At 35.4% G+C, this 112,678-nt stretch carries 113 protein-coding genes and 5 pseudogenes; 30 read left to right on the plus strand and 88 right to left on the minus strand.

The genetic code is table 11. From position 1 onward, the window contains the following. Nucleotides 1-88 precede the first annotated feature (88 nt). The 10 genes from BAU28_RS06235 to BAU28_RS06280 all read right to left on the minus strand — a co-directional run bounded on the left by BAU28_RS06235 (nucleotide 89) and on the right by BAU28_RS06280 (nucleotide 13,159). Nucleotides 89-808 carry a class I SAM-dependent methyltransferase gene (locus tag BAU28_RS06235; RefSeq protein ID WP_071718068.1) on the minus strand — a complete coding sequence of 240 codons (720 nt, stop codon included), beginning with the start codon at nucleotides 806-808 and terminating at the stop codon, nucleotides 89-91. An 82-nt stretch (nucleotides 809-890) separates the two neighbouring features. Continuing rightward, the gene (locus BAU28_RS06240; RefSeq protein WP_071718069.1) at nucleotides 891-2,585 is read right to left on the minus strand and encodes a peptide ABC transporter substrate-binding protein; all 1,695 of its coding nucleotides are present in this window, start codon (nucleotides 2,583-2,585) and stop codon (nucleotides 891-893) included. Nucleotides 2,586-3,017: 432 nt separating this feature from the next. Further along, the gene (locus tag BAU28_RS06245; protein WP_071718070.1) at nucleotides 3,018-4,730 is read right to left on the minus strand and encodes a peptide ABC transporter substrate-binding protein; all 1,713 of its coding nucleotides are present in this window, start codon (nucleotides 4,728-4,730) and stop codon (nucleotides 3,018-3,020) included. 404 nt (nucleotides 4,731-5,134) lie between these two features. After that, nucleotides 5,135-6,844 (minus strand): peptide ABC transporter substrate-binding protein, encoded by a 1,710-nt coding sequence (locus BAU28_RS06250; RefSeq protein ID WP_071718071.1) that lies wholly within the window; start codon nucleotides 6,842-6,844, stop codon nucleotides 5,135-5,137. 349 nt (nucleotides 6,845-7,193) lie between these two features. Continuing rightward, nucleotides 7,194-8,456, minus strand: a complete 1,263-nt coding sequence (locus BAU28_RS06255; RefSeq protein ID WP_071718072.1) for a dicarboxylate/amino acid:cation symporter — start codon at nucleotides 8,454-8,456, stop codon at nucleotides 7,194-7,196. 204 nt (nucleotides 8,457-8,660) lie between these two features. After that, nucleotides 8,661-9,698, minus strand: a complete 1,038-nt coding sequence (locus BAU28_RS06260; protein WP_071718073.1) for an LCP family protein — start codon at nucleotides 9,696-9,698, stop codon at nucleotides 8,661-8,663. Between the two features lie 17 nt (nucleotides 9,699-9,715). After that, the gene (locus tag BAU28_RS06265; RefSeq protein WP_071718074.1) at nucleotides 9,716-10,714 is read right to left on the minus strand and encodes an anti-sigma factor; all 999 of its coding nucleotides are present in this window, start codon (nucleotides 10,712-10,714) and stop codon (nucleotides 9,716-9,718) included. Between the two features lie 12 nt (nucleotides 10,715-10,726). Further along, nucleotides 10,727-11,260: an RNA polymerase sigma factor gene (locus tag BAU28_RS06270; protein WP_071718075.1), complete on the minus strand. Its 534-nt coding sequence runs from the start codon at nucleotides 11,258-11,260 to the stop codon at nucleotides 10,727-10,729. 206 nt (nucleotides 11,261-11,466) lie between these two features. Further along, complete coding sequence (locus tag BAU28_RS06275) at nucleotides 11,467-12,273, minus strand: ABC transporter permease subunit (RefSeq protein WP_071718076.1); 807 nt, start codon at nucleotides 12,271-12,273, stop codon at nucleotides 11,467-11,469. Further along, a complete protein-coding gene (locus tag BAU28_RS06280) occupies nucleotides 12,266-13,159 on the minus strand; it encodes an ABC transporter ATP-binding protein (protein WP_048371361.1) in 894 nt (297 codons plus the stop codon). Before BAU28_RS06280 ends, BAU28_RS06275 begins: the two co-directional genes overlap by 8 nt. 155 nt (nucleotides 13,160-13,314) lie before the next feature. Here BAU28_RS06280 and BAU28_RS06285 point away from each other — a divergent pair, with 155 nt between their 5' ends. Then, nucleotides 13,315-13,917 carry a TetR/AcrR family transcriptional regulator gene (locus BAU28_RS06285; protein ID WP_244158076.1) on the plus strand — a complete coding sequence of 201 codons (603 nt, stop codon included), beginning with the start codon at nucleotides 13,315-13,317 and terminating at the stop codon, nucleotides 13,915-13,917. 26 nt (nucleotides 13,918-13,943) lie between these two features. Here the strand turns inward: BAU28_RS06285 and BAU28_RS06290 are convergent, their stop codons facing one another. Together BAU28_RS06290 and BAU28_RS06295 are read right to left on the minus strand one after the other, a co-directional pair. Further along, nucleotides 13,944-14,975 carry an oxidoreductase gene (locus tag BAU28_RS06290; protein ID WP_071718078.1) on the minus strand — a complete coding sequence of 344 codons (1,032 nt, stop codon included), beginning with the start codon at nucleotides 14,973-14,975 and terminating at the stop codon, nucleotides 13,944-13,946. Between the two features lie 210 nt (nucleotides 14,976-15,185). After that, complete coding sequence (locus BAU28_RS06295; protein ID WP_071718079.1) at nucleotides 15,186-16,544, minus strand: RNA-guided endonuclease TnpB family protein; 1,359 nt, start codon at nucleotides 16,542-16,544, stop codon at nucleotides 15,186-15,188. An 88-nt stretch (nucleotides 16,545-16,632) separates the two neighbouring features. Here BAU28_RS06295 and tnpA point away from each other — a divergent pair. Continuing rightward, a pseudogene (gene tnpA, locus BAU28_RS31545) lies at nucleotides 16,633-17,033 on the plus strand (IS200/IS605 family transposase). Between the two features lie 183 nt (nucleotides 17,034-17,216). Here the strand turns inward: tnpA and parC are convergent. The 7 genes from parC to BAU28_RS06335 all read right to left on the minus strand — a co-directional run bounded on the left by parC (nucleotide 17,217) and on the right by BAU28_RS06335 (nucleotide 26,921). Further along, nucleotides 17,217-19,640, minus strand: coding sequence for a DNA topoisomerase IV subunit A (gene parC / locus BAU28_RS06305; RefSeq protein WP_071718080.1), 2,424 nt, complete (start codon nucleotides 19,638-19,640; stop codon nucleotides 17,217-17,219). 1 nt (nucleotide 19,641) lies between these two features. Then, nucleotides 19,642-21,606 (minus strand): DNA topoisomerase IV subunit B, encoded by a 1,965-nt coding sequence (gene parE, locus BAU28_RS06310; protein WP_071718081.1) that lies wholly within the window; start codon nucleotides 21,604-21,606, stop codon nucleotides 19,642-19,644. 375 nt (nucleotides 21,607-21,981) lie between these two features. Continuing rightward, nucleotides 21,982-22,395, minus strand: a complete 414-nt coding sequence (locus BAU28_RS06315; protein WP_048371369.1) for a CoA-binding protein — start codon at nucleotides 22,393-22,395, stop codon at nucleotides 21,982-21,984. A gap of 79 nt (nucleotides 22,396-22,474) precedes the next feature. Beyond that, the gene (locus BAU28_RS06320; RefSeq protein WP_071718082.1) at nucleotides 22,475-23,716 is read right to left on the minus strand and encodes a S1C family serine protease; all 1,242 of its coding nucleotides are present in this window, start codon (nucleotides 23,714-23,716) and stop codon (nucleotides 22,475-22,477) included. 203 nt (nucleotides 23,717-23,919) lie between these two features. Continuing rightward, a complete protein-coding gene (locus BAU28_RS06325) occupies nucleotides 23,920-24,597 on the minus strand; it encodes a response regulator transcription factor (protein ID WP_002172881.1) in 678 nt (225 codons plus the stop codon). 18 nt (nucleotides 24,598-24,615) lie between these two features. Beyond that, nucleotides 24,616-25,068 carry an anaerobic ribonucleoside-triphosphate reductase activating protein gene (nrdG, locus tag BAU28_RS06330; protein ID WP_002172882.1) on the minus strand — a complete coding sequence of 151 codons (453 nt, stop codon included), beginning with the start codon at nucleotides 25,066-25,068 and terminating at the stop codon, nucleotides 24,616-24,618. Continuing rightward, nucleotides 25,065-26,921 (minus strand): anaerobic ribonucleoside triphosphate reductase, encoded by a 1,857-nt coding sequence (locus tag BAU28_RS06335; protein ID WP_071718083.1) that lies wholly within the window; start codon nucleotides 26,919-26,921, stop codon nucleotides 25,065-25,067. The genes nrdG and BAU28_RS06335 overlap by 4 nt, the downstream gene beginning before the upstream one ends. Nucleotides 26,922-27,146: 225 nt before the next feature. On the opposite strand from BAU28_RS06335, the gene plsY reads away from it, so the two are divergent. Next, complete coding sequence (plsY, locus tag BAU28_RS06340; RefSeq protein ID WP_048371379.1) at nucleotides 27,147-27,743, plus strand: glycerol-3-phosphate 1-O-acyltransferase PlsY; 597 nt, start codon at nucleotides 27,147-27,149, stop codon at nucleotides 27,741-27,743. A gap of 108 nt (nucleotides 27,744-27,851) precedes the next feature. Continuing rightward, nucleotides 27,852-28,142: a HesB/YadR/YfhF family protein gene (locus BAU28_RS06345; RefSeq protein ID WP_025148079.1), complete on the plus strand. Its 291-nt coding sequence runs from the start codon at nucleotides 27,852-27,854 to the stop codon at nucleotides 28,140-28,142. A 26-nt stretch (nucleotides 28,143-28,168) separates the two neighbouring features. Here BAU28_RS06345 and BAU28_RS06350 read toward each other — a convergent pair whose 3' ends face one another. Further along, nucleotides 28,169-28,588, minus strand: coding sequence for an acyl-CoA thioesterase (locus tag BAU28_RS06350; protein ID WP_002172886.1), 420 nt, complete (start codon nucleotides 28,586-28,588; stop codon nucleotides 28,169-28,171). A 109-nt stretch (nucleotides 28,589-28,697) separates the two neighbouring features. Here BAU28_RS06350 and BAU28_RS06355 point away from each other — a divergent pair, with 109 nt between their 5' ends. Beyond that, nucleotides 28,698-29,990, plus strand: a complete 1,293-nt coding sequence (locus BAU28_RS06355; RefSeq protein ID WP_071718084.1) for a glycoside hydrolase family 18 protein — start codon at nucleotides 28,698-28,700, stop codon at nucleotides 29,988-29,990. A 31-nt stretch (nucleotides 29,991-30,021) separates the two neighbouring features. Here BAU28_RS06355 and tlp read toward each other — a convergent pair whose 3' ends face one another. The 5 genes from tlp to BAU28_RS06380 form a co-directional block, all read right to left on the minus strand. Further along, a complete protein-coding gene (gene tlp, locus BAU28_RS06360) occupies nucleotides 30,022-30,219 on the minus strand; it encodes a small acid-soluble spore protein Tlp (RefSeq protein ID WP_025148077.1) in 198 nt (65 codons plus the stop codon). A 92-nt stretch (nucleotides 30,220-30,311) separates the two neighbouring features. Continuing rightward, on the minus strand, nucleotides 30,312-30,446 hold the full coding sequence (gene sspN / locus BAU28_RS06365) for an acid-soluble spore protein SspN (protein WP_000527988.1): 135 nt from the start codon (nucleotides 30,444-30,446) through the stop codon (nucleotides 30,312-30,314). Nucleotides 30,447-30,489: 43 nt separating this feature from the next. Then, nucleotides 30,490-30,633, minus strand: a complete 144-nt coding sequence (locus BAU28_RS06370) for an FbpB family small basic protein (RefSeq protein WP_001254699.1) — start codon at nucleotides 30,631-30,633, stop codon at nucleotides 30,490-30,492. 131 nt (nucleotides 30,634-30,764) lie between these two features. Beyond that, nucleotides 30,765-31,712 (minus strand): 3'-5' exonuclease, encoded by a 948-nt coding sequence (locus tag BAU28_RS06375; RefSeq protein ID WP_071718085.1) that lies wholly within the window; start codon nucleotides 31,710-31,712, stop codon nucleotides 30,765-30,767. A gap of 119 nt (nucleotides 31,713-31,831) precedes the next feature. Further along, complete coding sequence (locus tag BAU28_RS06380; protein WP_025148075.1) at nucleotides 31,832-32,407, minus strand: TlpA family protein disulfide reductase; 576 nt, start codon at nucleotides 32,405-32,407, stop codon at nucleotides 31,832-31,834. A gap of 483 nt (nucleotides 32,408-32,890) precedes the next feature. Here BAU28_RS06380 and BAU28_RS06390 point away from each other — a divergent pair, with 483 nt between their 5' ends. Then, a complete protein-coding gene (locus BAU28_RS06390; RefSeq protein WP_025148074.1) occupies nucleotides 32,891-33,106 on the plus strand; it encodes a hypothetical protein in 216 nt (71 codons plus the stop codon). A gap of 11 nt (nucleotides 33,107-33,117) precedes the next feature. Then, nucleotides 33,118-33,450 carry a YmzC family protein gene (locus tag BAU28_RS06395; protein WP_083594566.1) on the plus strand — a complete coding sequence of 111 codons (333 nt, stop codon included), beginning with the start codon at nucleotides 33,118-33,120 and terminating at the stop codon, nucleotides 33,448-33,450. Nucleotides 33,451-33,472: 22 nt separating this feature from the next. Here the strand turns inward: BAU28_RS06395 and BAU28_RS06400 are convergent, their stop codons facing one another. Continuing rightward, nucleotides 33,473-35,188 (minus strand): ABC transporter ATP-binding protein, encoded by a 1,716-nt coding sequence (locus BAU28_RS06400; protein ID WP_083594578.1) that lies wholly within the window; start codon nucleotides 35,186-35,188, stop codon nucleotides 33,473-33,475. 68 nt (nucleotides 35,189-35,256) lie between these two features. Next, nucleotides 35,257-37,980: an aconitate hydratase AcnA gene (gene acnA / locus BAU28_RS06405; RefSeq protein ID WP_071718088.1), complete on the minus strand. Its 2,724-nt coding sequence runs from the start codon at nucleotides 37,978-37,980 to the stop codon at nucleotides 35,257-35,259. A 278-nt stretch (nucleotides 37,981-38,258) separates the two neighbouring features. Here acnA and sspO point away from each other — a divergent pair, with 278 nt between their 5' ends. Continuing rightward, nucleotides 38,259-38,408 carry a small acid-soluble spore protein O gene (gene sspO, locus BAU28_RS06410; protein WP_025148070.1) on the plus strand — a complete coding sequence of 50 codons (150 nt, stop codon included), beginning with the start codon at nucleotides 38,259-38,261 and terminating at the stop codon, nucleotides 38,406-38,408. 37 nt (nucleotides 38,409-38,445) lie between these two features. Here sspO and pdaB read toward each other — a convergent pair whose 3' ends face one another. Both pdaB and BAU28_RS06420 read right to left on the minus strand, forming a co-directional pair. Beyond that, entirely contained in the window at nucleotides 38,446-39,171 is a 726-nt protein-coding gene (gene pdaB, locus BAU28_RS06415) for a polysaccharide deacetylase family sporulation protein PdaB (RefSeq protein WP_115610297.1), read from the minus strand. Nucleotides 39,172-39,218: 47 nt separating this feature from the next. Continuing rightward, nucleotides 39,219-39,482, minus strand: coding sequence for a hypothetical protein (locus tag BAU28_RS06420; RefSeq protein WP_025148068.1), 264 nt, complete (start codon nucleotides 39,480-39,482; stop codon nucleotides 39,219-39,221). A 121-nt stretch (nucleotides 39,483-39,603) separates the two neighbouring features. Here BAU28_RS06420 and BAU28_RS06425 point away from each other — a divergent pair, with 121 nt between their 5' ends. After that, nucleotides 39,604-39,747 (plus strand): small acid-soluble spore protein P, encoded by a 144-nt coding sequence (locus tag BAU28_RS06425; protein ID WP_002172897.1) that lies wholly within the window; start codon nucleotides 39,604-39,606, stop codon nucleotides 39,745-39,747. 121 nt (nucleotides 39,748-39,868) lie between these two features. Continuing rightward, on the plus strand, nucleotides 39,869-40,249 hold the full coding sequence (locus BAU28_RS06430; protein ID WP_048371391.1) for an Hsp20/alpha crystallin family protein: 381 nt from the start codon (nucleotides 39,869-39,871) through the stop codon (nucleotides 40,247-40,249). Between the two features lie 58 nt (nucleotides 40,250-40,307). On the opposite strand, the gene BAU28_RS06435 is transcribed toward BAU28_RS06430, so the two are convergent. After that, nucleotides 40,308-41,546 carry an MDR family MFS transporter gene (locus BAU28_RS06435; protein ID WP_071718089.1) on the minus strand — a complete coding sequence of 413 codons (1,239 nt, stop codon included), beginning with the start codon at nucleotides 41,544-41,546 and terminating at the stop codon, nucleotides 40,308-40,310. Nucleotides 41,547-41,630: 84 nt separating this feature from the next. Beyond that, nucleotides 41,631-42,023, minus strand: coding sequence for a hypothetical protein (locus BAU28_RS06440; RefSeq protein WP_002172900.1), 393 nt, complete (start codon nucleotides 42,021-42,023; stop codon nucleotides 41,631-41,633). A gap of 136 nt (nucleotides 42,024-42,159) precedes the next feature. On the opposite strand from BAU28_RS06440, the gene BAU28_RS06445 reads away from it, so the two are divergent. After that, complete coding sequence (locus BAU28_RS06445) at nucleotides 42,160-43,362, plus strand: alanyl-tRNA editing protein (protein WP_165615150.1); 1,203 nt, start codon at nucleotides 42,160-42,162, stop codon at nucleotides 43,360-43,362. Nucleotides 43,363-43,575: 213 nt separating this feature from the next. Here the strand turns inward: BAU28_RS06445 and BAU28_RS06450 are convergent, their stop codons facing one another. After that, entirely contained in the window at nucleotides 43,576-44,019 is a 444-nt protein-coding gene (locus BAU28_RS06450; RefSeq protein ID WP_002172902.1) for an NUDIX hydrolase, read from the minus strand. A gap of 104 nt (nucleotides 44,020-44,123) precedes the next feature. Between BAU28_RS06450 and BAU28_RS06455 the strand changes: the two genes are divergently transcribed. Then, the gene (locus BAU28_RS06455; protein WP_071718091.1) at nucleotides 44,124-44,693 is read left to right on the plus strand and encodes a DUF6434 domain-containing protein; all 570 of its coding nucleotides are present in this window, start codon (nucleotides 44,124-44,126) and stop codon (nucleotides 44,691-44,693) included. 19 nt (nucleotides 44,694-44,712) lie between these two features. Here BAU28_RS06455 and BAU28_RS06460 read toward each other — a convergent pair whose 3' ends face one another. The 7 genes and pseudogenes from BAU28_RS06460 to BAU28_RS06490 all read right to left on the minus strand — a co-directional run bounded on the left by BAU28_RS06460 (nucleotide 44,713) and on the right by BAU28_RS06490 (nucleotide 51,644). Continuing rightward, the gene (locus BAU28_RS06460) at nucleotides 44,713-45,810 is read right to left on the minus strand and encodes an acetyl-CoA C-acyltransferase (RefSeq protein ID WP_071718092.1); all 1,098 of its coding nucleotides are present in this window, start codon (nucleotides 45,808-45,810) and stop codon (nucleotides 44,713-44,715) included. Beyond that, complete coding sequence (locus BAU28_RS06465) at nucleotides 45,803-47,266, minus strand: acyl-CoA synthetase (protein WP_071718093.1); 1,464 nt, start codon at nucleotides 47,264-47,266, stop codon at nucleotides 45,803-45,805. The genes BAU28_RS06460 and BAU28_RS06465 overlap by 8 nt, the downstream gene beginning before the upstream one ends. 65 nt (nucleotides 47,267-47,331) lie before the next feature. Further along, nucleotides 47,332-47,907: a biotin transporter BioY gene (locus BAU28_RS06470; protein ID WP_071718094.1), complete on the minus strand. Its 576-nt coding sequence runs from the start codon at nucleotides 47,905-47,907 to the stop codon at nucleotides 47,332-47,334. A gap of 132 nt (nucleotides 47,908-48,039) precedes the next feature. Next, complete coding sequence (locus BAU28_RS06475) at nucleotides 48,040-49,653, minus strand: long-chain fatty acid--CoA ligase (RefSeq protein ID WP_071718095.1); 1,614 nt, start codon at nucleotides 49,651-49,653, stop codon at nucleotides 48,040-48,042. Nucleotides 49,654-49,820: 167 nt separating this feature from the next. Beyond that, nucleotides 49,821-50,609: a helix-turn-helix domain-containing protein gene (locus tag BAU28_RS06480; protein ID WP_071718134.1), complete on the minus strand. Its 789-nt coding sequence runs from the start codon at nucleotides 50,607-50,609 to the stop codon at nucleotides 49,821-49,823. 275 nt (nucleotides 50,610-50,884) lie between these two features. Further along, nucleotides 50,885-51,444, minus strand: a pseudogene (locus tag BAU28_RS06485) (GNAT family N-acetyltransferase). Then, nucleotides 51,441-51,644 carry a hypothetical protein gene (locus BAU28_RS06490; protein ID WP_048371406.1) on the minus strand — a complete coding sequence of 68 codons (204 nt, stop codon included), beginning with the start codon at nucleotides 51,642-51,644 and terminating at the stop codon, nucleotides 51,441-51,443. Before BAU28_RS06490 ends, BAU28_RS06485 begins: the two are co-directional and overlap by 4 nt. A gap of 152 nt (nucleotides 51,645-51,796) precedes the next feature. Here BAU28_RS06490 and BAU28_RS06495 point away from each other — a divergent pair, with 152 nt between their 5' ends. Continuing rightward, nucleotides 51,797-52,609, plus strand: a complete 813-nt coding sequence (locus BAU28_RS06495; protein WP_071718096.1) for a GNAT family N-acetyltransferase — start codon at nucleotides 51,797-51,799, stop codon at nucleotides 52,607-52,609. A 171-nt stretch (nucleotides 52,610-52,780) separates the two neighbouring features. Then, nucleotides 52,781-52,993 carry a CsbD family protein gene (locus tag BAU28_RS06500; protein ID WP_025148056.1) on the plus strand — a complete coding sequence of 71 codons (213 nt, stop codon included), beginning with the start codon at nucleotides 52,781-52,783 and terminating at the stop codon, nucleotides 52,991-52,993. Nucleotides 52,994-53,015: 22 nt separating this feature from the next. On the opposite strand, the gene BAU28_RS06505 is transcribed toward BAU28_RS06500, so the two are convergent. Genes BAU28_RS06505 through BAU28_RS06515 form a run of 3 tightly spaced genes read right to left on the minus strand, consistent with a single transcriptional unit; the run spans nucleotide 53,016 to nucleotide 54,556 of the window. Continuing rightward, complete coding sequence (locus BAU28_RS06505; protein ID WP_002018980.1) at nucleotides 53,016-53,267, minus strand: DUF2164 domain-containing protein; 252 nt, start codon at nucleotides 53,265-53,267, stop codon at nucleotides 53,016-53,018. Between the two features lie 17 nt (nucleotides 53,268-53,284). Beyond that, nucleotides 53,285-53,737 (minus strand): peptidoglycan recognition protein family protein, encoded by a 453-nt coding sequence (locus tag BAU28_RS06510; protein WP_071718097.1) that lies wholly within the window; start codon nucleotides 53,735-53,737, stop codon nucleotides 53,285-53,287. A gap of 15 nt (nucleotides 53,738-53,752) precedes the next feature. Next, nucleotides 53,753-54,556 (minus strand): protein phosphatase 2C domain-containing protein, encoded by an 804-nt coding sequence (locus tag BAU28_RS06515; RefSeq protein WP_071718098.1) that lies wholly within the window; start codon nucleotides 54,554-54,556, stop codon nucleotides 53,753-53,755. A 144-nt stretch (nucleotides 54,557-54,700) separates the two neighbouring features. On the opposite strand from BAU28_RS06515, the gene BAU28_RS06520 reads away from it, so the two are divergent. After that, entirely contained in the window at nucleotides 54,701-55,510 is an 810-nt protein-coding gene (locus tag BAU28_RS06520) for a YitT family protein (protein ID WP_025148053.1), read from the plus strand. A 20-nt stretch (nucleotides 55,511-55,530) separates the two neighbouring features. Here the strand turns inward: BAU28_RS06520 and BAU28_RS06525 are convergent, their stop codons facing one another. Next, entirely contained in the window at nucleotides 55,531-55,902 is a 372-nt protein-coding gene (locus BAU28_RS06525; RefSeq protein ID WP_071718099.1) for a VOC family protein, read from the minus strand. 235 nt (nucleotides 55,903-56,137) lie between these two features. Between BAU28_RS06525 and BAU28_RS06530 the strand changes: the two genes are divergently transcribed. After that, on the plus strand, nucleotides 56,138-57,670 hold the full coding sequence (locus tag BAU28_RS06530; protein WP_071718100.1) for a BA3702 family sensor histidine kinase: 1,533 nt from the start codon (nucleotides 56,138-56,140) through the stop codon (nucleotides 57,668-57,670). Nucleotides 57,671-57,813: 143 nt separating this feature from the next. On the opposite strand, the gene BAU28_RS06535 is transcribed toward BAU28_RS06530, so the two are convergent. The 11 genes from BAU28_RS06535 to hutP all read right to left on the minus strand — a co-directional run bounded on the left by BAU28_RS06535 (nucleotide 57,814) and on the right by hutP (nucleotide 71,005). Next, complete coding sequence (locus tag BAU28_RS06535; RefSeq protein ID WP_071718101.1) at nucleotides 57,814-58,605, minus strand: phosphotransferase; 792 nt, start codon at nucleotides 58,603-58,605, stop codon at nucleotides 57,814-57,816. Nucleotides 58,606-58,812: 207 nt separating this feature from the next. Beyond that, entirely contained in the window at nucleotides 58,813-59,430 is a 618-nt protein-coding gene (locus tag BAU28_RS06540) for an alpha/beta hydrolase (RefSeq protein ID WP_071718102.1), read from the minus strand. A gap of 32 nt (nucleotides 59,431-59,462) precedes the next feature. Next, a complete protein-coding gene (locus BAU28_RS06545) occupies nucleotides 59,463-60,401 on the minus strand; it encodes a ring-cleaving dioxygenase (RefSeq protein WP_071718103.1) in 939 nt (312 codons plus the stop codon). A 512-nt stretch (nucleotides 60,402-60,913) separates the two neighbouring features. Further along, on the minus strand, nucleotides 60,914-62,488 hold the full coding sequence (locus BAU28_RS06550) for an FMN-binding glutamate synthase family protein (RefSeq protein ID WP_071718104.1): 1,575 nt from the start codon (nucleotides 62,486-62,488) through the stop codon (nucleotides 60,914-60,916). Nucleotides 62,489-62,559: 71 nt separating this feature from the next. Next, nucleotides 62,560-63,687, minus strand: a complete 1,128-nt coding sequence (locus BAU28_RS06555) for an alkene reductase (RefSeq protein WP_071718105.1) — start codon at nucleotides 63,685-63,687, stop codon at nucleotides 62,560-62,562. 603 nt (nucleotides 63,688-64,290) lie between these two features. Continuing rightward, the gene (locus tag BAU28_RS06560) at nucleotides 64,291-64,752 is read right to left on the minus strand and encodes a CarD family transcriptional regulator (RefSeq protein WP_208610961.1); all 462 of its coding nucleotides are present in this window, start codon (nucleotides 64,750-64,752) and stop codon (nucleotides 64,291-64,293) included. 275 nt (nucleotides 64,753-65,027) lie between these two features. Continuing rightward, nucleotides 65,028-65,999: a formimidoylglutamase gene (gene hutG, locus BAU28_RS06565; protein WP_071718107.1), complete on the minus strand. Its 972-nt coding sequence runs from the start codon at nucleotides 65,997-65,999 to the stop codon at nucleotides 65,028-65,030. Beyond that, the gene (gene hutI, locus BAU28_RS06570) at nucleotides 65,978-67,249 is read right to left on the minus strand and encodes an imidazolonepropionase (protein ID WP_071718108.1); all 1,272 of its coding nucleotides are present in this window, start codon (nucleotides 67,247-67,249) and stop codon (nucleotides 65,978-65,980) included. The genes hutG and hutI overlap by 22 nt, the downstream gene beginning before the upstream one ends. A 12-nt stretch (nucleotides 67,250-67,261) precedes the next feature. Further along, nucleotides 67,262-68,920, minus strand: coding sequence for a urocanate hydratase (hutU, locus tag BAU28_RS06575; protein WP_071718109.1), 1,659 nt, complete (start codon nucleotides 68,918-68,920; stop codon nucleotides 67,262-67,264). A gap of 23 nt (nucleotides 68,921-68,943) precedes the next feature. Continuing rightward, nucleotides 68,944-70,461 (minus strand): histidine ammonia-lyase, encoded by a 1,518-nt coding sequence (gene hutH / locus BAU28_RS06580; RefSeq protein ID WP_071718110.1) that lies wholly within the window; start codon nucleotides 70,459-70,461, stop codon nucleotides 68,944-68,946. Nucleotides 70,462-70,564: 103 nt separating this feature from the next. Next, entirely contained in the window at nucleotides 70,565-71,005 is a 441-nt protein-coding gene (gene hutP / locus BAU28_RS06585) for a hut operon transcriptional regulator HutP (RefSeq protein ID WP_000926516.1), read from the minus strand. Between the two features lie 196 nt (nucleotides 71,006-71,201). Here hutP and BAU28_RS06590 point away from each other — a divergent pair, with 196 nt between their 5' ends. Next, the gene (locus BAU28_RS06590; RefSeq protein ID WP_002172927.1) at nucleotides 71,202-72,149 is read left to right on the plus strand and encodes a class I SAM-dependent methyltransferase; all 948 of its coding nucleotides are present in this window, start codon (nucleotides 71,202-71,204) and stop codon (nucleotides 72,147-72,149) included. A 13-nt stretch (nucleotides 72,150-72,162) separates the two neighbouring features. On the opposite strand, the gene BAU28_RS06595 is transcribed toward BAU28_RS06590, so the two are convergent. Next, nucleotides 72,163-72,735 (minus strand): DJ-1/PfpI family protein, encoded by a 573-nt coding sequence (locus BAU28_RS06595; protein WP_071718111.1) that lies wholly within the window; start codon nucleotides 72,733-72,735, stop codon nucleotides 72,163-72,165. Then, on the minus strand, nucleotides 72,732-73,319 hold the full coding sequence (locus BAU28_RS06600; protein ID WP_071718112.1) for an AAA family ATPase: 588 nt from the start codon (nucleotides 73,317-73,319) through the stop codon (nucleotides 72,732-72,734). The genes BAU28_RS06595 and BAU28_RS06600 overlap by 4 nt, the downstream gene beginning before the upstream one ends. A 250-nt stretch (nucleotides 73,320-73,569) precedes the next feature. Between BAU28_RS06600 and BAU28_RS06610 the strand changes: the two genes are divergently transcribed. Together BAU28_RS06610 and BAU28_RS06615 are read left to right on the plus strand one after the other, a co-directional pair. After that, nucleotides 73,570-73,866 carry a hypothetical protein gene (locus BAU28_RS06610; protein ID WP_002172930.1) on the plus strand — a complete coding sequence of 99 codons (297 nt, stop codon included), beginning with the start codon at nucleotides 73,570-73,572 and terminating at the stop codon, nucleotides 73,864-73,866. A 108-nt stretch (nucleotides 73,867-73,974) separates the two neighbouring features. Beyond that, nucleotides 73,975-74,406, plus strand: a complete 432-nt coding sequence (locus BAU28_RS06615) for a DUF2621 domain-containing protein (RefSeq protein ID WP_071718113.1) — start codon at nucleotides 73,975-73,977, stop codon at nucleotides 74,404-74,406. 71 nt (nucleotides 74,407-74,477) lie between these two features. On the opposite strand, the gene BAU28_RS06620 is transcribed toward BAU28_RS06615, so the two are convergent. Both BAU28_RS06620 and ccdA read right to left on the minus strand, forming a co-directional pair. Further along, a complete protein-coding gene (locus BAU28_RS06620) occupies nucleotides 74,478-74,984 on the minus strand; it encodes a CcdC family protein (RefSeq protein ID WP_001028639.1) in 507 nt (168 codons plus the stop codon). Between the two features lie 91 nt (nucleotides 74,985-75,075). Continuing rightward, complete coding sequence (gene ccdA / locus BAU28_RS06625) at nucleotides 75,076-75,783, minus strand: cytochrome c-type biogenesis protein CcdA (protein ID WP_002172933.1); 708 nt, start codon at nucleotides 75,781-75,783, stop codon at nucleotides 75,076-75,078. Nucleotides 75,784-76,274: 491 nt separating this feature from the next. Here ccdA and BAU28_RS06630 point away from each other — a divergent pair, with 491 nt between their 5' ends. Together BAU28_RS06630 and BAU28_RS06635 are read left to right on the plus strand one after the other, a co-directional pair. Next, a complete protein-coding gene (locus tag BAU28_RS06630; protein WP_071718114.1) occupies nucleotides 76,275-77,183 on the plus strand; it encodes an EamA family transporter in 909 nt (302 codons plus the stop codon). 92 nt (nucleotides 77,184-77,275) lie between these two features. Then, nucleotides 77,276-78,436: a M20 peptidase aminoacylase family protein gene (locus BAU28_RS06635; RefSeq protein WP_071718115.1), complete on the plus strand. Its 1,161-nt coding sequence runs from the start codon at nucleotides 77,276-77,278 to the stop codon at nucleotides 78,434-78,436. A gap of 23 nt (nucleotides 78,437-78,459) precedes the next feature. Here the strand turns inward: BAU28_RS06635 and BAU28_RS06640 are convergent. The 3 genes and pseudogenes from BAU28_RS06640 to alsR form a co-directional block, all read right to left on the minus strand. Beyond that, a pseudogene (locus BAU28_RS06640) lies at nucleotides 78,460-78,873 on the minus strand (ABC transporter permease); the annotation flags it as partial. A gap of 20 nt (nucleotides 78,874-78,893) precedes the next feature. Beyond that, a complete protein-coding gene (locus tag BAU28_RS06645; protein ID WP_071718116.1) occupies nucleotides 78,894-79,469 on the minus strand; it encodes an FtsX-like permease family protein in 576 nt (191 codons plus the stop codon). A 262-nt stretch (nucleotides 79,470-79,731) separates the two neighbouring features. After that, nucleotides 79,732-80,640: an acetoin biosynthesis transcriptional regulator AlsR gene (gene alsR / locus BAU28_RS06650; protein ID WP_071718117.1), complete on the minus strand. Its 909-nt coding sequence runs from the start codon at nucleotides 80,638-80,640 to the stop codon at nucleotides 79,732-79,734. 152 nt (nucleotides 80,641-80,792) lie between these two features. Here alsR and BAU28_RS06655 point away from each other — a divergent pair, with 152 nt between their 5' ends. Together BAU28_RS06655 and BAU28_RS06660 are read left to right on the plus strand one after the other, a co-directional pair. Next, nucleotides 80,793-81,158 (plus strand): CidA/LrgA family holin-like protein, encoded by a 366-nt coding sequence (locus tag BAU28_RS06655; protein WP_000872360.1) that lies wholly within the window; start codon nucleotides 80,793-80,795, stop codon nucleotides 81,156-81,158. Further along, a complete protein-coding gene (locus BAU28_RS06660) occupies nucleotides 81,155-81,832 on the plus strand; it encodes an LrgB family protein (protein WP_048371462.1) in 678 nt (225 codons plus the stop codon). The genes BAU28_RS06655 and BAU28_RS06660 overlap by 4 nt, the downstream gene beginning before the upstream one ends. A 12-nt stretch (nucleotides 81,833-81,844) precedes the next feature. On the opposite strand, the gene BAU28_RS06665 is transcribed toward BAU28_RS06660, so the two are convergent. After that, nucleotides 81,845-82,258, minus strand: coding sequence for an NUDIX hydrolase (locus tag BAU28_RS06665; protein WP_048371463.1), 414 nt, complete (start codon nucleotides 82,256-82,258; stop codon nucleotides 81,845-81,847). Between the two features lie 142 nt (nucleotides 82,259-82,400). On the opposite strand from BAU28_RS06665, the gene BAU28_RS06670 reads away from it, so the two are divergent. After that, nucleotides 82,401-82,601: a DUF3903 domain-containing protein gene (locus BAU28_RS06670; protein WP_071718118.1), complete on the plus strand. Its 201-nt coding sequence runs from the start codon at nucleotides 82,401-82,403 to the stop codon at nucleotides 82,599-82,601. A 321-nt stretch (nucleotides 82,602-82,922) separates the two neighbouring features. Here the strand turns inward: BAU28_RS06670 and BAU28_RS06675 are convergent, their stop codons facing one another. The 15 genes and pseudogenes from BAU28_RS06675 to BAU28_RS06745 all read right to left on the minus strand — a co-directional run bounded on the left by BAU28_RS06675 (nucleotide 82,923) and on the right by BAU28_RS06745 (nucleotide 98,789). After that, nucleotides 82,923-83,675, minus strand: coding sequence for a sulfite exporter TauE/SafE family protein (locus BAU28_RS06675; protein WP_025148027.1), 753 nt, complete (start codon nucleotides 83,673-83,675; stop codon nucleotides 82,923-82,925). A gap of 108 nt (nucleotides 83,676-83,783) precedes the next feature. Then, complete coding sequence (locus tag BAU28_RS06680) at nucleotides 83,784-83,930, minus strand: BC1881 family protein (protein ID WP_002172944.1); 147 nt, start codon at nucleotides 83,928-83,930, stop codon at nucleotides 83,784-83,786. Between the two features lie 168 nt (nucleotides 83,931-84,098). After that, nucleotides 84,099-85,826: an S-layer homology domain-containing protein gene (locus BAU28_RS06685; protein WP_071718119.1), complete on the minus strand. Its 1,728-nt coding sequence runs from the start codon at nucleotides 85,824-85,826 to the stop codon at nucleotides 84,099-84,101. Nucleotides 85,827-86,046: 220 nt separating this feature from the next. Continuing rightward, nucleotides 86,047-86,616, minus strand: a complete 570-nt coding sequence (locus BAU28_RS06690; protein ID WP_071718120.1) for a hypothetical protein — start codon at nucleotides 86,614-86,616, stop codon at nucleotides 86,047-86,049. Nucleotides 86,617-86,789: 173 nt separating this feature from the next. Then, complete coding sequence (locus BAU28_RS06695; protein ID WP_071718121.1) at nucleotides 86,790-87,824, minus strand: nuclease-related domain-containing protein; 1,035 nt, start codon at nucleotides 87,822-87,824, stop codon at nucleotides 86,790-86,792. Between the two features lie 217 nt (nucleotides 87,825-88,041). After that, nucleotides 88,042-88,470 (minus strand): annotated as a pseudogene (locus BAU28_RS06700) (SH3 domain-containing protein); the annotation flags it as partial. Between the two features lie 34 nt (nucleotides 88,471-88,504). Beyond that, the gene (locus BAU28_RS06705) at nucleotides 88,505-90,268 is read right to left on the minus strand and encodes an ABC transporter ATP-binding protein (protein WP_071718122.1); all 1,764 of its coding nucleotides are present in this window, start codon (nucleotides 90,266-90,268) and stop codon (nucleotides 88,505-88,507) included. Beyond that, nucleotides 90,268-92,019: an ABC transporter transmembrane domain-containing protein gene (locus BAU28_RS06710; protein WP_071718123.1), complete on the minus strand. Its 1,752-nt coding sequence runs from the start codon at nucleotides 92,017-92,019 to the stop codon at nucleotides 90,268-90,270. Before BAU28_RS06710 ends, BAU28_RS06705 begins: the two co-directional genes overlap by 1 nt. 124 nt (nucleotides 92,020-92,143) lie before the next feature. Then, on the minus strand, nucleotides 92,144-92,365 hold the full coding sequence (locus tag BAU28_RS06715) for a YneF family protein (protein ID WP_002172951.1): 222 nt from the start codon (nucleotides 92,363-92,365) through the stop codon (nucleotides 92,144-92,146). 78 nt (nucleotides 92,366-92,443) lie between these two features. Further along, on the minus strand, nucleotides 92,444-92,884 hold the full coding sequence (gene sirA, locus BAU28_RS06720) for a sporulation inhibitor of replication protein SirA (RefSeq protein WP_071718124.1): 441 nt from the start codon (nucleotides 92,882-92,884) through the stop codon (nucleotides 92,444-92,446). A 156-nt stretch (nucleotides 92,885-93,040) separates the two neighbouring features. Then, entirely contained in the window at nucleotides 93,041-95,041 is a 2,001-nt protein-coding gene (tkt, locus tag BAU28_RS06725; protein WP_071718125.1) for a transketolase, read from the minus strand. A 325-nt stretch (nucleotides 95,042-95,366) separates the two neighbouring features. Next, nucleotides 95,367-96,170, minus strand: a complete 804-nt coding sequence (gene phnE / locus BAU28_RS06730) for a phosphonate ABC transporter, permease protein PhnE (RefSeq protein ID WP_048371482.1) — start codon at nucleotides 96,168-96,170, stop codon at nucleotides 95,367-95,369. Beyond that, entirely contained in the window at nucleotides 96,170-96,964 is a 795-nt protein-coding gene (phnE, locus tag BAU28_RS06735) for a phosphonate ABC transporter, permease protein PhnE (RefSeq protein WP_071718126.1), read from the minus strand. Before phnE (BAU28_RS06735) ends, phnE (BAU28_RS06730) begins: the two co-directional genes overlap by 1 nt. Continuing rightward, the gene (gene phnC / locus BAU28_RS06740) at nucleotides 96,961-97,734 is read right to left on the minus strand and encodes a phosphonate ABC transporter ATP-binding protein (RefSeq protein ID WP_048371485.1); all 774 of its coding nucleotides are present in this window, start codon (nucleotides 97,732-97,734) and stop codon (nucleotides 96,961-96,963) included. The genes phnE (BAU28_RS06735) and phnC overlap by 4 nt, the downstream gene beginning before the upstream one ends. 116 nt (nucleotides 97,735-97,850) lie before the next feature. Beyond that, nucleotides 97,851-98,789, minus strand: coding sequence for a phosphate/phosphite/phosphonate ABC transporter substrate-binding protein (locus BAU28_RS06745; protein ID WP_071718127.1), 939 nt, complete (start codon nucleotides 98,787-98,789; stop codon nucleotides 97,851-97,853). Nucleotides 98,790-98,973: 184 nt separating this feature from the next. On the opposite strand from BAU28_RS06745, the gene BAU28_RS06750 reads away from it, so the two are divergent. Beyond that, nucleotides 98,974-100,557, plus strand: a complete 1,584-nt coding sequence (locus BAU28_RS06750) for a bifunctional metallophosphatase/5'-nucleotidase (protein WP_071718128.1) — start codon at nucleotides 98,974-98,976, stop codon at nucleotides 100,555-100,557. A gap of 46 nt (nucleotides 100,558-100,603) precedes the next feature. Here the strand turns inward: BAU28_RS06750 and BAU28_RS06755 are convergent, their stop codons facing one another. Both BAU28_RS06755 and BAU28_RS06760 read right to left on the minus strand, forming a co-directional pair. Next, nucleotides 100,604-100,843 (minus strand): DUF896 domain-containing protein, encoded by a 240-nt coding sequence (locus BAU28_RS06755; protein ID WP_002172959.1) that lies wholly within the window; start codon nucleotides 100,841-100,843, stop codon nucleotides 100,604-100,606. Nucleotides 100,844-100,888: 45 nt separating this feature from the next. After that, nucleotides 100,889-101,545, minus strand: a complete 657-nt coding sequence (locus BAU28_RS06760; protein ID WP_071718129.1) for a YneB family resolvase-like protein — start codon at nucleotides 101,543-101,545, stop codon at nucleotides 100,889-100,891. A gap of 141 nt (nucleotides 101,546-101,686) precedes the next feature. On the opposite strand from BAU28_RS06760, the gene lexA reads away from it, so the two are divergent. Beyond that, complete coding sequence (lexA, locus tag BAU28_RS06765; RefSeq protein WP_048371643.1) at nucleotides 101,687-102,307, plus strand: transcriptional repressor LexA; 621 nt, start codon at nucleotides 101,687-101,689, stop codon at nucleotides 102,305-102,307. A gap of 114 nt (nucleotides 102,308-102,421) precedes the next feature. Here the strand turns inward: lexA and BAU28_RS06770 are convergent, their stop codons facing one another. The 8 genes and pseudogenes from BAU28_RS06770 to hflX form a co-directional block, all read right to left on the minus strand. Continuing rightward, nucleotides 102,422-103,225: a DUF4097 family beta strand repeat-containing protein gene (locus tag BAU28_RS06770; RefSeq protein WP_071718130.1), complete on the minus strand. Its 804-nt coding sequence runs from the start codon at nucleotides 103,223-103,225 to the stop codon at nucleotides 102,422-102,424. Then, a complete protein-coding gene (locus BAU28_RS06775) occupies nucleotides 103,226-103,768 on the minus strand; it encodes a DUF1700 domain-containing protein (protein ID WP_071718131.1) in 543 nt (180 codons plus the stop codon). It abuts the gene before it with no gap. Beyond that, complete coding sequence (locus BAU28_RS06780; RefSeq protein ID WP_002172964.1) at nucleotides 103,761-104,084, minus strand: PadR family transcriptional regulator; 324 nt, start codon at nucleotides 104,082-104,084, stop codon at nucleotides 103,761-103,763. The genes BAU28_RS06775 and BAU28_RS06780 overlap by 8 nt, the downstream gene beginning before the upstream one ends. A gap of 228 nt (nucleotides 104,085-104,312) precedes the next feature. Continuing rightward, nucleotides 104,313-104,681: pseudogene (locus BAU28_RS06785) on the minus strand (ATP-binding cassette domain-containing protein); the annotation flags it as partial. A 66-nt stretch (nucleotides 104,682-104,747) separates the two neighbouring features. Beyond that, on the minus strand, nucleotides 104,748-106,082 hold the full coding sequence (gene glnA, locus BAU28_RS06790; RefSeq protein ID WP_002172992.1) for a type I glutamate--ammonia ligase: 1,335 nt from the start codon (nucleotides 106,080-106,082) through the stop codon (nucleotides 104,748-104,750). 48 nt (nucleotides 106,083-106,130) lie between these two features. Continuing rightward, nucleotides 106,131-106,520 (minus strand): transcriptional repressor GlnR, encoded by a 390-nt coding sequence (gene glnR, locus BAU28_RS06795; RefSeq protein ID WP_000656783.1) that lies wholly within the window; start codon nucleotides 106,518-106,520, stop codon nucleotides 106,131-106,133. Nucleotides 106,521-106,695: 175 nt separating this feature from the next. Next, nucleotides 106,696-107,967: a methionine gamma-lyase family protein gene (locus BAU28_RS06800; RefSeq protein ID WP_048371504.1), complete on the minus strand. Its 1,272-nt coding sequence runs from the start codon at nucleotides 107,965-107,967 to the stop codon at nucleotides 106,696-106,698. Continuing rightward, the gene (gene hflX, locus BAU28_RS06805) at nucleotides 107,960-109,234 is read right to left on the minus strand and encodes a GTPase HflX (protein ID WP_071718132.1); all 1,275 of its coding nucleotides are present in this window, start codon (nucleotides 109,232-109,234) and stop codon (nucleotides 107,960-107,962) included. Before hflX ends, BAU28_RS06800 begins: the two co-directional genes overlap by 8 nt. 92 nt (nucleotides 109,235-109,326) lie before the next feature. Here hflX and BAU28_RS06810 point away from each other — a divergent pair, with 92 nt between their 5' ends. Together BAU28_RS06810 and BAU28_RS30335 are read left to right on the plus strand one after the other, a co-directional pair. Continuing rightward, nucleotides 109,327-109,950, plus strand: a complete 624-nt coding sequence (locus tag BAU28_RS06810) for a trimeric intracellular cation channel family protein (protein ID WP_000312272.1) — start codon at nucleotides 109,327-109,329, stop codon at nucleotides 109,948-109,950. A gap of 99 nt (nucleotides 109,951-110,049) precedes the next feature. After that, entirely contained in the window at nucleotides 110,050-110,187 is a 138-nt protein-coding gene (locus BAU28_RS30335) for a hypothetical protein (RefSeq protein ID WP_053081360.1), read from the plus strand. Between the two features lie 33 nt (nucleotides 110,188-110,220). On the opposite strand, the gene spoVK is transcribed toward BAU28_RS30335, so the two are convergent. After that, the gene (gene spoVK, locus BAU28_RS06820) at nucleotides 110,221-111,177 is read right to left on the minus strand and encodes a stage V sporulation protein K (protein WP_002172996.1); all 957 of its coding nucleotides are present in this window, start codon (nucleotides 111,175-111,177) and stop codon (nucleotides 110,221-110,223) included. 113 nt (nucleotides 111,178-111,290) lie between these two features. On the opposite strand from spoVK, the gene BAU28_RS06825 reads away from it, so the two are divergent. Further along, nucleotides 111,291-112,253, plus strand: coding sequence for a tyrosine-type recombinase/integrase (locus BAU28_RS06825; protein WP_002172997.1), 963 nt, complete (start codon nucleotides 111,291-111,293; stop codon nucleotides 112,251-112,253). A 222-nt stretch (nucleotides 112,254-112,475) separates the two neighbouring features. Next, on the plus strand, nucleotides 112,476-112,678 hold a 203-nt coding region (locus BAU28_RS06830), incomplete at its 3' end, for a hypothetical protein (protein ID WP_276327745.1).

Genomic DNA, 112,678 nt, shown 5'->3' on the forward strand with positions numbered 1-112,678 from the left:
ATTTGGTTTTATTTTAGGAATTACTTTGGCTGCATTATTTTTCATCTAACATAGTAAAGAGTTGACTATCTTTAGCCAACTCTTTTTTCTATTTTTCACATATAAAAATACGATGTCCTAAAATATGCTGATACATAAGCAGTACTTGTTCGTGTTGCACCCACGCCTCATACAATTCTTCTGGAATAAACGGTGATACATTCCACTCCGGCTCTTCCATATATCCTACAACTGTTTCTGCAATGGTACCGCCACCCGCAATTGTAATTTTTTTAAAATTTGCTGCTTTAAATAAATGAATCCACTCATCCTCAGTTAATAATTCTTTCATTCCATATAATTGTACGATTTTTTCTTCCTCATTTTTCCCAATATGACTTTCGATAATCATTTCAATGACAATAAGCTTTCCATCCTGCTGCAATACACGATAACATTCCGGAATAACCTTTTCTTTATTCGTAAAAGCGAGTATAGATTCTCCGAGTACAAGCTCAAATGAATCATTTAAACAAGGCAATCTTTCTACATCTCCTTGAATTAATTGTATATCTAAACCTTCAAACAACCATCTATCTTTCGCTTTTTGAATCATAATTTCATTCTTTTCAACTGCTGTTACTTTATAACCAAATGCTTTTGTCATATACGCCGCTGTTTTCCCCGTGCCGCAACCTATCTCAAGAACATTCGCTCCCTGTCTAAGTAGCAATTGAGATAGCAATTGTTTCGTTAGCGTAAAACCACCAGGATGGGCACTCCCTATTCCGTAATAAGCTAGAAAATCGATGTACGTATTTCGTTTCATGGGATTCTCCCTTTTTTATTTTATATATTCCAGGAAGAAAGAAAAGTGCATAGAAAAAAGGGCGCATCGCGCGCCCTCTCTCTTACTTATCATCAGAAATATATGCCCATTTGTAGCTGTAATCTCCACCAACTGGGTGGTGAACAATGCCTTTTACTTTTGATCTTTGAACGATAGCGTCACCACGTTGATATAACGGTGCAATTGCAGCATCTTCAAGTAACATTTTCTCAGCTTTCAGTAAGCCATCCCAACGCTCTTTCGTTTTCGTTAATAATTCGCCTTTCCCTTTTTCTACAATTTCATCATATTTCGGATTTGAATATCCTGTTTGGTTATGAGTGCCATTTGTAACAAACATATCAATAAATGTCATTGGATCTAAGTAGTCAGGCCCCCAACCAGCATAAGATAAATCATAGTCTTGATCTGTTTCTAGCTTTAATTTTTGTTTAAACGGCTGGTTTTTCAAATTAACTGTTAATCCTGGTAAGTTCTTCTCAAGCTCTCCTTTTAAGAATTCCCCTACTTTTTTCGCGTTATCGCTATCATAGTTTAATAACTCTACCGTTACTTGGTCTTTTCCAAGCTCTTTTTTCGCTTTTTCCCAATGCTCTTTTGCCTTTTTCACATCTGTTTTTAAAATATCTCCGTTATCTTTACGGAAGTCTTTTCCATCCGGACTCTTAGCAAACTCTTTTGGTACTAAGTAATCTGCAGGTGTAGATCCGTCATTTAAAATAACATTTGTTAAGCCTTTTTTATCATACGCCATCGCAATCGCTAAGCGTAAATCTTTGTTCTTTAATACTGTATCTTGACCACCACGTTTTTGGTTCAAACGTAAGAAGTACGTTGAAGGTGTTTTTTGTGTAAAGAAATCCGGATTTGATTTATATTTGTCAACAAATTCAGATGCAAGTGCCGCACGATCAATTTGTCCACTTTCATATAAGTTTACACGTGTACCGCTATCTTTTACGACATTAAAGTTAATTTCTTCTAACTTGACTGTTTTATTATCCCAGTATTGTGCATTTTTCTTTAACTTCCAGCCTTGTTCATGTTGCCAACTTGCTAATGTAAACGGCCCGTTATATAACGTTGTATCTGCTTCTAAACCGTATTTTTCTCCTTTTTCTTTTACGAATTTTTCATTTAACGGATAGAATGTTCCGAATGAAGTTAATTCTACAAAGTAAGGAACTGGATTTTCTAATTCTACTTCTAATGTGTAATCATCTACAGCTTTTACTCCTAAAGTATCAAGCTCTGCTTTTCCTTCATTAATTGCTTTTGCGTTCTTTAAATCAAACATAATGTATGCATATTCCGCTGCTGTATTTTTATCTACTGCACGTTTCCAAGCAAACACGAAATCTTTTGCTGTTACAGGTTCTCCATTTGACCATTTTGCATTTTTATTTAATGTAAATGTATATTTTTTACCATCATCACTCTTTTTATATGATTCAGCAACTCCTGGTGTTGCTTTATTATCTTTATCAAGTCGATATAAACCTTCCATTACATTGTTTAAAGCAAGGAACGATACTTGGTCTGTCGCCTTTGAAGAATCCATAGATGGAATCTCTTGGCTATCTGTTAAATTAAGTACTTGCTTTGCTGCTAATTTTCCGCCTTCTTTTTCACCACTTTTTGGCGTTGTGCTTGCCTTATCTTTATCACCTGATCCTGAGCAAGCTGTTAGTGCCATACTCATTACTAAAACTGGTGCTACAACCGCTGTTAATTTTTTCATCTTTTTTCTCTTCATTTTTTGTACCCTCCCCAATTATATGTACGCTACTAACTTTGAGAGATTTTCTATCAACTTACGTTATCAGAAAATTCTTATTAATTAATATTCTACTATTTTTTTGAGTTTTGTAAAGTATTTTATGAATTTTCTAAAAATTTATTTTTTTATGATAGTAACTTGTTATTTTGCTATTACTACTATATGAATTATCCCCCATCTACTATATGTAAACATACCACCTCTTATTCTTCTCTATTGCTAAGTTCTATATTTTTCTTATCAATATGAAATCTCTACTTAACATTCATCTAACCAACTACCGCATTCCTTCTAATATCCTACAGTAGAATTTTGAAAATAACCTCAAATTTCATGGGCCTTATTCTCTTATACATACTAAAAAAAGCATTTCAAAAGCAGCTTAGTCACTTTTGAAATGCTTTCATATTATTTTTTCCCGCCATCCTCAGTTACATACGCCCACTTAAAGCTATATTCTGGACTAATGTTGTGTTTCACAATTCCTTTTACATTCGGTTTCATTACATACGCTCTTCCTGTTTGATATAAAGGAACTAACCCTGCATCTTCTTCAAGGAATAATTTCTCTGCTTTTCCTAACGTTTCCCAGCGCTTCTTCGCATCACCCATTAATTCATTACCTGCTTGTTCTACCATTTCATCGTATTTTGGATTTGAATAACTCATTTGGTTGTATGGGCTCTTCGATTCAAACATATCAATAAATGTCATTGGATCCGCATAGTCTGGACTCCAACCTGCATAAGAGATTTCATAATCTTGTGCAGTCTCTAACTTTAATTTCTGTTTGAACGGCTGAATTTTCGTATTAATCGTTACACCTTTTAAATTTTTCTCAATTTGATCTTTAACATAATCAGCAATCTTTTTCGCAGTTCCATCATCATAGCTTAGTAATTCGATTGTAACTTGGTCTTTTCCAAGTTCCTTTTTCGCTTCTTCCCAGGCTGCTGCGCCTTTTTTCGGATCATATTTCAGACCATTTTTAAATGTATCTTGGTAATCTTTACCGTCAGGTCCTGTTGCAAGCCCTTTCGGAACCAATTGATCCGTTGCTTTTGATCCATTATTTAAAATTACATTCGCCAATCCTTTTTTATCAACTGATAATGCAATTGCTTCACGAAGTTTTTTGCTCTTTAACGGTGTATCTTGTCCGTTACGCTTTTGATTTAAACGTAAGAAGAATGTACTTGATTCTGCATACTCACCGTATTCATCTTTATTCGATTTATATTTATCTACGAATTCTCCTGATAGTAATGTAAAGTCAATCGATCCTGTATCATATAAATTGACTTTTGTAGCTACTTCTTTTACAACACTGTAATTAATTTCTTCTAATTTCACAGTCTTGTTATCCCAATACTTATCATTTTTCTTCAACTGCCATCCTTGTTCATGTTTCCATGAAGACATAACGAACGGCCCGTTATACACTGTTGTATCCGCTTCCAAACCGTATTTATCCCCTTTTTCTTTTACGAATTTTTCATTTAACGGATAATATGACGGGAATGCTAATAAATTTAAGAAGTACGGTACTGGTTTTTCTAATTCTACTTCTAGCGTGTAATCATCTACCGCCTTTGCTCCTAATTCAGTTACAGGTTTTTCTCCTTTATTAATCGCTTCTGCATTTTTAATATAGTAAGCGATAAACGCATATTCTGCAGCGGTGTTTTTATCAAGTAAGCGCTGCCATGCAAACACAAAATCTTTCGCTGTTACAGGATCACCATTCGACCATTTCGCATCTTTACGTAGTTTAAATGTATATTTTTTGCCATCCTCACTTTTCGTACTAGATTCTGCCGCAGCTGGGATTGGCTTATTATCTTTATCAAGACGATATAAACCTTCCATCGTATTCCCTAAAATTTGTGACCCTAACGTATCAGTAGATTTAGAAGTATCCATCGTCGGAATTTCTTGGTTTTCTGTTCGATTTAAAACTTGCTTCGCAGCATATTTAATATCTGACTTTTTTTCGTCCCCACCACTAGACGTCGTAGTCGTTTTCTTCTCCCCGCCAGATCCAGAACACGCAGTCAACGCCATGCTCATTGCTAATACTGGCGCTACAACCGCCGTGAACTTTTTCATCTTTTTCTTCATTCTTGTACCCTCCCCAATTATATGTACGAAACTAATTTTGATAGACTTTCTAATAACTAGTTATCAGAAAATTCTTATTAATTAATATTCTACTAATTTTTCTTATTTTGTAAAGTATTTTTAAAAATATTCAAAATTTTTTTGATAGTAACTACGTATTTTACAATTACTACTATACGAATTCCCCTCCATCTACCATATATAAGTACCCTTTTCCTTTTCCTTACGCTTATTCATTTGTTTAAATTTAATCTCATAATAAAAAAGCATTCCAAAAGTAAGTAGTCTACTTTTGGAATGCTCTATCATTTTATCTTCCTATTGTGGACAGTAAGATTCCCACTATAAAAAATCAGCTAAGGAACTTGTATATATCCACTTAAAGATAGCATCACTGTTTAAAATTATTTCCCATCTTTTTCAGTCATATATGCCCACTTGAAGCTATACTCTGGGCTAATGTTATGATGAACAATGCCTTTTGCATTTGGTTTTTGAACATATGCATCACCACGTTGGTATAAAGGAACAAGCGCTACATCTTGTTCAAGAAGTAATTTCTCAGCTTTTCCTAGCTCTTCCCAACGTTTTTTCGCATCACCCATTAATTCACCGCCAGCTTTTTTGATCATGTCATCATACTTCGCATCAGAGAAGCTCATTTGGTTATGAGAATGCTTAGACTGGAACATATCTAAGAATGTCATTGGATCTGCGTAGTCAGGTCCCCAACCAGCGTATGATAAATCATAATCTTGCTCTGTTTCTAATTTTAGTTTTTGTTTGAATGGCTGAAGTTTAATATTAACTGTTACACCTTTTAAATTTTTCTCGATTTGGTCTTTTACATATTCCCCTACTTTTTTCGCATTACCAGTATCATAGTTTAATAGCTCAATTGTAACTTGATCTTTACCAAGTTCTTTTTTCGCTTCATCCCAAGCCGCTGCTGCTTTCTTCGCATCTGGTTTGATACCATTTTTAAATGTTTCTTGGAAGTCTTTACCGTCTGGTCCAGTTGCTAGTCCTTTCGGTACTAAGAAGTCCGCTGGTTTAGATCCGTCATTTAAAATAACGTTTGCTAAATTCTTCTTATCGATTGAAAGTGCGATTGCTTCACGTAATTTTTGGCTCTTTAATGGTGTATCTTGTCCACCACGTTTTTGGTTCATACGTAAGAAGTAAGTACTTACTTGTGAATAAGTTCCAAACTCATCTTTATTGTTTCTATATTTATCAACGAACTCACCTGATAAAAGTGCGGAATCAATTGCACCTGTATCATATAAGTTTACTCTTGTAGCTACTTCTTTTACTACACTATAGTTAATTTCATCTAATTTTACAGTCTTTTTATCCCAATATTGATCATTTTTCTTTAGTTTCCAGCCTTGCTCATGTTTCCAATCAGTAAGAACGAACGGTCCGTTATAAACTGTTGTATCAGATTCTAAACCGTATTTATCCCCTTTTTCTTTTACGAACTTTTCATTTAGTGGGTAGTACGATGGGAATGAAACTAAGTTTAAGAAGTAAGGTACTGCTTGTTCTAATTCAACTTCAAGCGTATTGTCATCTACCGCCTTCACTCCTAATTCAGTTACAGGTTTTTCTCCTTTATTAACCGCTTCTGCATTTTTAATCGGGAATGCGATAAATGCATACTCAGCAGTTGTTTTTGGATCTAATAGACGTTGCCATGCAAATACGAAATCTTTCGCTGTTACAGGATCACCATTTGACCACTTTGCATCTTTACGCAGTTTAAATGTATATTTTTTACCATCGTCACTCTTCGTGCTTGACTCTGCTGCTGCTGGGATTGGTTTATTGTCTTTATCTAAACGATATAACCCTTCCATTGTGTTCCCTAAAATTTGAGAACCTAATGTATCTGTATTTTTCGAAGTATCCATTGTTGGAATTTCATTTGTTTCAGTACGATTTAACACTTGCTTTGCCGCTAACTTTTCTCCAGACTTACTATCTCCGCTAGAGCTAGAATTTGTACTTGTCTTCTTATCCCCACCTGTAGAACATGCTGTAAGTGCCATACTCATTGCTAAAACTGGTGCTACAACTGCTGTTAGTTTTTTGATTTTTTTCTTTTTCACTTTCTGTACCCTCCCTAATTCTTAACGATCTCATTTAAGAATTTTCTGATAATTCTGTTTTTCTTTATATATTTATCAGAAGATTCTTATTAACTATTATTCTACTAATTTTTCGAGTTTTGTAAAGTGCTATTATTGAAAATTTTTAAAAAATTATTTTTTTACAGTAATATTCATAAAAATTCCATATTCTTTTAAAATACTGTACATCATTGAATTATACGTATTGATTTAATAGTCTTTATGTCCCCAAGCCATAAAGAACCTGTAAATTATTGTTAATAAATAATGCATATCATCATAAACCTCTTTCCTACAAAAATAAAAAAAGTCAGCAAAGCTGACTTTTTTATCCGGCTATTCTCTCTCTCTTCATTTCTTCTAACACTCTCGTATACTTCTCATCATTGAATTCATTTTCACTTTTTGCAACAACTATAGTCGCAATACCGTTACCAATTAAATTAACGATTGCTCGCGCTTCTGACATAAAACGGTCAACCCCAAGTAAAAGTGCTAATCCTTCTAATGGGATAACATTCATCGCAGATAAAGTAGAAGCTAATACAATAAATCCTCCTCCCGTTACCGCTGCTGCCCCTTTCGATGTAACTAACAAAATAGCTATTATAGTTAATTGTTGGCCTAGTGAAAGATCGACATGAAAAACTTGTGCTAAAAATATTGTTGCCATAGATAAATAAATCGTTGTTCCATCTAAGTTAAAAGAGTAGCCAGTTGGAATAACTAAGCCTACTACTGGCTTTGAACATCCGAAGTCTTCCATCTTTGTCATCATACGCGGTAATACAGATTCTGATGAAGATGTTCCAAGAACGATTAATAGTTCTTCTTTAATATGTACTAAGTATTTCCATAAGCTAAATTTATAAAGCTTACAAATAAAATTCAAAACGATAAAAACAAATAATGCCATTGTCGCATATACGCAAATCATCAATTTACCTAATGGTATTAAAGTACCTATACCGTATTTCCCAATTGTAAACGCCATTCCACCAAACGCTCCAACCGGTGCTAGTTTCATAACAATCGACAAAATATTAAAAAACACTTTCGATAATCTTTCAAAAAAGTCGATAACAGGTTGACCGTTTTTTCCAAGCATCGTTAAACCTGCTCCAAATAAAATGGAGAAGAACAACACTTGTAAAATATCACCTTTTGCGAATGCCTCGAACATATTAGAAGGCACAATATGTAAAAAGAAATCCATCCATTTCATTTCTTGTCCACTTTGTACATATTGCGAAACATCACCGCCCTTTAGCTTTGAAGGATCTAACCCATCGCCAGGACGTACGACATTCGCTACGATAATACCAATGATAAGAGCAAAAGTTGTAACAATCTCAAAATATAATAACGCTTTCCCACCAACGCGTCCTACTTTTTTCATATTCCCCATACTTGCAATACCAAGCACAATTGTTAAAAAGATAATCGGTGCAATGACCATTTTAATCATATTAATGAACGTCTCACCAATTGGTTTCATTTGTTGTCCGACACTAGGCCAAATCGCTCCTACTGCAATACCACAAATAATTGCCACAATAACTTGGAATGTTAAATTCTTTACAATTTTCATTTTCAATACTCCCCTGTTTCTTTCATTTCTCCCATACTATTTCAATTAATGATAATCATTTATTCTATGTGATAGCCCCCTTGCTATTTAACTTGCACCCCTTTATTATGTTACACTATTATATAAAAATTTTAAATAGTATATAATATTTAAATGTAAATGTTATACTATTAAACAAAACAAAAAGCAGATATAACATCTGCCTTAATTTCCCTCAATTCGCTTCTCACTTAATCCAAGATGTGTTCTAAGTGTATTACTCAAATTTTGTAAGTCTGTTTTATTAGGATTATAGTAATATACACGTTGTCCATTTGGACCATTAGGTAAATATAAATCATCACCGGCAAGTTGAATCTTCTCAACTGGACAATCTAAACCATATTTATAAAAAGATAACATATCCTCCAATGCTAAATTTGTTTTAAAATCACCATCGACAGCTTCAACCATTTTCTCCAGTTTTGTAATAGACCCTACACTTTTTAATTTACTTAAAATCGCTTCAATGACAAGTTGTTGGCGCTGCCCCCTCATTGCATCACTATCAATATGACGAGTTCTCGCCAAAGCAAGTGCTTCTTCTCCCGTTAATTTTTGAACCCCTTTTTTCAAGTGAATTGCATCAGGTTCATCTTTACTATTTTGTTCAGTAAATTCAACAGGGACATCTACTTCAACACCATCGAGCCCATCAACAATTTTAATAAATGACCCAAAATTAAATTTCACAAAATAATCTACCGGTACTTGCAGTAACTTTTCTACTGCCTCAACAGAAGCTTGTGGTCCTCCATCTTTTCCGTTTTTAACGAAACCACTTCCATATGCGTGTGTTATTTTATCTTTTTTCTTTTCGATTGGAACATATGTATATGTATCTCGTGGTATACTAGTTAACTTCACTGTCTTATCGTCTTTATTAAAAGTAGCTAACAATAATGCATCTGTATGAAATGCACCGTTATACTCCTTTTGACGTTCTTGATTTTCATCAATTCCCATAATTAAAATTGAAACGTTGTGTGTAATTGGCTTTACAGCTTTCTCGCGTAAATTTGATTTTTCACCACGCGCTAAATTCAAATTTGATTTTTGTACGATATTAGAAGTCTTCATATATACATAGGTACCATATCCAACTCCGCCAAATAGTAATACTCCTAACAATACACTTATTATCGTTGTCTTTTTATATTTTCGTTTATTTTTCTTTTCTCTTGAAGGAGAGGTATTCTCCATATAGTTCCCTCCGTTTTCTATTCATCTAATATGTTTTTCAACTTTTCATAATTAGTGCTATCCTTTTGAAATACATTCTCTTTCAATCCTTTGTTTATTTGTATCCATTCAGTCGTAATCGAATATTGAATCATACCTTCATGGAAACTAAGGAACTTCAACATAATTCCTGTATTTTTCTCTACAACCATTTCAAACTTCCCTCTCAAATCTTCAGATGTACTTACAGGCATTTCTATGTTTATTATCCCTTCTATTTTGTAGCAATCTAATCCAAGATACTTCGTCTCTCTATAATTCCAATCTTTATACCGAATTAATAAATCAGCGAATTCTGATTGAATGCTATATTTGGCTTGCCCTACATACTCATCGTCGTATCGTTTTTTCTCACCTGATTTTCTAAATAGCCTTTCCGTAGGACTTAATTTTAATAGTTCATTATTTCTTTCTTTTGGGCTCCATCTCGTCTCTTTATACGTATTATTCCCATCATTAAACTCTTTTTTTCTACCCTCGTTATATATAATCGTTCTTTTTTTCGACAGTTTATCTTCTTTAGATGAAATACCACTTTGTTTCTCCGTATCAATCGCATATTTATATGTTGTAGCAATTCTTGTAGAGCTAGAATATTCCTCGAATTGCCCTAAAACATTTTGGAAATGATCAATTGAATCAAGCATCTTTTGATGAAGCTTTTCCTTATCTGGATAATTGGCGTTCGACTTTATTTCTTCTTCATTCTCATAATCAGAAAACGCATTCTTCTTTACGTAATTAAACACTCCTCCATTTTGCGCAAAGCTCTGTATAGAAAACTCAGACATAGATACAATTGACAGCGTTAGAACAGCGGCACTAATAAACATCATATGTACTCTATAACTCTTTCTTTTTACAGGAAGATTATGAAGTGTATCATTAATTTTTTCGTTTAGTGCCTGTGGCAATACAGTATTATCCTTCTCTATTCTCTTTTTTAATTTTTCATCAAATGATTTTTCTTTATCCATTTTAACCACCTCCTACTCCATCTTTAATCGCTCTTCTAATTGTTCCCTTGCACGTGACAATCTTGATTTAACCGTGCCTTTTGGAATTTCTAAAAGCGCTGCAATACTTTCTTGATTCATATCTTCATAATAATAAAGTACGGTTACAGCTCTTAGTTCTTCCGTTAAAGACTGAATAGCATTACAAAGATCAATATCTTCATATCGATCGAAGGCCACCATATTACTATCATAATCCTCAATTACTATTACTTTTTTATAAGAGCGAATTATATTGTTACACTCATTTATTAAAATTCTAATTAGCCAAGTTTGAAAAAACGCTTCCTTTTTCAGTTTTTTTATATTTTCATAAGCTTTTAAAATTGTTGCCTGCATCGCATCCTCTATATTCGTCTCATCATGTAACATCGCCTTCGCAATGCGATACATCTTCACTTTTTCTGTATGTATAAGTGCCATGAAAGCCTCATGATCACCCTTTTTAGCTAAAGAAACATCCGTTTCTTCTTTTACAATCATCTTATATAAAGGAATTACTTTCACAATTGGTCCTCCTGTTTCAGCCTCTCTTCAAATTCAACTTTACACTTATTAGACGGAGTAGCCTATAAAAAGGTTCACTTTTTTGAATATTTTCACAAGAATAAAGGCAAGCATTCAATTTTGACTATCTACTTAGATATTACTCTAAAAAATATCCCTTTGAATTTACAAACAAAAAAGCCCACTTTCACAGTGGACTTTCTAATCTACAAAGGTAAATCCCTCTTCCTAAACACTACAATTGCTATTATAAAGAGACAAAGCGCTCCGGCAGTTAAACCTACGCTTACTGGCCATATATGATACGTTCCTTCTGCAATTTCTTTCGGACGAAACAACGTAAATAATGATATATTTCTCATCCATTCTAACTTATCACTTAATTTCCCTACCATATCTAACATGAAAAATAAGATTGTTAAACTTGCTGAGTAACTAAGTGCTTTTCTTTCATCATTACATATACAAGAAAATAAAAATGAATAGGCGCTAACTACTAAAAATACAAGCCCTCCGACTATATTTATTTTTAAAAATAACTCTTTATTTAAGTTATTATCTTTTAAAAACCATTCTGCACCTAATATACCCGCTACGTAAGTAACAAATACGATAATTAGTAGCCCCAATATGAGAACCGTAGCTTGTGTAATTGCAATTTTCACCCTAGATACAGGTGTTGCTAGCAAGTATGCCATCGCTCCTTTATCTACATGCCGAGCAATTAAATGTGTTGCAACTGTGACGCAAAAAATTGTTAAAATGATAATAAACAATAGGCTATAGTACTCACCAGCTAAAAAATCCATTACATTTTGAATTGGGCTTTCCATACCAACGATTTTTTTTACACTATCAGGCATGGCACTTATTAATTCATTTAAGCCTTTCGCTGAAACCATCGATGGAAATATCCAAATTAATAACCATAAATAAAGAGCTGCACCAGTAGCATAACTCCATATACTTTTTTGCGTTTCTTTCAAACTAGCTAAGAATAGTTGTTTATTCATGCTTTACCCCTTCTTTCTGATCGTAATAATGCATAAATAAATGTTCTAAATCCGTCGCTCTCGTTTGAAGTGCCGTTACATTATAGTTTGATAGTATTTGTAAAACAGTTTGATAGTTTCCTTGCACAATAATTGATGCTGTTTTCCCTTTCACAGCCTCGAATTGTAAATTTGATTGTGTAAGTGACTGTACTTCATCTTGAGATGATACTGTTACATCTATTACTTGTCTTCGCATTCCTTGTAAATCGTGAATATCTTCAACCGTTACGAGACGTCCATCTTTAATAATAGCTACTCGGTCACATGTACGTTCAATTTCAGTGAAAATATGCGACGACATAAGAATCGTTTTCCCTCTTTGTTTTTCTTCTAATATTAAATCTATGAATATTTGCTGCATAAGTGGATCGAGCCCTGATGTTGGTTCATCTAAAATTAATACTTCTGGATCATGCATAAATGCAGCAACTATTCCTACTTTTTGTTTCATTCCTTTAGACATTTTTCGGATCGGTGTTTTCACATCAAATTGCAGACGTTCTATTAATTCATCGCGTCTCTTCGTTTCCTTTAACCCGCGCATACCTTGCATCAAATTTAAAAACTCTAGTCCATTCATTCCTTCAATAAAAGAAATTTCTCCTGGTAAATAACCAACTTCTCTTTGAATTTTCGCTGCCTCATCCCAGCAATCTAATCCGAAAATTGTTGCTCTACCAGCTGTCGGTTTTATAAACCCCATTAAATTACGAATAGTTGTTGATTTTCCAGCTCCATTTGGCCCTAAGTAACCGAATACTTCCCCTTCTTTCACTTCAAATGTAATATCAAACAAGCCTTTCCCATTTGAAAACTGTTTTGTAACATTTTGAACTGAAATCATAAACCCACCTCATTTTTTGAAATATTTGATTGATGATATTTCAAAATCATTGTACTCCTCATCCTTCATATTCGCAACAACTTTTTGAAATATTTATATGTCCATATTTCAAAAATATTGTTTTCAATTATCTTTTCTTGTATATTTTAATTGAGGTGATTAAATTGAATGGCTTTGAAAAAGTGAAAGAAAAGAAAAAACGTGCCATTAAAGATGCGGCTTTCGAATTATTTTCTGAACGTGGATTTAATGAAGTGAAAATAGAACATATCGCGAAAGAAGCAAACGTCTCTCAAGTGACAATTTATAACCATTTCGGTAGTAAAGATGCCCTATTTAGAGAGTTAATTCAAGAATTTATACAAAGTGAGTTTCAATACTATACAGAGCTTGCTGTTGAAAATTTGCCTTTTCACGAAATGATGCAAAAAATGATCGTACGAAAAATGGAAACTGGCGGATTATTTCAACCTGATATGCTACTACAAGTGATGCAAAGAGACGAAGAACTTCGGAAATTTGTTTATAGCTATCAAAATGAAACTATACTCCCTTGGTTTTTAGAACTACTAGAAAAAGCGCAGCAAAAAAATGAAATTAATCCTCACCTTTCAAAAGAAATGATGCTACTTTACATTCAAATGTTTACTAAGTTAGGTGATGACTTCGGAGCAAAGCTTCTTGAAGGAGATAGAGAAAAACATATACAAGATATCATTACGATGTTTTTTTATGGACTTTCCGTTCCCCAAAAATAAAAAAAGACACGAAATCGTGTCTTTTTTTATTTCACTGAAATTGCTCTGCCAGTTTCACTACTTTCAATTGCTAATTGAATAAGCTTAATAACTTCCAAACCTTCTTCAGCTGTTACTGGTGGCTCTGCACCATTTAATATACTATTTCCAATCTCTTTATAATACATTTCATAACAGCCGACTTCTGTTGGAATACGTTCTAACTTTTCTTCCGTTTCTAAAATAGCAAAGTTCGCTTCTTTATCTGTTCCATAACCACTATCGCCCGGCTTTATACCATTCTTTAATTGTTCTTCCTGCGAATCCATACCGTATTTCACGATAGAACCTTTATCTCCATGAAGTGTAAAATGTGGGCCTGCTTGTTTTACGTAACTACTACTATGTAAAATAACGCGCTTTACTCCATAGTGAAGTACAACATGGAAATAATCATCTATTTCCGCACCTGGTCGTTGTTTTATTACATCTGCACTAATTGCATCTGGTTTACCAAATAGAGATAATGCTTGATCCATTAAATGTGAACCTAAGTCATATAAAATTCCTGACCCTGGTAAATTCTTTTCTCTCCAGCGATCACGTACATGTGGGCGAAAACGGTCAAAATGCGCTTCATATGCATATACGTTCCCTACTCTTTTTTCTTGTAATAATTTCTTTATCGTTAAAAAATCATTATCAAAACGACGATTGTGATACACACTTAAAACGACATTATGTTGCTTCGCTAATGAAATCAGTTCTTCGCCTTCTTCAATTGAAACAACGAATGGTTTTTCCACAACAACATGCTTACCGTGTAAAATTGCTTCTTTTACATATGGAAAATGAGTTGTATTCGGCGAAGTAATGACAACTAGGTCAATATCCGCTCGATTTACTAATTCATCAATTGTGCCAACGACTTCAGTATTTGGTAATGCTTGTTTCACTACTTCTTCTTTTGATGATAAAATAGCACGAATATCATATGCTTCTATCGTTTGTAATAACGGGATGTGAAATGTTGTACTAGAAAATCCAAACCCTACAATCCCTACACCTATTTTTTTCATGCTGCTCCTCCATTTATGAGAACGATTTCATTACATTATTATAACAAAATTATTTTCATATACATAATAATTTGCTTTAGAAAAAAGGAGCCCTAAGGTAATCTTTTTCAAAAAATAAAATAGTATATGAGCGCTTTGTGAACCTCTCCACCTAAATCATAGATTTTGATGGAGCATCCTTCATCATAAATACGGTTAACTCGAGCATTTTCACACCGTTGGTGCGACCGCCTGAAGAAAACTAATGAATGTAGATAAGGATTGCTGTGTTCTGGCTGAAACTTGAGGTACTTTTGCCTCGAGTTTCAACTTTTTCTTTTCAGAAAAAGCTTTAAGATGCTCACGTAAGAAATAGCGTGCGCCTATATTGTAAGCTGCATTTAAATCAGCATGATAGACCTTGCCATTTTGGAATGTTGCGAGGTCTTTTTTATAATTACGTACAACTTCACCTGAGCCATCGTAGGCTAGTTTGCTAGTATTTGCAGCATTTACCCGACGAATACGAATTCCTCGGTAGTGCGCCATTTGTTTTACTTTATTTTGAATGCCATTTTTGCACCAATGGTGCAATTTTTGTTTGAGTCGTTTGGCTCCGTAAGTGTTAGGTGAAAATTTCATTTTCCCTAAAAATTCGAATACAATCACATCAGCATGGTGCTGTTCCGCAAAGTTTACGATGTGACGAGCTGTATCTATCATGATATGTTTTTGTAGACCGTTTATCTTTCTCCAAAGGTTAGGAGCGGAAATATACCCATATTTCTTTTGTGCGATTTTTACATTCTTACTCATTCGATCCATCCGGTCTTTTTCTACTGGCTGGTTAATAAATGTACGTCCAATGACAGTTCCATCGGAACGAATGGCAGAACATACCGCAGAATTGGTCATTCCAAGGTCCACGGAAATAATCGTTTGGTCTTTTATGTTTGTTTTATTTAACGGCATTTTCTTCTCATAGGAGATAGCTAGGTAGTATTTCTTACCACTTTTTATCAACTTTGGATTGCATTTTTTCCAATCTGAAACGCCTCTCTTTTCTAAATCTATTGGTTTATATGTAATATCTACCCAAACCCAATCTTTTTTTATAAATAACTTTAATTTCGCTTCATGGTTACTTCTTTTTTTAAACATATTACCGCGGTAGAACACAGGAAATTCATTGTGTTCAAGTTGAAAAGAAGGTGGACGTTTTGAAAAACGTTTTCCCTCTTGTTTCGCTTGTTCTTTTTCTTCTACCCAGTTTTGGAGTAAGGAACGATAACTTTTCACTTTTCCGAAGGCGGAAGCGATAGCCGCGCGCCTGAAATAACTAGGAAACTTGTAAAATTGTTGGTTGAACTCTTTATATTTAGGAAGTGGGTTTGTTTTCGTCGTATGCGTCAACATTTCCATGGCCGGTACGATTCCTTTTGTGTTCCAATCGTCCAAACTTAAAAATTCTTTATCAATAACTTTCATAAAATACGAAAGTGCTTCATTAAAAATTTGAATCGTTGGTTCAAAGATGTTTGTTTGATTTGTTATTTTATGTTTTAACGTTTTAGATTTTGTCGTGGACATCCAACAAACCCTCCTTCCTTTTCGTATTTGAGTATGTTAAAAATGTAACCTATATTAATTTAGTTGTAAAATAATAAGGGGTGGTTTCATGCATGAATTTAACAAGAATAGACAAGCAATATATAAACTAACATATCATTTAGTTATAGTTACAAAATATAGACATCCTTGTATCAATGAAAACATAAAAAATAGGCTCGAGGAAATTGCACACAACCTATTTACAAAGTGGAATTGTACAATTATTGAAATGAACGGTGAAGAGGATCACATACATATCCTGTTTGATGCTCCGTCACAAATTCACTTAGCTAATGTTGTGAATAGTTTTAAAACAGTTACTTCCCGCTATATACGAAAAGAGTTCCCCGATGAATTGAAACCTTTTACTGGAAACCGTATTTTTGGAGTAGAAGTTACATGTTACTCACAACGGGAGGCGCACCAATTGAAGTTATACGTACGTACAAAGAGAATCAAGAGAAGTAAATTACAGAAGGCTAACCTCCACTAAATCGAAGATTTTGAAGAGGAATGCGCCTTCTTATTTTTGGTTCAAATATATCGACCGCAACTCCAAATATATCGTTTTACCGACACAAACTGACAATAACAGTAACGTATTAATAAGAAAAGGATGTTCCAAAATAACTTTTGGGACATCCTCTTCCTTTATTCCGGTCTTTTCTTCGTCCACGTTTCCACTACTTCACCAGTATCATTAACATCTAGTACTAAACTACCATTACTATACCGGTCTTTATTTCGAAACGCCTTCGGATCAATTTCTTCTACAATGTGTTTCTCTGTCTTCATGTAAACTAATTCATCATCTCGAACAATTTCAATACCGACAATGCGGTACGGATTACGTTTTAACTCTTTGAAAATAACAAGACCTCGCTTCGCCCTCGTTGATTTCTCAATTTCTGATGCCTTTATACGTTTCACAGCACCTCGCTGCGTAATGAGAATAAGTTGATCTTTGTCACCATTTAACGGTTTACCAGAAGCAACATAGTCATCTTCTTTTAAATTAATTGCTTTCACACCAGCCGCCCTTACACCAACTGGACTTACTTCTTCTTCATTGAATACAAGTGCATATGCACCATGTGTTGCAAGAACAATATCACTTGTCCCATCTGTCGCAAATATATCGACAACTTCATCATCTTTTTTCAAGTTTACAGCAACAAACGCCCGTGAATAACGCTGAACTTTATATTGATTTAATTCTGTTTTCTTAATCATACCGTTTCGTGTAACAAATACGATAAATCGTTTTTCTTCCTCAAAGTTCGGTACGACTGTCGCCCAGATAATCATTTCATCCCGCTCGAGTGATACAAGATTCGCAACGTGTTGACCTAAATCTTTCCAACGAATTTCTGGCATTTCATATACAGGAAGATAAATATAATTTCCTTTGTTCGTAAATAAAAGAACGGTTTCTGTCGTGTTTGTATCGAAACGCTCAAGTAAGATGTCACCCTCTTTCATACCGAAGTCTTTCCCGTTCGATGCATTATGCGAACGCCAACCTGTTCGTTTCACATATCCTTCTTTCGTTACAGTAACGATGACATCTTCTTGCGGAATCATAACTTCCACATCGATTTTAATTTCTTCAATTTCCTCTTCAATTATCGCACGGCGATCATCACTATATGTTTTCTTTACTCTCTTCAAATCTGTTTTAATGACTTGAAGAAGTCTTTTTTCACTTTGTAAAATTGACTGTAACTCTATAATTTTCTTATTAAGTTCAGCTGCTTCTTGCTCTAACGCTGTAATATCTGTATTCGTTAAACGATATAGTTGCAGTGAAACAATTGCTTCTGACTGCGCCTCTGTAAATCCAAATTTCGCACTTAAATTATCTTTCGCATTACGCTTATCTTTAGACCCACGGATTGTTTCAATCACTTCATCTAAAATTGATAATGCTTTCTTTAAACCTTCTACAATATGTTGACGACTTTCTGCTTTTCTTAATTCATATTGCGAACGTCTCGTAACAACTTCTTTCTGATGCCCAATATATGCATCCAAAATCTTAGGTAATGTCATAAGTGTTGGACGACGATTATTTATCGCTACCATATTAAAGTTGTATGGAATTTGTAAATCTGTATTTTTATATAAATAATTTAAAATACCTTCAGCATTCGCTTCTTTTTTTAATTCTACAACGATGCGAAGACCTGTACGGTCTGTCTCATCACGCACTTCAGCAATTCCATCTAGCTTTTTATCTAGACGTAATTCATCCATTTTCTTAACAAGGTTCGCTTTATTTACCTCGTACGGAATTTCTGTAATAACGATTTGTTGCTTCCCGCCACGAATCGTTTCAACTTCTGCTTTTCCGCGAATAATAATTTTGCCTTTCCCTGTTTCATACGCTTTTTTAATGCCATCTATCCCTTGAATAATACCACCTGTAGGGAAATCTGGTCCTTTAATAACTGTTAACAAGTCATCCACAGAACTATTCGGTTGATCGATACGCATCATTGTAGCATCAATTACTTCTCCAAGATGATGCGGTGGAATTTCTGTTGCATAACCAGCGGAAATCCCTGTAGAACCGTTCACTAATAAGTTCGGGAACATTGCCGGTAATACAACTGGTTCTTCACTCGTATCATCAAAGTTTGACACAAATTCTACTGTTTCTTTATCGAGATCACGTAATAACTCTGATGCGATTGGTGATAAACGGGCTTCTGTATAACGCATTGCCGCTGCTGGATCCCCATCAACACTACCGTTATTTCCGTGCATTTCAACTAAAACATTACGTACTTTCCAAGTTTGACTTAGACGGACCATCGCCTCATATACAGAGGAATCACCATGTGGATGGTAATTACCAATAACGTTACCAACTGTTTTAGCTGATTTACGAAACGCTTTATCATGTACGTTTCCTTCTACATACATAGAGTATAAAATACGTCTTTGTACCGGTTTTAAACCGTCACGCGCATCTGGAAGCGCGCGGTCTTGAATTATATATTTACTATAACGTGCAAAGCGGTCACCTAACACGTCTTCAAGCGGGAGGTCATGAAACTTCTCTGCCTGCATGTTATTCCACCTCCGTCTCCATAATCATTTCGTTTTCTAAAATATTTCCTTCTTCTTGCATACCAAATTGTACATTACGCTCAATCCATTTACGACGCGGTTCTACTTTATCACCCATCAATGTAGTCACACGGCGCTCCGCTCTTGCTGCATCATCAATTTTCACTCGGATTAATGTACGCGTTTCAGGATTCATCGTCGTTTCCCATAACTGATCCGCATTCATTTCACCAAGTCCTTTATAGCGCTGCAACATATAGCCTTTACCGACCTTTTTCGTTACACCATCTAATTCTTCATCAGACCATGCATATTCAATCACTTCACTTTTCCCTTTTCCTTTACTTACTTTATATAAAGGTGGAAGTGCGATAAATACTTTACCAGCTTCGATAAGTGGTTTCATATATCTGTAGAAAAAAGTTAATAACAATACTTGAATATGAGCTCCATCTGTATCGGCATCGGTCATAATAACAACTTTATCGTAGTTAATATCTTCAACAGCGAACTCATTTCCTACGCCGCCACCAATTGCATAAATAATTGTGTTAATCTCTTCATTCTTAAAAATGTCAGCAAGCTTTGCTTTTTCCGTGTTAATTACTTTACCACGTAATGGTAGCACCGCTTGGAAACGACGATCTCGCCCTTGCTTTGCTGAACCACCAGCCGAGTCACCCTCTACTAAATACAATTCGTTTTTCTGAGGATTACGTGATTGTGCAGGTGTTAACTTCCCGCTTAAAGTACCTTCTGATTTTTTCTTCTTCTTACCAGTACGTGCTTCTTCTCTCGCTTTACGAGCAGCCTCACGTGCTTGCGCTGCTTTAACTGCCTTTCTCACAAGAAGTGTAGCTACATCCGGATTTTCTTCTAAAAAGTAAGCTAAATGCTCAGATACAATGGCATCAATTGAAGAACGCGCTTCACTTGTACCCAGTTTCCCTTTCGTTTGCCCTTCAAACTGAAGTACTTCTTCTGGTACACGTACAGAAACGATAGCCGCTACACCTTCACGAATATCTGTACCTTCTAAGTTTTTATCTTTTTCTTTTAATAGTGAAACTTTACGAGCATACTCATTAAACACACGTGTCATCGCTGTTTTAAATCCAGCTTCGTGTGTTCCACCGTCTTTTGTACGTACGTTATTTACAAACGAAAGAATGTTTTCTGAGTAGCCATCGTTAAATTGAAATGCTAGCTCTGCTTCAATTCCATTTTGTTCACCATTAAAATATACAACCGGATGAATTGAATCTTTTTCTTCGTTTAAGTATGAAACGAAAGCTTCAATTCCTGTTTCATAATGAAAGACATCTTCTAAATCATTTCGTTCATCTTTTATTGAGATCTTCATCCCTTTTAATAAGAATGCAGATTCACGTAATCTTTCACATAATGTTTCATAATTGTAATTTGTTGTGCTGAAAATTGTTGTATCTGGCTTAAAATGCATTGTCGTACCAGATTCTTTCGTTTTTCCGATTTTCTCTAACGTCGTTGCAGGAATACCACCATTTTCAAAGCGTTGTTCATAAATGTTACCATCACGCTTAATCGTTACTACTAACCATTCTGATAAGGCGTTTACAACTGATGCCCCAACACCGTGTAAGCCACCACTCGTTTTATAACCTCCTTGGCCAAACTTACCACCAGCATGAAGTACAGTTAAAATAACTTCAGGTGTCGGTTTCCCAAGTTTATGCATTCCTGTAGGCATTCCTCGCCCTTTATCAATAACACTAATACTATTATCTTTATGTATTACGACAGAAATTTCGTCGCCAAATCCCGCTAACGCTTCGTCAACGGAGTTATCTACTATTTCATATACTAAATGATGCAATCCACGGCTATCCGTACTCCCGATATACATACCCGGGCGTTTTCGAACGGCTTCAAGTCCTTCTAACACTTGAATTGCATCTTCATTGTATTGGAACTGATGCTTTGCCAAACTCCTTGCCCCTTTCCTAATCAAATCAGAACATATGTTTCTATTATAGAATAACGCCTCGACTATAGTTTTGGCAAGTTATCTTATCTCTTTTATATACCATTTTCAATAGAAAAATCCTTGTTTTTTTCACAAGGATTCCTCTAGGCTACTATTTCAGAAAAATAATCGTTTGTCAACGAGAAATGGATATGTATTCCAAGATTACACATTCCAAACCTTAATCATGATCCAAATGATCAATATCCAAAACGGGATAACAAGTAACAATCCCCAAAAACAGCCTTTAAAAAATCTCATGATGAACACCTCGTTCATCGGCCCTATTCATACTTATATAGGGCTGAATCAATCTTTCTATCTTTAAAATCTATACTATTTTGTCATCGCATGCTCTACTTTAATACAACGATCCATTATTACAGTATAGCCTTTTTCTTGTAAAAGTTTATATGTATCTTCATCTTGTACTCCTAATTGTGCCCAGAAAACATCTGCATCAATCTCTACAAACTCTTTTGCAACATCCATTAAAAATTCTGAGCGACGAAATACATTTACGATATCAACATGTTCTTTAATATCAGTCAGTGAAGAAACGGCCTTTTCTCCAAGCACTTCATCTACTGTTGGGTTTACTGGAATAATGCGGTACCCAGCATCTTGCATTGCTTTTGAAACCATATATGATGTACGTTCTGGCTTATCTGATAATCCAACAACTGCAATCGTTTTGCTTTTCTTTAATACTTCACCAATTTCCGTACGAGTTGGGTTTTCAATTGTCATAATTAATCCCTCCTATACCTTTAGTATATCCGATAAAGAAAGTCTCTTTCAACATGAAAGAGACTTTCTTTAATTCCGGTTATTGATTCTTTGTAGCTGAATTATCTGCTAATGTAGCTGTTTTCGTCATTTTTTGACCGTTGCGGTAGAATGTAACCTCTACTTTTTCGCCTACTTTTTTCTTTTCATATAAATATTTACGGAATTGAAGTGAATTTTCTACTTTTTGATCATCTAATGCTACTACAATATCATATTGCTCTAAACCAGCTTTTTCTGCCGGAGATATTGGATAAATTTTACCTAATACAACTCCATTTGTTACTTCTTTTGGCACTTTTAATTGATTTACTGCATAAGCTTGCACATCTTCTAATGAAACTACACCGACTCCAAGTGCTGGACGTTTCACTACTCCATCTTTTTCAAGTGATTCAATAACTGGTTTTGCGATGTTAATTGGGATTGCAAAACCAATACCCTCTACTGATTGTTGTGCTATTTTACTTGAGTTAATACCGATTACCTCACCGTTTTGGTTAAATAATGCACCGCCACTATTACCAGGATTAATCGCTGCATCTGTTTGAATAACTTGTGCTTGCCAATCCGGACGTTTATCACCATCAATATCAACTGGAATTTCACGCTCTTTACTACTGATGATACCTTCCGTTACACTTCCATCAAATCCTAATGGGTTACCGATTGCAATTGCTTTCTCACCCGCACGAATTTTACTTGAATCACCTAAACTTGCAACTTTATTCACATTAGATCCATCAATCTCTACAACTGCTAAGTCTAACCAAGGGTCCTTACCAACTAATTTCGCATCAACTTGCTTTCCATCGCTCAGTTTAACAGCAAGTTTATTTGCACCATCTACTACGTGGTTATTCGTTACAATATATGCCTTATTTCCTGCTTTTTTATAAATAACACCTGAGCCTGTACCAGCTGTTTCTTCTTGACCTGTCGGTTGCATTGCGAATGGATCAACGCTTTGCTGCATATTAATTACTCCTACAACAACATCCTTCGCACCTTCAATCATACCTGGTAAATCAGTTTCATTTTTCGCTTTATTTACAACTGGAACTACAGTTCCTTCTACTTGTTTATTAGAATTAAATGACGAAACAGCTGCACCATTATTTTGCACCCATGGCATGTACGGTGCTGCAAAACTAATTGAAACAGCTCCAACTACAGCTCCAACTAAACCTGTGAAAAAATATCCTTTTTTACTACCTGATTTTTTCATTTCTCTCATTTCACTATGCTCTTCATTTAAATTCGGTCCGTCGTAATATCCCATGTTTTCTTTCCCCTCTCTGGTGAATTCGTACTTTTAGTATAGTCACATTTTGTGTCCTTCTTGTGAACTCATCGTGAAATCCAATTAAAAAAATACTCCTATCTACCATTGTAGACAAGAAAAGTATTTTTTGTACATTCCACCTACAAAGGAGAGTGTAAATTTGCTATATTCCCAAGCTAAAGTGCATAGTAACTTAAAGATTATTCTTCAAATTTGTAACCTACTCGAATGACAGTACCGATATGCTTCGCTTTATCTCCTAGCTTATTTCGTAGTTTTTTAATATGTGTATCAACCGTTCGATCATCACCGTAGTAGTCATATCCCCATAACTGATCTAATAAATGTTGGCGTGACAACACAATTCCCTTGTTCTCCATTAAATAAACGAGAAGCTCAAACTCCTTATGTGTCAATATAATTTCTTCTCCATCTACTAAAACTGTTCTAGATAATCGATTCACTTCTATTCCAGCTAAAGACATAGCATTTTCTTCAGCTACTCCTACCGCGCCATCTGCACGTTTCAATAACGTCTTCGCGCGAGCTACTAACACTTTCGGGCTAAAAGGTTTTGTTACATACTCATCTGCACCTAGTTCAAATCCTAGTAATGTATCATCCTCATCAGAACGTGCAGTCAGCATAATAATTGGTACAGCTGACTCTTTTCTAATTCGTCTACAAACCGACCAACCATCTATTTCTGGTAACATAATATCTAACATAATTAAATCAATTGTATGTTCAGCAAATAATTCTAGCGCTTTTTTTCCATCTTCCGCTTCGATTACTTCAAAGCCCTCATTACGAAAATAATCACTAACAATTTCACGTAATCTTCTTTCATCTTCAACAAGTAATACTGTTTTATTCATCTGACCTATCCCGCCTTTTTACTCTTGCAATCGAATAATACGTTGATTGGAGCTTCCGCGAAATGGAAGTGTTAAATCTCTTTTCTCGAGTTCAAACCTTCCATCGACCAGAACGTCCCCATAATGTAACAACTCTATCATATCATTATTTTGGGCACTCTGTATCTCTTCTAACGTATAACCTGTATAAATCCATAAGTTTTTTTTCAAATCTTTCACTGCTTTTGCTACTTTTTTCACTTCAGCGGCTTGAAAAAATGGATCTCCACCTGAAAATGTTACATCGGTTAATGGATTTTTTTCAATCTCTTTCACAATTTCTTCTACCGTCATTTCAGTTCCGTTGCAAACATTCCAAGATTTCGGATTATGACAACCGATACAACGATGCGGACAGCCCGCAAAAAACACGACTGTCCGCAATCCTTCTCCATCTACTACACTATCATGAATGATATTCATAACTTTCATTTATGCTTCACCCGATCCATCTCTTCACTACGTTTCGCACTATTCCACTTCGACATATCTCCTACAAGATATCCTGTTATACGGCGAATTCTTTCTATTTCATGCTCATCTTCATTTCCGCAGTTCGGACATGCATTCCCGATAATGCCATGATAACTACAACACTTACAACGATCAACAGGGTGGTTAATTGAACCGTACCCTACTCCATACTCTGCCATCGCTTGTACAATTTGTTTTAACGCCTTTTGATTATGCACAGCTGCACCATCAAGTTCAATATACGTAATATGTCCACCATTACAAAGAGCATGGAACGGACCTTCTAAACGAATTTTATCTATCGCTTGCACGTTGTAATACACAGGTATATGGAATGAATTTGTATAATAGTTATGATTTGTCACACCACTAATTACACCAAATTCTTCTCTATCTTTTTTCACAAACTTTCCTGATAGCCCTTCTGCTGGCGTTGCAATTACAGAGAAATTGAGTTGATGCTCTTCCGTCGCCTTATCCATTCTCTCCCTCATAAAGGAAATGATTTCATATCCAATCTTCCACGATTCTTCATCTTCTCCATGGTGCTTCCCAGTTAAAGCTACTAAGCATTCCGCAAGACCGATAAAACCAATACTTAACGTCCCTTGTTTTAAAATCGGTGCCACAGTATCCTCAGGGTGTAATGTTTCTCCACCACGCCATACACCTTGTGAATATAAGAACTGAAAATCTCTTGCTCTCTTTGTACATTGATAAGCGAACCTCTCTAATAATTGCTTAATCCCTAAATCTAAGTAATAGCTTAGTGCTTCAAAAAACGCTTCTTTTGAACCGCTGATTAGCCCTAATTTCACTAAATTAATAGAAGTAAACGATAAATTGCCTCTTCCGATTGCTGTTTCTTCCCCATGGATATTAGACATAACACGGGTACGACATCCCATATAACATACTTCACTTTCAGGTCGACCATCATAATGCACAGCATTAAACGGAGCATCTAAAAACGAAAAGTTAGGGAATAATCGCTCAGCTGTCGTTTCTAACGCTAATTCAAATAAATCATAGTTCGGATCACATTCTTCAAAGTTCACACCTTTTTTCATTTTAAAAATTTGAATAGGGAAAATCGGTGTTTCTCCTTTGCCAAGTCCAGCTTGCGTCGCTTTTAAAAGTTGTTTAATTAAAAGTCTTCCCTCTTTTGATGTGTCTGTTCCGTAATTAATTGAAATAAACGGTACTTGTCCCCCGCCCCTACTGTGCATACTATTTGAATTATGAACGAAAGCTTCGCATGCCTGATACGTATCATTTTCAGTTTCTTTCCATGCAAATTCCTCTATTTGTTCTTTCGTAAGCGGATATGACTGTAATCGTTTTTTATGTCTCTCTACTGTTTTTCTCACATATGGAGCTAAATCAATATCAAAGAGTGCAAACGATTGACCACCGTGTTGCATATTTTGATTCGCCTGAAAAATAATTGAAGAAAGCGCCAACGCACTTTTAATATCTTGTGGTTGTCTCATATGTCCATGTCCAGTATGAAAACCGTTAGCAAGCATTTGTGCTAACGGAATTTGTGAACAAGTCGTCGTTCCTGTCGCATAAAAATCTAAATCATGTGGATATAATATATTTTGATCTATCGCTTTTTTCACTTGATCTGATAGTAAATTTTCGACTGCATAATATTTTGCACTCTCAGATGCGAACGTTCCCATTACGCCCATTGGAGATCGGCCATCTACATTTGCATTTTCCTGCATTAAATCTTGTTCATTGCCGTGGACAATTGTCTCAAACATTTTCATTAATTCTTCTCCACGTTTATTTTTTTGTAACATTTATAACCCTCCATCAATATGTTGTTGTCTTTTAATTAGAATGTTACAACATATAGTCTTATTGTTTCTGTGAGAAATGTAACATTCCTGTGAAATTTTTTTCACGAAATAATGAATTTTTCATTTACAAAAAAGAAATGTGCTCTTTACAAATGTATGGTACAATATACGGGAAAAACTCTTTTTACCCTTTATCAACACATTTGAATAAAGGAGACTGAACTTATGGTTACTACATATCTTTTATTTATCGTTGCCTACTTACTTGGCTCGATTCCATTTGCACTAGTCGTTGGAAAAATCGGTTATGGAATCGACATTCGTGAGCATGGAAGCGGTAATCTAGGCGGAACAAATACATTCCGCACACTAGGGAAAAAAGCAGGTTTTATCGTTACAATTGCTGACATTTTAAAAGGTACATTAGCAACAAGTCTACCGATTATTTTCGGGTTAGATATTCACCCACTATGGTTCGGATTAGCAGCGGTTCTTGGACATGTATATCCAATCTTCGCAAAATTCCGCGGGGGGAAAGCAGTTGCAACTTCTGCTGGGGTACTATTATGCTACTCACCAGTTGTTTTTGTAATATTAGCTGTTATCTTTTTCAGCCTTTTATTTACAACAAGATACGTATCACTTTCTTCTATGGTAACAGCTGTTGCTGCTGTTATTGCATCCATTGTTAGCGGGGATAAAATCTTCATTATTGCGATGTGTTTATTAGCAGGTATGGTTATTTATAAACACCGTGCAAATATCGGACGAATTATAAATAAAACTGAACCAAAAGCAAACTTTTCAAAAAAGCAAAAATAAGATCGTAGCCCACATAACGCAAAAAGAAAACGTGAAGCATATTAATAGCGTCTTTTTGCGTTATTTTTTATACTTAAGAAAAAGCAATATAATTTGGAGGAACTATACATGAATCTTTCCGTAACAAAAGAAGCAGCACAATGGTATAAAGACGAATTAAACTTACAATCAGGTGAAACACTACGCTTTTTCGTACAATACGGTGGTTGCAGTACTGTGCAAAAAGGACTTTCTTTAGGAATTCGTAAAGATGACCCTGCACATCCTGCTGTTCAAATTCAAGAAGAAGGTATTAATTTCTTTATTGAAGGCGATGACGAATGGTTCTTCGATGGACATAATTTATTAGTTACACTTAATGACGGTGATGATTTCCCTCAATTTAATTATGAAAAATAAAAAAGCGTGGCTACTGCCACGCTTTTTTATTTCTTTTTAATTTCCTCATATTTCGCATACCACTCAGGATATAATTTTTTAAATGATACAGGGCGAAAACCTTCTTTTTTCGCACAAATATTCGTTGTACTTGCCGTAATACAAAGCTCACCATCGCCGTTATAAATTTCATATCCATATACAACACGAAGTGGACTCACAGTATCAATCCATGTTTTCACAATGGCCTTTTCTCCATAACGCATCGCTTTACGGTATGAGATTTGCAAGTCTAATACAGGAGAGATAACTCCCTCTTTCTCCATTTCAACATATGAAAATCCTAATTCTTGTATAAGTTTCGTGCGTCCAAGTTCCAGCCACACTAAATAGTTTGAATGGTAAACAACACCCATTTGGTCTGTTTCCGCATAGCGGATTTCAATTTCATGTTCTGCTACAAACATTTCTATTCGCCTTCTTTCACTTCTGCTACCTTGCATACATTTAATCATAATACAGTGAAATCAAAAATAAAATAAAAACAGTGAATCTTTTATTGAAAGGGGCAAGCACATGATTCAAATTGTAACTGTTCGTAGCGGTGATAGTGTATATAGTTTAGCTTCAAAATATGGATCTACACCTGAAGAGATTGTAAAAGACAATGGTCTAAATCCAGCCGAAACACTCGTTGTTGGTCAGGCACTTATCGTTAATACGAAAGGCAATAATTATTATGTACAGCCTGGTGACAGCCTGCATCGAATTTCTCAAACATATAACGTTCCTCTCGCTAGTTTAGCTAAAGTTAATAACCTTTCATTAAAATCTATTCTCCATGTCGGACAACAATTATATATACCAAAAGGGACAAAAAGAGCAGCAGAATCCATCGCTTATTTACAACCTTCAACAATTCCAATAAAAGAAAGTTTAGTAAGTGCTACACGTGCTATCAACCCATTTTTAACCTATTTAGCCTACTTTAGTTTTGAAGCAAAAAGAGACGGTACTTTAAAAGAACCAACCGAAACAGCTAAAATCGCTAACCTTGCAACGCAAGGTAAAACCATCCCTATGCTCGTTATTACAAATATCGAAAATGGAAATTTCAGTACCGATCTGGCATCTGTTCTTTTACGCGACGCAACCATCCAAAATAAATTTATTACAAACATTTTGCAAACAGCTGAAAAATATGGCATGCGAGACATTCATTTTGATTTCGAGAATGTGGCGCCCGAAGATCGTGAAGCATATAATCGTTTTTTACGAAATGTGAAAACACGCTTACCGAACGGGTACACATTAAGTACAACTCTCGTACCAAAAACAAGCTCCACTCAAAAAGGAAAATTTTTTGCAGCCCATGATTATAAAGCACAAGGGCAAATTGTTGATTTCGTCGTTATTATGACATACGACTGGGGTTGGCAAGGTGGGCCACCGATGGCAATTTCTCCTATTGGTCCTGTAAAAGAAGTACTTCAATATGCAAAATCTCAAATGCCTCCACAAAAAATTATGATGGGGCAAAATTTATACGGTTTCGATTGGAAACTACCGTTCAAACAAGGGAATCCACCCGCAAAAGCAGTTAGCTCTGTCGCAGCTGTTGCACTAGCTCGTAAATACAATGTTCCTATCCGCTATGATTTCACAGCTCAAGCTCCACATTTTAATTACTTTGACGAAAACGGCGTACAACACGAAGTATGGTTTGAAGATTCACGGTCCGTACAAAGTAAATTTAATTTAATGAAAGAGCAAGGTATAGGCGGCATTAGCTATTGGAAAATTGGTCTACCATTCCCACAAAATTGGCGTTTACTCGTTGAAAACTTTACAATCACGAAAAAGGGCTGACTTCCGTCAGCCCCTTTTTTTGTACATTCTGTTAAGATTCATCTTTTATTTCACTTTTAAATGAATCAATACTTTCTAAACGTCTTTGATTTTTCGCTTCAATAGCAGCACGATCTTTTTCATTAGAAAGCTCAGCTGTTTCTTTTGCTTCATTAAAATTATCAATCGTATTTTGTACCATTTCTTGTAATTTTTCAGCGTTGTCACTTCGATTGTCTGGATTCGGCATGTTATTCCCTCCTAATTATATATACTATCTTAAATTACCTATACTCCTTTAAATTTATACATAAAAAGGAGAATGCAACATTCTCCTTTTCTTTAACCGTTATCTACAATCGGTTGTTTGCCAGTTTGGTCTTGCATTTGCTTCCCTTTATTGCCACCAGCTTTTTTCGATTGTGTTCCAATTTGATTTGGTGCAAAGTCTTTTGAATTCTTTTTCGGATTACCCATTACTATCGCCTCCTTAATACTAGTATCGTACTAGTGTTAAGAATTATTCAGCCTGCTTAAAAAGTTTCATTTCATAACGTTTTTCAATTCGCTCTTCAATTCGATCGATTGCATCACGATCGCTTAATAATTGTTGTTTATTTTCATTTACAAGTTCTTCAAACGACTTGCGGCGACTTCTTCTCATGTTGCTCACCCTTTCTCCTTCGCTTTCTTACTACATAGTATGAGCAAATGAAAAACTCTTTAATCAGATTTGTAAGAAAATTTTATGTTTTGATAAAAAATCCCATGCGCATTTTTTACGCATGGGATTTTTTACACCATCATATTTAAATACTTTTTAATTTCTTCATCTGCATTTACTTTATTTGCTCTATATTCATCCAGCGCTCGTAATACCGAATCGTATTCTTCTACAATGTAGCTCTCTAACTTCAAAATGTCCTCTACACTGTCAATCATAATTCTCGTGTTGCCAATCTCACTTTTCAATGCTGCCTCACATGTTAAGCTCGTACAAATTCCTCTTACATCGTCTTCCATTTTTTCTGTTAACACATATTTCTTTCGCCCTTTTACCTTTAACCTTATAATTGGATAAAAAGCCTTTATATCTAAATAACTCCCGACATTCATACAACGAATCCATTCAATATCACGTTTATTTCGCACAAGTATTTCTTTTACCGCTTCAAATACCGCTGTATCATCCAGTACTTCTTTCTTTGCTTTTCTCTTTCCTTCTTCTTCAACTAATGCACATCTTTGATAAACAGCTGCACATGTAATACAATCGTCAAATGCATTATGAGAACTTAGGCGAATTCCAAGCATTCGTTTTAACGTTTCCAGTTTATGATTAGGCGCATGCTTCATATATTTTTTCGCTAAAAAGACAGTATCAATAACGTTATTTTTAGGCTCAGGTAGTCCAAGCATATTTACATTACTCTTTAAAAAACGCATATCAAAAGAAGCATTATGTGCCACAATAATATTTGTATCTAGAAATGCTAAAAATAAAGGTAATACTTCTTCAATTGTTGGTGCGTCTGAAACACGATAATTTGTAATACCTGTTAAGCTCGTAATTCGGCTTGGAATTGGACGCTCTGGATTCACATACGATACAAATTGATCAATCAGTTCATGATTACGGTACTTCACAGCTGCTACTTGGATAATTTTATCATTATAGGGATTAAACCCTGTCGTTTCAAAATCAATTACAACATAATCTAATGGTAAGGGTACATTCCCCAATCCATACACTCCCTCATCTGTTATTAACGGTTATCTTTCTTTTATCATATCACGAAGTCATCACTCCATGAAAAAGAAAAGGCAGAAATGGCCAATATCCATCTCTGCCTTTTTACTTATTATTTCAATTTCGCAATCCGTTTTTCCATCTCTTTTTGTGTCATCGGTCCGATAAACTTATCTTGGATGACACCTTTTGTATCTATAAAATAAGACGTTGGGATTGTAATTACTTTATACGCTGTCGTCACATCAATGTTCTTGTCCAATAAAATAGGAAAAGTAATTCCTTTTTCCTTAGCAAAATTGCTTACCTTCTCTTCTCCCCCACCTTTTTCTGAAGGAGTATAATTTATAGCTAAAATTTCTACGTTTTCTTTATGCTCTTTATAAAAGGCCTCCATATCAGGCATTTCTTGCTGACATGGCCCACACCACGTTGCCCAAAAGTTTAAAATAACTTTCTTCCCTTTTAAATCGGATAATTTTATATTCGTTCCATCTATCTTTGTTAATTCAAAATCTGGTGCGCTCTTTCCAATTTCAATACCGTTCCTTGCGATAATCTCTTTCATAGCAGCTTCACTTTTTTCTTGCTTCCCTTGTACTGCCTGATCCTTTTTACCAAACTGTTCATACGCTGCATATCCCGCTAAACAAAGTAACACTACAATAATGGTAAGTTTCCGCCACATATTATATCACCCTTACGTGTTTATCTTCTTGTAACATAATTACCTAAATACTATATACCTTATTTTAGCTTATACGGACAAGCTTGGAAATATTCACATTCGAAATAGTTAGAATATTTATAGCGGAGATAAAATATTTTCCTTTTTATCATATAATTAGAAATACATACAAAACCTGCGAGGTGATATGTATTTTACAACTACTTATCAACCCATTTACTTTTGTTTTCTTCACTTTACCCTTACTATGTATTTTTTTTAGTTGCTTACTATACAAATTCAAATGGGCTGCTATTATTATTTCTTTTACTGTTCCACTTATATTTTTTATTATCGTCTCTGGATTTGATATATACCTAGCTTTACAAAACTTAGATGCTTGGATTGTTTATGGTGCTGTTTATTCTGTACTTTCCTATATAACAGCAGCGCTAATACGAAGAAAACTGCACATATAGAACTTTCAAAAAGGGAGGTATTTTTATGAATTTATTCGAAAAAATACTATTATATATTCTTAGTTTTATATTTTCCCCAATCGGAATTATCACTTGGATTATCTCGCTCTTCAGTAAAGATCCTGAAAAAAAGAAAGTTGGACGTATTTGTCTCTATATCGCTTTAATCTCATTTATCCTTTTAGCAGGCCTCGGTATTCTTAGTTTCTTCACAATGACTATCACCACTACTACACAATAGTTACAGAAAGGATGATTTTTTTGGGAGAACACCCCATTAGTAAAGAACTTCGCTATATACGAATATGTTTAGTTATTTTAGTAATCGTTCTTTTATTTTTCAACGGTGGAAGGGTCGTTGAAATTTCTACAAATCATGATTCCATAGAAAGTGCTTCCACCAGTAATATGACACAGATTGCTGAAAATACATTTGCTATTCAAGAATATAATCCATCACTAAGTAGCGAACATACGATCAAAATTTTCAAATATAACCCAGATACAAATCAACTTACTTTAGTCAAAGAATTTAGTACTAGCGATCCTGAGTCTTATACGTATCAACTTAATAAGACTGAATAAAGATAAGAGCACTACGCAGCTCTTATCTTTTTGTTTGCATCTCTTTGAACAATGAGTTGCAATGTAATAATTCTCTAGGATTCCCACATTCCACAATAACTCCATTCTTCATTACAATAACCCGATCAGCTATCATCGCCCTTTCTACATCATGTGTCGTCACAATTTTCGTTACGTTTTCTCCCAACCCTTCAATCATATTCCAAACAGCTTGTTGATTACCTGGATCCAATCCAGTAGTCGGTTCATCTAAAATAACAATATTCGGCTCTGTTACAATCGCTCGCAGTAACGCAAGACGCTTTCTTTCTCCTCCTGAAAACTCTTCTCCACTTTTGTGCAGTACAGTATGGATTCCTTCTGATAAGTTTTTTAAGATTGTCTTCATATTTACAAGCTCGATACTTTTTTTAAACTGTTTTTCTATAATATCTTCTTGAAAATGTATATTCTCTTTTACTGTCGCCCGAAAAAAACGTGGTTCCTGCCATACAGTAGTCATACGAGCTTTCTTACCGTAATAAGCAACCGTACCACTTGAAGGCTTATATAATCCTGTTAATAACTTTAATAAGGTTGTTTTTCCAGCACCACTTTCTCCCACAATGATAACAAGTTCACCAGGAGAAATTTGCAAATCAATATTTTTAATTCTATACTTCTCCTCACCGTTCTCTTGAAATGAAACATTTTTCAACTTCATTCCCATCGTTCTTTCTACATTTCTATCTTCAGCTCGTATATCTAAAAAGCAAAAAACTCGATTTGCCGATGCAACAGCAACTTGTGTCATCATTAATAAATCACTCGCATAACGAACAGGGAAAAATAACGTCTCAATTGTAGCTAATATCGCAACGAGTGATCCAACTTCCATATCCCCTTTCATTATTTTTTGTGCTCCTATAATAAGAACAACTATATATGCTCCTGTTTCTATTACCGTTCCTACTATCCCAATACAATGTTGTATCATAGTCTTTTTTACTTCCGTTTTATAAGACTTTGTTGTCACTCCTTTAAATAAGCCAATTGCCCAGCTCTCTTTTTGTAAACTACGCAAATCTTGTATACCCCTTACAAACTGTGACATCATCTCTACAACACTTGAATGATTTTTTTGAGCAATACTCGCTACATTTCTCACCTTTTTCGTCGTAACTATCGGAACAATCGTACTTAAAAATAAAAACGGAGTAACCCACCATATAAACTGTATATCGATATGCTGAAGCGCTATTAATGCCCCAATAAATTGCGCGATTGCATGAATGTATTCAATTAATATAGATCCATATAACCTTACCCAACTCGGAATATCAGAAATGACTAATGTTTCTAATTCTCCTTGTTTTACCTTCTCACTTTCTTCAAATGGTAATGACAAAAAGTGACGTAATAAATCTATACGCTTCTCTCGTAATATACGTTGACTCGCTTTTGTACTTATATAACCAAACAAAAGTGTATTCGTCCACATCAAAAACCAACTACCTGCAAATAATGCAATGTACATATACGCCCATTCTAACTCTCGCTGAATAAGGTTATCTACAATTAACCCCATTAAAAGAGGTCTAGATAAATTTAAAATAGCAGCTATCATCCCACTACATATCGCAGTAATTAACAACAGCTTTTCTTGCAACAGCGGCAACACAATTTTTCTATACTCATTCATCATCATTCCTCCAAATTTGCATAAAAAAAGGAAAGGGATGAAACCAAATGGTTTCATCCCTTTCCTCTGTACATAAAGTAAGGAAGCTAACATATGTCAGCTTCCTTATCATTCATTACAATTATTTAGTTCGATACTTTAGACTCTTCGATTTTCTCACGAAGAACCATTTGTAAAATACCACCGTGACGGTAATAGTCAATTTCAACTTCACTATCGAAACGAGCTACTACTTCGAATTGTTTTTCATTGCCTTCTGCATCGATTGCAACTACTTTTACAAGATCGCGTGGTCTAACTGTTTTGTCAATTTGAATTTCAAATGACTCGTTACCAACAAGACCTAATGTTTCAGCGCTTTCGCCATCTTTAAATTGTAATGGTAATACGCCCATTAACACTAAGTTACTGCGGTGAATACGCTCGAAGCTTTCTGCGATTACTGCTTTAATACCTAATAAGTTTGTACCTTTCGCAGCCCAGTCACGAGAACTTCCCATACCGTAATCTTTACCAGCAACAACTAGAAGGCCTGTGCCATCTTCTTTGTATTTCATAGCAGCATCATAGATAGATGTTACTTCACCAGTTGGCCAATATGTTGTATATCCGCCTTCTGTTCCTGGTGCGATTTGGTTTTTAATACGGATATTTGCGAATGTACCACGCATCATAACTTCATGGTTACCACGACGAGAACCGTAAGAGTTAAAGTCAACTGGTTGTACGCCGTTTTCTAATAAATAGCGTCCTGCTGGCGTATGCTTACCAATTGAACCTGCTGGTGAAATGTGGTCTGTCGTTACAGAATCACCAAATTTACCAACTACGCGTAAACCTGATAACGTTTCAACTTCACCTGGCTCTTTAGATAATCCTTCAAAGAACGGTGGGTTTTGAATGTATGTTGAATCATTATCCCAAGTATATAAAGCTTCATTTGAAGTTTGGATTTCATTCCAGCGCTCATTGCTGTTAAATACTTGTGCATATTCTTTCTTGAACAATTCAGATGTAACAACACTTTGAACTACATCTTCAATTTCTTTAGCTGATGGCCAAATATCATTGAAGTAAATAGAGTTGCCATTTGCATCTTTACCGATTGCATCATTTTTCAGATCAATATCAACAGTACCTGCAAGTGCATATGCCACAACAAGTGGTGGTGACGCTAAGTAGTTTGCCTTTACAAGTGGATGAATACGACCTTCAAAGTTACGGTTACCAGATAAAACAGATGTTACCAATAAGTCGTTTGCTGCGATCGCTTCTTCTAATTCCTCTGCTAATGGACCAGAGTTACCGATACAAGTCGTACAGCCGTAACCAACTGTTTGGAAACCTAATTGATCTAAATACGTTGTTAAACCAGACTTATCTAAGTACTCTGTAACAACTTTAGACCCTGGTGCTAACGATGTTTTTACGTAACCAGGTACTTTAAGTCCTTTTTCAATTGCTTTCTTCGCAACTAAACCTGCTCCAATTAATACGTATGGATTTGACGTATTTGTACAGCTTGTAATCGCAGCAATTGCAATTCCGCCTGTTTTCATCGTTACTTCTTGATCTTTTAATGTAACTTTCACTTCTTTATCAAACTCTTGCTCATTGAATCCAAGTCCTTGTGTTCCAACTGGTGCTACAACAGCTTTATGGAACTCCTCTTTCATATTTGAAAGCGGGATTAAATCTTGCGGACGTTTCGGCCCAGAAAGGTTAGATTCAATTGTATTTAAATCAATTTCAACAAGATCAGTGTAGATTGGATCTTTACTGTCCGCTGTATAGAATAAGCCATTTGCTTTACAATATTCTTCAACAACGCGAATTTGCTCTTCATCTCTACCTGTTAAACGTAAGTATTCTAATGAAATGTCGTCGATTGGGAAGAATCCACAAGTTGCACCGTATTCTGGTGCCATATTTGAAATTGTTGCACGGTCAGCTAAAGGCATGCTCTTTAGTCCATTACCGAAGAACTCAACAAATTTACCAACTACACCTTTTTGACGTAGCACTTGTGTTACTTTTAATGCAACGTCAGTTGCTGTTGTACCACTTGGAAGTGTACCAGTTAATTTCACACCGATTACTTCAGGTACTGGGAAATATGAAGGCTGTCCAAGCATTCCTGCTTCTGCTTCAATACCACCAACGCCCCATCCAAGAACACCGATACCATTAATCATTGTTGTATGTGAGTCTGTTCCAACTAATGAATCTGGGTATGCAACTAAGTCACCTTCAGCATTTTTCACCGCATGAACAACCGGTGCTAAATATTCAAGATTTACTTGGTGTACAATACCTGTTGCTGGTGGAACTGCACGGTAGTTATCAAATGATTTTTGTGCCCAGCTTAAAAATTTATAACGTTCTTCATTACGTTTAAACTCTAAGTCCATGTTGAATGCAAGTGAGTCTGCCGTACCCGCTCTATCAACCTGTACAGAGTGGTCAATTACAAGGTCTACAGTAATTTCAGGATTAATTTTATCAGGATCCCCGCCCATGTCTGCCATTGCTTTACGAAGCGAAGCCAAATCTACAACAGCTGGAACACCTGTGAAGTCTTGTAAGATTACACGAGATGGTTTAAATGGAACATCAATATCTTGAACATCTTTCGTTCCCCATTTCGCTAAATTTGTAACATGCTCTTCTGTAATTACGCGTCCATCTACTTGACGAAGTACAGATTCAAGTAAAACTTTAACGGAATATGGTAATTGAGATACGTTGCCAACCCCTGCATTTTCAAGCGCTTTCAATTGATAATAATGATACGTCTTTCCATCTAATTCAAAAGTTGCACGTGATTGAAATGGATTATGTTTGACCATTATGTTTCCCCCCTGTTAAACGTGACTAATTTGTCTGAATATAAAATGTAGACAAACTTTTCAATACCTTACGATAATATCTTATTACAACTTTCTAAATAAGTAAATAATAAGAAACTTATGGATTATAATAAGTTTTCTTTATCTTTCTAAATTTGAATAGTGTCCATGCTCCTTATAAATACTATTATTGTAAAGTAAAGCACTCTACTTTACGTTCATATATGTTATGAGCAACTCATGTTTCATCTATAAAAACATTATAGAGGTGAGAAAAAATGGGTAAACGAAAAGCAAATCATACTATTTCAGGAATGAATGCAGCATCCGCGCAAGGACAAGGAACTGGTTATAACGAAGAATTTGCAAATGAGCCTTTAACAGCTGCGCAGCGACAAAATAACAAGAAGCGAAAAAAGAATCAGTAACGAAAAATCCCAAAAGGTTCACCTTTTGGGATTTTTTTTAATGCTTATAACGTAATAGCTCCGAAACCTTCACAAATCGATATCCTTGCTTTTTGAGCTCTGGTAAAATTTTTGCCAATGCCGCCACTGTTTGACTACGATCATTCCCCCCGTCGTGCAACAGTACAATATCTCCGCTTTTAGCATTTTTCACAACATGATTCACGATAGATTCTGTACCAGGGTTTGCCCAATCACGAGGATCTTGATGCCATGACCATAAAACAATTTGATAGCCAGCTTCTTTTGCTGTTGTAAATACAGCGTCATTAATATATCCACCTGGTGGACGGAACAATAAAGGTTCTTTTACCCATTCTTTAAAATATTTTTTTCCATCTAAAATGTCATTTTTCAACTTTTCATCTGAAGAACTATTTGCATACAAATGATTCATCGTATGATTTCCGATTTCATGCCCCTCTTTTAGCACTCGCTTTACTAAGTATGGATTACGCTGAACTCGAAAGCCAATCATAAAAAAAGTCGCTTCCGCTTTATATTGACGTAATAAATCTAATACTTGCGGTGTATAAGTTGGATCCGGTCCATCATCAAATGTAATCGCAATGATTTTCTCATTATTAGGTACTTCCCATGTTACATAACCAGTCGGTTCTAACTCTTTCCTTAACAACATTTTCGCTTCCACTTTGTCCACTTGAAATATATGTACTGCACACATTAAGGAAAAAATTAAAATAAAAATTTTTCGTTTCAGCATAGTAGCGCTAAGAGTAATGGGGTTGTTGAATTCACAACAACCTTCCTTTACTTTTCTAATTGATCTACATTCTGCATAATATTTTGGAGATTACTTTCATATTCCTCAAGTTGTGGACGTTGTGTTTCTGATGCTACTTCAAGTGCATTTTGAATCTGTTCGTACGCCTCCTGAACTTCTTGGCGTAGTTCTTTTAAATCATGACCGTAATTCGGATCATTTTTCACAATATTATTAAATACATTTTCCGCTTGAACAAATCCTTGCTGCGCGGCCTGAAAAGCTTGTTGCTTATTTTTATGATATGGCATAATACTTTCCCCTTTCTATATTAGTTAGTCCTACTTATCTTTACCCTTTTCTCTAAAAACATTCTCGTATAAATTCGCAAACTTCTCTCATTCTAAATAAAAAGAGGGGGTGTAAAATACAATGGGTAAAAACAATAATCAATCTAATCGTCAAAACGAGAAGAAAGGGTATTCTTCTGGGCAGCCTGAACCTTTAAGCGGGTCTCATAAAGTAAAAAACCGTAACCATTCACGCCAAAAAAATCATGCACATCATGATATGTAAAAAAACATTCACACTAGCTATATTTGTCACATACACTGTTTATATTTTTCATTTATTCTTCACCCCTACTTCATTCATGCATAACATAGTATGAATTGAGCTTTTACGGAGGGTGTCGTACATGGGCAAGAAAAAGAAGAATTGTCTTTTTCATGTTGATGGTTTCGAAGAATGGATGGATCAATTTTGTTCCGATTCTTATAGTAACTTTAGTTTTCCAAATCAAATTCATATTGACCTTTGTGAAACAGAACAAGAATACATTTTGGAAACAGATGTACCAAATGTAACTGAACAGAATGTACTCATAAAAAAGATGGAGACAGGCCTAAACATTTGCATACTTCATAACAATGCTTCTTTACAGCGAATAATTCCCTTACCTGCTAATATTATTTACAAGAAGATGCTAGCCTGTTTAGAAAATGGATTTTTAACCATTCATATTTCCAAAAATGAAGTTGCTAATGAGCATGAAAAGAAAGTCTTTTTTTCGCATTAAGGATCGATATAAATACAAACAGAAGCCCGATCAAATTTTTAGTTTGCTCGGGCTTCTGTTATTTCGCATGTATTTCTATTTTAGAATTTCTAATATATCTTTTTTTCAATAAACCTTTTGTAACTAAAAGGACTGGAAATGCTACAGTTGAAAATATGGCTAATATGAAAAATACTAAAAAACCATTTTGATATCCATAGTAATCGAGGAGTATCCCGCCAAACCAAGGACCAATTACTCCGCCAATTCCAGAGAAGCCCATCGCTCCGAAATATGTACCCTTTAGATTTGAAACAGCTATATCATCTATAAATACATCTGTCATTGAGAACATTAGAACTTCTCCAACTGTAAAAATAATTGTACAGATGGCAGCACCTAGTATGGATTCTACTATTCCAAATCCAAACAATCCCCCGCTCACAAACAACGTTCCGACTATAATAGACGCTAATGGCGTATACCTTTTACACATTTTAATAACAGGGTATTGAATGGCCACTACTACGATCGCATTTAAAGTTAGCATATATGAAAATAACTTTACTCCATCTTGAAATATATGTGCGTTTGCAAAGTATTGAGATACTGTCGTCGTTAAATGTGAAAAGCCACAATTACTCACAATAATACCGACTAACGCAACTAAAAATACTATGTCTTTTCGTAAAATACGAATTGCATTTAACATCGTGACGGGTTTTTCTGTATTTATTTTCTTCTTTTCAAGTGGGTACTTCTTAAATTGCAACGCTAATATCGCTGTATATAGAATGTATACTCCAGCGGCTACTAAAAACGGAATTGTTGATTTGGCACTTCCAATTTGTAATCCAACAAGTGGACCAATCGCTACCCCAACATTTATTGCACCGTACCGTAAGTTATAAACGAGTAAACGATACTCTGTTTTCGTTAAATCTGATAATAACGCTCTTGATGTTGGTTCAAAAAATGAACGACACAATCCATTCAAAGCGTTTAATAGAAAAAAACTCAAAACATGATCTGCAACTGAAAATCCTATAAATACAAAAATCCAAACAATCATGGACCATATTATTATTATATTTCGGCCAAATCGGTCCGATAAATTCCCCCCAATAAAACTAGCAACCACTCCTACAAGTGCACTCGTTCCAATAATAGCACCAGTCATTCCAGCCGATACGTCTTTAACGGTTGTTAAATAAATCGCTAAAAAAGGAATACTCATTGAAGTGGCGAATCTCGCAAATAAAGTCCCTATAATAATTGTCATGCCTAACGGATGAATCTGTTGTAACTTCCCCTTCATCTTTAGATCTACTCTCCCTTTTTCTACATAGAAAAAGAAAGCAAAGGATCTGCTTTCTTTTTCCTTTTTCTATACTTGAGATGTTTACACCCGAGCTGTTCTCGTTATGTCCATATCAATTCCATATGTAAACTGTAATTCTTTACAAACATCTTTAATTAAAATTACAACATTATACTTTTCATTAAATTCTAATACAATGCTTTCTACTTCTTCATATGTATACTTATATTCGCCAGTAATTACACTTTTTAAATCAAAGCATTCATTAATACATAACTGGACAAGTAATTGATCATACTTCTCTATCACATCTTCTTTTTTCCAAAGTAACTCTTTTACATATAACCGATCAAATTTCACACTTTCTCGATTACATTCCGTTAAAATCCGGGTCATTTCATTTAATTCTCGATATAATTCAGAAATATTTCTGTTTAAACTAAGCAGTTTATCTACGCCGTTATCATACAGCATTTCTTTCCACCCCCGCATTTTCTTTTTCTTATTATAGCAAGAAAATTCTAAAAATAGTTTCTTTCTTCTGAAATATTAGGAAACTTATTTCGATTGCTTTACAATGAAACTAGTGAACACGAAAGGGGAAAACAAATTGGAACAAAAATTATATTACAACGACGCTTATCAGCAAGTCTTTACAACTAAAGTTATAAAACAAGATATTGATTCAGCAGGAAACTTGTACGTTGTTTTAAATGAAACTGCATTTTATCCAACAGGTGGCGGACAACCACATGACACTGGAACTTTAAATGACATTCCGGTAACTAATGTCGAAGAGGTAGATGGAGAAATTCGTCATTTCATAGTAGAACAACTACATACAAAAGAAGTAGACGGGAAAATAGATTGGCAACGTCGTTTTGACCATATGCAACAACATACAGCTCAGCACATTTTATCTGCTGCTTTTTGGGATCATTTTAACATACCAACAATTGGGTTCCATCTTGGAAAAGAAACAGTGACAATTGATTTAGAGGCGGCTAACCTTTCTACAGAGACCATTGAAAAGGCAGTACAAATTGCTAATCAAATTGTCTTTGAAAATCACCCTATTCGTATTGAATGGATGAACTTAGAAGAAGCGCAAAAATTGCCCCTTCGTAAAGAGCCCACTATGATAGAAAATATACGCATTGTTATCATCGAAAACTATGACTACAACGGTTGCGGTGGAACACATCCGAAACATACAGGTGAAGCAGGCCCTATTCAAGTACTTAGTTGGGAGCGCAACAAAGGTGGTATACGTTTAACGTTTATCGCTGGTTGGCGCACACTTAAATTAATTAGGCAGCACCAACAAATTATTAAAGATGTTTCTAAACAATTGAACAGTAGCGAAACTGATATTCCAACAAAAGTAGCCCAGCTTATTACCTCTCAAAAAGAAAACGAAAAAGCTATACAAACAATGAATGAAAAACTATTATTTGTAGAAGCAAATGAATTATTACAACAATCAGAAGAACTACATACTGGAACACTTATCTCTAAAGTATTTACAGATCGCTCAATGCCAGAAATCGCAAAACTGTCTGCTATCATTACAGAACAACAAGAACAGGCAATTACATACTTCGTCATTGAAAACGAAGAAAAACTACAATGCATCCTTACTTGTGGTAAGGCAGTGACACTCGATATGAATACACTTTTAAAAGATGCCCTCCCTTCTATCGAAGGAAAAGGCGGAGGAAATAAAAAGAGTGCTCGTGGCGGTGGGAAAGCAATTATGACTGGAGATGAGTTTTTAAATCAACTTGTTTCTTCTTTACAATCTGCAGTGTAGATTATTTTATGAAAGGGATGTCATTGAACTGGATGACATCCCTTTCTCTTTTCTGCTTCGTACATAGTAATACAGTAAATGAAATTATATGAACGATTTTTCTAATATATCAACGATTCTATAAGAAATACCGATTTACCCACAAAATACAACAACAATCGCAACTTATATAGTAAGAGGAGTCTGTTCCAAAATAACAGCCTCCTCTTATGTTTACAAACCAATATTTTGTTTTAATCCTTGATAACTCCCTGCGTTTAGAAATCCTTCAGACACAAGTTTAATGAAAACCCCTGAAAAACCATAATTACTTAGTTTCTCTATCTCTACCATTTGTACATCATGAATTGGATTGTGATCAAATTCATTAGAAGGAAGCGTAAGTTCCCCTGTAACCCTTTCAAGTAGAAATGTAATATGTAATAAAGATGGTATAGTACCTGGTTTATCACAAACGTAAAGTAATTTCTTAATCTTAGTTTCTAATCCTGTTTCTTCTCGCATTTCTCGAATCATCGCTTCTTCTAACATTTCACCATTCTCTACTCTTCCTCCGGGTAAAGACCAATTCCGATTAGCGACTTTTTGTTTTACTAATAATACTTTTTCATCTTCAATTAAAATTCCCGTAACACGAACTTGCATTAAATTAGTCATACTCTCTCTCCTACTCCTATTAAATTTACAAATTAACCCTTCCACAAAAAGAACATACGTTTTATAATTAAAGGAAATTATGGAAGAAAGAAGTTGTTACATTCATGCGTCCACCTTTAACAAAAGCTATACCACTCGAAGATTTTCAAAATTATTATTGGTTAAAAGCAGAACTGCAAACATTTTGTCGTGAGCATGATTTACCCTCAAACGGCTCTAAAACTGAGATTTCTGAACGTATTACACACTTTTTGACTTCAGGTAAAATATTAAAGAATTGTTCTAATCAAAAAAAGAGTAAAAACTCCCTCTCCTATAAAGATCTTTCTCTTCAAACGATTATTACTGAAAACCACCGCTGTAGCGAAGATGTCCGTGCTTTCTTCAAAGAAAAAATTGGAGCAAACTTCCACTTTACAGTAGCCCTTCAAAAGTTTTTTAAAGAGAATGCAGGGAAAACATATGAGGATGCTGTAACGTTTTGGTATGAAGAAAACGAACGTAAAAAAGACCCAGCATATAAAACAAACATCGGTGCACAGTTTGAATACAATCGTTTTACTCGTGCTTTTTTCGAAGATCCATGCAACAAAGGAAAATCAAAAGCTGATGCTATCGCTGCTTGGAACGAAATAAAATCAAAACCTGGCAGTAATGCATATGTCCCTCAATAAGTAGAAAACTAGTTCCTTGCTAGTCTTCTACTTTCTCAAATAATAGAGCAAGGCCAATTCCACCCCCAATTCCTAATGTCGCAATTCCATATTTCATACGTTCTCTTTGCGCCTGATAATACAAGCGTGTTACAAGCATAGCCCCAGACGCACCGTACGGATGACCAAGTGCAATTGCACCACCATTTATATTGAGCTTCTCATATGGAATTTGTAATTCCTTTGCACAAGCAACAATTTTCGAAGCGAATGCTTCATTCATCTCAATACAATCAATATCTTCTATTACTAAATTCATTTCTCTGAGTAGTTTTTGTACTGCGAATATCGGACCAGTTCCTGGGAGATTCGGGTCCACTCCAACTACAGCACTGTGAACGAACCGAAGAACAGGCTTATATCCTAATTTTCGAGCTTGCTGTTCTTCCATTACAAGAACAGCACATGCTCCATCATTTACACCACACGAATTTCCTGCCGTCACAGTACCATTTTGTAAAAATACAGGCTTTGTTCTCTTAATTATTCTTTCATAATTCATTTCTCTCTTTATTGGTTCGTCCAATATTCCATTAAAATCCCCAGATAATATTTCCTCTTGTAAATATCCTTTTTCTAATGCTTGCAGCGTCCGTTTATAACTAAGACAAGCGTATTCATCTTGCATTTCTTTTGTTATGTTATACCGCTCTGCAACATACTCAGCCGCCAATCCCATATCAGGGTCTCCAATTGTTTCAGGTGAAAACCGCGCTCTATTTTGAAAAGGTGACGTACTTGTACTCTCTACTCCTCCAGCAATATAGCAATTACCGGCACCACCCCCGATAAGATGACACGCAGTACGAATTGATTCCAATCCAGCACCACATTGCCGGTCAATCGTTACACCGGGTATATGATAACCAAGTCCAGCTTCTAATGCAGATAATCTTGCAACATTACCTCCTGGCCCAACGACATTACCTAATATGACATCATCTATTTCACTTTCAATCCCTTTACTTAAAAAAGTAAGAAGCGGTGCAGCTAATTGCTGAACTTCATAATCTTTGAACATCCCATTCTTTTTGCCAATAGGCGTCCTTTTCGCTTCTACAATAACCGCTCTATTCATATATTTTCTCCCGTTTTTCGAATATACTTTTTGCTGCAATGCGAGCTACTTTCCCGCTACTCGTATAAGGTATTTCAGCTACAAAACACCATTCTTTAGGTATTTTAAAAGATGATAGTCGTTGTAAGCAGTAGCTCTTTAATTGTTGCTTTGTAGCACTTCCTTTGACTATTGCGACAGGCTTTTCACCCCAATAACTATCTTTTATACCAACAACAACAATTTCTTCAACAGCTGGATGCGTATATAACACACTTTCTATCTCCTCTGGGTAAATATTAATTCCTCCAAATAGAATCATATTTTTTTCTCTACCAACTATATATATAAAACCTTCCTCATCTTGATAGCCTACATCATGCACTGTCATCCAGCCATCTTTGGTCAATTGCGGGATTATAGCTCCATCCGATACATAGCCCATAAAAAACTGATCACTTTTTACATAAACAGTCCCTACCTCGCCTACCTGTATTTCTTCTCCTGCTTCATTACCTATTCGAACTTGTACATTATGACAAGGTTTCCCTACTGAATTCGGCTTTCTTTCACTCTCTTCATTGACCAATGCTGTTACAAAACTTAGCTCAGACGCACCATAAAATTCATATCTTTTTGCATAAGGAAACATATTCATTATCTTTTCTTTCGCTTCAGCTTCCCATTTCGCTCCTGACGAAATAATTTTCATTTCACTTTCAATTACTTTATTTTCTTTATACAAAGACTCAAGCATTGTCGGGACTGTATACATTACGGAAATATTCTCAGTTTCTAACTTGCACAACACTTGATTTGGAATAAACTTTCTCATAACGTGTACCGTTTGACCTAAATACAATGCACTTATTGCACCATATAAGAAAAGAGAATGAACAAGTGTTCCAGCTATTAAAATAGAATCTGTCTTTTTCATATGAAAGTCATGTACATTACAATGAAAACTATGGACCCATGATTGTTGCGCACGTAAAAACGCTTTTGCTTTTCCTGTTGATCCTGATGTAAATCCCATATAAAAGGGAGCATTTTGTACATTTCCTACAAGATGATATGCAGGAAGATATTTCTCTATCATTTCTTTCCATTCATCAATCTCAACTACTCTTTCTTCTTCCCCCGGTATATCATTTAACTTATACTGTTCCGTCACAATAATATCCGGGTTACTAATTGCTATTCTTTCCTCAAGCTCACCCTGTTTCCACTTTATATCTAACGGTACACAAATCCAACCTGCCATCGCTGCTCCGGCAAATATTTGTAAAAATTCAATACGATTTTCTAAAACTATTGCAACTGTTTTATTCTTCGATTCTTTTTCATTCAACCAATTTGCTACTCTACAAACTGACTCGAACCAATCTTTATATGTTAAAACTCTATCATTTTCTTTAATCGCTATTTTATTCGGTTGTAAAGAAGCATATTTTTTGTATTCTTCTGTAATTCCCATATGAGACTTCCTTTCTTTACAAAATAACAAAAAGAAACACGCAATTAACGTGTTTCTCCTCTTTCTTATCCCGCATTTGTAAATTTCCCATTTTTCAAAGCAGGCGTAATAATATGTTTCAATGAACGATGTAATTTTGTCACGAGAATTGCTGCTATAATCGCTTTTATGCAATCACCTGGTAAAAACACGACACTTACTTTCATCGTTTGCCATATGGAAATATCCATTACGAAAGCTTGTACAAGAATACCAAATACATAAACAACGAAAATACCACCAATTATATTTATGCATAATACTTTTATAATAGAAACTTCACGTAAACGCTCAATTAAATAACCAATTACAAATGCTCCTACAATATAACCAAGTAAATATCCTGCACTTGGACCAACAAATACTCCTGGACCTCCACGCCCACCAGCAAGTAATGGCGCTCCAGCACCTACAATAAGTAAAAAAATAAGCTGACTCAGTGCACCAAGACGTGATCCTAACAATCCACCCGCAAGCATAACTCCAAGTGATTGTAATGTAATAGGAACAGGTGTAATAGAAAGAGCAATTGGAGGTATTAATCCTAGCACCCCCATAATAGAACTAAATAAAGCGACGAAAACTAAGTTTTTTGTATTCATGTGTACTTCTCCTATTTGTAAACTTAAAAATAATTTCAGATAACATATTACAGGTGTTATCTTATCTTTCTACTTATCTTTTGTCAACTTAATTATATTATAAGTTTACAAGCAGAGATTTCCTTTTCAAATTCATTTACCTTTATGCAAATGCTCAAGCTCTTTCCTAAGCGCCTGTTTTAAAAACTTTCCAACAGATGTTTTCGGTATTTCTTCCATAAATACAATATCGTCTGGCAACCACCATTTTGCAAACTGTGGTTTTAAAAACTCATATAGTTCTTCTTTTGTAACAGTACTATTTTTCTTTTGAACAACACAGGCAACTGGGCGCTCTTGCCACTGCGGATGAGGTACTGCAACGACAGCCGCTTCAAATATAGCGTCATGTGCCATTAAAGCATTTTCAAGATCAACTGAGGAAATCCATTCTCCGCCGCTTTTAATAACATCCTTCGTACGATCAACAATTTTTACGCAACCTTCCTCATCGACTGTAACGACATCGCCAGTATATAACCATCCATCACGAAACCCTTCCACCGTACGCTCATCGTTATAATAGCTTGCAGCGATCCAAGGTGCTCGTAAACATAGTTCTCCCATTTCAGTACTATCCCACTTCACTTCACCCTCTGCACCAACTACCTTCATCTCTACACCAGGAACAAGATACCCTTGTTTCGAACGAATCTCAAGCTGTTCTTCATACGCCAAATCTGTTTCGTAGCTTTTTAGACGTGCAAGCGTTACAAGTGGACTTGTTTCAGTCATGCCATATGCATGTACGAAAGGAACATTATATTTTTGCTCAAATGCTTTAATAACACTTTTCGGTGCAGCTGCACCTCCGCATAGTATTCTCGTAATACTAGATAAATCGTAACTATTATTTTCTAACTCTTGTAAAACACCGAGCCAAATTGTCGGCACACCCGCAGCTATCGTTACTTTTTCCGTTTGAATCATTTCTAATAAAATTTTCGGAGTAAACATCGGTCCTGGAAGAACTTGTTTTGCCCCAAACCAAGTTGCTGCAAAAGGAAGTCCCCAAGCATTCACATGAAACATTGGTACAATGGCCATCGCTGCATCACTTTCTGATAAAGCTGTCGTATCTGCTAATCCGAGTGCCATACAGTGCAGCACTGTGCTACGATGTGTATAAACAACACCTTTTGGATTTCCTGTAGTCGCTGACGTATAACACATACCAGCAGGTGTAGTTTCATCAATATCTTTTACAAATTGGAATTTCGGATCGCCTTCTGCTAAAAGCTTCTCATAATGGAATACAGGATGAAGTGTAGTTTTCGGAAGTTCATCTTTATCAGTCATAATAATATATGCTTGTACAGTGGATAATTCAGATTGGATATTCTCAACGAGCGGTACAAGATCTTCATCAATAAGTAAAATGCGGTCTTCTGCATGCTGAATAATATATGATATATGTTGAGGAGATAAACGAATATTAATTGTGTGCAAAACGGAAGCAATACCTGGAATAGCAAAATATGCTTCCACATGTCGATGATGATTCCACGCTAATGTTCCGATGCGCTCACCTTCTTTAATTCCAAGATTTGTTAGCGCACTTGAAAGTCTTCTTGTCCTTTCTCCTAGCTGCTTATACGTCAATGTCGTAACTGTATCATGTGTCCGTGAAATGATTTCTTTCTTCGGGAATAGTTTTTCTGCCCTTTCCATCATAGAACTAATTGTTAGCGGTACATTCATCATCATAATGTTTACAGCCTCCCTTTAAAGCGTTTTCATTTCGTTCATTATAACAGACTTCTACAAATATTTACGATATTTTTCTGTATTTTCTGAATTATTTCTTTGGAAATAATTCAGAACAATAAAAAACATGTTTTGAATACAATGATCCAAAACATGTTTTTTCATATTTATAAATTATCTACCTTTTTTCTCACTTTCTTTTTCAGTTTAAAAATGAAACGATTACTATATTCTTTATTTTCCACTAAAATTCTGTACGTTTCTAACACTCCCAAAACACGAACAAAAAGATAGAAACCAATCGCAATAAGTACAACGCAGTAAGGATAATACTGTACTAACTCTCCTGAAGTGATACGCTTCTTCTCAAATAAAAATGGTATTGCACCCGCTGCTATGAAACAAAATCCCACGATCACTACTGCAGCATACTTCTTCTTAATAGTCGCATATCTTTTTGTCAATTCTTTTAGAAAGTTTTGATCAAATAATAGTTCTTCCTTTTTTAATACATTGTATCGACTCTCTTCTATCGTTACAGGTACCATCATTGCTCCAATTCCAAGGACAGCAATAATAATTACAAGGAATGTAGACATTGTTACATTTTCCTTAAATAATAAATACGGTATTGTAGATAAAATGAGCAAACTAAATCCTAACGCGATATATTTAGAAATTTTTTGTCCATACACTACATAACCTTCTGCCATTTCCTTACTTACGTAATAGCCATGTTCCTTTTCATTACTTTGCTCAGCGGTTTCTTTTAATAAGTAATCAAGGGATACTTCAAATACATTTCCAATCATTATTAATTTTTCAGTTTCAGGAAAACCTTGACCGTTTTCCCATTTACTAACTGCTTGCCTTGTTGTGTTTAATTTCTCAGCTAACGCTTCTTGAGAAAGGCCCTTTTCCTTTCTTAATTTAAAAAGTTTCTCACCAAATCCTATATGTGTGTCCCCCTTTGTTTTCTTAACTAAATTGTATGTAAACATTGCTCTTATCTCTATCTTCCTACGGTTGCACTTTGTCAACTTACGGTTGCGATTATGTTATATAAGGTGCTTATATACGATTTAACTGTCTATCTTGTATGTTTACAACCTCACCAAAAATCAGCCTCTACAGTAACCAATTATAACAATTAAAGGGAATATTTGTTATAATAAATAAAAAAATCTCCCCTAAACAATTTAATTTAAAGGAGGTTTCCATATAAAACTTTCTATTCATTTATATATTGGGTTCTCGATATACTATATCTTTTCGTATTACGATACTTACCTTTAACGAACAAATCCTCTTTAATCGTACACTCATACTCCATATTCAATCGTTTCATTAATCTCTCAGATGCTTCATTTTCTGAATTACATCTCGCTTCAATGCTATTAAGATGTAACTCATTAAAACCATAGCTAAAAAAAGCTAACGTAGCTTCGGTAGCTAATCCTCTTCCCCAATATTTTCTTAATAAGGCGTATGCAATTTCTGCTTTATGTGTAGTTTGATCATATTTTATAAATCCACACGTTCCTAAAAGTTTTTGTTCCCCTTTTAATACGATTCCAAGGGAGCTACTTTTTCTTTTTCATATTGACTCACAATTTCTTCTATAAATTTGTATGTGTCATGTAACGATTGATGAGCATCCCATACAGTATAAGTTGTCAGCTCATTATCTGAGGCATACTCATATATATGTAAAATATCACTTATATCAAGTTTTCTTAATATGAGACGTTCCGTATACAACGTTGGATACGACCAATTCTCAACAATCATAACGGCTTTTGTTTAAACTTTTCATAATTTCGTACTTTTAATAAAAGGATATGACCACAATCCGTACAAACGTAAGCATCTACCGGAGATGATGTAAACATCGTCTCTTTTTTCCGTATTTGTGCATAACCGACAAACTCACCTTCTCCTATATTATGAGAACCGCAATTAGAGCATGTCTGCACGTCGTTCTTCCTCATGAGAGCACCACCTTTAATCTATTTCTACTTCCTTCGACAGTGCACTTCCACTTCCCTTCCAAAAAACCTGTAGTTCTCTTAAATTGCAACAGGAATCCTAGCACAAAAATCGTATTTATACTATGTATTATATTTATTGATGGAGGAATTTTATGACTACTATTATGACATTCGATATAGCAAAAGAAATTGAAAGCGCAGAAATTGATATGCTATCTTCTAGATTAAAGGCATTACAAGCGATAGCAGAAAATCCAATGCAAGTACAAATAGAAAAATTCGGAAGTGCAACTGCATTCTCATCAAAAGTAATCTCTGGTCCTACTTTTAATACAGTAAAAGGCATTACCTTTTCAAATACAAATGAGATAGATGAAATCATCTCTTATTATCGTTCACTACAAATCCCTTGCCGTTTTGAAATTACACCAGCTCAAGCCACAACTGAACTATTTCAATATTTATCACAAAAGGGATTTTTTCAATCTAGCTTCCATACAACTTTATATAATAAACCTAGACAAAATTCATCTCCTCTTCCTTCTAATATTTCGGTACGCAAACTCAAAGAAAATGAGTTTCATACTTTTGCAGACATTTATGTTCGAGGATTTAATATGCCATCATTTACAAAAGATGGCGTTCGTCAAAATAACGAAATTCTTTATAATCAGCAGGGATGGCATTTTTTCATAGCCGAAGTGCAAAATATTCCAGCAAGCATCGGTGTCATATATATAAATAAAGGCATTGCCTCACTAGCTGCTTCTGCTACTTTGCCAGAATTTCAGCGTAAAGGTTGTCATACTGCATTAATTCAGAAACGAATAGAAACAGCTATAGCAACAAACTGTCATTTAATAGTCGGACAAACTCGATTTGGTAGCAGTAGTCAAAATAACATGGAACGCGCTCATTTGAAAATCGCTTATACAAAATCAATATGGACTGCGAAATACTTATAATTAACTTTCTTTTTCTTACCATTACGAATGTATACATTTTATGACAATTCCATTTCTACCCTATTAATCATTTGAATATTCAAACTTCATTTGTTACGCTATTACTAGATACATCATTCAACTTGCTATATGAAAAGAGAATTCTAATCAAACTACATGGAGGAGAAATGTATGACAAAGCATGAGCATGGTTTAAAAGAAAAAGTAGAAGGTACCATTGATAAAGTAAAGGGCGAAGTAAAGGAAGTTGTCGGGAAAGTAACAGACAATAAGAAATTACAAGCTGAAGGAAAATGGGATAAGATAAAAGGTACTGCCAAAATTACTGTCGGTAATGTCAAAGAAAAAGTACATGAATATAAAGAGCATAAAGAAAATAAATAAAAAAGAGCCAAATGGCTCTTTTTTATTTACCTTCGCTCTTCTCTAACACATACAAATCTTCTTCAATATTAGATAGTTTTTCAGTTACAAGTTTTCTTGCATCTCCAATTGCTTGATTGTATGCAAATGGTCCTACTAACTTTATCATTTCTTCTATTAAACGTTCTGCTTGGAAACGTCCAATCTCATCTAAATCTTCTTCAACGAAAAACTGCTGGATTTGTGCTACAAGCTCTTCTTTTTTATCAGTCGGTATTTTTATGTTCATCATCATTCGTTACTCCTCTATATTTAAGATAACACTTTTCTTAACTCTACCATAGAAAAGCGATTTCCTGGACAAGTTTTTGTAACTCCTTCTAATTCACGATGACCAAGTATATTTTCTTTACTTATAGAAAATTGATTCATTAATGTCTTGCATAAAGAATATAGTGAATTCATTTGCGCAGTAGTAGGATCGTATGTATCAAAATTTCCCGTCATACATATTCCAATTGTATCACTATTATTATCTTTCGCATGTGCTCCAATATGTAAACCTCGTCCTTCGACTACAGTTCCATCTTCTTCAATAAAATAATTGTAGCCAATTCCGCTCCACCCTCTTACTTTTTGATGAAATTCGTGAGTTTTATACACATCCCATCCAACTTCTGACGTATGGTGGATAATAAGTTTATTTACTTTTTCTAAAGGAACTAACTCATCTTGAAATGTTATATTTGCACATTTAATTTCCATATGAACGTCCTCCTCTTAAAAATCGATCATAATAACTGTTTTATCATCTGGTCTTATTCTGTTTTCCCCTTCTAACTCTTCAATGATTGCTACATATTCTTTTATACTATTCTTTCTTATATATGCCACAGTTTGTTCTAGTGACCAATCTGAGTGAAACAATCCGTCTGAACAAATAAAGATCCCACTTACGTCGGCTACATGTAATTCCCCATGTTGTAAATAGGTCATCGCTTCCTTCATACCATTTGCGACTGAGTAGCCATTCGGCATATTTGCAAGATAACGATTGTATTTTAACTGCTCTCGAACATCCTGAAAAACGTGTTCTTCCGGTACAGATAGCCCTTTTTTACGGTCTTCTTCTCTTTTCTTTTTTGCGCGTTTACTAATTCCTTTAACTGTATCTTTCGTTAATACTTGCATCGTTCCATCTTGATGTATCGTAACAATCATACAATCACCTAGCTGCACATATTCAAGTTTCTCGCCATCTACTCGAACTGCTGCTATACATGTACACCATAAATGATCTTTTTTTCCCGTATCAACCTTATATTCTAGCATTTTGTTCTGCAATAATTCATTCGCTTTTGCAACTGCAACTTGTAAACTGATATTCTCCCGTAACGAAGTAAAATAACTTGCAAATAAATGCGAAGCGATGTATGCTCCATTATGTCCTTCTTCATCACAAAATGGGACAAGTGGCGTTGCGCCATCACATACACCGTAAACTATATTATCTTCATTACAAAAAAATGAATCCTCACATTCGTGTTTTAAAGGACTTTTCTTTTGATACGTTGTTATCTTCATTTTTTGTATCCCCTTCCAAATTGTCGAATACTCAAACTTTTTAGATTAATCTAATTTCTCGAAATAAACTGTTTTCCCCTAAAACTTTTAATTTCATATATAATCTTGAAATAATATGATTATTTAATGAAGGACGGGAAAAAGATGGTCAGATTTCTTGGTGTTATTTTTGGTTCTATTATTATTGCAATTGCCTTTAATCTTTTCCTTATCCCCCATAAAATTTTAAGTAGTGGAATTGGCGGAATTGCTATTATTTTAGGAATTGTAACCCCTGTAAACACAGGTATTATTAACTTCGTATTGAACTTACCAATCCTCATTTTAGGATACATAGGTCTTGGAAAAAAAGTAATTTTTAACACAGTTGTCTCTGTAATTGTATTATCTGTTGCACTATATTATATTCCTGTAAAAGTCGTAGCAACAGATCCACTTTTATCATCTGTATTTGGAGGTGTTATCGCCGGAGCTGGTATTGGCCTTGTCTTTAACTGCCATGGTTCAACTGGTGGTTTTGATATTATCGGTATGTTGTTATCTCGTAAAAGAGATATTAAACTTGGCGGTTTCCTTATTCTGTTAAACACAGTTGTTGTTGTCATTGCAGGATTTTTCTTCACCTGGGATGTAGCACTAACGAGCTTACTTTCAATTTATGTAACTGGTAAAGTAATTGATGCCGTTCATACGAAACATCGTAAAGTTACACTTATGATTGTAACAAATCAAGCTGAAGAAATGAAAAAGAAACTCCTTTCTACTGTTGTACGTGGAATCACACTTCTTGACGGCGAAGGTGCTTATTCAAACGAGAAAAAACGTGTACTTATGACTGTCGTTTCACGTGAAGAGTTAGCAAGTATGAAACTAACTATTTCTGAAATTGATCCTCATGCATTCGTTAATATTACAGAAACTGTTGAAGTATTAGGATTGTTTAGAAAAGCGTAAAAAACTAGGTGGAACTCCACCTAGTTTTTATTTTGCATAAATTCAATTCTATTTCCAAATAGATCTGATACGTAAAATCTAATTACATCTGGGCGTGCATTATCATCTATTACCTCAATACCTTGTTGTATTAATTCTTGTTTAAATTCGTCAATTTTAGAAACATAAAAAGCTGGATGCGCCTTTTTAGCTGGTATAAAGTTTTGCTCGACTCCGATATGAATTTCTTGATTTCCACACTTAAACCAACATCCTCCACGCTTCTTTAACTCTTCTGGCTTCGGAATTTCCTCCATACCAATTTTATTACCATAAAATTCTCTTGCTTCTTCCTCACATCCTACAGGTGCCGCTACTTGTACATGATCAATTCCTTGAATATAACTTTTCATTTTTCTCCCCCTCTTCTATTCTAATGTTATAACGAAAACACATTCATGTAACTTACAGAAAATTAATAAAGCAATATAAGATTCTCTTATTACTACCTTTTATACCTTCTACTAATAATAAAAAAAGAAATTTTATTATGTAATTTCCATTTTTTATAGAAATACATGTCACACCTATATTATAGTTATTAATAGATCCATCTTTTTTAGATGCTAATTGTACGGAGGAAATATTATGAGTCGTAAAAAATATTCATCTACTCAAAAAAAGCGTCATCCGAATGTATCTGGACGCTTGCGAAACCATATACAAAATCGTTCTTTAGCAGAAATGTACGCCTCTCTTTTTGAACATAATCCTGATAGTATTATTTCATTGAGTTTAGAAGGAGTTATTTTACATATTAATCCCTCTGCTGAAAAATTTTTAGGTTACACTTCTCACGAATTAGAGCGTAAAACAATCACTTCTATTTTAGAAGCACATATTTCTGATCAAGTGCTACAATACATAAAAAATACTGCAGCTAATGATCAAAAAGAGTATATTATCTCTATTTATCATAAAGACGGATATTTACTAGATGTCGTAACAAAATTAGTTCCTATTTTTGTTAAAAACCGTTTAACAGGTGTATACGCCATTATGAAACCCCTTGAAAAATCAGATAGAATTGAGAAAGTATTAAAAGATAGTGAGAAACGATTGCGCACATTAATGAATTCAATGCCTGCGTTTGTTATATTTAAAGATCATGAAGGACGCTGGCTTGAAGCGAATGACTATGCACTTTCTTGCTTCGATTTCCATAATGTACCCTATCACGGAAAGAAAGATGGGGAACTCATTCAATATAACGAAGCGTACCGAGAAGCTTTTTTACATTGTGAAGAAGTTGATGAACTAACATGGCAAAAAGGACAAATTCTTCACGGTGAAGAATTTATCATACATAGAGATGATTTCGACCTAATTTTAAGCATTTCAAAAGTCCCACTCTTCCACCCTGATGGCTCCCGCAAAGGTCTTATAGTGATGGGAAGGGATGTTACCGAACTAAAGGAAACTGAAAAATTATTACGAAAATCCGAAAAGCTTGCAGTAGTAGGACAACTGACAGCTGGAATTGCGCATGAAATTAGAAACCCGCTAACTTCATTGAAAGGATTTTTAACATTATTACATCCAGAGATAAATGAGGAAAATAAATGGTATGTAGACGTTATGCTAAGTGAAATTTCACAAATGGAATCCATAACAAGCCAATTTATGGCGATGTCTAAACCACAAGTGCTTGCTATTCATACTTGCAACATACAAACATTAATTGAAGAAGTAGTAACTTTTATTTTACCAACTGCTATTATGCATAGCGTTCATATCATTATGGACCATTTTAATCATACTTCTGACATTCAATGTGACAGTAATCAATTAAAACAAGTTTTTATTAACATATTAAAAAATGCCATCGAGGCGATGCCGAATGGCGGCAACATCTTCATTCAAACAACATCGTTAGAAAATGATTTCATTTCAATACGCATTATTGATGAAGGGTGTGGAATACCTGAAGAGCGCATGTCACGTCTTGGAGAACCTTTTTATAGCTTAAAAGAAAAAGGAACTGGTCTCGGCTTAATGATATGCTATAAAATCATCCAAGAGCATCACGGAAAACTATTCATTTCAAGTGAATTAAATAAAGGAACAACTGTTGATATCCAATTACCAATCACTGCATCTCAGCCTGTACCAAACTCTTAACTATGCTATATCAATATAATAAAAGGCCCCTACTAGTTGTTATAAGTATTTCAATTATTATGGAAAACATCTAAAATAACACGCTAAAAAGCTCAAAGTCCCTATATGACTCTGAGCTTTATTTTTGTATAAAACGCATTTCATTACATCCATTCTCTTCCATGTTCACGAATGAATTTAATATCGGTTTCATAATGTTCAAGGTGTCCTTCATCTATCATTTTTTGAAAGTTCCTATCGCCTTCTTTAGCTTTTCTTTTCATGTATTTACATAACCCTTCTAATCGGAGCAATACCATCTCCAAATAATCTTCTTCCATATCATCACCGTATGATTCAAAAAACAATTTAACTCTTTGCTTTATACGGTCAGCATGCTGTAATGAATTATAATAAACTGCCTCACCTGTTTCTGTATAATAAACTCTACTTAAAGGGACACAAGTGTAAAGAGTATACGCTATGTCCCAAAGTCTTGGACCCGGAGCAGCAACATCAAAATCGATAATACCTACTGGTTTTTCGTTATTAAAAACAATGTTGTATATTGCAAAATCATTGTGGCATACAACCTCTATTTTATTTGGAGTATTATCCATCGGTTTCCAATCATCTAATAACGGAAAGTCACTCACAGCATCATGATAAAGACGGAGCATCTTCGCTATCTCTTTTAAAACATCATTAGACCTCATGTATTCTTTTAAAGGATAATTACCAGCTTCTCCTTCAAAAAATGATAATATCTCTCTATCTCTTTCATCAATCCCTAAAAACTTTGGTGCATAACTAAACCCTTTGTTTTCCAAATGGTTTAATAGTTTATGAATTTTGGTACTGCCCTGCTTTAATTCCCGTCGAACAGTATCTTTCGAACGATATACGTTTGAGACATTCCCTCCCGTTAGCATTTCTTCATTTTCGTAGTTTGACATCTAATAATTCCCCTCCATTATTAAAAAATCGACACTCTTAAAACAAATTGCCGATTTTTCTACACTCCTGCTCATTAACACAACAGGAACCCCTTTGCTTTTCTTCATATTTTAACATAACTTTCCTGTTCTTTTTAACACCCTGAATAGCAACAAAAAAATCGAGTATAAAATCTTTATGATTTCACACTCGATTTAGCCTATTATTTATGCATGTGGAAACACTCTTTCATACCACTCTGTTGCTTTTTCTACTTCATTAATCGTTAATTGATGCCCTCTATTCTCCCAGTGCATTGTTACACTAGCATTCGCATTTTCTAGTAACGCCTTTAATTCCTCTGACTCTGCTGATGAACAAATCGGATCATTTGTTCCAGCAGCAATAAACACTGTTTTCTCTACTAAATTAGGAAGTTTTATCCCTCTTCTCGGTACCATTGGATGGTGAAGAATGGCACCTTTTAATGCATTTTCGTAATGGAATAATAAACTTGCTGCAATATTTGCTCCATTTGAGTACCCAACAGCTACAATATTATCTCTATCAAATCCATATGTTTTTGCTGCTTCATTCAAAAATTCATTCAATTCCTTCGTACGGAAAACGAGATCCTCTTCATCAAAAATACCTTCTGCTAATCTACGGAAGAAACGAGGCATTCCATTTTCTAACACATTCCCACGAACACTTAATACAGAAGCTTCTGGATCAACTCTTTCGGCAAGCGGTAATAAATCTAATTCATTTCCACCCGTACCATGTAGCAATAATAGTGTTGGTTTTGACGCATCTTTTCCTTTTTGAAAAACATGTTTCATCATTATCCTTTATCCCCTTTCAATCACTTATATAATTAGTCTAATTCTCTTACTTCAATTGGTAATAGTGTTTGTTCAATCTGTTTTCTATGTGGTTCATATCGCTCAGGAAGCATTAATTCTTCACCCATCGTTGCTTGCGTTTCATCATGTGCAAATCCCGGAGGATCCGTTGCAATTTCAAATAAAATTTCCCCGTGCTCTCTAAAGTAAATGGCATTAAAATAATTTCGATCTTGAACAGGAGTAACACCATATCCAAAGCGTGAAACATGTTCTTTCCAGTCTAATTGATCAGCATCATTAATAGCTCTCCATGCAATATGGTGAACCGTACCAACACCCATTTGCCCGCGTCCAATAGAATTTAACTTTAAATCAATTACATTTCCAATTTCAGCTGAAGAACGGAATCGAACAAACTCTCCCTCTTCTCCAACTTTTTCAAGTCCCATTACATGTTCTAACAGTTCGGCAGTTTTTTGAGGCTGTGCAGATAAAAGGACAGCACCACCAAATCCTTTAATCGCAACTTCTGGCGTAACTCCTCCAAAACTCCAATTATTCGCTTGGCCTTCTTCTCTTTCAACAATCTCTAGATGCAAACCATGCGGGTCATCAAATTCTAAATACTGTTCTCCAAAGCGCGTCATTTTTGTATATGAAATATCGAAGTGCTCCAATCTCTTTTCCCAAAATCCTATAGTACCTTTAGGTACAACGTATGAAGTTATTCCTACTTGCCCATCTCCTATGACACCTTGTTGAGCACCTGTCCAAGGGAAAAATGTAATAATTGTTCCTGGCTTTCCTCCTTCATCCCCAAAGTAAAGGTGATACGTACCTGGATCATCAAAATTCACTGTTTGTTTTACTAAACGCAAACCTAATACACCTGCATAGAAATCTACATTTTCTTGTGGATGACCTACGATTGCTGTAATATGATGAATCCCCATTGTTTTCTTTTCCATTTCGCCCACTCCTTTTTTCATTTCATTTTTAAAGAACTGCTATACGCTAAAATTCATTATTCATTTTGTCCATTTGATTAAGTTCAATCCGTAATGTCATTTTATCTCGAATTTGAGATATTTTTTAAAAACTCACACATTCCATTCTATTTAAATTTATCTCGAATTCGAGATAAATAACAAAAAAACTACAGTTCCTACAATATGCTTAGTTTACTATTATATAAAATATCGGTTTTATAATTTAGAATACCTTCGAATTTATCTTGAATTCGAGATTTATTATAATCTAATTATTTTTCATTGTCAATGAGGATCCCGTTTAATTTTTCCATCAAAAATAATTTTCTGACAACTGCTGCATATTAAATATATATTATAAAAGGTACAAACGACAAGCGGAAATATTCGAGCAATATTTTTCTAACTTCCCTATATTCCTATAATCAAAAAAGCCATACAAATGTATGACTTTTGACCAACATTTTTTATTTAGCTACATCCTTACACATTTACTTCTCGCTTACGTCGGGAAACAATTCCGAAAGAGAAATCACCCTCCCAGTCTCATCTTTAAACACAATATGCTCTCTCGTTAAATGGCGCGGACTCTTTACTCCCGCTGCCGCCGCTAATGAAAACAAACTATATCTCATACTAATTATATAGTTCATTACTCGCCATTTCTTCTCATACGGATCTAACGCTTTTTGATAGTGAGGATTCGTTGTCGCAACACCTGATGGACATTGTCCTGAATTACATTGAAGTGCCATAATACAGCCGCTTGCCATCATAAATCCACGGGCTGAATTTACAGCATCTGCTCCAATTGCTAAAGCGATTGCCACTTTATCTGGTGTGATTAATTTCCCAGAGGCAAACACCTTTAATTTATCCCGGACCCCATAATGATTCGCTGTATCAATAAATGTAATTAATGCTGGAATAAGCGGCAGCCCCATACTATCTGCCATCGATTTATACGTTGCACCTGATCCACCTTCTGAACCATCGATTGTAATAAAATCTGGATAGATGTTTAATTCTTTCATTGTTTTCAATAAGTCTTCCAACGGCTCCTGTTGACCAATTACAATTTTCATACCGACTGGTTTACCGCCGTTTTCTTGCAAATTTTGAATAAAATATAAAGCCTCTACCGCATTATTAATAAATGAAAATCGATTTGGCGAATTAATCGTCTCTCCTTCTCGTACTTTCCGAACGGAAGCAATTTTCTCATTTACCTTCTGTCCTTCTAAATGACCACCACGTATTTTTGCTCCTTGCCCAAATTTCAACTCAAATGCTTTAATATTGCTTTCTCTCGCTTTTTCAATAAATTCCTTCATTGAAAAATTCCCTTCCTCATCACGATATCCGAATAACCCTGGACCAATTTGTGCGATAATATTTGCACCTGTATGTAAATGTTCCGGTATTACGCCTCCTTCTCCAGTATTAATCCATGAACCACCTGCCATTTTCGCTCCAAACCCAGTTGATAAAATATAATTTTCTCCAATTGCACCGTAAGAAGTCGCTGATGCACCGAACATGCCATGTAGTTTCCATGGATATTTACGATTTTCACCGACTATAATTGCATCGTCTTCTTCGTATAACCAAAGGTTTGTTGTATCCGCTGTCAATTTCTCTCTTCTTGAAAATAATCCCTCTTTTTGAATCACATACTTTTTCCCCTCACGCTCTTGCGTTAGATTCACACTTAATTCATCTGTTAATGTTGGAAATAATGTATTAGCAATATAATAGCCAGAAGCATCAAAATCTCGTTTTGATCCAAAACCAAGTATTTCAGAACGATATTTTGCTAAAAACATAACACTTTGAAAATCGTAACGCGAAAAAGGTTTTCCATCAGTATCATGGTCAAACCAATATTGCCGGAATTCCGGTCCTATCTTTTCAAGTAAATAGCGCATCCTTCCTAAATATGGATGCAATTTTAAGATAGAATGATGCGTCCGTTTTTTAATAAAAAATGTAATGATAAAAAAGATAATTAGAAGTAGCATCAAAAAGAGCAATATACTAATAATAACGAGTAGCGCTTCATTCATTCTGCTTCCCCCTATATATGAAGTTCCATAATAAAAAGAGAACACTCGATGTGTTCTCTTTTTATCCTTATTCACACTAACGTAGCAAGATGCTCTTTCGCATCATATTCGATTAAACTTTCAGCATTTTTAATTCGATGAACAAAATCTGGGTTCGCAATTAACGGTCTTCCAAATGCCGCTACATCAATTGTTCCCTCTTGCAATGCTTCTTCTGCCTCTTTCGGATTCAAATTCCCTACTCCTACGATAGTACCATCCCAATATTTTCTTACTAATTGATGAAAATTCTTTCCGTCAGCAATAACTGCTGTATAATTCATCGTTGACGGATGGATCATTGTTAATCCAACTTCTTTGAACATATTTACAAAAGTCTCAATCGCAAGTTCTGGATTTTCCCACATATAAGTAGGGTTATCACCTTTAAAGGCAGAGAAGCGAAGAAGTGTTTTATCAGCTCCAACCGCTTCTATTACAGCCTCTGTTACTTCTTTCATAAATGTTAGCCTTTGCTTTAAGTTTCCACCGTATTTATCTGTTCGCTTATTCGCAAATTCATAAGTGAATTGATCAATTAAATATCCGTGTGCACCGTGAATTTCAACGCCATCGAATCCAGCTTCGATCGCATTTTTCGCAGCTTGTGCATATTGACCGATAACTTCTTTTATTTCTTCTATTGTCATTGCTTCTGGTGTATCAAACGGTTTTCGGAAACGCGGAACATTTCCCTCTGCAGCGATTGCTGACGGTGCTTGCGGCAATTGACCACCAATTATTTCATGATGACTCATGCGTCCGACATGCCATATTTGTGCAATAATCGCTCCGCCTTCTTTATGTACTGCCTCCGTAACAGGTCTCCAAGAATCGACTTGCTCTTTCGTATAAATACCTGGTACTCCTGGATTTCCTTTTGCTCTCGGGCTAATGACAATTCCCTCTGTAATAATTAATCCAATGCCATCAGCAGCACGTTTTCGGTAATATTCGACTACGTCAGCACCAACTACGCCAGTCTCATTATTTGCAAAGCATCTCGTCATCGGTGCCATCGCTATGCGACTACGAAGAGACCAAGATCCAATTTGAATCGGATCAAACAACTTCGTTTCTTCAATATTTTCAAAAGATCCCCAATCGTTTATATTTGTCCCTTCATAAATACTTGCCGATTTATTATTTGAACTTGTCATTTTTCTTCCCCCTTACAAAAAAATTTACTATAATCGCATCATACTTACTTTTAAATAGTAACGTCAATTTATACGTCTTTACCATAAAACATTCGAATATCAAAAAAATAGAATAACAAAAATAAAATTAAAAAGGTTTCCTAATTAGGAAACCTTTTTTAGTTGACCATATAAGGCTAACAATTCGTTTATTTCTTTTATATAAAGAAAATAAACAATTATTATCTCCTCACATATGAGAAATTCCTTAACAATAGAAGTGAGAGCGGTTCAGTATTCTTCAAAAAATAATAACTTATATATACCTAAAACAATGAAAGCCCTACCTCTCTTTCATCCTTACGGCTCCTCGTCCGTGCCAGTGTGAATCAGGATTGCAAAAATCAAGTAACTATTTTATCGAGTTATTTAATTAAAATTCGAATATTCGTAAAAGAAATAAAAAATAAAAATGGATTAAATTGTAGTAATAACAAAAGAGGTTAATGCTCTAAAAGTGGTTTGAAAGAGTTGAATGTCTTTGAAATGATCGATTCTCTATAATTACGTTCCCAAAAAATTCAAGATCTTTTTTGGGATGTAATACATTATTTGTAATGAACCTTAACAAAAGCTTTTTATCTGATTTTCTGTGATACCTTCAATTAATCCCAGTTCACTAATCAAAAATTCATGTGCGTTATCTAACATTTTCTTTTCGCTTGCATTAAGTGCTTTTTCTTTCTGTATACGCATTAAATCACGCACAACTTCAGCACCTTCTTGTATTTTACCCGTTTTTATTTTATCAGTGTTCACTTTATACCTTTGTTTCCACGTAAGTAATCTATCTGATTCTCCATGCTGAAAAATATCTATTATGTGTGTTAATGCCTTTATATCCGTGACTGGTCGTATATTTGAATTCAATATTTTCCCTTCAGGAATCATTATTTCCATATTACTAGCCGACATTTTTATAACATAATACTGTTGTTTTTCCCCTGAGATTTCCTTCTCTTCTATGGCTTTAATTATACCTGCTCCCTGCATTGGATAAACAATGTTATCGCCAATTTGAAACAAATAATCCACCTCCATATATGGTAACCTTCTCAATCTTAACATACATTCATTTTTTTAGCAAAATTTTTATTTTATCATAAAATCATTTTTCATGTCAATCCTTTTAAACTAAGAAAATGAATCCGTAAAATAACACTAAAAACCCGCAATTTTATTTACTTTCCCCTACATACATACGTTCTATTTCCACCTTCTCTTTAAACATAAAAACACATTACTACATATGAGTAGTAATGTGTTTTTTATACGGCATAGGCAAACATTCTCTTTTCCGCCTATATACTAACCTGCTTACGAACTGCTTCTCGCGCTAAAAGAAAACTCATAATCACTTGCGCAGCTACTCTACTCGTCATATCCCGGAAATCAAGTGTGGGATCAATCTCTACAATATCCATACCTTGAACGAGCGGTTCTTTACCAAGAAATTCAATTGCATCAAGTAAAGTCGCGCTATCCATCCCCCCAGGACCAATTGCTGGACAGCCTGGCGCAAAGGCTTGGTCTAATACGTCCATATCAAGAGAAATATAAATAGCAGTCACACCTTGTTTTCTTAACACTTCAATACTTTCTGAAATAAGATCTTTTATTTCTCGCTCTCTTACATCTTTCATTGTATACACTGTCACACCGTGCTCTTTTGCATATTCATGGTACGCTCGTGCATTTGAAAAATTACGAATTCCAATTTGAACGAGTTGTTTTCCTGTAATAACATCATTTTCTAGTAAACTACGGAACGGTGTGCCATTTGATGGGCCACCATCATCTAAATTACGTAAATCATGATGGGCATCAAATTGAATAATACCGACCTTTCCTTTACTCTTTGCAAAACCTGTTATACTCGGAAAACTAATAGAATGGTCACCACCAAGAACGATTGGTACCATTTTTGGATTTACTTTCGTTAAGTGGCCAACTGTTTTCGCAATTCGATGATGACTTTCTTTTATATCTGTAACATGCATCGTAATATCACCGCAATCATGCAGAATACTTTCTTTCATATCGTGTTCTTCTGTAATTGCGTACGTGCTATATGCATCTAACATCGCACGAATTGTTTTTGGTGCAAAACATGCTCCTGAATGACTAATAGATGGTTTAGAAAGGGGTGCTCCAATTAAGGCAGCACCGAATATTTCTACACCTTCCTCCCAATCTTTAATCATTTCGCTCCATTTCGTCACTTCACGATCAATAAACTTTGCATTTTTCTTTAAATAGTGGCCGTGCTCCACGATTGTTCACCTCTTGTGTATGCGATATTACCATTCTTCCATACTGTATTTACATGACTTACACCGTAATGGTACGGTACGTAAGCATAATTGTAAGCATCCCATAAAACTAAATCTGCCTTACGACCCACTCTAATTTTCCCAGCTACATCGCCTCGATTAATGGCATAAGATGAGTTAACTGTTACCGCATTCCAAACTTCTTCTGGTGTCATTTTCAGCTTTAGCATTGCGATGCTCATAATAAGCTGAATGTTTTCAGTTGGACAGCTACCTGGGTTAAAGTCTGTAGCTAATGCAACCGCAACTCCTTCATCAATCATTTTGCGTCCACGTGCGAAACTTTCTTTATTTAAATAAAAAGTTGTTCCTGGTAATAATGTTGCTACTGTATTAGAATTTGCAAGCATTTCAATTCCTTTATCAGAAGCGCCAACTAAATGGTCCGCTGATGCTGCACCAATTTCAGCCGCTGCTTCAGCACCACCAAGAGGGTCGATTTCATCTGCATGAATTTTCACATCAAAGCCAAGTTCTTTCGCTTTTAATAAAAATTCTTTTGATTCTTCTACAGAGAACACGCCTGTTTCACAGAAAATATCAACGAACTCAGCTAATTGCTTCTCTTTCATTTCTGGTAATAAATCTAGCATCCATTGTAAAAATTCTTTTGATTTTCCTTTGTACTCTTTCGGAACTGCATGAGCACCTAAAAATGTTGAAACTAAATCGATTGGATGCTCTTTTTGTAATTGTGCAGTTGCCTCTAATTGTTTCCATTCCGTCTCATCATCTAATCCGTAACCACTTTTCGCTTCTACAGTTGTCACACCAAAAGATAGCATACGGTCTAAATGGAATTTAGCTTTTTGAACAAGTTCTTCTTTCGATGCCTGTTTCGTTGCATTTACAGTCGCAAGAATACCTCCGCCTTGTTCTAAAATTTCTAAGTACGGAACTCCTTGTAATTTCAGCGCAATTTCATTTTCACGAGATCCACCAAATACAAGATGCGTATGCGGATCAACAAGACCAGGAGAAACCATTTTTCCGCCGCAATCAATAACATCTTTCGCTTGTAATCCTTTTGCTTCTTCCGCTGTTCCAACGAAAGTAATTACGCCGTTTTCAATTCCAACAGCACCGTTTTCAATAACAGGAAGCGTGTTCATCGCTTCCCGTCTTAACAAGCCATCTTCTTGATCCATTGTTAGTAATTGACCGATATTTATTAGTAAAGTGTCCAGCATGTTTCTTCCCCCTTATTTCATCATTGGAATGTTAACGCCTTTTTCTTTCGCTGTTTCAACAGCTAAGTCATATCCTGCATCAACGTGACGAACAACACCCATACCAGGGTCAGAAGTTAATACGCGGTCAATACGTTTTGCTGCTGCTTCAGTTCCATCTGCAACAATAACCATTCCAGCATGAAGTGAATAACCCATACCAACGCCACCACCGTGGTGAACAGATACCCAGCTCGCACCGTTTACACTGTTAATTAATGCATTTAGAATTGGCCAGTCTGCTACTGCATCACTACCGTCTTTCATCGCTTCTGTTTCACGGTTTGGAGATGCTACAGATCCGCAATCTAAATGATCACGACCGATAACGATCGGTGCCGATAATTCACCATTTGCCACCATTTCATTAATGATGCGGCCAAATTTTGCACGCTCTCCGTAACCAAGCCAACAAATACGTGATGGAAGACCTTGGAACTCAACTTGCTGACGAGCCATACGAATCCAATTACACAAATGCTCATTATCCGCGAACTCGCGTAAAATAACTTCGTCTGTTTTATAAATATCTTCTGGGTCACCAGAAAGAGCTACCCAGCGGAATGGTCCTTTTCCTTCACAGAATAACGGACGGATAAATGCTGGAACGAATCCTGGGAAATCGAAAGCATTTTTTAATCCTTCATCGAAAGCAACTTGGCGAATGTTATTTCCATAATCAAATGTAATAGCGCCCTTCTCTTGCATTGCAAGCATTGCTTCCACATGTTTTTTCATACTTTCTTTTGATAATTGTACGTAACGTTCTGGATCTTCTTCACGAAGTTTCGCTGCTTCTTCTAATGTGTAACCTACTGGAATATAACCGTTTAATGGATCATGAGCAGATGTTTGATCCGTAACTAAATCTGGCGTAATATTGCGCTTCACTAGTTCTGGTAAAATCTCTGCTGCATTTCCTAACAATCCAATTGAAATTGGTTCTTTCTTCTCTTTATACTCGTTCGCAACAGTTAATGCCTCTTCTAAAGATTCTGTATACATATCACAATATCTCTTTTCGATACGACGATCGATGCTGCGCTTATCAACATCAATAGCAATTACAACACCGCCGTTCATCGTTACAGCAAGAGGTTGTGCACCACCCATACCACCTAAACCAGCAGTAAGTGTTAATGTTCCTTTTAATGAACCATCGAAATGTTGACGTGCCGCTTCACCAAATGTTTCATATGTTCCTTGTAAAATCCCTTGTGTTCCAATGTAAATCCAGCTACCCGCTGTCATTTGTCCGTACATCATAAGGCCTTTTTTCTCTAGTTCACGGAAGTGATCCCAGTTCGCCCACTTCGGTACTAAGTTTGAGTTCGCTAAAAGAACGCGGGGTGCATCTTCATGTGATTTAAAAATTGCAACCGGTTTTCCTGATTGAACAAGTAACGTTTCATCACTTTCTAACGTTTTTAATGAATCTACAATTGCATTGTAGCTTTCCCAGTTACGAGCTGCACGGCCAATTCCGCCATATACAACTAATTCTTCTGGTTTTTCAGCTACTTCAGGGTCTAAATTGTTCATTAACATTCGAAGTGCAGCTTCTTGAACCCATCCTTTCGTTTGTAACTCAGTACCTCTTTGCGCACGAATTGTTTGTTTTACTTTTTCCATTTCAATCTCTCCCTTTTCTCGTTTTATATTGCTGCGTTTACATCTAATCTTTCTTTTATTGAATAGTTCGCTTTTAACCAATGCGCGATATTTTCAATATCCGTTGAGAATATGCGGTCATTTGTAATAGAAGGCACTTGCTGACGGCCTTGATGATAGAACGCTTTCGTCACTGTACTCATGTTTTCAATACCACGATACTCTGCTGCTTGCATCGCACAAATCATCTCAATTGAAAGAACACGTCTTACATTTTGAATAATTTGATGCGCATGACGTGAAGCGATTGTTCCCATACTTACGTGATCTTCTTGGTTAGCTGACGATGGAATTGAATCTACACTCGCCGGATGTGCTAACGTTTTATTTTCAGAAACGAGCGAAGCCGCTGCATATTGCATAATCATTGCACCAGATTGAAGTCCTGGTTCTGGACTTAAAAATGGTGGTAAGTCATTTAATTGAGGATTTACTAGGCGCTCAATTCTGCGCTCTGAAATATTTGCAAGCTCCGCCATTCCTACTTTTAAGAAATCCATCGCAAACGCAATCGGTTGTCCGTGGAAGTTACCACCTGAAATTACTTTTTCCCCACCATCAAAAATAAGTGGATTATCTGTCGCTGCATTCATTTCGATTTCTAATTTTTCTTTCACATAATTTAAAACTTGCCAAGAAGCACCGTGCACTTGCGGGATACAGCGAAGTGAATATGCATCTTGTACACGAAGTTCCCCTTGTTTTGTCACAAGTTTACTATCATGAAGAACGTCACGAATTCTACTTGCTACTTCCACTTGCTCTTTATAACCACGTGCTTTATGAACATTTTCATCAAATGCATCAATAATGCCGCGTAATCCCTCAATTGTCATAGAAGCAATTAATTCAGCTTGATAAGCCGTTGCTTCTGCTTCTATATAAGAAAGAACTCCTTGCGCTGTCATCGCTTGCGTACCATTGATTAACGCAAGACCTTCTTTCGCTTCTAATTCAATAGGTTCAAGCCCCTCTTCTGTAAGAGCAATCATCGCATGAACTCGTTTTCCCTTGTAGAACACTTCACCTTCACCTAATAAAACGAGAGCAAGATGAGATAAAGGTGCTAAATCACCGCTCGCTCCTAGTGACCCTTGTTGCGGAACGACTGGATGAATTTTGCGATTTACAAACTCAAGAAGCATATTTACAACAAGTGGTCTAACGCCAGATACTCCTTTTAACATCGTATTAGCTCGTAAAATTAACATACCGCGTGATACTTCTTCTGGGAATGGATCACCTATCCCGCACGCATGTGATTGAATTAAATTGTGCTGAAGTGCCTTTACATCATCTTTTTGAATAAGCACATCACTAAACTTTCCAAATCCAGTTGTAATACCGTAAACGACTTTTCCGTCTTCTACGATTTTCTCAACTACTTCGCGGCACTCCGCTACCTTTTGCATACTATTTGGGCAAGCTGTTACACCTTCACCTTCAAGTAACAACCTCTTCATTTCTTCAACTGTCAATGTGTGTCCTGTTAACGTAATCATCATTTTTCCTCCTTAAAAAAAGCAAAAGGGGACCTTACCTTTTTAAGACAGACTTCTGTCCTAAAAAGCAAGGCCCCCTTCTAACTAATAGACTATGGGCAAATCATATGTGATTAATTCCTAAACCAATCGCCTCATGCTCAGATCCTTTTACAGGTGCACCAATCGTTCCATATAATGCAACAGCAACCCATTCGCCTTCTTTTTTACCGTCGTATGGTGTACCGCGCACTATCGCAAAGCGAAGTCCTACTGTACGAAGAACGTCTGCTAACTGAATTTGACCTCTCGTCACTCCGTACAAAGCTTCCATTATTGCATGATAAAGTGCATGTGTTTCTCTGTAAACGTCTGTTTCAATAACTTGGTTGCTCTTAGCCGCTGTTTCCATTGCTGCTACAACTTTTTGCGAATTCATCGAACCCACTTTCCCCGTACAATATTTCCAACCTTTTGGAATAGATAATACAGGGCTTTCATTCTCATCCGCAAGTGCCAACAGCATGGCCATCCGACCAATTCGATGTGTTCCTTGAAGAAGCATGTGACTCTCTCATTTCTTTTGAATTATTTGAATATTACTTAATTTAAGAATATATGAAAACGTTTAAATCGTCAATAGTTTAAATGATGATTCAAATAATTTTTTAATTTTCTCCAATTTGTGTACACAAATTATTTACACAAATTTTTCAAGCGTGCTATAGTCGCACTAACAGATGCAAAGGAGCGAGATTTCAGTGGCGAAGCGAAAAGATATTCATTTTCGAATTGAAGAAAAATTACTTGAAAGATTTGAAGCAGCACTCCATTACGAAGGTTTAAATAAAACAGACGTATTAACACATGCAATCCAGCAATTTTGCACGAAGGTGGAATATGAAAAAATGAATGATGTAAAACGCCAATACAACGTAAGCAACCATTTACAAACACGTATCGATACGCATAAACATTTTGAAAAGAAACGAGTGAATGTAGATGAAGTCGTCATTGAACATTTACAACTCCAAGGGAAAGAAAAAATATTAGAGGTCGGGTGCGCTAACGGAAAATTTCTTTCCCTTTTGCAAACGAATGGTCATACAGGACATCTAACCGGTTTTGATCAATCGGAAACTATGCTTTCTGAAGCTGCAATAAAGAATAGCATAATTGAATGGAAACTGGGTGATGCTAGTAAACTTCCTTTCGAAGCTAATTGTTATGACTGGATAGTCGCAAGGCATATGTTATATCACATGAAAGATGTCGAAAAAACAATTCAAGGATTCCATAAAGTAATTCGTCCCGGCGGCGCCCTTTTAGCTACAACAAATTCTAAAGTTTCATTACCTCGTATAGATGAAATGTGTAACAAAATGTTAGTTGCATTTGATTTACCAAAAACATCACCATCCGCAGCTCCATTTTGTTTAGAAAATGGTAAAGAGCTATTACAATCTGTTTTTTCAACTGTTGAAGAAACAATTATTCATAATGCACTTATTTTTCATCATGCCACTCCAATCGTAAACTATATTTCTAGCATGTTTCCGTCTCTGAATATACCTGATAATATATACCTTCACGCCGAAATGAAGGACTGGTTGAAAAAAGAAATAGAAAATGAATTAACTCTTCATGACGGTATATGGAGCGATCCGAAAACGTTAGCGATTTATCGATGTAAAAAGGAAAAAAGCTAGCATTTGCTAGCTTTTACACATTTTCCGCTAAAAGTTTCTCCATCACTATATTACCATTTCCACGATAAAAATTTGTATTATGTTCATTCGCTACCCCAAAATAAGAGGCAATCGCTATTCCAAATGGTACAAATGCATGTCCTTGTGCTGTAATAATATTTGAGTGCTGTACAACTTCTGTATACACAAAATTTCCTACTGGAAAACAATCTAATTTTTGATAATCTATCGTCACTGTATAAGAGATTTCTTTAAATAAACCTGCTTTTGCTAACGCATACGGTCCAGCGCAAATTGCTGCCACTAATTTTTCTTGTTCATGAAATTGACGAATAACTGAAAAGAGCAGTTCTGCATCTTTCAAATGTATTTCGTCTCCTCCTGGAATAAGAATCCCCTCAAACTCTTCTACACACACTTCATTTAATTCTATATGCGGCTGTACTTGTAAGCCTGTTTCACTTATAACCATTTCTTTCGTTAAACCCGCTGTAATAATCTCATAATTATTTTTCAGTAATGCCGTTGCTACCGTAATTTCAAACTCCGCAAATGTTGGGTATACGAATAAAAGTATTTTTTTCATATTCCTTTCTCCCTTAACCATTCCATAAAATATGCTTCTAATTTGTTCACTGATAATGTATTCGTGTCCACATAAGTTACAGGAAATTTTTTATACCATTCTTTTTCGGTTTCTACTAATTTAAATTGTTCCTCAAATGTACTTCGATTTCTTGTTATATCATTCTTTTTTCTATCATATACATTCTCTTTTGAAACATCTAAATAAAAAATTGCATCCGAACGACATTCTCTTAATTTATATAATTCATCTTTTAATTCGGTTTCTATATCCCATTCTTCTCCTATAATCGTCGAATAAAATAGTGTATAAAATTCAATGTCTTCCGGCCCACGATCAAAAATCATGACCGAACCTTTCACATTTTGAAATTCCTTTATTTTTGCTTCAATAAACATTTTTTGATTTGTAATAAACCCTTCTTTTGAGTTCATATCTAAATTCAATTCTTTTCGTTTTTCTACAATTGGATATGGATTTTCATATATAACCGAAAGCCCATATTGCTCTAACCTTTTAGCCAATGTTGTTTTTCCACTTGCCATCGGTCCTTGAAGTGAAATTACATAAGTCATACCTCTCATTCCTTTTCCCTCATAGTAAACTAATTTTATAATATATAGAATATTGAAAACTATCAACAAAATACTTATCATCTTGTTTCCTATTCCCATCTGACTTATAATGAAAAATAGAAATGATTATGAACGCATTTATATGTAAGCTTGGATTTCCAAGCTTACATTATTTTTTGCTTCCACTTTTCTTATAAAAAGAGTATACTAGCATAGAACATATGTTCTTAATGATTACATACAGTAAGGAGATAGAACAATGGTATACGACACAAAAGCAATTTCTTGGAATGAATCTTTAAAGCAACTTCAACGCCAATATACAAACAAACAAGTTGACCGAAAAGAATTTGAAGATGTTGAACTGATGGAATTCTTCCGCGATAACGACTACATTTCTTTACCTACACATATAAGCGGCTTATCAACAACACGTTTTACTTCTTACTCTATTTTCACAACTGAAGATAAAGATCGTAAAGTTGGCACACTTATTATTGAGTACGTTGAAGACGATAATAATAATTTATGTGTTGAACAACTATACTTCGTTTAAACTAGAACGCTTGGTCAAACTGACCAAGCGTTCTTGCTTTCTATGAATCTCACTGCTTATAATATAAATAATAGAAAACTACTGCTTTCATTAAAGGAGGGCATGCAATTGCTTGAAGGTTGGTTTAGTTGGTTTATAGTCGTTTGGACTGTTGTATTATTAGGACTTATGTCTATTGGTGGATATTTTATGTTCAGAAAATTCCTAAAACGTTTACCGAAAGAAGACGGTATGTCCATTTTAGATTGGGAAGAGCACTATATTAATAAAACTAGACATTTATGGGATGACGAACAAAAACAATTATTAGAAGAACTAGTGAGTCCCGTTCCTGAACTATTTCGTGACGTTGCCAAATCAAAGATTGCTGGTAAAATTGGTGAACTTGCAATACAGGAAAACGCTCCAAAAATTACACAAGATTTAATTATAAAAGGATATATCGTTGCCACACCGAAGCGCGATCATAAATTTTTAATTAAAAAATTACAAGAGAAAAAGATTGATTATTCAAACTACAAATCTTTAATCGCAAAGTAACTTCACATTATTTTCTATAAAAAAGACAGCGCCTTTGACGCTGTCTTTTTTATTTTATACATATACAGTTTTCAAGTTAGCTTCATATCTTTTTCGTTATAAAAACCATCTTCTTTTTCCATTTCCTTCTGTAATTTCGTAAAGGAACGGTACATTGCAATTCTCCATGAAACAATCATTGCGAACGCTAGTAAGAAGAACATGCCGCTAAGTTGTCCTAAATCAAGAGATTGACTTAAATACGTTTTAAACACGATACGCACTACAAGTAATCCAATTAAAATAAATACAAATGCTTTTGAACGTTTCAAATAAATCTCTTGCCCGCGTATTTCAAACTTAGATGTTTTAATAAGAAAAATAGAGAAAAACAAACCGACACCAATTGCTTCTAACATTTCTGCCGGAGTTAATCGAAATTCAGGAAAAACATACATCAATGCTCCCGTGCTCATAAAAAACGGTGGGAGTATAATTTTTTTCAAAGTTGCAGGTTTCTTAGCTGCTTTTAAACGAATAAACATCGCACCAACGGCCATACAAACAGCAACGATACTTGATAAAACGACTATGTTCATATTTTCTCATCCTTTTTTTGTGGCTATACGCAAAATATAATTTCATTATATGCTTTTCCGTTAGTATTTCCAACATTTTCACGGAATAATACTAGAAACCGGTAAAACCACCAAATAAACTTGAGAAATATACGATAATTTTCGTCATCCAGTTAAAGTACAGGAAGACCCCCATGACAATCATAATGTATCCTCCGACTTTCATGAATGTCATGCTATTTCTTTTAATCCAAGACATTTTCGTAATAAAGAATGAAAGCAGGAAAAATGGGATAGCAAATCCAAGTATGTAAGCGATCATGTAAACCATTGCTGATTCTGGGTTTGTTGCAGCTAATCCAATTACAGACACTAATATGGGCCCTGTACAAGGTGTCCATCCTGCAGCAAATGCTAATCCAATTAGAACTGAACCAAAATAACCACTCGGACGGTTTTTAAAAGTAAATTTACGATCTTGCATTAAAAATTTCGGCTTAAACACACCGACAATAATAAGTCCGAACACGATGATAAATATACCACCTAACTGTCTAATTAAATCTTTATAGTCCGTAAAGATTCCTCCGATAAAACTTGTACCAAATCCAATTGCAATAAATATAATTGAAAATCCAAGTAAGAAAAACGCTGTATGTATCATACTTCTTTTGCGAAGCATTGCATTTTCTTCTTTCAATTCAGAAACCGACATACCTGTTATGTATGATAAAAATGCCGGATAAAGCGGTAAGCAACATGGGGAAATAAATGATAAAAACCCTGCGCCAAACGCTAAAAATATACTAATATCTTGCATTATTCCACTCCTCTCCTCCTCAATATTGTAGCAAAAACAAATAAAAATGCTATGGACAATTCATGAACTAACTTTTCCAACATGACAATGAGTAAAACTACCCTTTCACACACTTTCTAATAAAACGTTTTCATTTCCTTCTATTATATAGAAAAATCTCAATCGAATTTTGAAACTCTTTCTAATTGTTACTAACATAACAAAGGTTCCATAGTTTCTCAAATCATTAGCACATTGCGATTGATTACACACATATTGACATTAAAAAATATTTTTTTAAAATGCTGTCTTTATACAATACAAAGCTGATTTTACAATACTTCCATTATTATTAATTTCAAGATTATGCATAAATATCATACTTTTATTATTATTCTATAAAATGTCACACTTTTCTTTTATTTGACCCTACATTTTTAATTTTGTATACTTCCCTCTAGTTATATATGTCCGTTACGGAATAGTTTCATATAGATGGGGAGGAATTTTTCATGCTTCGTTATTCTCTTTTAGTTTTATTAGGAGCGTGTAGTTATGGGGTTTTAGCTATTTTTGTTAAACTTGCATATGTAGAAGGATTTTCACTTGGAGAGGTAATTGGTAGCCAGTATTTGTTCGGTTGGATTATTTTACTTGCTATTACACTTCTATTTTCTAGGCATCGTGTTCCACTTAAACAAATGTTAATTTTATTCGTCGCAGGAACGTCTGCAAGTTTTACTGGTATTTTTTATTACGCTTCCTTAAAAACTGTACCAGCTTCTATTGCAATTATACTTCTATTCCAGTTCGTTTGGGTTGGGATTATCATTGAGGCAGTCGCAACGAAAACATTGCCTTCAAAAGAAAAAGTAATTTCGGTTATTTTCTTACTTGCAGGTACATTTTTATCAAGCGGTTTATTAGAAAACTCAGTAGGTGATTTCGATACGACTGGAATCATTTTAGGCTTACTATCTGCTATTACATTTGCAACATACATTTTCGTAAGTGGTAAAGTTGCTGTTGAAGTACCTTCATTACCACGTGGTGTTCTTTTAATGGCTGGTGCTTTAACTTTAGTTATGATCGTATTCCCGCCAACATTTCTTTTTAGCGGGGCAATTTCTCAAGGCCTTTGGAAATACGGCTTAGGATTAGGAACATTTAGTATCGTTATTCCGTCCATTGCCTTTACAATCGGCATTCCAAAAATTGGCTCTGGTCTAGCGACTATTCTTGGTGCAGCCGAACTACCTGTTACAACAATTATGTCTGTATTCGTTTTAAAAGAAGCTGTGCTTTCTTCACAATGGTTCGGTGTATCACTTATTTTAATCGGTATCGCAATCCCGCAAATTGCATATGCAATGCGTGGACGTTATAGAAAACAGCATACTCATAAAAAAGTTGCCGCATAAACGAGAGAGGATTTTCATTTGAGAATCCTCTCTTTTATTATTGTGTTATATAATGAATACAAATATTTCATTTAAGAAAGAGGGTATAATAAGTGGCATCCATTCCAAATCAATTAACAGAAAAACTTATTTCTATTCGTCGACATTTACACGAATACCCAGAACTATCGTACGAAGAATTTGAAACGACAAAAGCGATAAAAAATTGGTTAGAAGAAGCTAATATTACTATTATTGATTCCAATTTAGAAACAGGAATTATCGCTGAAATTTCTGGTAATAAAAGCGGGCCTGTTGTGGCGCTTCGTGCAGATATTGATGCCCTCCCGATTCAGGAAGAAACAGACCTTCCATACACTTCAAAAATACACGGCAAAATGCATGCTTGCGGGCATGATTTTCATACAGCTGCTATGTTGGGTGCAGCTTACTTATTAAAAGAAAAAGAAGCATCCCTTAACGGAACTGTTCGCTTTATATTTCAAGCTGCTGAAGAAAGCGGAAACGGAGCATGTAAAGTTGTTGAAGCTGGACATTTAAAGAATGTACAAGCCATTTTTGGAATGCATAATAAACCTGATTTACCAGTAGGTACAATCGGTATTAAAGACGGTCCACTAATGGCCGGAGTCGATCGATTTGAAATTGAAATCCACGGCGTCGGAACACATGCAGCTGTACCTGATGCTGGCGTCGATCCTATCGTTGCATCATCTCAAATCGTTATGGCTTTGCAAACAATTGTAAGCCGCAATATTAGTTCTTCTCATAACGCTGTCGTAAGTGTAACAAACATTCATTCAGGGAATACGTGGAACGTTATTCCTGAAAAAGCTACATTAGAAGGAACTGTTCGTACATTCCAAACTGAAACACGCGAAAAGATTCCGGCATTAATGGAACGTATTATTAAAGGCGTTTCTGATGCACTAGGTGTAAAAACAGAATTCAGATTTTATCTAGGCCCTCCTGCTGTTCAAAACGATAAAGTACTCACTGATCTTTCTATTCAGATTGCAGAGAAAATGAATCTAAATGTTATCTCTCCGAACCCATCCATGGCAGGAGAAGATTTTTCTTTTTACCAACAAGAAGCACCAGGTTCATTCGTCTTTATGGGCACAAGTGGTACACACGAATGGCATCATCCTGCTTTTACAGTAGATGAAAAAGCATTGCCTATTAGCGCAGAGTATTTCGCCTTATTAGCCGAAGAAGCTATTCATCAATTATTACAAACAAAAAGCCGTTAAGTTCTCTCCTTAACGGCTTTTTCTTATGCTGTTAAATCTCGTTTTAAAAATACAGTATAGGAAATTCCTAAAAATACAAAAAGGTATAGCAATAACATACAAGAAGCGAATGGGAATGTTACCCCATTAATAAGGCTTCCACTCTTTAAAATCCCATATAAATCTGTATTCGCTGGCAATAAATATTTCACCCATTCATATCTCGCCGCTGGAATTAGTACTATTCCTCCTGATAAAGCCAGAAATAAAGAAATACCGATTGCGCCTCCACTTGATCTCGTTAAAACGGAAAGCATAAAGGCAAATGCCGCATACACAAGAGTTGGTAACCAAGATAAAATGTAATATTTACTTGCTTCCACGAAAATGTTTTGTTTTATAATATTTCCATCTTGAACGATAAATTCAGTCCAGGATGGTTGTTGGAATTTATAAATGAAGAAAAAGCCATGATTTCTCATACCTTTCTCCTCGTTTCGTGTGACTTTTCACCCTTTAGCCTTTGTGTAAATCTACAACATTGCCACATTGATATTATAATGACGATTATCATAACAACTGCTGTTACCACTATCGCATACATCGTAATCGGAGCATTTGTCACTCCTTGGATTCCTACTGCTTTCATAAAAATAATAATAAATAATTTCAAAAATAACATGCCATGAATTAATCCAAAAACAAAGGCTCCTCCATAAGTTAATAATTGCTCCTGACATAATAAACAAAACATTTCTTTTCTCGTCATATTCACCACTTCATACGATTTAAACTCCTCTCTTCTTACCTGTAAAAGAGAGGCTGTCATTTTATAAGTAATGAAAGTACACACAAAAACTACAAATAAAAATAAAACATAAAACCAATTCACAAATATAGGTGTATATCCTGCTTTACTTACTACAACTTCATTGAATCGGAATGATATCATAAAAAAACAAATCATTGTATTCATAGCGATCCACATAAATTGTTTTAACCTTTTGGTAGCAAATGTTTGTATATTTTTTTTCGCCAACCGAAATAAAGACATAAATTTCTTCCCCTACCTTACTTCATAACATACGTACTCTATACTACTAGTGTATAAAAATATGACATTTTAAACATCGCACTACAATCGGAATCTTTACTAAGCCTTTAGTCCTAGAAAACGGACATGTTTACCTCTTTACAGTTGAACATAAAAAAGAAACAAAAGGTGGAAATGCACTTTAATTGCACTTCCACCTTTTGTTTAACGAGGTGAATCTTTATATAACTTAATTATCATGAATGCCTTATAACTCCATCACTTATTCAATCCTCACATCTTCCACTTCAATTCTTTTTTTCTCTCTTGCAATTTTTAAGAACTCTAACAGCTCTGGATTACTATTCATTTTTTTGTAAGCTACCGACATTTCTGCTACAAAATTAGAATCACACAGTTCCTTATATACCACTTCTGTTTTATACAATTTATTTGCTGATACAGGTATTACCGTAATACCAATACCTGCTGCTACAAGGCCCATGACAGTTTGATACTCTGTTGCTTCTTGTACAATACGTGGACTAAAACCTACATCGCGGCAAAGCGATAAAATTGTATCGTATAAAGCTGGCCATACCGGTCTCGTAATAAAAACGAACGGTTCATCTCTTAAATCTTCGATATGTATTTCATCCTTTTCAGCAAGCGGATGTGCCTTCGGTAAACATAACGTACACGAAAGTTTTTGAATTGGTTCTAACTCAAGTAATTGCGTCGAAATTGGCGGACGTAAAAATCCAATATCAATTCGATTATCATGAAGTGCATGCACTTGATCCGGTGTTGACAATTCATGTAAAGCCACAGACACTCTCGGAAATTTCTTTCTATACTCTCTGACGATTGACGGTAAAATATCATATATCGCCGCACCTACAAATCCAATTGAAAGTGATCCAACTTCCCCCCTTTGAGCACTTTGTGCAACTTCTACTGCTTTTTCAATTTGTTCAAACGCTTTTTTTACTTCTTTTAAAAACATTTCTCCTGCTTCTGTTAATTCAACCTTTCTCTTCGTTCTTGAAAATAACATAACTCCCATTTCTTTTTCTAATTGCTGAATTTGTTGACTAAGCGGTGGTTGTGTCATTTGTAAACGAGCAGCTGCTCGTCCAAAGTGTAACTCTTCTGCCACTACAACAAAATATTGCAAATGCCGTAATTCCATTTCGGACACCCTTTTCACTTTCAATTAATACATCTAATATATTAATAACATACAATTTATATATTAGACAAACTTTTTGAATGAACGTATAGTAGAAATTGTTAATTCTTTATTACAATTTTTATGTAAAAAAAGAAAGAGGTGGTTACTGTATGAAATGGTGGAAGTTAAGCGGACAAATATTATTATTATTTTGTTTCGCTTGGACAGGTGAATGGATTGCAAAACAGGCACACCTCCCAGTTCCAGGAAGTATAATCGGTATTTTCCTATTATTAATCTCATTAAAATTTAACATAGTGAAAAAAGAATGGATTCAAGACGGTGCAGACTTTTTATTAAAAGAACTTATTTTATTTTTTATCCCTTCTGCAGTCGCTGTCATTCGTTACAAAGATACGTTATCACAATATGGAATCGATCTCATTTTAATTATCGTGATTAGTACACTTTGTGTCACTCTCGTAACAGGACTTTTAACTGAATTGCTATTAAAGCGGAAAGGATCAACGCAATGATCGGCTTTCTTTGTTTACTATTAACACTATTCACATATTGGATATCTAAAAAAATGTATCAACGCTGGAATTGGAGCTTACTTTCCCCACTTCTTGTATGCCCAATCATTTTAATTTCTTTATTACTCGGATTAGATACACCATACGAAACCTACGAATCGGGTGGTCATTGGCTAACTGAATTATTAAAACCTGCAACAGTTGCTTTCGCATGGCCAATTTATAAATACTTTGATCTATTAAAAAAACATGGAACTGCTATTTTAATTAATGTCATTGTCGGTTCTTTTCTATCAGTTATTACTTCAGCACTACTAGCTAATTTTTTTCAAATTGATTCATCAATAGAACAGAGTTTAGCACCACATATTGTAACGACACCTATTGCAATGGCTATTTCCGAAATGATTGGTGGCATGTCACAATTAACAGCAGTTTTTGTCGTATTAACTGCCTTAACTGGTGCATTACTCGGCCCTTCTCTCATACGAATATGCCGCATTAAAACAGCGCTCGCTAAAGGTATAATGCTAGGTACTAGTGCAAATGGAACCGGAACATCAAAAGCATTTGAAATCGGTCCTGTAGAAGGTACAATTGCAAGTTTATCAATGCTTCTAACAGCCGGCGCTAGCTTAGTTATCGTTCCACTTTTTTTATCTTGGTTACACTAAAAAAGCAAGTGTTTAAACACTTGCTTTTTCATTTATGTATTTATTTAAAAGCTCTTGATCCTCTGGAAAAGATAAAGGTAATTCTTTCACTTCATCTATTCCTTTCCAATCTATTTCATGTATTAACTCATCGGGGTCTTGTATTTTCATGTTACCGCCTATTAACTTTACAATATAGTAATGCACATGAACTGGTACCCCATATGTTACCCCTTTCTTTTCGCATAGTTTTTCTATAATTTCCACTTCATACCCCGTTTCTTCCCATACTTCACGAACACAACACTCTTCAAGTGTTTCTCCCTCTTCTTGTCCCCCGCTTGGCACAGTCCATCGTTTCTCTTCATCTACTTTTCCTTGTAGTACCATTAAAAATTCATTCTTTTCATTCATACATATAGCTGCCGTACCAATCCATCTTTTCATCCCATCTCCCCCCATACTAAATTTCGATCTTCCTTTATATTTATCCTTGAAAAAAAGAGGAAAAAAGTAAAAAGATGACGAAAGATTACATCAACTTCATGAGCAGTCCCTTCTTAGAAATTCAATATGGAAGGATGAAAGTATGATTTCTAAATATGTTGTGGAGTGTGTCTTTTGTGAAGAAAATCGAAAACCTCGGCAAGCCATTGTCACAGTGCCCGCCACTTCTCAGCTACTGGCAATTCAAAAGGTAAGAGCTGAGTGCAAACGCCGCTTTGGAAAAACTTTATTATTACAAACAGAGATTAGAGAAGAATTACTTATTGAACCAAAAGAAAGCTGACCATAAATTGGCCAGCTTTCATCCGATCATATTTTCACATGAAGATTAGGGGCATCCTCTTTAAGGATCGGGATTTTTCCATTATGTGCGTTCCATAATGGTCATCGAACAATATATTTCTATACAATAAACTATTGAATAGAATAGGGCAAAACTTGTTCGCATTTTTAGAAAAGGGATAGGGATATAATTCAAGTAATACTTCGAATACTCGAACTTTACACTCACTATATTAAAGCAAATCCTTTTATATGGGAAATATGAATTACTTACATAATTCATTCGTAAAACATATTAATAGTTTTCTATATATACTTCTCACTAGACTAACAACATACACCCAGCTAATATCGGTGTCATAATCATCGAAAACCTTAGTAGCACACGAGGTGCATAATTTGTAAACTTAGCTCCTATATATGCTCCTAACATTGTCCCAATTAAAACTTGTACTAATAATACATAATCTAAATACCCTTCCGAACTATATCCAAATCCCCCTCCAATTGCGATTGGTAATATAACAAGCATTGTCGTCCCTACAGATTGCCGAATCGTTAAACCTAATAGAACCATTAATCCGAGTTGGATAAAGGGTGCTGAACCAATCCCAAATGAACCAGCTAACATTCCAGTAACCAGTCCGAGACATATACATTTAATCAAGTTATCATTCGAAAGTTCTTTATGCCCTTTTAAAGACGACTGCTCCCTGTTTTGAAACATAATCAAACGAATAAACATAAAAATTGCAGATAAAAATAACATCCCCGCTGTAAACCAGTGTAGAAGATTCGCTGGTATTAGCGAACCAAACTTTGAACCAATAAAGGAACCAATTGCTCCGAATCCCCCAACAATCCCGCCTATTACAAGCACAACATTCCCTTCTCGGTAATGACTTACTACTCCGGATAATGTCGTAAATGCCATAGCAGTTAAAGATGTTGCAAGCGCAACATGAATAGGGATATGGAATACTAAAGTAAGTATCGCGATGATAAATCCTGCTCCTCCCGCTCCAACAAATCCTAATAAAACACCCATTAATAACATCGTTGTAATAATTGCCACATAATCCCCCTCCAGTACCCCAATTATCTAATATATCCTCCCTTTCATACAAATAAAAAGCATCCTAAACGGATGCTCTTACTACTTTTCTTTATTGATAATATGTACTTAATCTTGATTAATTAAAATAACAGCTGGACCAGAGACAACTACTCCTGCCACTTCTATCTTTTCAAATTCATTCACTGTAATAGATATAACCCCTTCTCTTTCCATCAATTCCTTACTCAGGACATCAGTCGGTATCTTTTTCACCGTCTTACCTCCTTTTCATTTTATACAATATTACAAAAAACTACCCAATGCATCTAAATATATGCATCACCTCCGCTTTCATTCCTTATTCCAGTCAAAATTCACATCCCCTTTCTATAACATATTGAAAAATAAAAAAGCACTCGCTAAAGCGAATGCCTTTCTATATTATTTACTCTCTATTACTTTTAACATTCTATTAATAAATGCTGCCGATTCTCCACGTGTTGCGGAACCTTTCGGCATAAACTCATTGTTCTCATTCCCTTTTACAATTCCAAGCCCATAAACACGTTGAACAGCTTGCTTATCATACGCTAAATTTTGATCCGTGAATGGTAATTGAACTAAATTACCCTTAATATTCTTGTATTGTAACGCTCGATCAATCATAATGACAGCTTCATCACGTTTAATCGTATCATTCGGTGCAAATAGGTCATTTCCTCGTCCACTTATAATCCCAGCACTAGCTGCACGATTAATACCATCTACTAGCGATGGATGCGCTGTGTTTAAATCTTTGAAATTCGATTTCCCCTCTGGTAATTGTAATGATCTTGAAACTAAATTCGCAAATTCCCCGCGTGTTACAAGACGCTCAGGCCAATAAGAACCATTTCCATCTCCAACCATAATACCTCTTTTATTTAATTCACGAATATCCGCTTCATACCAACCGCCTGTAATATCATCTTTATGATTTGCATCATAGTAAGCTTTTGTTCCCTGTAAGAATGGTTCCCATGCATTATTCTTTATCATAATAGCCGGACAATTTTTCCCGCTCCAAAATTGATGTTTTTTCACATTTTCTAAAGGAATATTTAATTCCCCCATTAAATAAGCCGCTAGTTTGCGAGCATTTTCCACAGCTTTATTATAATCACCATCTTGGTTAACAGCAATTTCAATAGCAATTGATTCTCTATTACCAGTTCCTTCTGCTCCATCTCCAGCATGCCAGCCATTTTCATTTAATGGTAGATGTTGATAAATTTCTTTATCATCTACTGTAAAATGCCAAGATGCCGAACGATCAGTCGTTCCTGTTGCTTGACTGTATAAATATTGTGCATGGTTTCTAGCATTTGCTCCAACACTATAATTATCTGTCTCATGAATTGTAATGTATTTTGGTTTCATCGCATAGCCTGGACGAATATTTTCATTTCCTGTCGGTACAATCATTTCCTTTAATGGTACACCGTAAATATCCGTTGTTTTCTCTGCTGATGGTGCCGCATACATAACTGCTTCACGTTTCTTACGAGTTGGGGTTGTGCTTTGAATAAGAGATGCTTTTGTACCCTCAAATTTTGCTGAAGGTGAATAGATCCATTTCACCTCATTATCTATTTGGACTTGGAACCACTCTCCAGCTTGTCCAATAGCAATAATTGTTTGCGGCTGTAATACTTTCTCTTCTTTATATGAATTGAATGGTGCGGAATATGTAGCTGTTTCTTCATTAATTACTAACTGTTCGTTTGATAAGTGATAAATTCCCTTAACCTCTACATTTCCTTCACTATTTTGTATCCAGCCAGCTCCAGATGATGTTTCAACATAGTAAGCGTTTCCTTTTCGTTTCTCAGCTTTCACTACTTGATTTGAAATCTGAACACCTGTCGCTTTTTGTAAATCAGCAGAATCATATAAAGGTGTTGAACTTATTATATGTACAAGAAAATCTCCTTGCGCTTCATTTGTTATTCCTTTGTCCTCTCCACGCCCATCTTCATCTTTCATATGGGTTTCAATACTTTTTAAAGCTTGCTCGTCAGTTGAAATTGTTACGGTCTTTTCTACTGTGTCAGCATAGGAAGAACTTGGAATCGTTACCAAACTAAATACAATTGATGCAGCTAAAACATTATAAAATCCTTTTTTCATACTAATTATTTAACACGCTTATATCAAAATTCGTGTTAACTTCCCTCCCTAATCTAAAAATTTAATCCTATCTAGTAAACTTCTAAACTAGATAGCCATATACAATATAACAAACTCTACCCCATTCGTATAGATAGGAATGACTACTATTTGCCTACTTTTTCTATATTGGAATATTGAAAAGAAGCTATAAAAGGTATAGCTTCTTCCTCTCACTATTTCAATCTCGTTGCACCTTATAGTCTATAACCCTACCATCTCTATCGAATTGCAACACAAGACATTCACTATCTATAGAAATGAAACCACGTTCATTCCCAAGATAATACAAAGTAGTAATTCCCTCTTCCAAACCTCTTGTTTCCGTAGGGGCCCCCAACAATTTTATAATTTCATCATTGGATTTTCCTATCAATTTATACTGCTGTAATAGGTCATCTACCATATGTACCCGTTTTTCTTCATAATTTGACCACCGATTCTGATTAAAGTTTGAAGTATATTCATTTATACTTAATTGTACAGTGCACACTATTAATGGAATGAGACCCACCATCATTACTGTGAACAGTTGTTTCTTATCTTTATTACGCCTTTCCGAAATATGTAAGATAGACTTTTGAATAATAACTAATAAAATAAACGGTATTCCTACTACCAAAACACTCATTACACTCAATGACACATGAACCATATTAATAACGATAATAAACGCAATGTACATTAATATATACAAACAAAAATAAATGTACAATATCCCCCACAATATAGAACTTTTACCTTTCTTCACCCAGCACACCTACTTTATCCCACTATTTAAGCTCAGTATGACTCACACCTCAAAATTCGGCCGTACAGCAAAGAAATTAAGTGGAAATTAGTTTGCCCGTAAAAGCCCAATTGGTATAACTAATTATCAGCGTAGGATGGATACCCTCACTGACTAAAGTCTCACTTTACTTTTCACTTCGTAACATAATTCATCTGGCCAATTATATCTCTAATCTTTTGTAGTTCTTGTGCTGTATATATTACTTTACCTGTTAAAATTTCATTTCTGAAAAACGTTACAATTTGCTCTCTATCTTTTAATCTCGGCAATTTTTCATTAGAAAGGTCAATAACTTCTTTGCCACTCTCATTTTCAAAATATACAACCGGTTTCACTTTTTCCTTTACAATATCTACTTGTATTCCTTCCAAATAATTATATACAGTTTGAGCTAATTTTTTCGCTTTATATGCTGGATTCCCTTCATTTCTTACTTGCAAAGTTAATGAAGTTCCATCCGTAATAAATTCAAATGTCTCTTCTTTTTCAATTTCATATTGATACTTGCCGATTTCATCAATCATAAATGAATATATACCCGCATTTTCTCTCGTTAAGCCATGGATTAATTTCCCTGTCCATTCTTTCGTCTCAATTAGATAAATGCCAGTTTTGCATAAGATGAGGTGATGGATTCGATTATCGTTTATTTCACGTTTATCTCTATATTTATTACTTCTCATAAAAACGTTCGGCATAATATGAAACTCATCTTCTAGTATGATTCCTTGTTCAACAAAACCTCGTTTCATATAATGTAATGTTTCATGTGTATTCACTTCAGCACTATTTTTGGCATACTCTCGTAAATCTGCAATTAAATTTTGAAACATATGTAGTTCATTACTATGCCTATCTTGCATTTCACTGCGTTCTTTACTATGTTGAACAGCTAGCTGATTTTTCATCATACGCATATTTTCAAGTTCTCTAGCTGTACTCACTTGTAAATCATTATATTTTTTCTGTTCCATATTCTTTAAAGAACTTTGTTGTTCTTTATGCTCTGTAATCGTAGCTGCAATTTCACTTTCATACGTTTCAATCGCTTGTTTCTTTTCGAATTCTACTTGCTGACTCTCTGATTCTAACTGTTTATTTTTATAAAACAGTACAAACACTGCAGCTAATAATATTAAAATCCCACCTATTAGCACATACTCCATTTTTCTACTCCTTTATTTCATTTCCGATTATTTTTATAAATATATTGATTATATTATACTATGCTTTTAATATACACTTTGTAAAAATTATATATTTTTTATAAAAAGGCATCTCAAGTAAGATACCTTTTTATAATAAGACTGCTGATAAAAAACAATTGGTACTGGTCAATTGTCCAATAATCAGTGTGGACAATCCTCATCAATAAAATTTCACTTATTGCACACCATATTGAATATAACTTGAATCATAGTATCCCCATTGATTTATCCCTAAGCAAAACCATCCACCTTACTTACTCCATACTCGATATGATTCGCCATGATGTAACTGTCTTATAACATTCCCGTTTAATGATGGAGCGTCTCGTAGATTCACATTATCGCCAGTAATAGTTGCCACATAATGTTTATACTGAATATAACTTGAATCATTATATACCCACTGATTTGTCCCTAAGCCGAGCCATCCATCTTGTTCTCCCCAAACTTCATATGATTCGCCACGATTCAATTGGCGAATTACACTAGACTGTAAAGATGGTCCACTTCGTAAATTCACATTATCTCCATTAATTACAGCAACTCCGTATACTGGAGTGGCATTATTAGGTGGAGAAACATTACCTTCACCACTTGCTCCATTAATACACTTTTAATACCTCAAAAAAGCCTTGTAATTACAAGGCCTTTTGTAAACTCCCTTTATTTTGTAGTAAGTACATATTGTAGTAAAGTCCTTGTTTACTAAGTAACTCTTGATGTGTTCCTCTTTCTATGATTTCCCCTTCATGCATAACAAATATTTGATCCGCATCTTGGATTGTAGACAATCTGTGTGCAATCGCTATCGTTGTTCTACCTTTTCGCATTTGCTGTAATGCCGTTTGGATAGCCTCTTCAGTTTCTGTATCAATATTTGCCGTCGCTTCATCTAATACTAATACTTTCGGATTGGTTGCTATCGTTCTAGCAAAAGCAATTAATTGCCTTTGACCACTAGAAAATGCAGCTCCTCTTTCGACTACTTCTGTATCATACTGCTCTGGTAATTTTTCAATAAACGTATTCGCTTGCACAAATCGTGCTGCTTCTTCTATCTCCTCATCCGTAATTTCTTCATTATACATACGAATATTTTGCTTTACATTTCCCGCAAATAAAAATGCATCTTGTAACACAAGACCAATTTTCTTCCGAATTTCTTGTTCTCCAAACTTCTCTAAATCGACTCCGTCTATTACAATATTCCCTGATTTAATATTGTAAAACCTCATTAATAAATTCATAATTGTACTCTTACCACTACCAGTGTGTCCAACGAAAGCAACCGTTTGCCCTGGCTTTACGTGAAAAGATACATTTTTTAATACGTCACGCTTCCCATCATATGAAAAGGTAACATCTTTAAATTGAATTTCTCCTTTATCTACTCGTGGATTTTCACTCCCCATTTGAACAGGAGCTAAATCTTTATCATCCATTAAATGAAATACACGCGATGATGAAACGAGCGCTTGCTGGAAGAAAGACAATTTCATCATCATTTCATTTACGGGCTGGAAGAAACGGTGAATATAGTTAACGAAAGCATATAAAACTCCTACTTCAACAGGACTCTTTAAAGCGTCGATTCCAAATAACCCAAGAACTAACGCAATTGCTACAATATGAACAAGATCTGTTGCTGGACGTAAAAGTAATGCATCTAATTTTAATGTACGGCGTCCAGCACTATAATGCTTGTTGTTTACTTCTTCAAACTCTTTTCTCATCCGCTTTTCTTGTCGGAATACTTGAACAATATTCATCCCCTGGATAGATTCATTTAACTTTGCATTTAATATACTTAGTTGATTACGTACCTCTAAATAAAAAGCTGCACTTTTCCGGCGATACAGCACCATAATCGTAAACATAATTGGAATTAATATGAGAGAAAATAGCGCTAATTTTACATCTAATAAAAACATCGCTACTAAAATCCCTACTAAAAAGACTACATTTTTCACGAATGTTGATAGTACACTAACATAAAAATCCTTAATCGCTTCCGTATCATTCGTTATGCGAGATACGAGCGTACCAATCGGCGTACGATCAAAGAAACTTAATGACAACTTTTGAACGTGTTCATACACTTCAACTCGCATATCCTGGACAATCTTAAAAGCGATATTTTGAAAGTACAATAGGTCTAAATAAGTAAATAATACTTTTAATAAGTGGGCAATAATATACACTACAAATAGAGTAACAAGTGCCGATTGTTCAAAGTTGCGTGGTACTAAGTGTTCATCAAGAAATTGTTTAATCAAAAAAGGACCCATCATTTCAGTTACAGTTGCACCAACTAGAAATATAAATGCTAGCGATAATAACCCTTTATATGGCCTCATATAGGAAAGCAATCTCCTTAAATCACTCCGCTTTTTCTCAGCCATCATACGCCTCCTTTCTCTACCAACGCCTCTAACTGCTGGCTTTCGTACATTTCTTTATACCAACCATTTTCGTTCATTAGCTGCTCATGTGTTCCTCGCTGCACAACCATACCTTCATCAATAACAAGAATAAGATTTGCATGCTGAATCGCACTTAAACGGTGCGCAGTAATAATTGTCGTTTTTTCTGCTCTTTCCCGTTTCAATGCAGTTAAAATCGTTTCTTCTGTTTTTGCATCTACAGCCGATAAACAATCATCTAAAATTAAAATTTCAGCATTCGTTAATAACGCACGCGCAATGGAGATTCGCTGTTTTTGGCCTCCTGATAGCGAAACCCCTCTTTCACCTACTACCGTGTCATATCCTTCTGGAAATTGAATAATATCATTATGAATACAAGCAATCTCAGCAGCACGGGTAATTTCTTTATATGTAGCATCGGCCTTTCCAAACGCAATGTTCTCCCCAATACTCGCTGAAAATAAAAAATGATCTTGCGGCACATATGAAATTGCAGAGCGTACACCGTGAAGTGTTAAATCTCGAATATCCCGCTCACCAACTTTTAATTCACCATTAAAATGGTCATACTCACGAATTAAACATTTTAACAACGTCGTCTTCCCTGCACCAGTACGTCCTACAATTCCTAACGTTTCACCTTTTCTTAAGTTAAAATAAATATCTTTTAAGTTTAATAGTTCATTTTTCTTATAAGAAAACGAATCAACAGCGAATGAAACATCACCACTTGCTATAGTATGTATAGCATTTTCCCTATTCACTACATCTGAAGTTTGTGAAAGTATTTTCTCCACACGATCATATGAAGCGCGTCCACGCTCCATAATATTAAACAACCACCCAAAGGCTAACATTGGCCATACAAGAGTCCCTAGGTATGTTGTAAATGTTACTAGTTCCCCTACAGTTAATTCGCCTCGTACTACTAATAGTGATCCGTAACAAACTGCGATTAAAAACGAAAACCCGACAATAAGTGCAATCGTTGGGTCGAATAACGAGTCAATACGTGCGACTAACATATTTTTATGTACGACATCTTCCGATTTCTTCCGAAACGCTTGTAAATCCTCTTTCTCTTGTCCGAGCGAGCGAATTACCTTCATCCCACTCATACTCTCTTGTACTTTATCATTGATTTCAGAAAACGATTGCTGCGCTTTATGAAATCTTCTATGCAATAAAGTTCCATAATAATTTGTAGAAATCGCTACAATTGGCATCGGAATTAAACTTAATAACGTCAACTTCCAGCTAATTGTAAAACCCATCGCTACGAGTACACATCCTCCAACTGCTAATGAGTCAACAAGTGTTAAAACACCCGATCCAGCAGTTTGCTGAATCGCCTGAATATCATTGGTCGCATGTGCCATCAAATCACCCGTACGACGTGATTGATAGAAAGTTGGGCTCATCTTTGTAAAATGTTCATATAAATTCTTTCGTAATTGACGGGCTAGTTTTAAAGAAGAGCCAAAAATCATAATACGCCATAAATAACGTAATATGTACATAGTAATCCCTACAACTACTAACAGAATGACCCACTTCAACAATTGTTCAGACGTTAAAGTTCCATTATTAATTTCATCTACTACAATACCTAGTACTTTTGGGGCTACAAGTTCAAGAAGCGCGACACCAAATAACATAATAATTCCGATTATGTACGCTCGTTTTTCTTGTTTAAAAAACCAACCTAAATTTAAAAACACTTTCATATTTATCCTCCTCCCTTAAAATGAGCGATGTTTTCAGTTTAACAAAAATACAGAATTTTTAAAAGTTTTAAACATTTTTAAAATCCAAAAGGAAAGGGCACTCGGTAAGAGTGCCCTTTAGCGCTTATTTCGTTTGTTGCTTGTTCATCGCGCTCATCATTTGATTGATTTTCTTTTGGGAAGGTTTTTGTCCCATTTGCATCATCATCATTTTTAACATTTGTTCGTTAATTGGTGGATTTTTTTGTAAGTAATTCATCATGTATTTGCGTGCAATGAAAAATCCTAATGCCACGCCTGCTACTAGTGCTACTACGCCCACTAGAACACCTAACCAAATTGACATATATTTTCCTCCTTCATGTTGTCTACCTTACAGTGTACTAAAACCATTTCAATAAGACAAGATACTATTCGACATTTTTTACACATATGTCCGTACTTGTTTGAGAGGATTTAACCAACCATACTTTTTATTCTCATAATCCATTGCTAAAAATGTTAACTCACACTTTCTAAGCACCTCAAAGAAAGTTGTTTCCATAGATACATTTCCAGAAGTATTCATTCGAATATATTGTGATTTTACCATTATTTCACCATATTCCGCTCCCGTATAAAGTGTATGCGCGTGATGTGTTCTTTCATATTTACCAATAACACGCAAGGCTTGTTCTAATTTATGATGAATTTTCATTACTTGTAACGGCATTGTAATATACATCATTTGCTTATATAACACTTTTTTCTCCGAAAGGGACCCAGATTCTGAAAATCGAGCAAATAAATCAAAAAACAAATATTCACGACCAAAGTAAGCTTTCGCAATATCCTCTTGAATTAAATACAATTCATACGTTTTCATTTTTTCCCTCCCGATCTGGACAACCTTTTCCCTACATTATATAAAAGAAAATTTGCAATGATTGTCTGACTATGGAGAGAGAAAAAACTTTTTCTGTCGAAAAAACTCAATTACATAGAAAAATCTCTCCATGCTGGAGAGATTTTTCTAAAATCATTAAAGCATTTCTTTTACTTTACGAACAACGTTCTCTACAGTAAATCCATACTCTTCCATAATCTTCTCACCAGGAGCAGAAGCACCGAATGTATCGATACCTAGTACATCTCCATCAAGACCTACGTAACGGTGCCATCCGATTGTAGCACCCATTTCAATTGCGAAACGTTTCGTTACTGCTTTTGGTAATACAGATTCTTTGTACTCAGCAGTTTGAGCTTCAAAGCGATCCATAGATGGCATACTAACAACAGCTGCATCAACGCCGTCTGCTGCTAGAGTTTTTTGCGCTTCGATTGCTAAGCTTACTTCAGATCCAGTTGCAATTAAGATTACATCAGCAGTTTCTTTCTTACTTGCAGAAACTACATATGCACCTTTTGCCACTTTTTCATAAGTATCGTCTTTTGCGCCTTCTAATGTTGGAAGATCTTGACGAGTTAACACTAATGCAGTTGGTGTTTTTGTAGATTCTAGAGCTAATCTCCAAGCTGCAACTGATTCGTTACCGTCAGCTGGACGAATAACAGAAACATTTGGCATTGCACGAAGTGCTGCTAATTGTTCGATTGGTTCATGTGTTGGACCATCTTCACCAACAGCAATACTGTCGTGTGTGAATACATACGTTACAGGCAATTGCATTAATGCTGCAAGGCGAATTGCTGGACGTAAGTAATCAGAGAATACGAAGAACGTACCACCGTAAGTTTTTAAACCGCCATGTAGTGCAATACCGTTCATTGCTGCACCCATCGCAAACTCACGAACACCATACCAAATGTTTTTACCGCTGTAATCAGCTCTTGTGAAGTCTTTTTCGTTATTCATGTATGTTTTGTTAGAACCAGCAAGGTCAGCAGATCCACCGAAGAATGATGGTACAGACTCTGCAATAGCATTAATTACAGCACCTGAAGAATTACGTGTTGCTGCTTTTGATCCTAATTCATAAGTTGGTAAGTTTTGCTCCCAACCTTCTGGAAGAAGACCATTCATTGCTGCTTGCAACTCGTTTGCTAATTCTGGATATGCTTGTGCATATTCACCTAACATTGTGTTCCACTCAGCTTGTGCAGTTTCACCAACATCTTGTACTGTTTTACGGAAGTTGTCATATACTTCTTCTGATACATGGAAATCTTGTTCAGCAGTCCAAGCATATGCTTCTTTCGTTAATTTTGTTTCGTCTACACCAAGTGGAGAACCGTGTGAAGCTGATTTTCCTGATTTGTTTGGAGAACCGAAACCAATTGTCGTTCTTACTTCAATTAGCGTTGGGCGTTTTTCGTCAGCTTTCGCTTCTTCAATTGCTTTTGCGATTGCTTCAATATCGTTTCCATCCTCAACACGGATTACTTGCCAACCGTATGCTTTGTAACGATCTTCTACACTTTCAGAGAATGAACGATTTAAATCGCCATCTAAAGAAATGTCATTAGAATCGTATAACACTACAAGACGACCTAATCCTAAGTGTGCAGCTAATGAAGATGCTTCAGCAGAAACGCCTTCCATTAAATCGCCGTCACCGCAAATAGCGTACGTAAAATGATCAACTACATTGTACGCATCACGGTTATATTTTGCTGCTAAATGTCTTTCAGCCATCGCCATACCAACAGCAGTTGCAATACCTTGTCCAAGTGGACCAGTTGTTGCGTCTACACCTGCTGTGTGACCATACTCAGGATGTCCTGGAGTTTTGCTTCCCCATTGACGGAAGTTCTTTAAATCATCCATCGTTACATCGTAACCAGATAGGTGAAGTAGGCTGTATAATAACATTGAACCATGACCTGCAGATAATACGAAACGATCACGGTTAAACCACGTTGGGTTATTTGGATTGTGTTTCATAAATTGAGTCCATAATGTATAAGCCATTGGTGCTGCACCCATTGGCATTCCTGGGTGACCAGAGTTTGCTTTTTCAATCGCATCAATGGATAATGTGCGAATCGTGTTGATAGAAAGTTGTTCGATTGAATGTGACATGCTATTCTTCCCTTCGCTTATATTAGTAAACGTTTTATACATTTATATGATAGCTTCCCACGCAAGATTATACAACATGTATCGACAAATATGTTGATGTTTTTTTGATTTTTTATAAAAAAATCAATGATTCCGGCAATGTATGGGCATTCAATATGACATACTTTTTCAATGTTTTTATTTTAGGAAGAAAGAGAATTATCTGTATTTTTATACAAAACACTACATCCACAAATGTGAAATATACCCGTGTTATTAAATACTATCCAAATTATTTCTCTTATTATGCAAAAAAAGCACCTTGTGTGGGTGCTTCAAAAAACACTTATACGATTCTCTTTCGAATCGAACTCGAAATAAAATCAATAATAATTACCATCAAAATAATACCTAGTAAAATAATACCTACACGAGACCAATTTCGTGAGCTTAGTGCAAAAATTAAGGGTGTACCAATTCCGCCTGCTCCAATAACTCCTAAAATTGAAGCGGAGCGTACATTAATTTCAAACCTATATAACGTATATGACAAGAAATCCGGTAATACTTGTGGTAATACTGCATGCCAAAGTATTTGAAGACGATTCGCTCCTGTTGCAATCAACGCTTCCGTCGGCCCTTTATCTATATTTTCAATCCCTTCCGAATACAGTTTCCCTAACATTCCAATAGAATGCAGTCCTAAAGCTAATACACCCGCAAAAGAACCTGGACCAACAGCCTTTATAAATAATAGTGCCATAACTAACTCCGGAAATGTACGAATAAAACTTAGTACAAATTTCCCTGTTCCAGAAGTCACTTTTTCCGTACTCATATTTGTTGCTGCCCAAAATGCAAATGGGACAGATAAAAATGCTGATATAAATGTACCTAATATTGCGATTGCTAACGTATCAATTAAACCATGCAATAAGTCTTCGCCATCCGGTAATGACACGTACGACCAATCTGGATGTAACACCCCTGTCATGATCGCTTTTGTAATTTCGCCAGCTGTATCCTTTATTCCTTCTAGCGGTACTCCGGAAAATGCCCATATATAGAGAACTGCAAGTGCAATAAAAATAATCCAACGATATAAACTCGGTTTCCTTGGTTTCGGTACCACCATCTTCGGTTCACTCATCATAATTTCTCCCGTAACAATGTACTTATATAATCAATTCCCAATACAACAACGAGTGTATAAATAATAATAGAAGCAGTTTGTTGATATTGTAAAAACCCAAGCGTTCGATCATAATATAATCCAATTCCGCCTGCTCCAACTAACCCTAAAACAGCGGCTGCACGTACATTCACCTCAAATGTATACAGAACATAAGAAACGAAGTGTGCCTTCACCTGCGGGATTACTGCATATACAATCCACTGCACCTTATTTGCTCCTACAGCGGTCATTGCTTCTAATGGACCTGGATCAATCGATTCGATTGATTCATATAATAACTTCGCAACAAGCCCAATAGAGAAAAAAGTAAGCGCCAAAATACCTGGAAGTGGTCCAATTCCAAAAATCGCTACAAAAATAACTGCTAATAATAAATCTGGTATCGTTCGAATTAAATTTAAAACGAATCGAGCCGGACCATATAAAGCCATATTTGAAAACACATTACTCGCCGCGAATAATGCAAGAGGAATAGCTAAAATGGCACCTAAAGTCGTTCCAATAATAGCCATACGAATTGTGTCTAATATCGCCGTTGTAATTACCTGAAAATAGCCCCAATCTGGTGGTACCATCTCCTTCAGCAAATCCATCATATTTGGAAAGCCAGTTACAAGTTTCGAAAATGATGCATCTACCTGTACACTGCTACTCCACAATAATAAAATGATAATAGCAGCAGTTAACATATGCTTCAGTTTACTAGGTGGTTTCGGTATCGTTTTCGAATGTATAGTCACATCATTCATTTGACTGCCACCTCTAACAATTCACTGTTCTGAATGGAGTTCCCATAAATCTCAGCAAATTTTTCATCCGTTGCCTCTACTACAGGTCCATTAAATACAATTTCACCTGCATGTAACCCGATAATGCGCGTCGCATACTCTCTAGCCAAATCAATAGAATGTAAGTTTACAATCATTGTAATTCCAAAATCTTGATTAATTTTCTTTAAATCATCCATTACCTGCTTCGTAGTAAGCGGATCTAAAGAAGCGACTGGCTCATCAGCTAAAATAATTTTTGCCTCTTGCGCAAGTGCCCTTGCAATTGATACACGTTGCTGTTGTCCTCCTGATAACTCATCGGCCCGCGTATATGCTTTCTCTAAGATGTTCACTCGTCCCAAGGCTTGAAAAGCAAGCTCTACATCTTCTTTAGGAAATAGCCCGAGCGTTGTACGTAATGTAGAATGATATCCAACACGTCCGGCTAATACATTTTTTAAAACAGTAGATCTCTTCACAAGATTGAAACTTTGAAAAATCATACCAATGTCTCGTCGCATACGTCGTAACTCTTTTCCTTTCGCAACAGTAATAGATTCTCCATCAATAATAATTTCTCCACCTGTAATTTCATGAAGTCGATTAATCGATCTGAGAAGTGTTGATTTTCCAGCCCCAGATAACCCTACCATAACGACAAACTCGCCTTTTTGAATTTCCATATTAATATTATTCAATCCTTTTGTACCGTTCGGATAAACTTTGGAAACATTTCGAAACTCAATCACGCCTTTTACCTACTTTCTACTTAATAATAAAAATCGAAAAACGGCCCACTAACTGAAAACACACGCAATTCCAGTTAGTCGCCATTTTCACTGAACCTGTAAAATATCCGTATGTATTATTGCGTTTTTACTTTCTTTCCATAATCACGAACGATATCAAATTTACTATCATCAGATCTAATATATCCTTCATGCGAATATACTTCTTTAATAATTTTTTGTCCCTCTTCACTCTTTCCAATTTCGATAAATGCGTCTTGTAATTTTTTACTCCATTCAGCATCTAAGTCGGAGCGTACAGAAATAGTATCGTTAGGAATCTTTTCTGTGAATTTCACAATTTTTGTTTGATCAAACACATTAGGATAGTCTTTTTTTACAATATTACGAGCATCTTGGAATACAACCGCAGCATCGACATCCCCATTCAATAGAGCGATAATAGATTGATCATGACCTTTTAATGTAACAGGTTTCACATCTTTTAATGGATCTATCCCTTCTTTCAGCAATACAGCTGCAGGCCACACATATCCTGCTGAAGATGTTACATCTTGATACCCGATTTTTTTACCTTTTAAATCTTTCACACTATTAATGTTAGAATCTTTCTTTACAACAAACTCAGACTTATAATAATCTACCAGGTCTTTTGTTGGAGCTCCTGTTGCATCATCTACTCCAAATCGTTGTGCTTGTAAAATTACATTTGCGGCTTTTTTTTCATGCGCTAATACATATGCCGTTGGAGGCAAGAAGCCTACATCTACTTGTTTTGATGCCATCGCTTCTACAATCGTATTGTAATTCGTCGAAATACTAACTTTTACAGGGATATTCAGCTTATCACTTAACAGTTTTTCTAGTGGCTTTGCTTTTGCTTCTAACGTATCAGCATTTTGCGATGGAACAAATTGAACATTTAAAGTCTTTGGTACATAGCCTTTTTTCGTATCTTCACTTTTATTTGCACTTGATTCCTTCGCCCCACAACCACTTAATAATCCCGCCGCTAATACAACCGATGTACCCATTGCAAAAACTTTTTTCAACATGTTAAAGCCTCCATTTTCCTTGTTATAAATTTACTTTTTGTAAACACGTAGAAATATATCACATATTTTCCCATACAATTATTTATTTACAGAATCTTTACACATTCTAAATATTCCAACCAAACTTCATTTCACATATCTGATATGATTAATTGTAAGATAACAATAGAAAAGGTGGATTATGTTGGATCAAAATCGATTTGTAACTATTAACATCTTATTAACGAGCGATATACATGGTAATGTTTATCCAATTCACTATCAAAATAACTTACCAGCAGACGTGGGACTATCCAAAATTTCCACACTCATTAAAAAAGAGCGTTCTACAAATGAACATGTGATTTTAATTGATAACGGTGATTTCATCCAAGGAACTCCTTTCACTTATCATTATGCTACTTATGAAAAAGATAAAGAGAACCCAATGGCCTTATTAGCCAATTATCTAGATTATGATGCTGCAATTATCGGAAATCATGAATTTAATTACGGGATGGACATATTAAACAATGCTATTTCAACTGCCAATATCCCCTATTTATCAGCCAATATTTTAGATAAAAACAGAAAGAAACCGTATTTTGGAAAACCATATATCATAAAGCAAATTGAGCCGAATATAAAAATTGCTATTTTAGGGGTAACAACGCATTACATCCCAAATTGGGAGCAACCTCATCATATTGAAGATTTATTATTTGAAGATGCACTAGAAACAACAAAAAAGTGGGTTTCTTACATCCGTGAAAACGAAAAACCTGACTTACTCGTCGTTGCCTACCATGGAGGATTTGAACGCGATTTACAAACTGGAGAACCTACTGAAGCTTTAACAGGTGAAAATCAAGGCTATGCAATGTGTCATGAAATTGACGATATAGATATTTTACTAACAGGTCATCAACACCGAACGATTACAAACACAAAAGTGAATGGTGTTACAATTTTACAAGTCGGCTGTAATGGGCACTCATTAGGAAAAGTGAAAGTGACATTTGAAAGAAATAATAATGAATGGATTACGACAGAATGTCATTCAGAAATATTGTCTGTACAAGGGATTCAGGAAGATAAAGCTATCCTTTCTGCTGTATGTGATTACGAGGATAAAACACAAAAGTGGCTTGATCAGCCCATTGGGGTTATCAATGGAGATATGCAAATTTCTGATGCTCTGCAAACACGTCTACAAGACCATCCCTTTATTGAATTTATTAATAAAATACAGATGGATGTAGCAGAAGTTGCTATTTCTTGCACAAGTTTGTTTCACAATGAATCTCCTGGTTTTCCAAAACATGTCACAATGCGTGACATCGTTTCAAATTATATTTATCCAAATACATTAAAAGTTATTCGAGTGACTGGAGCAGATATAAAAGAAGCTCTCGAACTCTCTGCTGCCTATTTCACATTACAAGGGGGCGGAAACATCATTGTAAATCCTACATACATAGAACCGAAACCGCAGCACTATAATTACGATATGTGGGAAGGAATTTCATACGTATTAAACATTTCAAAACCAATTGGCGAAAGAGTTACTTTTTTAGAATATGATGGACTTCCAATCAACATGAAGCAAGAATACGATGTCGTTATGAATAATTATCGTGCAAGTGGTGGCGGAAACTTCCTTATGTATCAAAATAAGCCCATTATAAAAGACATCCCAATAGATATGTCTGAACTTATCGCTAACTATATATTGAAGCATAAAACGATAGAAGCAACAACAAATCATAACTGGAAAGTTATTAAATAGCGAATCTGTCTATTAATATCAAAAAAAGATGGGCTACGCCCATCTTTTAATTTAATTTTGCATTATCTTGCTTTTTTAAAGCTTTTAATTTCGTCGGTGTAACATCAGTGCCTTCTTCGTTAACGACTTTAATTCCTTTTAATTCGTTTAACATATTTTGACGAAATCCTTTTAAATATTGTTCACGTAGCGATTGGCGCTCACGTTGTTCTTCTTCAGTTAAGCCTTCAGCTTTTGCTTTTTTCGCTAAGAAGTTAATGCGTTCAATGAGTTCGTGACTTAGCATCTCGAATCCCCCTTCTACTCAAAACTGATTATTATCATACAATAGTTAGTCTTCTTTATCAAGCAATTGCTTTGTATATTCTACATATCTTCGATGTACAGTTGCTTTTGAAACATTATGACCAAAACCACGAAGTGTTGCTGCAATCTCTTCAAAAGTTAATTCACTCCTACGCAAACGTACAATTTCTTCAATAGGCACTTCTTTTTTCTCACGTCCTACGCTTAAATGACGATTTTTTAAATTATTCTCTGGACGAAATCCTTTCTCCACTGCTCTTTGCATACCACGTTTAATTTTCAAATTATGGATCTTTCTTTGGTACTCTTCAACAATCCCAATTATATCTAACACCATCGAGTCAGAATCCGAAAGCTGTAATTCACCACTATGCGTGTGCGTATAAACTTTTATTCCCTCTTTATGTAAACAATGCATTAACGCAATCTTCGCATTCCCTCTACCAAGACGCGTTTCATCTTGTATAAGAAGCACATCAACTTGTTCATCTCGAATTGTATCTAGCACTTCTAATATGCCATCACGTTCAATTGTATAACCGCTAGCCTGCTCTTCAATTACCTTTATAACATTCATTTGATAGCGCTCAGCTAAATGCAATAATTCATCTTTTTGACGCAATAATGATGTTTCCTGCGCTTCTTTTGTTGTGCTCACACGTGCATAAATAATTGCATTCATTTCGAACCCCTCTTTCTCACTATATTTTCCCTCTAGTGTATCATAAATCCGCCTTTCGTTCGAACTTATGTTTGTAGAATGTTTTTTCACATGTTATACTTATTAATAAGAAAAATGAAAGAAAACGAGGTGTTAGAAAACATGGAAAAGTTAACGAAACGCCAGCAAGACATTCTCGACTTTATTAAGCTAAAAGTACAAGAAAAAGGATATCCACCTTCCGTACGTGAAATCGGTCAAGCAGTCGGCCTCGCTTCTAGTTCTACAGTGCACGGACATTTATCACGACTAGAAGAAAAAGGATATATTCGACGTGACCCAACAAAACCACGAGCAATTGAAATTTTAGGTGACAACCGAATGGAAACAGAAACACAATCTGTTATTCAAGTTCCAATCGTCGGAAAAGTTACTGCTGGTTTACCGATTACAGCAGTCGAAAGTGTAGAAGAGCACTTCCCGCTTCCAGCTAGCATTGTTGCCGGAGCAGATCAAGTGTTTATGTTACGAATTTCTGGAGATAGTATGATTGAAGCTGGTATCTTTGATGGTGATTTAGTCGTTGTTCGCCAACAACAGTCTGCATACAATGGTGAAATTGTAGTTGCCTTAACCGAAGACAATGAAGCAACGGTTAAACGTTTCTATAAAGAAAAAGATCATTTCCGTCTACAACCGGAAAACTCTTCATTAGAACCTATCATTTTAAAACAAGTGTCAGTTATTGGAAAAGTAATTGGCGTATATCGCGATTTACACTAAAAATAATAAAAAGAAGAAAATTACCTTATTTATATAAGTAATTTTCTTCTTTTTGTATTTTGATAGATTTCCGTTCATTTAAAAACTAATTGAACGAATACATCTAATTAATTATTAACGCGTTTCAATCGTAACATCTCCGGCAGAAGTTTCCCCACTAATCTTTGTACTTCCATTACCAATTGTTATATTTTTATTTTCCTCATTAAAAATTGTCACTTCTCCAGCAGTGCTTCGCCCGGTTATAACTGCGTCTTTCGGTTTTTCCAATAAAGTAATATCTACATCTCCAGCAGTTGAGCTTGCCTCTAGATCATATTTAGAATCATGATCGATAACATCCACATCACCACTAGCCGTTTTTGCTGTTACTTTCCCTATTACTTTTTTAATATTCACGCTACCAGCTTTTGAAGTTGCATCCACATTCTTAGCTGTTATATGTTTCAAATCCACTTCTCCAGCGAGTGTTCCAACACTTACGCGGTCACTTTTCACATCACTTATTTCTATTTGTCCAGCGGCTGAATTTACTTTTATCTCTTGATAAGAACGTTCAGGTACAAATATAGTCAATGTAGGCGTTTGAAAATTGAAAGTAAAAAATGAGAAATCAAATGAAACACCTTTCTCTATTTCTCCTTGAATCTTTAATGTGTCACCATCTTCAGCTATACGAATCTTTTGTTTGCGTAAATCTCCTGATTGCTTTACATAAAAAGAGGAATCAGGAGATTTTTGGACAACAATATCTCCTGCATCTAACTTAACTTCTACATTTTTTAGCGTTTCATTTTTAATTACGTCTTCTTTATTTCCTTTTTCTGCAGTTTGTACTGCTTTTTCATATGTTTGTGAAATCCCTATTACTCCAATAATGATACAAGCGATAGCTACTAACAATATTTTTTTCATCATCTACTCCCCTTTTATCATTTTGAAGTTCCATATTACATATCGTACGCATAATCTTTTAAACCACTTCGTACTATAATAAGCTGCAATACATAACAACAAACCAACTCCAACAAACGTGATACTAACGAATAGGTCAATCCATAAAAAAGTACCCATAAACACTTTTAAAATAACGAAAAATGGCGTCACCACACTAGAAATCCCCGCAATCCAAAGAGAAAATATAATAGAAATAATTGCAATTAATGGGCCTAACACAATAATAAAGTTAAACAAACTAAGTCCAATCGCCGCCATGACAGCTCTTGTCACATTTGAAGTCGATGGATCTTTTTTCATTTCATCAAAGCGATACATCGCAAGTAATTCCTTTGCAATCACTTTCGGAGAACCAAGTCCTTTTATTATTTCCGATTCAGTTTTCCCCTCTTCTACCCCAAACTGAAAATGCTCTTCATAATCGAATAAAATGTCTTTCCTCTCTTCTTCCGGTAACTTTCTAAGCTGATTCGATAATTCCCGAAGGAACTGTTCTTTATTCATCCCAATTCACCCCTTCAATAATTTCTTGTACACCTTTCGCAAAATCACGCCACTCTGTTACTAATAAATGAAGTTGCGTCTCACCTTGCTCAGTTAGTTGATAATATTTACGAGGCGGCCCTTCCGTAGACTCTTTTAAATATGTTTGAAAATATCCCTCTTTCGTTAAACGACGCAATAACGGATATACTGATCCTTCTGATATTAAAAACTTATTAGAGATTTGTTGAACCAGTTCATAGCCGTAACAATCTTTACGTTTTACAAGTGCCAATACACACAGTTCTAACACACCTTTTTTAAACTGAACGTTCAAGGACAATCCTCCTTTCTTATTTTAGTACTGTTTAATACACGGTACCCATTTTATCCATAATATACCACTTAGTACTGTTCATTGCAAGGTACTTAACTATATTTATTCCCTAAATTTAGAAAATGCACAAATGAAAGCCCGAATAAGACCCTGTTGTAACAGGCCATTATTCGGGCTTTCATTCAATTCTAATTACATTAATGCACAATTCCATTCAATCTTTCTCCTCTAAGAACCAACTTCTACTTGTGACCCCAATAAATTTCGAAACACACCTTTTCTCTCTTTAGCCAATTGATTAAACTCACCTTTTTGGACAATTTCACCTTTTCCTAAAACAATAACTTGATCCGCATTACGTATCGTAGATAAACGATGCGCAATAAGAATAATAGTCATCGTTCCTTTCAATCTTTCTAATGCTGATTGAATTTTCACTTCATTTTCAGTATCTAACGCACTCGTAGCTTCTTCTAATATTAAAATGGATGGTTTCCTTAAAATTGCACGCGCTAGTACAAGTCGTTGGCGTTCCCCACCTGAAAGCCTCACTCCACGATCTTCAATAAGAGTATCAAGCCCTTTTGGAAGCATTCGCTACAATTTACTGTAGATAAATGACGAAAAAGCCCTGATACCGTAGTATCAAGGCTTCTCTTGCTCTTAGTATAGAGACATATATTGATCGCGTTCCCATTGGTGAACTTGCGTTCTAAAGATATCCCACTCAATCTCTTTTGCTTCAATGAAGTGCTCAAGTAAGTGATCTCCTAACGCGCCACATACTACTTCATTAGATTGTAATGTAACTAATGCTTGCGCTAATGTTGCTGGTAAATCAGCGATACCTGCTTCTTCGCGCTCTTCTTTTGTCATTACATAGATGTTACGGTCTACCGCAGCTGGTGGAGTTAATTTATTTTTAATTCCGTCAAGACCTGCAGCTAATAATGTTGCCATTACTAAATATGGGTTTGCAGCTGGGTCAACACTACGTACTTCTACGCGTGTACTAATACCACGAGATGCAGGGATACGTACTAATGGACTACGGTTTTGTGCAGACCATGCTACGTAACATGGAGCTTCATATCCAGGTACTAAACGTTTGTAAGAGTTTACAGTTGGGTTTGCTACCGCTGTAAATGCTGGTGCATGTTTTAAAATACCTGCGATGAAGTGACGAGCATCATCACTTAATTGTAATTCACCATTTTGATCGAAGAATACGTTCTCACCATTTTTAAATAATGATAAGTTACAGTGCATACCTGAACCGTTTACACCGTATAATGGTTTCGGCATAAATGTTGCATGTAAACCATGCTTACGAGCAATTGTTTTTACAACAAGTTTGAATGTTTGAATGTCATCACATGAGCGAATTGCATTTGCATATTTAAAGTCAATTTCATGTTGCCCTGGAGCAACCTCATGGTGAGATGCTTCAATTTCAAAGCCCATCTCTTCAAGTTCAAGAACGATATCACGACGACAGTTTTCCCCTAGATCCATCGGCGCAAGGTCGAAGTATCCACCGTTGTCGTTTAATTCTAATGTTGGATTTCCTTTTTCATCTACTTTAAATAGGAAGAATTCTGGCTCTGGTCCAAGATTGAAATCTGAGAATCCTAAAGCTTCCATTTCTTTTAATACACGTTTTAAATTGTTACGTGGATCTCCTTCAAATGGAGTGCCATCTGCATTGTAAATATCACAGATTAATCGAGCTACTTTACCTTTTTCAGCTGTCCAAGGGAAAATTACCCAAGTATCTAAGTCCGGATATAAATACATATCAGATTCTTCAATACGTACGAAACCTTCAATAGAAGATCCATCAAACATCATTTTGTTATCAAGAGCTTTTGTTAATTGGCTCACTGGAATTTCTACGTTTTTAATTACTCCTAAAAGGTCTGTAAATTGTAAGCGGATATACTTTACATTCTCTTCTTTCGCCAAACGGAAAATATCTTCTTTTGTGTACCTAGCCATTATAAATTCCTCCTTAGTCCCTCTAAACACCTTCAGAATCAGTTATCTTTAGTGAAAAAACCTTGAAATATCACCTTGTCGCAACGAAGTCCGATTAAATCTACCTGTATGTTGTAGTTCATCTCGAAGTATTTTGCGAAGCTCAGTTTTTGAAATTTCTTTCGTTTCTTCTTTTACTTTCACTGCTTCTGTTTGATTTTCTTTCATTAGTAACACTTGCTTAATACCAGCCATATTTAAGCCTTGATCTAATAAATCTTTAATCTCTAACAACTTATCTACATCGTTAAATGAAAATAATCTACGATTCCCCTTTGTACGGGTTGGAGAAACAAGATTATGCTCTTCATAGTAGCGAATTTGACGTGCAGACAATTGTGTTAAATCCATTACTATACCAATAGGAAACAGCGGGGCAGAACGTCTATCTTCTTTCATCGTTTCAGTTCCTCCTTCGCCTTAACTGCTTCTCATTTTATACCATGTTATGTTTAGTGTCAATAGATGTAAGCTTTTCTTACATGGTTTTTTATAATTTTTTTCATTCTTTTTTCTAATGGCATAAATCATTACTTTCATATGAAAAAAAGCTGTCGAAATCGACAGCTTCCCTTTAAGAAATTGTTAATAGATTCTTTTCAATTAACGCATCAATCGCAGAACAAATCGCAATCTTTACATGCGAATAAGTTAATCCACCTTGTACGTAAGCAACATAAGGCGGACGAATTGGGCCATCAGCCGACAATTCGATACTTGCACCTTGAATAAATGTCCCAGCAGCCATAATTACATCATCTTCATAACCCGGCATATAGTTTGCATATGGCGTAAAATGAGAATTAATTGGAGATGCATATTGAATCGCTTGACAGAACGCAATCATACGATCTTTATCATCAAATTGAACAGATTGAATTAAATCCGTTCTTGATGCATTCCACGCTGGTGATGTATTCATTCCTAACTTTTCTAAAAATGCAGCTGTAAAAATCGCGCCTTTCAGCGCTTGACCAGCAACATGCGGCGCTAAGAAGAAACCTTGATACATTTCTTGCAGACTGTATAAAGATGCCCCTGCTTCCGCACCGATTCCCGGAGATGTTAGACGATATGCACATGCTTCAACATACTGTTCTTTACCAACAATATAACCACCAGTTTTAACAATTCCTCCACCCGGGTTTTTAATAAGAGAACCTGCCATTAAATCTGCACCAACATGACACGGCTCTTGCTCTTCAATAAACTCGCCATAACAGTTATCTACAAATACAACAACATCAGGTTTAATCTCTTTAACAAACGCAATCATCTCTTTAATTTGAGAAACGGTAAACGACGGACGAGTAGCATACCCTTTTGAACGCTGAATGCCAATCATCTTCGTATTACTATGGATTGCAGCTGCAACAGCTTCAAAGTCCACAAACCCCTCTTCAGTTAGCGGAACTGCATTATACCCAATATTATATTCCTTAAAAGAACCTACACCTTTTCCACGCACACCAACGATTTCTTCTAGCGTATCATATGGTTTTCCCGTTATGTATAGCAACTCATCTCCTGGACGTAAAATACCGAATAAAGCTGTTGAAATTGCGTGAGTACCCGATATTATTTGTGGACGAACAAGACCAGCTTCAGCTCCAAATACATCAGCATACACTTTCTCTAACGTGTCACGACCAATATCATCATAGCCATAACCTGTCGTCGGAATAAAATGCGAATCGCTAATTTTATGTTTACGAAAACTTTCTAATACACGAAATTGGTTACTTTCAATTACTTCATCCACACGTTTATGCACTTCTGTAACTTGACTTTCTACTTCTTTTACGATTGGAGCAATTATTTCTCCATTTTTCAAACGATCAAACATTATTATTTTCTCCTTCTTCCACTAAAAATCTCTTTAATTGCCCATTAAGTGATGAATGAGCAAAGATATACCCTGTACAATCATATACAAATTCTTCTTCTAAAAACTCCATTTTTGTTAGCAACGTTTCCGTTTTTAAAAGTGTTAACAATCTACCTTCACTTGGCGGGAGTTTCACTTGATAAACAACCATTTCTTCCTTCATCTTCGTTTCTATCGCTTCTTTAATACGTAATAAATCATTTTCTTCAAAAGCACTAGTCATTAAGAAATCACTTTTTGGAAATGGAATAAAATTTTGATGCAATTCATCTTTTTTATTATATAACGTAATAATAGGAATATGATTAATTTCAAGATCTGACAATAGTTGTTTTACCGTTTGCTCATGCCCTACATAATTAGGGTCTGCCGAATCAACAACATGTAAAATAACATCCGCTTCACCAGCTTCTTCTAACGTAGATCGAAAAGCAGCAATTAACGACGTAGGTAAATCTTGTATAAAGCCAACCGTATCAGTCAATAACACTGTATAACCAGAAGGTAACGGCATCTTCCTTGTTGTCGGATCTAACGTTGCAAACAATAAGTTTTCTTCAAACGTATCCGCTTCCGTTAATCTATTAAACAACGTAGATTTCCCTGCATTTGTATATCCAATTAATGAAACTTGAAATACTTTATTATCTTTTCTTCTCTCACGATATCTTTTTCGATGCTCCACAACAACCGCAAGTTGTTTCTTTATTTCATCAATACGTGATCGAATATGACGACGGTCCGTTTCAAGCTTTGTCTCTCCCGGTCCCCTTGTACCAATTCCACCACCAAGACGTGATAAAGATAGACCTTGCCCCATAAGGCGCGGCATTGTATATTGCAACTGAGCTAATTCTACTTGAAGCTTACCCTCTCTCGATTTCGCACGTTGCGCAAAAATGTCTAGTATTAACTGCGTTCGGTCAATCACTCTTGCATCTAATACTGAAGATAAATTCCGAATTTGGCTCGGCGTTAACTCGTTATTAAATATAATAACAGCTGGTTCTAATTCTTCAGTTAACATCGTAAGCTCTTCTAGTTTACCTTTTCCTATATAAGTCGCCGGATGAAACTTCGGGCGTTTTTGCGTTGTGGACATTAACACTTCTGCTCGCGCAGTCTTCGCTAACGATGCAAGCTCTTTCATGGAATGCATGAATTTTTCATCATCATCTTGCGACAATTGACAGCCAACTAATATGACTTTTTCTTTTTCTTCCATCAAATATGTTCACTCATCCTTTTCGAAATTTAAACCTTCTAATATAATAGCAGAGGAAGCACATTTCATCTAGTTAGCGGGGGAGAAAATTCATGGCATGGGAGATTTTTAGCATCATAGGCACAATCGCCTTCGCACTAAGCGGAGCCATTGTTGCAATGGAAGAAGATTATGATATTTTCGGGGTGTATATTTTAGGAATGGCAACCGCATTTGGGGGAGGTGCCCTTCGTAATTTATTAATCGGTTATCCAATCGTCGCGTTTTGGCAACAAGACATGTTATTCCAAATCGCACTATTATCAATGACGATTATTTTTCTTTTTCCAAATAAATTGATTAGACATTGGAAAAAGTGGGAAAACATCACGGATGCCATCGGCTTATCAGCATTTGCCGTACAAGGAGCACTATATGCACAAAAACTAAATTTACCAATTAGCGCTACAATCGTAGCCGCTGTTTTAACCGGTATTGGCGGCGGTATTATTCGTGACCTTTTAGCCCGCAGAAAACCTCTCGTCCTTCGAGCTGAAGTATATGCATTTTGGACGATTTTAGCAGGTTTTTTAATTGGAGCTCAAATTATCGTTAGCGATTGGGCTCTATACACCTTATTCATTTTAATTGTTTGCTTCCGCATGGTTTCTATTCATTACAAATGGCATTTACCGCATAGACGCATCGATACAAACGAACGTTCAATGCATAAATAGCAATCTAACCTCTTTACATATCGTAAAGAGGTTTTTCTTTTCTAACGAGTTTTTCTTTACATAATGTTTATACTAATCTTTAAAGCGAGGTGAATACAAATGACAAACCATGTTAATAAAGGAGCTCAAAAAAGCTCCGTAAACCAATTTGGACACGATCCAAATTCAGCACATGAAAAGAGCGCTAAAATGGAACGCTTTCATAAATCTTACCAAGAAAAAGCAAAAAAAGAGTAACCGAGGTTATGTACAAAAAAACAGACGCACAGCTTACGTACTGTGCGTCTCCTCTTCAAGCATCAAATCAATACTTGATATCCCAATTAAATCATATTTATCATACGTATCTTCTTGTAACAATCGCATAGCTTGTGTTCGAATTGATTTTTCAACAATATTCCGTACGTATCTTCCATTACTAAACGATGTAATTTGCGACGAATACTTTACTGCATGTAAATGATCTCGAAATTTCCACTCCGCCTCTTTAGATAACTGATATTCACGCTCTTCATACATTCTCTTCCCAATTTCCAACAACTGATTTACTGAGTAATCTGCGAATTCAATAATAAACGGAAAGCGAGATTGTAACCCTGGATTCAACGAAAGAAAATGATTCATCTCTCTTGAATACCCAGCCAAAATTAATACAAAACCGTGTTGCTTATCTTCCATATGCTTCACAAGTGTATCAATGGCTTCCTTTCCAAAATCTTTCTCTCCCCCACGCGCTAAAGAATACGCCTCATCAATAAACAAAATACCTCCCATAGCCTTTTTTATTAAATCTCTTGTCTTTTGCGCTGTATGACCGATATACTCCCCTACGAGGTCCGCACGTTCAGCTTCAACTAAATGCCCTTTTGATAAAATATTCATCTCAAACAACAATTTCCCTATCATTCTAGCAACAGTTGTCTTCCCAGTACCCGGATTCCCTTTAAACAACATATGAAGCACTTGCTTCTCAGATTTCAACCCCATCTCTTGTCTTTTTTTATTTACATAAATCCAAGCATAAATTTCTTTAATTATCTTTTTTATGTCATCCATCCCAACAAGCTTTCCCATCTCTTCTTCAATTCTCTGCAACATCTCATGTTTAGTAGTGGTTTCACTTGAAATTACAGTTTTATCTTCCGATGCCGGTAACGAAATTTTCTTCCGATGGTTTAACACGATATTAATTTGATTGTTATTTTTCTTACGCATTGATTGTTCCATACAATCACCTCATTTTATCCACTCATCAAATATTATTATTCCCGTCCCCCTTACAAATGCCTATTTTCAGAAAAGTTTGCTATAATATAAGAAATAATTAAGGTGGTGGGACTATGGAAACAACGGAATTCCATGATACAATACAAGCCTTTTCTATTTTTTTATTGAATAAAGGCCGAAAGTCTTCAACTATTAAACGCTATGTCTATGACATCGAAGATTTCGGACATTGGTTAGAAAAAAACAAAAAGCTCCCTTCCAGTAATATATGGGCTACACTTTGTACAAAAGACTATGAAGATTACTTTTCCGACTTAAAAAAGAATCGACACTACTCAGAGAAAACAATGCATCGTGTATTTATTGTATTAAATAGAATGTATCATTTTCTAAACATTCCTAATCCATTGAAGAATATGGAAATCGTTATTCAACCAAACCGTGCATTACGTAATGAAGATTTCATTTCATCCGATGAAGAAAAAAGATTAAAACATATAGTCACTTCATTGGAAGGCCTTTCAGAAAAGCAACGTCCTGTTCGCCCTTTATTAATGGATCGTAATATCGCTATTTTAAACCTACTAATCGACTACGGACTATCCTTACAAGAACTTACAGCATTAACTATGCATCAAGTTCACTTTGAAACCAATACATTGTCTATTCCAGCAACCGCAGGAGTAGCAAGAGCAATCACATTAACAAATGAAGACAAAAAACAATTGTACACATATTATAAAAGTATCCCAGAACCAGTTCGCCCCAAATACCATAGCAATGATCCATTATTTGTGGCATTCGATTTTAATCGCGGAACATATAGATGGGTATATGAAAATGACGCACCAAAGGCTTTAACAGAAATTGCCATCCAAAAAATGATCCGACTTGAAGTAGCAAGAGCAAATTTACGTAAAGGCATTTCCGGACAACATTTTCGGAACACCTTTATTCTACGCCTAATAAAAAAACAAATCCCAGAACCTGAAATCATAAAATTAGTTGGCTTCAAATCAAAAATTTCATTAAAACGATATTATCAATACGCAGAAAATAGAAAAAACGCCTTATAATAAGGCGTTTTTTCTATTTTTTTTTGAAACAATTAATTTTACTATGACCATTTACCTATTCTCTGCATCTACTATGATGAGTTTCGCTCACAGTCTAATTAGAAAGGAGAGATTTAATGTCTCGTTTTAACGACAATCAAAATAAATTCTCCAAACCATGCTTTCCAAGTAGTGCTGGACCTCAGGGTAACACAGGCGCTCAAGGTATCACAGGTGCTACTGGTGCCACTGGACCTCAAGGTATCACGGGCGCTACTGGTGCCACTGGGCCTCAAGGTAATACGGGCGCTCAAGGTATCACGGGTGCTCAAGGTAGCACAGGCGCTACTGGTGCCACTGGACCTCAAGGCAATACGGGCGCTCAAGGTATCACAGGCGCTACTGGTGCCACTGGACCTCAAGGTAATACGGGTACTCAAGGTATC

Origin of the sequence: Bacillus paramycoides, from assembly GCF_001884235.1 — a bacterium.
Taxonomy (GTDB): Bacteria; Bacillota; Bacilli; order Bacillales; family Bacillaceae_G; genus Bacillus_A; species Bacillus_A paramycoides.

Coding starts and splice junctions, on each gene's coding strand:
- parC (WP_071718080.1), bottom strand. CDS start 19,640: ATGCAGGCAGAGAAGTTTCATGACCTCCCGCTTGAAGACGTGTTAGGT.
- BAU28_RS06390 (WP_025148074.1), top strand. CDS start 32,891: ATGAATTTATTCGAAAAAATACTATTATATATTCTTAGTTTTATATTT.
- hflX (WP_071718132.1), bottom strand. CDS start 109,234: ATGGAAGAAAAAGAAAAAGTCATATTAGTTGGCTGTCAATTGTCGCAA.
- BAU28_RS06550 (WP_071718104.1), bottom strand. CDS start 62,488: ATGAATGAAGCGCTACTCGTTATTATTAGTATATTGCTCTTTTTGATG.
- BAU28_RS06320 (WP_071718082.1), bottom strand. CDS start 23,716: ATGGGATATTACGACGGACCGAATTTAAATGAAGAGCATAGTGAAATG.
- BAU28_RS06425 (WP_002172897.1), top strand. CDS start 39,604: ATGGGTAAAAACAATAATCAATCTAATCGTCAAAACGAGAAGAAAGGG.
- BAU28_RS06290 (WP_071718078.1), bottom strand. CDS start 14,975: ATGAAAAAAATAGGTGTAGGGATTGTAGGGTTTGGATTTTCTAGTACA.
- BAU28_RS06685 (WP_071718119.1), bottom strand. CDS start 85,826: ATGAAAAAAGGATTTTATAATGTTTTAGCTGCATCAATTGTATTTAGT.
- BAU28_RS06275 (WP_071718076.1), bottom strand. CDS start 12,273: ATGAATAAACAACTATTCTTAGCTAGTTTGAAAGAAACGCAAAAAAGT.
- BAU28_RS06545 (WP_071718103.1), bottom strand. CDS start 60,401: ATGGAAAAGAAAACAATGGGGATTCATCATATTACAGCAATCGTAGGT.
- BAU28_RS06350 (WP_002172886.1), bottom strand. CDS start 28,588: ATGTTTGTAGCAGAACATGAAATTGAAATCCGCTATGCGGAAACAGAC.
- BAU28_RS06595 (WP_071718111.1), bottom strand. CDS start 72,735: ATGAAAAAAATACTTTTATTCGTATACCCAACATTTGCGGAGTTTGAA.
- BAU28_RS06235 (WP_071718068.1), bottom strand. CDS start 808: ATGAAACGAAATACGTACATCGATTTTCTAGCTTATTACGGAATAGGG.
- BAU28_RS06525 (WP_071718099.1), bottom strand. CDS start 55,902: ATGAAAAGTTATATTCAAGGAATTGATCATGTACAAGTAGCGGCACCT.
- BAU28_RS06620 (WP_001028639.1), bottom strand. CDS start 74,984: ATGAACATAGTCGTTTTATCAAGTATCGTTGCTGTTTGTATGGCCGTT.
- BAU28_RS06710 (WP_071718123.1), bottom strand. CDS start 92,019: ATGAAAGTGTTTTTAAATTTAGGTTGGTTTTTTAAACAAGAAAAACGA.
- glnA (WP_002172992.1), bottom strand. CDS start 106,082: ATGGCTAGGTACACAAAAGAAGATATTTTCCGTTTGGCGAAAGAAGAG.
- BAU28_RS06655 (WP_000872360.1), top strand. CDS start 80,793: ATGAAATGGTGGAAGTTAAGCGGACAAATATTATTATTATTTTGTTTC.
- BAU28_RS06355 (WP_071718084.1), top strand. CDS start 28,698: ATGATTCAAATTGTAACTGTTCGTAGCGGTGATAGTGTATATAGTTTA.
- plsY (WP_048371379.1), top strand. CDS start 27,147: ATGGTTACTACATATCTTTTATTTATCGTTGCCTACTTACTTGGCTCG.
- nrdG (WP_002172882.1), bottom strand. CDS start 25,068: ATGAAAGTTATGAATATCATTCATGATAGTGTAGTAGATGGAGAAGGA.
- BAU28_RS06435 (WP_071718089.1), bottom strand. CDS start 41,546: ATGAAGGGGAAGTTACAACAGATTCATCCGTTAGGCATGACAATTATT.
- BAU28_RS06255 (WP_071718072.1), bottom strand. CDS start 8,456: ATGAAAATTGTAAAGAATTTAACATTCCAAGTTATTGTGGCAATTATT.
- BAU28_RS30335 (WP_053081360.1), top strand. CDS start 110,050: ATGACAAACCATGTTAATAAAGGAGCTCAAAAAAGCTCCGTAAACCAA.
- BAU28_RS06670 (WP_071718118.1), top strand. CDS start 82,401: ATGATTTCTAAATATGTTGTGGAGTGTGTCTTTTGTGAAGAAAATCGA.
- BAU28_RS06500 (WP_025148056.1), top strand. CDS start 52,781: ATGACAAAGCATGAGCATGGTTTAAAAGAAAAAGTAGAAGGTACCATT.
- BAU28_RS06395 (WP_083594566.1), top strand. CDS start 33,118: ATGATTTTTTTGGGAGAACACCCCATTAGTAAAGAACTTCGCTATATA.
- BAU28_RS06755 (WP_002172959.1), bottom strand. CDS start 100,843: ATGCTAAGTCACGAACTCATTGAACGCATTAACTTCTTAGCGAAAAAA.
- BAU28_RS06600 (WP_071718112.1), bottom strand. CDS start 73,319: ATGAGAGGTATGACTTATGTAATTTCACTTCAAGGACCGATGGCAAGT.
- BAU28_RS06240 (WP_071718069.1), bottom strand. CDS start 2,585: ATGAAGAGAAAAAAGATGAAAAAATTAACAGCGGTTGTAGCACCAGTT.
- ccdA (WP_002172933.1), bottom strand. CDS start 75,783: ATGCAAGATATTAGTATATTTTTAGCGTTTGGCGCAGGGTTTTTATCA.
- pdaB (WP_115610297.1), bottom strand. CDS start 39,171: ATGCTGAAACGAAAAATTTTTATTTTAATTTTTTCCTTAATGTGTGCA.
- BAU28_RS06810 (WP_000312272.1), top strand. CDS start 109,327: ATGGCATGGGAGATTTTTAGCATCATAGGCACAATCGCCTTCGCACTA.
- BAU28_RS06455 (WP_071718091.1), top strand. CDS start 44,124: ATGCGTCCACCTTTAACAAAAGCTATACCACTCGAAGATTTTCAAAAT.
- lexA (WP_048371643.1), top strand. CDS start 101,687: ATGGAAAAGTTAACGAAACGCCAGCAAGACATTCTCGACTTTATTAAG.
- BAU28_RS06825 (WP_002172997.1), top strand. CDS start 111,291: ATGGAAACAACGGAATTCCATGATACAATACAAGCCTTTTCTATTTTT.
- sirA (WP_071718124.1), bottom strand. CDS start 92,884: ATGAAAACGTATGAATTGTATTTAATTCAAGAGGATATTGCGAAAGCT.
- BAU28_RS06420 (WP_025148068.1), bottom strand. CDS start 39,482: ATGCCATATCATAAAAATAAGCAACAAGCTTTTCAGGCCGCGCAGCAA.
- BAU28_RS06515 (WP_071718098.1), bottom strand. CDS start 54,556: ATGAAGATAACAACGTATCAAAAGAAAAGTCCTTTAAAACACGAATGT.
- BAU28_RS06430 (WP_048371391.1), top strand. CDS start 39,869: ATGGGCAAGAAAAAGAAGAATTGTCTTTTTCATGTTGATGGTTTCGAA.
- BAU28_RS06770 (WP_071718130.1), bottom strand. CDS start 103,225: ATGATGAAAAAAATATTGTTAGTAGCTATCGCTTGTATCATTATTGGA.
- BAU28_RS06495 (WP_071718096.1), top strand. CDS start 51,797: ATGACTACTATTATGACATTCGATATAGCAAAAGAAATTGAAAGCGCA.
- BAU28_RS06380 (WP_025148075.1), bottom strand. CDS start 32,407: ATGTGGCGGAAACTTACCATTATTGTAGTGTTACTTTGTTTAGCGGGA.
- BAU28_RS06660 (WP_048371462.1), top strand. CDS start 81,155: ATGATCGGCTTTCTTTGTTTACTATTAACACTATTCACATATTGGATA.
- hutU (WP_071718109.1), bottom strand. CDS start 68,920: ATGGAAAAAGTAAAACAAACAATTCGTGCGCAAAGAGGTACTGAGTTA.
- BAU28_RS06325 (WP_002172881.1), bottom strand. CDS start 24,597: ATGAATAAAACAGTATTACTTGTTGAAGATGAAAGAAGATTACGTGAA.
- BAU28_RS06465 (WP_071718093.1), bottom strand. CDS start 47,266: ATGGGAATTACAGAAGAATACAAAAAATATGCTTCTTTACAACCGAAT.
- BAU28_RS06540 (WP_071718102.1), bottom strand. CDS start 59,430: ATGATGAAACATGTTTTTCAAAAAGGAAAAGATGCGTCAAAACCAACA.
- sspO (WP_025148070.1), top strand. CDS start 38,259: ATGGGTAAACGAAAAGCAAATCATACTATTTCAGGAATGAATGCAGCA.
- BAU28_RS06295 (WP_071718079.1), bottom strand. CDS start 16,544: ATGTCCACGACAAAATCTAAAACGTTAAAACATAAAATAACAAATCAA.
- BAU28_RS06630 (WP_071718114.1), top strand. CDS start 76,275: ATGCTTCGTTATTCTCTTTTAGTTTTATTAGGAGCGTGTAGTTATGGG.
- BAU28_RS06745 (WP_071718127.1), bottom strand. CDS start 98,789: ATGTTGAAAAAAGTTTTTGCAATGGGTACATCGGTTGTATTAGCGGCG.
- hutI (WP_071718108.1), bottom strand. CDS start 67,249: ATGCTGGACACTTTACTAATAAATATCGGTCAATTACTAACAATGGAT.
- BAU28_RS06475 (WP_071718095.1), bottom strand. CDS start 49,653: ATGATGATGAATGTACCGCTAACAATTAGTTCTATGATGGAAAGGGCA.
- BAU28_RS06345 (WP_025148079.1), top strand. CDS start 27,852: ATGAATCTTTCCGTAACAAAAGAAGCAGCACAATGGTATAAAGACGAA.
- BAU28_RS06460 (WP_071718092.1), bottom strand. CDS start 45,810: ATGAATAGAGCGGTTATTGTAGAAGCGAAAAGGACGCCTATTGGCAAA.
- BAU28_RS06470 (WP_071718094.1), bottom strand. CDS start 47,907: ATGAATACAAAAAACTTAGTTTTCGTCGCTTTATTTAGTTCTATTATG.
- BAU28_RS06695 (WP_071718121.1), bottom strand. CDS start 87,824: ATGGAGTATGTGCTAATAGGTGGGATTTTAATATTATTAGCTGCAGTG.
- BAU28_RS06535 (WP_071718101.1), bottom strand. CDS start 58,605: ATGTCAAACTACGAAAATGAAGAAATGCTAACGGGAGGGAATGTCTCA.
- BAU28_RS06610 (WP_002172930.1), top strand. CDS start 73,570: ATGGTATACGACACAAAAGCAATTTCTTGGAATGAATCTTTAAAGCAA.
- BAU28_RS06280 (WP_048371361.1), bottom strand. CDS start 13,159: ATGATTTCAGTTCAAAATGTTACAAAACAGTTTTCAAATGGGAAAGGC.
- BAU28_RS06510 (WP_071718097.1), bottom strand. CDS start 53,737: ATGGAAATTAAATGTGCAAATATAACATTTCAAGATGAGTTAGTTCCT.
- acnA (WP_071718088.1), bottom strand. CDS start 37,980: ATGGTCAAACATAATCCATTTCAATCACGTGCAACTTTTGAATTAGAT.
- BAU28_RS06265 (WP_071718074.1), bottom strand. CDS start 10,714: ATGGATAAAGAAAAATCATTTGATGAAAAATTAAAAAAGAGAATAGAG.
- BAU28_RS06450 (WP_002172902.1), bottom strand. CDS start 44,019: ATGACTAATTTAATGCAAGTTCGTGTTACGGGAATTTTAATTGAAGAT.
- hutH (WP_071718110.1), bottom strand. CDS start 70,461: ATGATTACGTTAACAGGACACACATTGACAGTTGAAGAAATGAAGAGG.
- phnE (WP_048371482.1), bottom strand. CDS start 96,170: ATGAGTGAACCGAAGATGGTGGTACCGAAACCAAGGAAACCGAGTTTA.
- BAU28_RS06775 (WP_071718131.1), bottom strand. CDS start 103,768: ATGAATAAAGAACAGTTCCTTCGGGAATTATCGAATCAGCTTAGAAAG.
- phnE (WP_071718126.1), bottom strand. CDS start 96,964: ATGAATGATGTGACTATACATTCGAAAACGATACCGAAACCACCTAGT.
- BAU28_RS06530 (WP_071718100.1), top strand. CDS start 56,138: ATGAGTCGTAAAAAATATTCATCTACTCAAAAAAAGCGTCATCCGAAT.
- BAU28_RS06400 (WP_083594578.1), bottom strand. CDS start 35,188: ATGAAACCATTTGGTTTCATCCCTTTCCTTTTTTTATGCAAATTTGGA.
- BAU28_RS06715 (WP_002172951.1), bottom strand. CDS start 92,365: ATGTCAATTTGGTTAGGTGTTCTAGTGGGCGTAGTAGCACTAGTAGCA.
- BAU28_RS06505 (WP_002018980.1), bottom strand. CDS start 53,267: ATGATGATGAACATAAAAATACCGACTGATAAAAAAGAAGAGCTTGTA.
- tkt (WP_071718125.1), bottom strand. CDS start 95,041: ATGTCACATTCAATCGAACAACTTTCTATCAACACGATTCGCACATTA.
- BAU28_RS06260 (WP_071718073.1), bottom strand. CDS start 9,698: ATGGAGAATACCTCTCCTTCAAGAGAAAAGAAAAATAAACGAAAATAT.
- tlp (WP_025148077.1), bottom strand. CDS start 30,219: ATGCCGAATCCAGACAATCGAAGTGACAACGCTGAAAAATTACAAGAA.
- alsR (WP_071718117.1), bottom strand. CDS start 80,640: ATGGAATTACGGCATTTGCAATATTTTGTTGTAGTGGCAGAAGAGTTA.
- BAU28_RS06800 (WP_048371504.1), bottom strand. CDS start 107,967: ATGTTTGATCGTTTGAAAAATGGAGAAATAATTGCTCCAATCGTAAAA.
- BAU28_RS06370 (WP_001254699.1), bottom strand. CDS start 30,633: ATGAGAAGAAGTCGCCGCAAGTCGTTTGAAGAACTTGTAAATGAAAAT.
- BAU28_RS06665 (WP_048371463.1), bottom strand. CDS start 82,258: ATGAAAAGATGGATTGGTACGGCAGCTATATGTATGAATGAAAAGAAT.
- BAU28_RS06520 (WP_025148053.1), top strand. CDS start 54,701: ATGGTCAGATTTCTTGGTGTTATTTTTGGTTCTATTATTATTGCAATT.
- sspN (WP_000527988.1), bottom strand. CDS start 30,446: ATGGGTAATCCGAAAAAGAATTCAAAAGACTTTGCACCAAATCAAATT.
- BAU28_RS06335 (WP_071718083.1), bottom strand. CDS start 26,921: ATGTTACAAAAAAATAAACGTGGAGAAGAATTAATGAAAATGTTTGAG.
- BAU28_RS06490 (WP_048371406.1), bottom strand. CDS start 51,644: ATGAGGAAGAACGACGTGCAGACATGCTCTAATTGCGGTTCTCATAAT.
- BAU28_RS06245 (WP_071718070.1), bottom strand. CDS start 4,730: ATGAAGAAAAAGATGAAAAAGTTCACGGCGGTTGTAGCGCCAGTATTA.
- BAU28_RS06705 (WP_071718122.1), bottom strand. CDS start 90,268: ATGGCTGAGAAAAAGCGGAGTGATTTAAGGAGATTGCTTTCCTATATG.
- BAU28_RS06440 (WP_002172900.1), bottom strand. CDS start 42,023: ATGCTGTATGATAACGGCGTAGATAAACTGCTTAGTTTAAACAGAAAT.
- hutP (WP_000926516.1), bottom strand. CDS start 71,005: ATGCTTCTTCAAGGAACACATCGAATTGGTCGGATGGCCATGCTGTTG.
- BAU28_RS06555 (WP_071718105.1), bottom strand. CDS start 63,687: ATGACAAGTTCAAATAATAAATCGGCAAGTATTTATGAAGGGACAAAT.
- BAU28_RS06315 (WP_048371369.1), bottom strand. CDS start 22,395: ATGACAATTGAAAACCCAACTCGTACGGAAATTGGTGAAGTATTAAAG.
- BAU28_RS06645 (WP_071718116.1), bottom strand. CDS start 79,469: ATGTCTTTATTTCGGTTGGCGAAAAAAAATATACAAACATTTGCTACC.
- BAU28_RS06760 (WP_071718129.1), bottom strand. CDS start 101,545: ATGAATGCAATTATTTATGCACGTGTGAGCACAACAAAAGAAGCGCAG.
- glnR (WP_000656783.1), bottom strand. CDS start 106,520: ATGAAAGAAGATAGACGTTCTGCCCCGCTGTTTCCTATTGGTATAGTA.
- spoVK (WP_002172996.1), bottom strand. CDS start 111,177: ATGGAACAATCAATGCGTAAGAAAAATAACAATCAAATTAATATCGTG.